Genomic DNA, 114,769 nt, shown 5'->3' on the forward strand with positions numbered 1-114,769 from the left:
TCACGCTCGCGCACCTCGGCGTGCTGTTTCTCGACGAGTTGCCCGAATTCGACCGGCACGTGCTGGAGATGCTGCGCGAGCCGCTGGAAGCCGGTCGCATCACGATCTCGCGCGCGGCCCAGCAGGCCGACTTCCCCGCCGCGTGCCAGCTGATCGCCGCGATGAATCCGTGCCCGTGCGGCTGGCACGGCGATCCGTCCGGGCGCTGCCGCTGCTCGCCGGACGTCGCCACGCGCTACCTGCGCAAGCTGTCGGGGCCGCTGCTCGATCGCATCGACATCCAGATCGACCTGCCCGCGCTGTCGCCGGCCGAACTCGCATCACGTGCGACGGCGCCCGGCGAGCCGAGCGCCGCGGTCGCCGCGCGGGTCGCGCAAGCGCGTGCGCGGCAGCTCGACCGGCAGGGCAAGACGAATCACATGCTGAGCGGGCGCGAGACCGACGATCTGTGCCGGCCGACCGACGACGGCGAGCGGCTGCTGCGCGAGGCCGGCGAGCGCTTCGGCTGGTCGGCGCGCGCGTATTTTCGCGTGCTGAAGGTCGCGCGAACGATCGCCGACCTGGCCGGCGATCCGTTGCCGACGGCCGCGCAGATTGCCGAGGCGATCCGCTACCGGCGCGCGCTCACGGCACTGTGAGCGCGCGCGGAGGACAAAATCAGACTGTCAAGACTTGACTTATGCACAATTTCACGAATCCTGCCCCGGATCACGGTTCTCCGGCGCCCTTTCATCGAAAGATTCGTATGCATTTGTTTTGATTGAATTTTCCCAAACAGAACGCACGCTACGAAACGGCCCGGAAGGCCGTCCGGCGCAGCTTTGCGGGAGATTCAGCCAACTTTTCAACAAAGTTATCCACATGCATTGTGGATAGCCGAAAAATCCCCGCAAAATCCGGCGATTAGCGCCGAAAGCTGCGAATGAACTTTCAGTTGTCACAGCGTGTCTGAGCGCCCTCGCCGGCCGGCGTCAGTCGAGTTTGAACGAGCCGAAAAACTGGTCGAACTGTTCCTGCGCGAGCGGCCCGTCGGCGATCGCGACGGCCTGGTACGCATGCCGGCCGCGCGCCACGAGCCGCGCGACGATCGTCTTGTGCGAGTGGTCGCCACCGCTGGCCGCGCCCGCGATGCGCAGCTCGAGCCCGTTCACCGCGCCGCCGGCCGCGAGCGGCACTGGCACCGAGGCGGTCTGTGGCGTGCCCGCGAGGTTGCGCGACAGCCCGGCCTGCAGGAACGCGAGCGCCGCACGGCGCGTGTCGTCGCGGTCGTCGGGCAGCGTCAGCGTGCCGACCGCGAACACCGCGCCGTCGACGTGCGCGGCCTGCATCCGCATCGGCATCGACGCGCCGCCGACCGCCACCGGCTGGTCCTCGACGGTCGGCTTCGCCGGCAGGTCGATCGTGTAGCCGGCGTCGTTGTGCAACGTACGCCAGTCATATGACGGCGAGCACGCAGCCAGCACCGCGCTCACGCACGCGAGCGCGGCGAAGTGTCGCAGCGGACGAAAAAGGGGGCGCAACGGATCGATGACTTCCTTCGGCATGGCAGTGATAGGGACAGGCAAAACGCCCATTATCCGCCGAACCAGACACCCGGGATGTGTGGCGGCCGCCGGTACGCGCGCCGCATTCGCGCTAAAATAGGCGCCGAATTTCGACGTCCTTTGCATCGATCCGCGTCATCGACCGACTCCGAGAGCACCGCAGATGAACACCACGCCTCCCGCCCAGCGCCGCACCGGCCCCGCCCGCTACATCGTCGCGGCCGTCGTCGTCGCGGCCATCGCCGTTGCCGGCTTCTTCGCGTTCAACGGCAAATCGACCGTGCCGGACGCCACGTTCACGCTGCTGTCGGGCCAGAAGGTGTCGACGGCCGGCGACCTGAAGGGCAAGGTCTACCTCGTGAACTTCTGGGCGACGAGCTGCGCCACCTGCATGCAGGAAATGCCGCAGATGGTCGATACCTATAATCGCTTCAAGGGTCAGGGGCTGGAATTCGTCGCGGTCGCAATGAACTACGATCCGCCGATGTACGTCGCGAACTATGCGCAGACGCGCCAGCTGCCGTTCAAGGTCGCGCTCGACGACGGCAGCGTCGCGAAGCAGTTCGGCAACGTGCAGCTCACGCCGACCACCTTCGTCGTCGACAAGGACGGCAAGATCCTGAAGCGCTACGTCGGCGCACCGCAGTTCGCGGAACTCGACGCGCTGCTCAAGAAGGCGCTCGACAGCAACGCGGCCTAAGCGCCGCCCGTCCGCGCCACACAACAAGACGCGCAGGGCCGCACGCTGCGCCCTGCCCCGCACCACGGACCGCACGACCGGCCAGCCCGGTTCCGCGGTCCGTTTGTGTTTCAGCGCTCGGTTTCGCCTTTTGCCGACAGCCCGTAGCGCTTCATCTTCTCGTACAGCGTCGCCTTGCCGACATGCAAACGGTCGGCCGTCGCGGCGACCGCGCCGCCCGTCTGGTTCAGCGCCTCGGCGATCACCGCGCGCTCGAACTGCTCGATGCGCTCCTTCAGCGTCTGGTCGTTCTCGGCCTCGCCGGCATTCGCGCCGGCTTCCTGCGGCATGTCGGCGACGCCGAGCACGAAGCGGTCAGCCGCGTTGCGCAACTCGCGCACGTTGCCGGGCCAGTCGCGCTGCATCAGGCTCGCGCGCTGCCGGTCGGTCAGCACGGGAGCCGGCCGCCCGTAACGCACGGCCGCGTCGAGCATGAAGTGCTCGAACAGCGGCACGATGTCCTCGCGGCGCTCGGCGAGCGGCGGCAACGCGATCGTCACGACGTTGAGCCGGTACAGCAGGTCGCGCCGGAACGTGCCGGCCGCGACGAGCTCGCTCATGTCGCCTTTCGCGGCCGCGACGACGCGACAGTTCACGCGAATCGGCTGGTTCGAGCCGAGCCGCTCCAGCACGCCGTCCTGCAGCACGCGCAGCAGCTTCACCTGCAGCGCGAGCGGCATGCTTTCGATTTCGTCGAGGAACAGCGTGCCGCCGGACGCATATTCGAGCTTGCCGACGCGGCGCTTCGCCGCGCCCGTGAACGCACCCGGTTCGTAGCCGAACATCTCCGACTCGAACATCGGCTCAGGCAGCGCGCCGCAGTTCACCGCGATGAACGGCTTGTCGCGACGCGGCGACAGCTCGTGCAGGCTGCGCGCGATCAGCTCCTTGCCGGCGCCCGTGTCGCCGTTGATCAGCACCGACGCGTCGGTCGGCGCGACGTTCGCGATCAGCTTGCGCACCTGCTCGATCGCCGGGCTGCGGCCGATGATGCGCGGCGCGACGATGTTCTGCCCGGCCAGCTCGCGCCGCAGCGCATGGTTCTCGAGCACGAGCTCGCGCCGCTCCAGCGCGCGGCGCACCGTCTCGATCAGCCGCTCGGCCGCGAACGGCTTTTCGATGAAGTCGTATGCGCCGTCGCGCATCGCCTGCACGGCCATCGAGATGTCGCCGTGGCCGGTGACGAGGATCACGGGCACGTCGGGGACCCGCTCGCGGCACTGCGCGAGCAGGTCGAGCCCGCTCGCGCCGGGCAGCCGGATGTCGCTGACGATCACGCCGGCGGCTTCCGCGACGATCGCCTTGTCGGCCGCTTCGGCCGATTCGAACCCGACGACGTCGAACCCCGCGAGCTGGAGGCTCTGCACGCTCGCCCGGCGAACGAGCGCATCGTCTTCGATATAGATCACTTGCAGCCGGTTGGCCATCGTAGTCACTTGCTCCTGACGGGCCGCGCGGCGAGGTTGCGCGCGCGGCTGCGTTGATGCCGGTCGTTCGCCGACCGGGCTAGGGTCTGCTTGCCTGGTGCGAGCCCGCCGGCTCGGATACGGAGTCCGGATGATGCGTGCGTGCGCGACGCAGCGTCAAGACGAACAACGCGCCGCCGGACGGTGCATTGCGCGCAGTCAGCGCGCCGCCCGCGTCGCTCGCGATCGACGACGAGATCGCGAGTCCGAGCCCGAGCCCGCGCCCCATTTCCTTGGTCGTGAAGAACGGCTCGAACAACCGCGGCAGCAGGTCGGGCGCGATGCCGGAACCGTTGTCGCGCACCTCGATCGCGAGCGTCGCGACCGACACCGCGACCGTCACTTCGATCGCGGGTGCCGCGACACCCGCGACCGCGTCGAGCGCGTTGCCGAGCAGGTTGATCAGCACCTGCTCGAGGCGCAGGTCCTCGCAGCGGGCAACGAGTTCCGGATAGTCGCGCGCCAGGTCGAGCGGCGCATCGTGCGCGGGCGACACCGTCGCATCCTGCAGCGTCAGCGTGAGCCCGACACCGCGCAGCCGGTCGCCGAGCAGCGACAGCACGCTGCGCAGCGCGCGCACGACGAGCGCCTGCTCGTTGCGCGGTTTCGCGCGGCCGACGAACAGCTTCAGCTGGTTGGTGATCTTGCCCATCCGCTCGGTCAGCGCGGCGATCGCCTCGAGGTTCTCGCGCGCGGCCGCCTGGTCGCCGCGATCGAGCAGCACGCGCGTGTTGTCCGAGAAGCTGCGCAACGCCGCGAGCGGCTGGTTCAGTTCGTGCGTGATGCCGGCGGCCATCTGGCCGAGCGCGGCGAGCTTGCTCGCCTGGATCAGTTCGTCGTGCGCGGCGCGCAGTTCCTGTTCCGCGCGGATCCGGTCGCCGACTTCCTTCTGCAATTGCTCGTTCGCCTCCGACAGGTCGGCCGTGCGCTCCTCGACGCGCCGGTTCAGCTCCGCGTACGCCTGCTGCAGCAGCGCGCGGCCGCGGATCATCTCGCGCACGCGTGCGCGGCGCATCCGCCAGTAGAACGCGAGCAAGGCGACCGACACGAAGCCGAAGCCCGTGACGATCGTCGCATTGCGCGCGTCGGCGTCGATCGGCGCGAGCGGCGCGAGCGTGACGAGCAGCCAGTCGGGTTCGCCGATCCGCCGCTTGCTGGCCAGGAAGCGCGGCGCGCGCAGGCCGGGGCCTACGCCGGCCGCACCGAGGCGCACGATCTCCGCATCGGCGCCGAGCACCTGCTCGACGCGCAGCGGCAGCGGCGTGACGGGCTGCTGCGCGTACTGGCGCGTCTCGTAGATCGACGCGGCGACGGGCCCCGTCAACGGATGCAGCGTGTGATATTTCCATGCGGGCACGGACGACAGGAACACGACGCCGTGATCGTCCATGACGACGAGCGGCTCGGACGCGTCGGCGCCCTGGAACCATTCGAGATTGAGCTTCACGACGACGACGCCCGCGATCTTGCCGTCGCGCCACACCGGCTGCGAGATGTAGTAGCCGGGATCGCGCGAGATCGTGCCGATCCCGAAGAAGCGGCCGACCTGGCCGTTCAACGCGTCGATGAAATACGGCCGGAAGCGATATTCGATCCCGACGAAGCTGTCGGGCGCGCGCCAGTTGCTGGCGGCGACGCACAGGCCGTCCGCGCCGATCACGTAGGTGACGGTCGCGTGCGCGTGTTCGTTGAGATCTTCGAGATAGCGGTTCGCGCGTGCGGTGAAGTCGGCGCGCTTCGGCTCGGCGAGCAGGTCCTGCACGTACGGATGGCTGCCGAGCAGATAGGGCAGCGATTCGTAGCGATCGAGCGTGCTCTTGAGCGCGTTGGTGGTGCGGTCGACGCGCACCGCGGCGTTGCGCTGCAGCTCGGCGACGCCGCGCTGCCACGTGATGGTCCACGTCAGCGCGCACGCCGCCGCGAGCGCGGCGGCAAGCACGACGAGGATGAACAGGCGGCGCTTCACGGACGAGGCTTCCTGGCGATGCGGATCGCCTATTGTGTCATAGGGCTCCGCATCAACGCCCCGGTCGCCGCGCGGCGCGCCGCCTGCGGGCGGTGCCGCCGCCTGCTCCTTCATGATGTCAGACGCCGGCCGTCTCGGTCGTCGTGACCTCGCCGCCACCCTTCAGCGCCTGGCGCAGCTTGGTGCGGTCGAGCTCCTTCTCCCATGCCGACACGACGACGGTTGCGACACCGTTGCCGACGATGTTGGTCAGTGCACGGCATTCGCTCATGAAGCGGTCGATGCCGAGGATCAGCACCATGCCCGACAGCGGGATCGTCGGCACGACGGCGAGCGTCGCGGCGAGCGTGATGAAGCCCGCGCCCGTGACACCGCTCGCGCCCTTCGACGTCAGCATTGCGACCGCGAGCAGCGTGAGCTGCTGCATCCACGTCAGTTCGATGTTGGTCGCCTGCGCGATGAACAGCACGGCCATCGTCATGTAGATGTTGGTGCCGTCGAGGTTGAACGAGTAGCCGGTCGGCACGACGAGGCCGACGACCGAACGCGAGCAGCCTGCCTTCTCGAGCTTTTCCATCAGCTGCGGCAGCGCAGCTTCCGACGAGCTCGTGCCGAGCACGATCAGCAGCTCTTCCTTGATGTAGGACACGAAGCGGATGATCGAGAAGCCCGTGAAGCGCGCGATCGTGCCGAGCACGACCAGCACGAACACGACCGACGTCAGGTAGAACGTGCCGATCAGCTTGAGCAGCGGCACCAGCGAGCCGACGCCGTACTTGCCAATCGTGAACGCCATCGCGCCGAACGCGCCGATCGGCGCCAGCTTCGTGACGATGTGCACGATGCCGAACAGCACGCGCGTGAGGCCGTCGATGAAGTCGGTCACGACCTTGCCGCGCTCGCCGAGGTGCGCGAGCACGCTGCCGAACAGCAGCGCGATCAGCAGGATCTGCAGGATTTCGCCCTGCGCGAACGCATCGACCATCGTGTTCGGGATGATGTGCATCAGGAAGTCGACCGTCGACTGCCCGTGCGCCTTCGCCGCATACGATGCGACTTCCTTGCCGTTCAGCGTCGCCGGATCGATGTTGAAGCCGACGCCCGGACGCAGGATGTGCGTGGCCGCGAGGCCCAGCATCAGCGCGAAGGTCGACACGATCTCGAAGTACAGCAGCGCCTTGCCGCCGACGCGGCCCACCTTCTTCATGTCCTCCATGCCGGCGATGCCGGTGACGACCGTACAGAAGATGATCGGGCCGATCACCATCTTGATCAGCTTGATGAAGCCGTCGCCGAGCGGTTTCATCTCGGTGGCGAGCGCCGGGTAGTAGTGGCCGAGGATCACGCCGACGATGATGGCGAAGATCACCTGCGCGTAGAGCACTTTGTAGAAGGGTTTCTTCTTCACGATGGTTCCTGCTGAAGTAGATGAGCCGGTGGAAACGGCGTCACGCGCGCGGACGAATGTCTCAGGGGAAAAGTCACCCGCCCGCGCGGCTGCCGTGCCGCAACAAGCGATGCCTCAGGACGTCCGGAGGGGGTGGAAGGCAGTGGTCATCGATTGTCTCCTTGGTTTAATAGTCAGGCCGGGGGGATGGCCGTGCTTTTCATATTGCAAGGTCGATGCCAGGCTTCCAGAACCCCTCAAGGCATTGTTTTCATTGTATTTCTCATAATGCGGCAGGCAAGGAAATCCGGGATTCCGGATTTCCGGAAAATATCCGTCCGGCGATCCGGACGGATTCGGGGGTCCGTTGGAGCCTGAGCGGCGGGGATAGCTGCGTCGACATTTACGCGATTGACCACAGTGATGTGTCTCGTCAGATCGAATACCCGACCCTGTTCGTGCTTCCGCGGTCATCATGGCAGCAGTGAACCGGCCCCTTGTTCTTGTCTCATTCTTCAAGCAGTTTTATAGATTCGAGGATTTCCATAAAAATGTCGTAGCTCAACCCTGCATCAAGATCGAAGTCTCCGCCTCGGCGCACCAGGCAATATTGACTCATTGCTACTGTTTCTTTCGCGTTCCCAACGATTAACCTGATACATCGGTGCCGATTATCAAATCTCCCGCAATAATCAGGGCTCGATACGACGCCCCGGTTATTTTTGTAAGAATCCTCCGCAATCCAACCTCTCCAATTTGCCCCCGCGACCTCGGATATATGCGTCGCGCCAGATAATCCACATTCCTTTTCTTCCAATTCGCTTACCGAGATGACAGATCCATTTTCAATTCGACGCAAACCACTTCCGTTGAGTGAATTCAAAACACTATCAAGATCACGCCTGTAGATGTGTAATGTTGGCAATTTTTCTAGTAGATTAGGATTTTTCCGACCACCGACTAAAGAACCGATCAGCATGGTTGCTCCATTTTGCTCGCGATACGAATCCACACACGGGCTCACCTCGTAATCAGCAACGGGAGCAAGGGCCGTCGGAAGGCTAAGTGACAGACCACAGTTCTGATAAAAACCATAACGCCGCATCGACTCGCGACCTTCCGAGACAGAAAGTCCAAAAAATAACAAACAAATGATTACCGACAAGCGCGAAATACATCGCCTAAAATTAACCATAGCCAATACATTTTTGCGCATTTATTTTCCTTGAATTTTATTAACAGACAACACGCAATTTATCCCTCAATTTGCCTTTTTAATATTGAGCTTGACGGCATAATTTCATCATCATCAAAAATGAAGTAGATGTATTTGAAAAATTCTTGCCGCTCTAGCAATCCTGCACTTCCGCCATTCACCGGAGTTGTAATTGCTGACACATTGATGTCGGTCATGCCTAGATCGGCTCGTCGATGGATGTTCATACCGCTCCGGAGAGCACCGGTATTTGGCGACACCATCATCTTGCTTGTCCAAAAGTACCCAGCCGAGTCTGCCGCGACAGACGGATCTTTTGCCAACCTAAGCGGGTTGGGATCTGTCAAGAAATCGGCATTGCGGAACTCGCCATAGACTTTATAGCCATTACGGCCGGTGAGGTGAATCAGTCCGCGCCCCCGAAAGCGGGGTCCATCGCCCAGTTGGGTATTCCCTAAACTTTGAGCTTTCGCGCGAATTTCCCCAGGTCGTTGCAATACATAGGCAGGACGATCCCTTCCTCTCAGAAACCCCATAGCCTGTAACCAAGCACGCTTATTGTCGTAATCCTCGCCGGCCTCTACTGGCGTTAAACCTTCGTACATGGTACGAAAGTAGCGCTCGCCACCTTTCTCAACAGTCGATTTAAAAGCACCGCTCTCCTTGTATATTTGCGCCAGGAAATGAGCTTGCCTCAGCGGAGTGACAAATCCATATTTCAACCACATGCGATTTATAGCCATGTGCATGTTTTGCGGCATGAAGCCATCTCCGCCATTACCACACGTCCAGCGACCCCAAGCAATTGACCATGGGATCGCCCCTCCTGCATTTGGGGAGGAGCGCCGAGGCAAGGTTTGCGCCAACTCACGTGTACTGCGCCAACTGCAACGTTTCAATGCATCAATAAGCCTCACCGGATGAAAGTGATAGTGCTCTTTATCCAGTGTCAGCCCTTTCGCCACCGCGTCCTCCCAAAACGCCAAGGCGTGGTGATGGCGCTTGAGCCTTTCATACGCCGGGGCACCCAAGCACATCGGAAACACAATGTTTGCAACGGCGCTCTCTCCTTCGGAGCCTTTCAGCCAACTCCAGCGCTTGTCGAAGTCATCGCGCGCCCACTCGGAGGGCATCTTGACCACGCAGTAACTCAAGCGCTCGCGCATTTCGCCGGTCTGCGCTTTAGCGTAGGTGCGAATCAGCCGACCACGATATTCGGTAGCGGCGTCGATGACGGTGGCCGCATCTCGCGGCACGTTGCCAGGACCAGGCAACCCCGGGACGGGATGCTGTGCTGGCCGGCGGGGCTCGATCAGGTCGAGCAATTGCATCGAGTCGCAGCGGCTGTTGCCGTCGGTATCGTCATCGATAAACGTCCAGCCTTGCCAATGGGGAAAGTCAGCGTCGCTGTACACCTTGACGCCGGCGCGATTGAGGTCGACGAAGGCGGTCGTGTTCGCGTCGATGGCGATCTTGCGAAAGTGCGGCAGGCGGCCCTCGTGCAGATCCGAGGCGGCGGGCGCGTCGGATCCAAGGATGCGCCCGAAGCGCAGCATCTCGTAGCCAGCGCTGGGGCATCCGGGGTAGGTGACCACCGCTGTCTTGTAAAGGTTATAGCCCCCTTGGGGTTCAGACTCTCTACCCCTGCGCTCGCCGCTGACGTCACGCGTAATCAGAGTAATGTCGCCGCGCGCCTCGCTCAGGGTGACGATCAGTGCTTCCTTGGTTCGGCCGATGGGCTGTACCGTCCACTGCGCCCACACCTCGGCGGTCAGATCATCGGGCGGCGTCGCGGCCGCCCCATAGACCGCAGGCACGCGGATGGTGCGCTGTGCATTCGTGGGCAAGGCAAGCGGTTGCTTTCCTGCTTGCGGGGCTGATGCCATGGCTGCTTGGTAAGCGCCGGTGACCCTCGGCCACCAATCGCCAGCTTGCGCCTCGGTTTTGCCGTTGAGCGCGAGAATCCGCGCCGGCGTAGTCCGGAAGCGCTGCGCGACGCTTTCGAGGGTATCGTTGGCGGCGCCCAAAGTGGAATTGAAGGCCCGCACCACATATTTCCGGGTTTCAGTACGAGGATTGACCGCGTATAGGAGCGCGCCGGCGGGAACCACGATGTGCATGTCGCCCCAGACACAGTTGCGCCGCCCTTCGTCGTCCTTCAGCTTGCCTTCGCTGCGTCCCATCAGTTTTGCCACGTTCGCTTTGTCCGCGACGATTTCGAAGTGGATGCGGTTGGGCTTGCCGTAGATGTCGCCAGCTTGGCCGATCGGGTCCTTGCGATACACCTTGTCCCCCTTCTTCCAGTCCGCCTTCGCCACGGTGCTCAGGTGCTGGTAGATCGAATAAAAGGCCACCTCGACGCCCTCACCGATTTCGGTCTTGTGCTTGAGGATGACGACACCGTTGCTGGTCCAGCCGGCGTAGTAGTACAGGGGGTTGGCGTCGCGTTCTGCCCCGCTTGGCGTTTGCGTCGGCTTGGGAGCACTGGGGCGGGCGAATACGATTTCACCATCGGCGATGGCGCGCACCGGCTCTGGATTCGCGTCGCCACCTGGCGCGACCAGATGCACGCCGCCGTGCCAGCCGAACTGGTGGCTGACGGGGAAGGTGCCTTTGCCGCTCTTTTCCCCCAGACCGAATGTCCCGTCGTTCTGGTCCTCGTCGGTCCGCGGTTGAGGCGAGCGCAAGAAAGGAAAGCTGATGAGCATGGTGGGTTCCTGGGAGTTACTCGGAGAGCGGCAGGTCAGTCGGGTCGGTGGGCTCGCCAGGCAGCGGGGTGCCGTCGATGCCTAAGCGGTTGCCACGACCGATGCTGTCGCCTGTCAGCGGGCCCTTGAACCGCGTCACCACGGCGTCGAGAGTGATACCGCCGTCGTCCAGCGTGATCGTGCCGCCCGGGCCGCGCAGGCGGAATACCTCGCCGGCTTGCAGCTCGACGACCTTGGTGCGTTGGCGAATGGCCTGTCCCGCCTCAAGCTCGGCATGGCCCTGCACGCGCTGTTCCAGATGCCCGCCAATATCGACCGTGTGATTGGCGGCGGTCTTGTCGCGACGATGGTTGCCAACCTCCTCCGTGCGGTCCTTGGCTGTGTGAATGGTGTGGTTGCGGCCGATGCTCAGGAGGTCGTCCTGCCCGATGTCGTGGCGGCGGTCCTGGCCGATGGTGACCTGCTCGTCGTGGCCCACGGTATCTTTGCGGTCGTTGCCGATGGCGATGGTTTCGTCGTGCTCGACCTGCTCGCTGCGGTCGTTACCGACGAAGGTGGTTTCGTCGTGATTGACATGGACGTTCTGGTCTTTCTGCGCGTGGACGTAGATTTCCTCCTGATCCGCCTCGTCCTCGAAGCGCAGTTCGTTGTAGCCGTCGCCCTTGTGCGTCTGGCTTCTGATCGTCATCCGCGTCTTGTGACGGGGCAGTTCGTACGGCGGCAACTGCAAGCGGTTGTACGCCCGCCCGATGATGAGCGGCTGTTCCGGATCGCCATCCAGGTTGACCACGATCACTTCCTGCCCGATGCGCGGGATCGCCATATGCCCCCACGTCGCGCCGGCCCAGTTCTGCGCGACCTGGATCCAGCACGAGCTGTGCTCGTCGTGCTTGCCCTCGCGATCCCATGGGAACTGCACCTTCACCCGGCCGTACTCGTCGGTGTAGATCTCTTCGCCTTCCGGGCCGACCACCGTCGCCGGCTGCGGGCCGTCGATGCGCGGGCGCGGCAGCGGCTCGGCACGCCATTCCGCATCGTCGGGCACCAGCACGGCTTCGTAGCGGTAGTGCGTGCCCTGCTGCGCGTCGGCACCCTCCTCTGCCTGGCTGGTGTATTGCTTGCCGTGATGGACGATGCTGATCGGACGCCAGCCGCGGTTCATGTCTTCGCGCGGGTGGCCGGTGAGGTCGAACGCGATGCCCGGCTGCAGGCGCGCATCGTCGCCGCTCACACTGGCCATACGCGCGTCGCGGCGGTGGCCGCGCAGGCGGTCTTGCGTGAAGGCCTTGCCGCTGGCTTCGTGCTTGTAGCGGCCCGGATAGTCGTAGCGCGCGTAGCTGCGGCCCTGGTGATCGAGGTCGGTGCCATCGCGCGGGTACTCGTGCGGGAAGCGTGGGCTCTTGAACGTGTAGTCGCGCTGCACCTGACGCGCGGTGCGTACGTTCTCCGTATAGGCGAAGGTGCGCAAACTGGGCTGCGGCTGATCGCCACCGGGCGTCGGGTTATACAGCACTGGCTCGCCTTGCTGCCGGCCGAAGATAAACAGGCGATCACAGTGAATCAGGCGATGCCCGTCGGCCTTGTGCTGGAAGGCGTAGAAAAAGCCCTCTTCGCGCAGGATGCGCTCGGTGAAGTCGTAGTCGGTATCGCCGGCCTGCACGCAGTACTCGCGCGCCAGATGCTCGGCGGTGACGCGCTGCTCGTAGTCCAGCGTTTGATTGTGTGCCTTGAGCACGGCCGTCGCGATCTCCGGCACGCTCAGGGTCTGAAAGATGCGCCAATCCGACGACAGCTTCAGACGCGCCAGGCGCGGCTCGACCACCGCGGAGTACCGGGTCCGTCGAAACCCCGTCTCGCCTTGGGCCAGCGATGAGATGGCGCCGTGGACATAACGCACCGGCAGCCCGCCCTGCCAAATCGTGAGCAGGCCATTGCGGTCGAGCACCTGGCCGAAGTCGATGGCGGGATTCGCGCTGGCCAATTCCACCTGCAAGAGGAAGGTCTCGGACAAGCCTTCGTGCAAAGTGAACTCCACCACCTCGAACGACTCGTCGCCGGCGGTGAAGGTAAAGCGCAGATCGGATTGGATAACCATATTCAAGCTGTTCGCTAAACGCCAAGCAGCAACGATTGACTATCGCAAGATCCACGTCTATTGGACGAATCCGAAAGTAGAGTTTCTTCGAGACGCGGCTTCCTGCAGATCCGGCCAGCATCGCTCACAAGTACCGCCTGTCCTGACCACTACCTCCGCGCCCCCCTCAAAAAAACAAAACCCCGGAAGATCGCAATCCGCCGGGGTTCCAACGCCATCGAACGACGAAGACGAATCAGTGCTGCACGGCCCGGCTCGCCAGCACGCCCGTCTGCGCGTAGAACTCCTGCTGCTCGAACGCAGCACGCTCGCGCCGCGCGCACTCGCCGCGGTCCGCGAGCGAGCCGACGACGATCCCGATGAACGCGAGCGGCACCGACACGAGCGCCGGGTTGTCGAGGAACACCGGCGCGTGCGCGTGGTGCAGCACGTCGACCCACACCGACTTCGACAGCACCGTGAGCGTGACCGCCGACGCGAGGCCGAGGCCACCGCCGAGCACCGCGCCGCGCGTCGTCATCCCGCGCCAGAAGATCGACATCGCGAGCACCGGGAAATTGGCGCTGGCGGCCACCGCCGCGACGAGGCCGACCATGAACACGACGTTCACGTGCTCGAACAGGATCGACAGCGCGATCGCGATCGCCGACAACCCGATCGTCGCCGCGCGCGAGATGCGCATCTCCAGCCGTTCGTCGGGTTTGCCGCGCGCCCACATTTGCGCATACAGGTCGTGCGAGATCGTGGTCGCGCCGGCGAGCGTCAGCCCGGCGACCACCGCGAGGATCGTCGCGAACGTGACCGCCGCGATGAAACCGTAGAACCAGTTGCCGCCGACCGCCTGCGCAAGCTTCACCGCGACCATGTTCGAGCCGCCGAGCAGGTCGTGCGTCAGGTTGAAGGTGCCGTTCGCGCCGAGCCGAAAGAATTCCGGATGCTGCGCGAGCAGCACGATCGCCGAAAAGCCGATCACGAAGGTCAGCAGATAGAAGTAGCCAATGAAGCCGGTCGCGTACAGCACCGACTTGCGCGCCTCCTTCGCGTTCGGCACCGTGAAGAAGCGCATCAGGATGTGCGGGAAACCGGCCGTGCCGAACATCAGCGCGATGCCGAGCGACAGCGCGTTGGCCGGATCGCGGATCAGCTTGCCGGGCCCCATGATGGACAGCGCGCCCGGATGCACGGCCACCGCGCGGCGGAACATCTCGTCGACGCTGAAACCGAATTCGCCGAGCGCGAGCAACGCGAGCACGGTCGCGCCGCACAGCAGCAGCACGGCCTTGATCACCTGCACCCAGGTGGTCGCGGTCATCCCGCCGAAGAACACGTAGACGACCATCAGCACGCCGACGATCAGCTCGGCGGTGCCGTACGACAGCCCGAACAGCAGCTGGATCAGCTTGCCCGCGCCGACCATCTGCACGACCAGGTACAGCACGACGATCGTCAGCGCGTTCGCGGACGTCAGCAGCCGGATCGGCCGCTGCGCGAAGCGGTACGCAACGACGTCGACGAACGTGAACTTGCCGAGGTTGCGCAGCGGTTCCGCGATCAGGAACATCACGAACGGCCAGCCGACCAGGAAGCCGATCGAGTAGATCAACCCGTCGAAGCCGAACATGAACACCATCCCCGACAACCCGAGGAACGATGCGGCCGACATGTAGTCGCCCGCGATCGCGAGCCCGTTCTGCAGCCCGGTGATGCCGCCGCCGGCCGTGTAGAAGTCGCGGGTCGAGCGCGTGCGCCGCGCGGCCCAGCGCGTGAGCGCGAGCGTCGCGAACACGAACGCGAAGAACATTCCGATCGCGACCGGGTTCAGTTCGACCTTGTCGGGCATCGGGCCCGCGACGGCGGTCGCATGGGCGGCGGAGGAAACGAGAACGGCCAGTGCGCCGAGCGCAATCGAGGTGCGTCGCATGTCGGCCTCCGTCACGAACGCTGCAGGATGGCGTCGACGCGGCGGTCGAACGCGCGGTTCGCGCGCAGCACGTAGCACGCGGTCAGGCCGATCGCGACCAGGATGATCGCGACGCCCGCGGCGATCCCGACCGTCGTCGTCGCGCCACGGTACAGCGGTGCAGCAAGCACGTGCGGCGCGAGCGCGACGAGCAGGATGAAGCCGTAGTAAGTGGCGATCATCAGCGCCGTCAGCGTGAAGCTGAAGCGGCGCCGCGCACGTACGAGCTGCTGGTAGTCACGGCGCGCCGTGACCGATTCGATGACGGAAAGCTCCATGGTGTCTCCAATATCGTCTCGTCATATCGCGAGAACTGTCTTGTGGATGGTCGGCGCGTCGACTGCTCCGCCCGCGCCGCGGCGGCAAGACATGAATCGCGTTACACGATGCGCTCAGCACGCAGGCGCGCCAACGCGTCGGCCGACAGCCCGAGCCAGCCGCCGAGCACGTCGTCCGTATCGGCGCCGAGCACCGGCGGCGCACCGCGCACCGGCAGGCGTGCGCCATCGAAGCGATACGGCGGCGCGAGCACATCGACGCCGCCCGCGACCGGATGCGGCTGCCGCGTGACGAGGCCCGCGCGGGTCGCACGTTCGGACGTCAGCGCGTCGTGCAGCCCGAGCACTTCGCCGCACGGGATGCCCGCCTCGGCCAGCGCCGCCAGCAGCGTCGCGCGCGGCCTGCGTGCGAGTTCGCGGCGAATCTCGGGCAGCAGTTCGGTGCGATTCTCCGAGCGACCGAGGTTGGTCTTGTAGCGTTCGTCCGCGGCGAGATCAGGCCGCTCGATCGCGTCGCAAAAACGCGCGAACTGCGGGTTGTTGCCGACCGTGATCACGAGCGGGCCATCGGCCGCATCGAACACGCCGTACGGCACGATCGACGGATGCGCGTTGCCGTAGCGCGGCGGATCCTCGCCCATCAGCAGCGCATCGAGCCCGTAGTACGCGGTGATCATCAGCCCGCAGTCGAACAGCGCCATCTCGATGCGCCGTCCGCGCCCCGTCGCATGACGCTCGTACAGCGCGGCGAGAATCGCCTGCGCCGCATACATGCCGGTGAACAGGTCGACCGCCGCGACGCCGAACTTCAGCGGCGGCTGGTCGGCCTCGCCGTTCAGCGCCATCAACCCGGCCTCGCCCTGCACGACGAGGTCGTAGCCGGGCCGCGCGGCCTCCGGGCCCGAGCGGTCATAGCCCGAGATCGCGCAATGCACGAGCCGCGGATTCAGCTCGGCCAGCGCGTCGTAGCCGAGCCCGAGCTTTTCCGCGCCGCCGAACTTGAAGTTGTGGATCAGCACGTCGGCCTGCGCGGCCAGCTCGCGCGCGAGACGCTGCCCTGCTTCGGTCTGCAGGTCGACGCAGATCGATCGCTTGCTGCGGTTCACGCTGTTGAAGTAGGTCGTCTCGGTATCGCCGATCCGCAGCCCCCAGTCGCGGGTGTCGTCGCCGCGCGCCGGATGCTCGACCTTGATCACTTCCGCGCCGAAATCGGCGAGTACCATCGCGCTCCACGGGCCCGCGAGCACGCGCGAGAAATCGAGCACCTTCACGCCGGCCAGCGGCAACGCGCGCGGTTCGTTCGTCATCCTTGTCTCCTCCATTCGCGTGTTTCGCTGTTACTGTTTCGACAGCGCGATATAGCGTGCGAGATGGTGATCCTCGTCGCCGAGCTGGTGATCGATCATCACGAGCCGCTTCGCGTAGTGCGACAGCGGCAGCTCCCACGTCATCCCGATCCCGCCGTGCAGCTGGATGCTCTCCTCGGCGACCAGCGTGCCGATCCGGCCGATGCTGGTCTTGGCCGCCGCGAGCGCGCGCTCGCGCACCACGCGCGGCGCGTCGAGCTGCGCGGCCGCGTTGATCACCGTCGAACGCGCCTGCTCGACTTCGAGCAGCAGGTCGGCCATCCGGTGCTGCAGCGCCTGGAAGCTGCCGATCGGCAAACCGAACTGCTTGCGCGTGCGCAGGTAGTCGAGCGTGTGCGCCTTCGCGACCTCCATCGCGCCGAGCGCCTCCGCCGACAGCGCGAGCAGACCGTAGCCGAGCACGCGTTCGAGCAGCGCCGCGCCCGCTTCGCCGTCGTGAGCGTCTGGCGCGCCGAGCGCGGCATCGGCCGGCAGCGCAACGCGCTCGAAGCGCACTTCGGCCGCGCGGCCGCCGTCGATCTTCTTGTAGTCGCGCAGCGACACACCCGGCGCGTCGGCAGGCACGACGAACAGGCCGATGCCGGCCGCATCGTCGTCGCGGCCCGACACGCGCGCACTGACGACGAAGAACGCCGCCTGCGTGGCCTGGTCGACGACGCCCTTCGCGCCCGTCAGCACCCAGCCGTCGCCGGCACGTTCGGCGCGCGTGCGCACGGTCGTCAGTTCGTAGTGCGAGCCCGGCTCGTCGTGTGCGAACGCGGCGCTCGCGCTGCCGTCGATCAGCGCGGCCAGCCGCTCGCGATGCGCGTCGCCGCCGGCGAGCGACAACGCGCGACCCGCGAGCAGCGCGCCGAGGAACGGCTCGACGACCAACCCGCGCCCGAGGCATTCGAACACCACGGCGATGTCGAAGCCCGCGCCGCCGAAGCCGCCATCGGCTTCTGGAAACAGCGCGCCGACCGCGCCGAGTTCAGCGAAGCGCTGCCACATCGCGCGATCGAACCCTTCGGCCGACTGCGCGATGCGGTCGCGCACCGGGAACGCGTACTGTTCGGCGATGAAGCGGTTCAACGTATCCGCCAGCATCCGGCGGTCTTCTGTGTGCTGGAAATCCATCGTCGCGTCCCTCGTTACAGCCCGAGCATCATCTTCGCGATGATGTTCTTCTGGATCTCGTTCGAGCCGCCGAAAATCGACAGCTTGCGGTTGTTGAAATACTGCTGCGCGGCGCTCGCGGCCTCGTCCGGGCCGATCGGCTCGCCGCCGCCATCCGCATGCTCGCCGTCGAGCGCGGCCTCGACGAACGGCTGCGCGTACGGCCCCATCGCGCGCCGCATCAGCGCCGTGATCTCCTGGCGGATCTGCGTGCCGCGGATCTTCAGCATCGAGCTTTCCGCACCCGGCACGCCGCCGCCCGCGACGGCGGCCAGCACGCGCAGGTTGGTCGTGCGCATGTTCTCGAGTTCGATTTCGACGCGCGCGACGCGGGCCGCGAAGAACGGATCGTCCGCGAGCGGCCGGCCGTTCTTGGTCACCTTCGCGGCGACCGCGCGCAGCCGGTCGAGCGCGGCCGTCGAGAAGCCGATCCCGGCGATGTTGGTGCGCTCGTACGTGAGCAGGTATTTCGCGTAGGTCCAGCCGCGGTTCTCTTCGCCGACCAGGTTCTCCACGGGCACGCGCACGTCGGTGAAGAACACTTCGTTCACCTCGTGCTCGCCGTCGAGCGTGATGATCGGGCGCACTTCGACGCCCGGCGTGTTCATGTCGATCAGCAGGAAGCTGATGCCCTCCTGCTTGCGCACGTCGGTCGCGGTGCGCACGAGACAGAAGATCATGTTCGCGTAGTGGCCGAGCGTGGTCCACGTCTTCTGGCCGTTCACGACGTAGTGACTGCCCTGCGCGTCCACACCGCGCACCGCGCTCGTCTTCACCGCCGCGAGATCGGAACCGGCGCCCGGCTCCGAATAGCCCTGGCACCACCAGTCGGTGCCGTCCAGGATGCGCGGCAGCCAGTGGCGCTTCTGCGCTTCGTTGCCGTACTTGATCAGCACGGGCCCGAGCATGTTGACGCCGAACGGCACGATGCGCGGCGCACCCGCGAGTGCGCATTCGTTGTCGAACAGGAACTTCTGCGCGACGCTCCAGCCGGGGCCGCCGTATTCGCGCGGCCAGTGACTCGCGAGCCAGCCGCGTGCATTGAGGATCGCGTGCCATTCGCGCATGTCGTCACGCGTGAGATGCAGGCCGCCCTTCACCTTGCGCGCGATGCGCTCCGGCAGTTCGGCGGCGAGGAAGCGCTGCACGTCGGCGCGGAACGCTTCCTCTTCGGGTGTGAAATTGAGGTCCATCGTGGGTCCGTTGCGAATGCGGTTGGCGTTCAGTCGATGCGGTTCAGGCTCGCGAAATCCGCGCCGCGCTCGACCAGCTCGACGATCAGCGGCGAAGGCTTCCAGAACAGCGGATCCTCCTGCGCGAACGCACGGATGTCGGCGAGCACGTTCGCGAGGCCGACCGTGTCCGCGTAGTGCATCGGGCCGCCGCGATAGCGCGGGAAGCCGTAGCCGTACAGGAACACCGCGTCGACGTCGAGCGGGCGCAGCGCGATCTTCTCGTGCACGACGTTTGCGCCTTCGTTGATCATCGCGGCGAGGTAGCGGCGCAGGATCTCGTCGTCGGTGAACGTGCGCGGCGTAATGCCCTGCTTCGCGCGCTCGTCGGCGACGATGGCCTCGACTTCCGGGTCCGGCGTGCCGACGCGCGCGCCGTCCGGATACAGGTAGTAGCCGCGCCCGGTCTTCTGCCCGAACCAGCCGCGCTCGCACAGCCGGTCGGAAATCTCCACGTAGCGCGCGCGCGGGTCGCGCGTCGCCGCACGGCGCTTGCGGGTCGCCCAGCCGATGTCGCCGCCCGCGAGGTCGACCACCTGGAACGGCCCCATCGGGAACCCGAATTCACGCACCGCGCGATCGATCTGGTACGGCGACGCGCCGTCTTCCATCAGGTAGTCGGCCGCGGTGCGGTAGACCGCGAGGATCCGGTTGCCGATGAAGCCGTCGCACACGCCTGCACGCACCGGCGTCTTCTTCAGCTGCTTCGCGAGCGCGAACGCGGTCGCGACGACGTCCGCACTCACGCGCGCCGGCACGACGATCTCGAGCAGCTTCATCACGTTGGCCGGCGAGAAGAAATGCAGGCCGATCACGTCGGCCGGCCGGTCGATGCTGGCCGCCAACTCGTCGATGTCGAGATACGACGTGTTGGTCGCGAGCACCGCGCCCGGCTTGCACGCGCGCGCGAGTTCGGCGAACACCGCCTTCTTCACGGCCATGTCCTCGAACACGGCCTCGATCACCACGTCGGCCTGCGCGAGCGCGTCGTACGACGTGCTGCCCTTGAAGCGCGCGAGCCGCGCCGCGTGCGCGGCCGGGGTCATCCGGCCCTTCGCGACGAGGCCGTCGTAGACCTTCTCGACATGCGCGCGGCCGCGCGCGAGCGATGCTTCATCGCGTTCGATCATCGTCACCGGCAGCCCGGCGTCGAGCGCCGCGACCGCGATCCCCGCGCCCATCGTGCCGCCACCGACCACGCCGAGCCGCTCGACCGGACGCGCGCTCGCGCGGCGCGCCTCCGGCACCTTCGCGGCCTCGCGTTCCGCGAAGAACGCATGCACGAGGCCCGCGCGCTGCGGACTGTCGATGCATTGCAGGAACAGGCTGCGTTCGAGCTTCATTCCCGCGTCGAACGCGTGCGTGAGCGTGGCCTCGACCGCGTCGACGATCTTCGCCGGCGAGAACAGGCCACGCGACTTCTTCGGCAGTTCGGCGCGCGCCGCATCGATCGCGGCCTGCGCGGCCGCGCGATCGGCGAGCCCCTGCGCATCGCGGGTGCGCCTTGCCGGCGCGCCGAGCGACACGAGTTCCTGGGTGTACGCGAGACCTTCGGCGAGCGTGTCGTCGCTGTGCGCGACGCGATCGACGAGGCCGAACGCGAGCGCTTCGTCGGCGCTCACGTGGCGCCCCGTCAGCATCAGGTCGAGCGCGGCCTGGGCGCCGATCAGGCGCGGCGTGCGCTGCGTGCCGCCCGCGCCGGGCAGCAGACCGAGCGTGACTTCGGGCAGCCCGAGCCTGGTGCCGGGTACCGCGAGCCGGTAATGCGCGGCGAGCGCGACCTCGAGGCCGCCGCCGAGCGTCGCGCCGTGCAGCGCGACCACGACCGGCTTCGCGCTCGACTCGATCCGCTCGCATACGTCGGGCAGCGACGGCGGCACCGGCGGCTTGCCGAATTCGCGGATGTCGGCGCCCGCAATGAAGTTGCGGCCGGCGCCGACGATCAGCACCGCGCGGATCGCGTCGTCGGCCTGCGCGGCGTCGAGCGCGTCGGCGAGGCCGCGCCGCACGTCGGCGGACAGCGCGTTGACGGGCGGATGGTCGATCGTGACGACGAGCACCTTGTCGCGCCGTTCGCGCGTGACGGTGCCCGCTCGGGAGGGTTCGGGGGAAGTGGTTGAATTCATGGGGTCTCCAGTGCGGTGCGCCGGGCGGGAGCCGCGGGACGGGTCGGCGGTGCCGGTTCCCGATCCGCGTCCCGCGCGGCGGGAAACAATCCGGCGTGCGTGCCGATCATGACTCGATTCTCGATTGATCGAGATTCATTGACAATTCCCGCGCGCCTTTACAAGCTGTCAAGTCTGACTTGACACTGAATGCTTTCGAACCATTAAACGGGACAGACCAGGAGACACCGGGCATGGACCTGAACGCGCTGACGCTGCTGGTCGAGATCCTCGACGCGGGCAACCTGAGCAAGGCCGCGCAACGGCTCAAGATGAGCCGCGCGAACGTCAGCTACCGGCTGAACCAGCTCGAGCGCTCGATCGGCCAGCAGCTGGTGCGGCGCACCACGCGCCGCATCGAGCCGACCGAGATCGGGCTGAAACTGTACGAGCACGGCCGGCGCATCCGCAACGAGCTGCTCGCCGCGCAGGAATCGGTGACGACGCTCGGCCAGGACCTGCAGGGCCGCGTGCGGCTGTCGGTGCCGAGCGGCTACGGACAGATGGTGATGTCCGAATGGCTGCTCGCGTTCAAGCGGCTGCATCCGGGCATCGTGCTCGACGTGGTGTTCGAGAATCGCGTGGAGGACCTGATGCGCGACGAAGTCGACATCGCGATCCGCGTGATGTCCGAGCCGCCGCAGAACCTCGTCGCGCGCGACATGGGCGCGGTGCGCTACGTCGCGTGCGCGTCGCCCGCGTTCGCGGCCGCGCACGGGATGCCCGCCAACCTCGGCGCGCTGGCCGCCGCGCCGGTCGTCACGGCGACGGTGCTGGGCCGGCAGCTGCGGATCGCCGCGTATCTCGGCGACGAGCGCCACGAGGTGCTGCTCGAGCCCACGCTGATTTCGGAGAACTTCCTGTTCCTGCGCCAGGCGATCCTCGCCGGGATCGGCGTCGGCATCGTACCCGACTACGTGATGCAGGACGACATGCGGCGCGGCACGGTCGTCACGTCGCTGGACGCGTACCGGCTCAGCATCTTCGGCACGCACATGTACATGCTGTACATGCCGAACCGGCACCACACGCGCGCGACCGCGACGTTCATAGAGTTCATCCTCGAACAGGCCGGAAAGGCCGGCCGGGGCGGGCCCGGCGGGATGCGTCAGGGTTTCCTGTCGGATGACAATCCGCCGGCCGCACGGCGACAATAGCGCGCCGTCCGTGCGGAGCGCGTGCCGCGCACACGCCGCCTCCTTCGAATTCACTGTTGCCGAGGGTTTCAATGTTCGACCGGATCCGTCCGCATTCGCGTCCCCGGACGCTCGTCGCCACGCTCGCGCTCGCCGCGCTCGTCACGTTCGGCGCCGGCTGCACATCGCCGTCCGCGCCGTCGGGCGCCGTCGTCCCGGTCGCCGCCGCGTCGGGCGCCGCGGTGCCGCTGCCCGGCGTCCATGCGCCCGAACTGTCGTCCGGCTGGACCGACAAGCCGGGCTGGACCTCGCAGCACTTCATGATCGCGGCCGCGAACCCGCTCGCGACCCAGGCCGGCTACGAGATACTGAAGGCCGGCGGCACCGCGATCGACGCGGCGATCGCGACGCAGATGGTGCTCGCGCTCGTCGAGCCGCAATCGTCGGGGCTCGGTGGTGGCGCGTTCATGCTGTACTTCGACGGCAAGGCGGCGCAGGCATACGACGGCCGCGAGACCGCGCCGGCCGCCGCGACCGACCGCCTGTTCTACGGCCCGACCGGCCAGCCGATGGGTTTCTACGAAGGCGTCGTCGGCGGGCGCTCGGTCGGCACGCCGGGCGTGCTGCGGATGCTCGACGCCGCGCATCGCGCGCACGGCAAACTGCCGTGGCGCCGGCTGTTCCAGCCCGCGATCCGGCTCGCCGAGCACGGCTTCACGATCAGCCCGCGCCTGGCGATGCTGGTTGCGAACGACCCGTACCTGATGAAGGATCCGGCCGCGCGCGCGTACTTCTACAACCAGGACGGCACGCCGAAGCCGGCCGGCACGGTGCTGAAGAACCCCGCGCTCGCGACCGTGCTGCGCCAGGTCGCCGACCGCGGCGCGAATGCGTTCTACACCGGCGCGATCGCGCGCGACATCGTCGCGAAGGTGCGCAAGCATCCGACCAATCCGGGCCTGCTGGCGGTGCAGGATCTCGCGCGCTACAAGGCGAAGGTGCGTACGCCGCTGTGTACCGACTACCGGCGCTCGGTGGTCTGCGGGATGCCGCCGCCGTCGTCGGGCGGCCTCGCGATCGCGCAGATGCTCGGCATCCTCGAGGCGATGCCCGACTGGCAGCAGATCGGCGCGCAGAAGCCGGTGCGCAACGAGGTCGGCTACGAGCCGACACCGTTCGCGGCGCACCTGTTCAGCGAGGCCGGGCGCCTTGCGTTTGCGGACCGCGCGCGCTACGTCGCCGATCCCGATTTCGCGCCGCTGCCGGGCGGCAGCTGGGCGAGCCTCACCGACCGGAGCTATCTCGCGCAGCGCGCGCGCCTGATCGGCGACACCAGCATGGGCGTCGCGCAGGCCGGCATGCCGCAGGGCGCGACGCTGGCACTGGCCGACGACCACAGCCCCGAATTGCCGTCGACGTCCGACATCGCGATCGTCGACCGCTACGGCCAGGCGCTGTCGATGACGACCAGCGTCGAGGACGCATTCGGTTCGCGGCTGATGGTGCGCGGCTTCATGCTGAACAACCAGCTCACCGATTTCTCGTTCGTGTCGAGCGAGAACGGGCGGCCCGTCGCGAACCGCGTGCAGGCCGGCAAGCGGCCGCGCTCAGCGATGACGCCGGAACTCGTGTTCGACAGGAAGACGAAGCAGGTGACGATGATCGTCGGTTCGGCCGGCGGCCCCGCGATCATCAACCACGTCGCGAAGGCGCTGATCGGCGTGCTCGACTGGGGGATGACGATGCAGCAGGCGATCGCGCTGCCGAACTTCGGGTCGATGAACGGGCCGACGCAGCTCGAACGCGGCCGCGTGTCGGATGCACTCGTCGACGGGCTGAAGGGACGCGGGCACGACGTGCAGGTCGTCGAGATGAACTCGGGACTGCAGGGGATCCAGCGACTGAACGTGCAGGGGCAGACGGTGTGGTTCGGCGGCGCGGACCCGCGGCGGGAAGGGATTGCGATGGGGGATTGAGGCCGGCCGGCAGAGGCGGCGCACATGCGCCGCCTGCTTCGTATCATCCGCGCCCCTTCCACGGCACCACCCGCCGCTCGACCCAGCGCATCGCGAGATCGAACAGCCACGCGATCGCGCCGATGATCAGGATGCCCATCACGACGATATCGGTGCGCAGGAAGCTCGACGCATTGAGCACCATCTGCCCGAGCCCGGCCGTCGCGGCGACCATCTCGGCCGCGACGAGGGTCGTCCAGCCGAACCCGATCGCGATCCGCAGGCCGGTGAGGATTTCCGGCAGCGCGGCCGGCAGCACGACGTGGCGCACGATCTGCGCGAAGCTGCCGCCGAGCGAATACGCGGCGTTGATCTGCTCGACCGTCGCCGCGCGCACCCCGGCGCGCGCGGCCATCGCGATCGGCGCGAAGCACGCAAGGAAAATCACGACCAGCTTGGCCGTTTCGTCGATGCCGAACCAGATCACGACGAGCGGCAGGTACGCGAGCGGCGGCAGCGGCCGGTAGAACTCCAGCAGCGGATCGAGCACGCCGCGCGCGACCCGGCTCACGCCCATCAGGATGCCGGCCGGCACGCCGATCGCGGTCGCGAACAGGAACGCGCCGAACACGCGCGCGGCGCTCCACAACAGGTGATCGGACAACGGCAGGCCGCCCTGGATGCGACCGTGCCAAGCGTCGACGAAGGCGGCCCACACCGCTTCCGGCGCGGGCAGGAACAGCGGCGGCAGCCACTGCCGGTGCGTCGCGACCCACCACAGCACGGCCAGCGCCGCGACCGTCGCCGCGCTGAGCGCGGCTGTCTTCCCCTGCCCCGGCAACCGGTAGCGATGCGATGCGCGGGCCGGACGCGCCGCGTGGCGTCGTTGCGTCGCGCGTTGATCCTGCCCGAACTCCCCGGCCGCTCGATCGGCCGCCCACGAATCCTGCGTGCTCATGTTGTCCTGCCTGTGCAATGTACTGATCCGGCCGCGCCCGACGGACGCACCCTGCCGCGCGAACTCATGCATCACGCGGTCTCCGCAACCGCCTCGTCCCGATGCAGATACGCGATCAGCCGCTCGCGCCATGCGATGAAATCCGGCGACGACTTCACCGCGCGCGCATCGCGCGATTCGACGTAGCGCCGCGCGAACGGCAGCTCGAACGTTTCCGCGATGCGGCCGGGGCCGGGTGTCATCACGACGAGACGCGTCGCGAGGAACAGCGCCTCCTCGACGTCGTGCGTGATGAAGAACACCGTCTTGCCGGTGCGCGCCCACACGTCGAGCACGAGCGCCTGCATCGTGCCGCGCGTCATCGCGTCGAGCGCGCCCATCGGTTCGTCCATCAGCAGCACGCGCGGGTCGCTCGCGAGCGCACGCGCGATGCCGACGCGCTGCTGCATCCCGCCCGACAGTTCGTACACGCGCGCATGCGCATGGCGCTCGAGGCCGACGAGCGCGAGCATCTCGCGCGCGCGCGCTTCACGTTCGGCCTTCGACACGCGCGCGAAGCGCAGCCCGAGCGCGACGTTCTCGAGCACGTCGAGCCACGGCAGCAACGCGTATTTCTGGAACACGACGCCGCGGTCGGCGCCGGGGCCCGTGACCGGCACGCCGTCGACGCACACGTTGCCCGTGGTCGGCGCGACGAAGCCGGCCATGCAGTTCAGCAGCGTCGTCTTCCCGCACCCGGACGCGCCGAGCGCGACGACGAATTCACCGGAATCGATGCGCAGGTCGACGCGCGCGAGCGCCTGCGTCGTCGGCCGACCGCGTTCGCCCGGATAGGCGACCGATACCTGACGGACTTCCAGCGTGCTCATGATCGAGGGCTCCGCGATGAATGACCTGAGTGGCCGCGCTCAGCGCGCGGCCTTCTGCACGAACTGCGGATCGACGCCGACCGAATAGTCGGCGAGCACCGTCTGGATCGTGCCCTGCGATTTGAGGAACGCGGCGGTGGCCGCGAGCGACTTCGCGGCACCCGATTGCGCACCGCCGCCGAGCCAGGTCCGCGACGCCTGCTCGGCCGGCGTCGGGAATGCGTAGAGCGCGAGGCTCGCCGGCACGTCCGGCGCATTCGCTCCCGACACTTTCGCGACCGCCGCGACCTGCGGCGAGCCGAGCTTCCACGCGGCTGCGTGCGTGCGGTAATCGGCGTCGGCGGCCGCGAGCACCGTCACGAAGCGCGCGACGAACTCGGGGTTCTCGCGCGCGAACTTGCGATTCACGACGAAGCCGTCGAAGGTCGCCTTGCCGCTTTCCTGCGCGACCCGGCCCGACGTCGTCAGCACGGTGCCCGACTGCTTGACCTTCGCGAGCACCGGGTCCCAGATGTAGGTCGCGTCGATGTCGCCGCGCGTCCAGGCGGCCGCGACCTCGGGCGGGCGCAGGTTGACGATCTTCACGTCGTTCGGACTGATGCCCGCGGCCTGCAGCGCGACGAGCGTATGGAAGTGCGACGTCGACACGAACGGCACGCCGATCTTCTTGCCCTTCAGCGCGGCGACGCTGGTCACGCCCGAGCCGTTGCGCGCGACGAGCGCCTCGGCGTCGTTGATGTTGTCGAGCACCCAGAACAGCGAGATGTCGAGCCCCTGCGACAGGCCAGCCGCGATCGGGCTGGAGCCGGCCTCGCCGAGCTGCACGGAGCCCGATGCGAGCGCGCGGATCACGTCGGCGCCGCTGTCGAGCTTGCGGAACGTGACCTTGTAGCCGGTCGCCTTTTCGACTTCACCGCTCGCCTGCGCATAGCGCCACGGCACGACCATGTCCTGGTACGCGATCACGACCTCGCGCGATTCGGCGTGCGCCGCGCCGAGCGCGGCAAAAGCAGTCAACGCGACGACGGCGCGGCGGATAAAGCGGAAACGGGACATGCGGCTCTCCTTCGAATGCGGGCATTGCTGCGGGAGAGCCGACTTTACGAGCTTTGCGCGCGGCGGGAGCGAACTTATCCTGCGAAGCTATCGATGCCGTTTCAGCTTTGCTTTCCACGCTGAACCGGATCAGGCGTCCGGTCGGGTGGCGATTGTCGTGCGGGGGCGGGCCGTTGCCGCACGTTAGTCGATACGAGACCGTAGCAAACTTGCGAGACGTCGCACGCTCAGCATATCCGGGATGAAAAATCGATCGAAACCACGATACTTCATAAAAATTCGGATTACAGGGTTTTTAGTACCCGTCTAATTGCTGCGCCCAATACCACGATGATATTTCTTTGTCTGTTGCGAAAAACGGATGATGAGCATGAAACGGTACTTGCTCAAGGTAGGTGACAAGTCAACTACGGGTGGCATCGTCATCGAGGGGGTAGACAGTTGCACGCATCACGGCACAGCTCTGACTTTTGTTGGCGCTCAAGTCGTTTGTAACGCGTGCGAGTCCACGGGTGTCATCGCGGCTCAAGGTCCTCGTTGGCCCGATCATATGATGGGCAAAGAACAGGCTCTTGATGGCGACTTGTGCCTTTGCAAATGCCATCCTCCTCCCGTGATGATCGCCTCCCAAACCGATAGCTTTCATAGCTTCGAGTCTCACAACCTCGCCGAGATGGGATACGGACCTTCCGGGCAATCTCTGACGGAAGAGTATCGAGGCAACTGCGATGAGCGCGTGCGCGTGCTCGACGGTAACAATCAACCTGTTTGCAGTTCCCCATATCACATTCGCACGTCAGCCGGGGCGGTCTATAAGGGGCTGACGGATTCCCAAGGTTACTGTCCTCGTGTCTACACGAAGGATGTGTCAAAGCTGGACATTGCAGTAGGTCTGCAAGCTCTGGAGCGGTGGGAACAATGAGCAACTTCGTCTATCGAACAACGACAAACACTACCGCTGACTCCAAGTATGATGTGCTCGGGCATCACATGCCTGCTCGCATTTTCTTCTTTGTTACAGTTGAAGAAGTCGGCAAGGATGGCATGCTGGTCCGTCGCACGTACAGCACGATCGACAATCCATATCTCAAGCAACTTGAACTCTCGCCACTTGGTGAGATGCGCGAAGTCTATCCAGAAAAATATGGTCTGTGGAGCAAGGGCGGTCCCAAAGCTCCAGGCAGTGTCGTTGACCACGTGCTGGAATACGACAAGCTAACTTCCTATGCCTCTACCAGTAGCATCTATCCTGAAGGCACGGGGAGAATGGCGGGCAAGACCGTGTATGTCGACATCGCCAAAGCCAAGCGAGCAGGTGCGAAGCTCGTGACAACCGATGAGATTGTTCAAGCCATCGATAAGTACGCTGCCAAGGCTCGCTCAAACGACAGGCGGTGGGCGGAACATATCAAGCAAAAAGTCCTGGCCATGGACAAGGAGGTTCTGGTTCAGCCACGGCCCATAGTGCCTGGTGAAGCCGTGTTCTCGCAGCGTGGCTTGGCTATCAGCCTAGGCATCGTCAAATATGCTCGTGTTGTGCGGGTTGTCGGGCTCGCTTTTACAGGCTATGACCTCTCGGTTGCATCCAATGAATCGGTTCGTCTAAAGTCCATTCGTCCTCTGGAAAAGGAACTGATTCGCCAGGCTGGGGGATGGGCAGGTAGTTGGGCCGGCGCCGTTGCTGGCGCCAGAGTAGGTGCTACAGCGGGCGCGCTGGTCGGTGTTGAACTTGGGCCTGGCACCGTAATAACCGGCGCCATCGGTGGCATCCTCTTTGGTGCTATCGGCTATTTCGGCGGCTCGATGATTGCCGATCAGATTCCAGATAAATGATGAGGAGGAGATGTGTCTTTCTTCAGGCGCAAGGTTGAAGAGTTGCAAACGAAGCGAGCGGAACGGGAAAGTCTGAAGAGTCTGGAAGATGCCTTTGGAAAGCCACTCGGTGCATTGCAAACTATTTTCGCTTCCGGTTCGCTCGACCTAAAAAGGCAGCAACTTCCTACCTATCCCAAGCCGATATATCAAGGCGATGCAGGTATCAATGCTTTGGGGCTGGTTCATCACGTTCAGCCCAGTCAGTTTCCGACTTTGCTCAATCTGGTGCGGCAAGGCCGAGAAGAGGTTGCGTATTTTCACTTCATGCGCGAAGTCGACGGGCAGTCGCTGAGTACCATCATCTCCGCCACATGGAGGTTTTCAGAGCGCGACGTGCGCTTGCTCTCCAACGATGTTGAACTGATTGCCAAGCTCTCGGAGCAAGGCTTCCACCCCGCCCCTCCGTGGATCACGTTGTATGAGTTTGGACCGATTCTGCATATCAGTCAGGGTGATCCTCACTACTGGCTGAACTATGTATGGGACTCGTTCTGGGAAAGCCTGAGCCTGGATGAACAGACGAGCTTTCTGGAAGAAGGCAGGAAAGAGACTGGCGCTTATATCTCAGCCGAGGATTGGGAACTGTGGGTCGAGAGTATCAGAATGCGCGATGCCCGGTTTCGCAAGCTTGAGGACTAAAAACCCGTGGAAGCGCTGACGAAATCGCGCTTGCGTTAGAAGCCGTTGCTTCACTTCGTCAGTACATCGAGACGAAGAACTGCATAAAAAAACCCGCGTAGCGGGTTCTTTTATGCATCGAGCGTCAGCGAGCAATCAAACCACCCCGGCCCCATGCGCCTGCAGATCGGCGTGATAGCTCGAACGCACCATCGCGCCAACGGCCGCGTGCGTGAAGCCCATCTTGTACGCTTCTTCCTCGTACATCTTGAACGTATCCGGATGCACGTACGCACGCACCGGCAGGTGGTGCTCGGACGGCTGCAGGTACTGGCCGATCGTCAGCATGTCGACGTCGTGCGCGCGCAGGTCGCGCATCACCTGCAGGATCTCCTCCTCGGTTTCGCCGAGGCCGACCATCAGGCCCGACTTCGTCGCGACGTCCGGATGCTGCGCCTTGAAGTCCTTCAGCAGCTTCAGCGAGTGCGCGTAGTCCGAACCCGGGCGCGCTTCCTTGTACAGGCGCGGCACCGTTTCGAGGTTGTGGTTCATCACGTCGGGCGGTGCAGCGTTCAGGATCGAGATCGCGCGGTCGAGACGGCCGCGGAAGTCCGGCGTCAGGATCTCGATGCGCGTTTCCGGCGACTGCGCGCGCGTCTCGCGGATGCACTCGACGAAGTGGGCGGCACCGCCGTCGCGCAGGTCGTCGCGGTCGACGCTCGTGATCACCACGTACTTGAGCTTGAGCGCGGCGATCGTGCGCGCCAGGTTCTTCGGTTCATCCGCGTCGAGCGGATCGGGACGGCCGTGGCCGACGTCGCAGAACGGGCAGCGGCGCGTGCACTTGTCGCCCATGATCATGAACGTCGCGGTGCCCTTGCCGAAGCATTCGCCGATGTTCGGGCAGCTCGCTTCCTCGCACACCGTGTGCAGGTTGTGCTCGCGCAGGATCGTCTTGATCTCGTTGAAGCGCGAGCTGCCGGTGGCCGCCTTCACGCGGATCCACTCCGGCTTCTTCAGCTTCTCGATCGGAACGACCTTGATCGGGATGCGCGCCGTCTTCGCCTGCGCCTTCTGCTTGGCGGTCGGATCGTAGGCAGTCGCGGCCGAATCGGCCGGTGCGGGGGAAGCGGTAACGTCAGTCATTCGAATGTTCCAGTGCCTGCGGCTTGTCGGCGGCCGCGGATTCGCCGTCGAGGTTGGCGATCAGACGACCCACCAGCGTGTGGGCGACGTCGTTCCAGTCGGCGGCAACCTCGAGGCTTGCCATGTCGACGGTTTCCAGTCCGGCATAGCCGCACGGGTTGATCGCAAGAAACGGGCGCAGATCCATCTTCACGTTCAGGCTCAGTCCGTGATAGCTGCAGCCGTTGCGGATCTTCAGGCCGAGGGCCGCGATTTTCGCGCCTTCGTGCACGCCGGATGCCACGTAGATTCCCGGCGCGCCCGCCTTGCGGACCGAAGCGAGATTATACGCCGCAAGGGTTTCGATCACGGCCTCCTCGATCTTCGTCACGAGCGTGCGCACCATCAGCTTGCGCCGGCGCAGGTCCAGCAGCAGGTAGGCGACGATCTGGCCGGGGCCGTGGTAGGTGATTTGTCCGCCACGGTCGACCTTCACGAGCGGCACGCCGCTGTCGGCCACCAGCAGGTGGGCCGGGTCGCCGGCCTGGCCGAGCGTGTACACGGGCGGATGCTCGACGAGCCAGATTTCGTCGCCGGTGTCGGTCGTGCGCGTGTCGGTGAACGCGCGCATCGCGGCGAAGCTCGTCTCGTAGGCTTCGCTGCCCCGCCAGCGCACGGTGACCGGCACGACCGGATGAACCGGGGACCCGGCGGGCGATTCGGAAACAGCGACAGGCGTGGACACGATGGCAACCGGCGAGACGGACATGGGCGGTAGTTTACCGAAAACCCATGGGTCTCGCCGGCCTTGGAAAGGGACGGATCACAAGGTTCCGTCGGAGGAAAGCTCGGTCAGACGGTGCGCCAGCCGTCGTGGAGCAGCGCATTCAGGCGGTTGCGCAGCCGCGCGAGCCCGGTGAGCGCGACTTCCCGGGCCGGTCGCGACACCGAGAATGCGACGTGCGCGCCCTGCCCGCTTTCCGCGCTGAGCCACAGCCGCTCGCCGCGGCGCAGCCGGAGCGTCTCGCCGTCGACCAGGAAGTAGTCTTCGACGTCGTTGCTGCGCGTCGCCCAGACCGGCCCGCATTGCACCGTCAGGCGCGTGCTGCGTTGCACCTTCATCGGCACGGTTTCGCCCGCGGGGATTTCGAACGTGATGCTTGAAGAAATTTCTTGCATGATCGACTCCGCCAATAAATGCTTCGATGGCTACAATCGTAGTCACTTAAAGGCGCCCGACTAAACGACCAATTTTCACGTCGATGTGAGGAAAATTAGCAAATGGACCTCCGCCAGCTGCCTGCACTGAACGCGATTCGCGCGTTCGAAGCCGCCGCCCGTCACGAGAATTTCTCGCGCGCCGCCGACGAGCTGTACGTCACGCACGGCGCGGTCAGCCACCAGGTGCGCGCACTCGAGGAGGAGCTCGGCGTGCAGCTGTTCACCCGTAACGGCAAGCGCTTGTGCCTGACCGACGCCGGCATGCGCTACGCGCAGCAGGTCCGCGGCGCGCTGATGGTGATCGCCGACGCGACGCGCGAGGTGCGCGCAAGCGACCGCGGCCGGCGGCTGGTGGTGTCGATGCTGTCGTCGTTCGCCGCGCGCTTCATCACGCCGCGCATCGGCACGTTCATCGAGCGGCATCCGGAAATCGACGTCGAGCTGCAGTCGACCAACTCGCTCACCGATTTCGCGCGCGACGACGTCGACCTCGCGATCCGCTTCGGCTCCGGCAGCTATCCGGGGCTGCACGTCGAGCCGCTGTTCGAGGAGGTGTTCTTTCCGGCCTGTTCGCCGACGCTGAACGGCGGCAAGCTGCCGCAGACGCCCGCCGATCTCGCGCACTACAACCTGCTGCGCTCGGACGACGAGCTGTGGCGGCCGTGGTTCGACGCGGCCGGGCTCGATACGCTGACCGAGCCGAAACGGGGGATTCTGTACCAGGATTCGTCGAACCTGCTGCTGGCCGCGATCGACGGCCAGGGCATCGCGCTCGTGCGCCGCTCGCTCGCGGTGCATGACCTGCTCGACGGGCGCCTCGTGCGCCTGTTCGACATCGACGGGCAAAGCCCGTGGCACTACTTCTTCGTGTGTCCGCCGCCGCTCCTGAACACGCCGCGCGTGCAGGCGTTCAGGACCTGGCTGCTTCAGGAAGTCGCCGAGTACATGCTGCTGTGCGACGAGCTGGACGCGCGGCGCGCGGCGGGGAAGACCCCCGCCGAGTGCGCGCAGGAAGGAGGATGGAAGGCGTAGGGCCGGCGCAAGCCCGTTATTAGCGGGAACAGGCCCTACAGTACGACCTTGACCATCGGATGGCCGGTCAGTGCACGGTAGATGTTGTCGAGCTGTTCCTGGCTCGTCGCGCGCACGGTGATCGTGAGGCCGGTGTAGTTGCCGCCGCTCGATGCGCGCTCTTCGATCTTCTCGACGTCGATCTCGTTGTCATGGACAGCGACGACCTTGAAGATCGTGTCCTTGAATTCCGGATGCGCCTTGCCCATGATCTTGATCGGGAAATCGCATGGAAACTCCAGCAGCGACTCCTTCCGGGTATCGATCGCGCCGGTGACCTCGATGGTTTTGGTCGGTTCGCTCATCATTTTCTCCGGGTTAGGTCAAACTGTTCAAATTCGCGCGCTTTCGCGCGCTGGTACGCGTCGTACAACGCCGCGAACACGGGGCCCGGCTTGCCGCCCTGCACGGGCAGATCGTCGAGCAACGTGACGGGCAGGATTTCCTTCGTGGCCGACGTGATCATGATTTCGTCCGCCGAACGCAGCTCGACCTCGCTGATCTCGCGCGCCACGAACGGAATCCCGCATTCGTCGGCCAGCTGCTCGACCAGCGCGTAGCGGATCCCTTCGAGGATCTTGTTGCTGCGCGGCGGCGCCATCAGCTCGCCGTTCTTCACGATCCACACGTTCGACGACGAGCCTTCGGTCACGTTGTCGTCGCGCAGCTGAATCGTCTCGAACGCGTTGCGTTCGGCCGCATGCTGCGCCATCAGCACATTGCCGAGCAGCGAGATCGACTTGATGTCGCAATGCAGCCAGCGCCGATCCTCGGCCGTCACGCAGCACACGCCCTTCGCGCGCTCCTCGTCCGACGGCAGGCGCAGCGGGCTCGTCATCACGAACACCGTCGGCACCACGTTGGCCGGGAACGCGTGGCCGCGCTTCGCGACGCCGCGCGTCACCTGCAGGTAGACGAGCGCATTGCCGTCGCCGAGACCTTCGGCATTCGCGGCGACCATGCGCTCGATCAACTCGCGCCAGCCGGCCGCGTCATGCGGATTGTCGATGCCGATCTTCTTCAGGCTGCGCGCGAGCCGCTCCAGATGCTGTTCGATCCGGAACGGCACGTGCGCGCCGTCGTGTGCATAGACGGGAACGACTTCATACACGCCATCGCCGAAGATGAACCCGCGGTCGAGCACCGGGACCCGGGCTTCCGACAGCGGCACCAGTTCCTCCTGCGCTGACACGCTGAGGTAGACGATCGGTTCGAATTCGGCTTGGCTCATGGCAATACCAGATGGGGATGAAGTCGCAAAAAAAAAAGGGCCCGTCGCGCTTACTTCTTCTTGCTGAACATCAGCAGGATCGAGTCCCAGATACGCCCGAAGATACCCGCTTCAGGCACGGCCTGCAGGGCGACGACCGGGAACTCCGACAGCGTCTTGCCGTCGGCGACGATCTTCACGGTGCCGACCTGCTGGCCTTCCGCGAGCGGTGCGATCAGCGGCGCGTTGACTTCGACTTGCGGCTTGACCTTCTCGCCGAGGCCGCGCGGCACGGTCACCCACTGGTCGCCCTTCACGCCGACCTGCACGGTGTTTTCCTTGCCCTTGTAGATGCGCGGCGTCGACATCGCCTGGCCGCCCTTGAACAGGCGCACCGCGTCGAACGCGCTATAGCCGTAGTTCAGCATCTTCATGCTGTCCTGCGTGCGCTCGCCTTCCTTCTGCTCGCCCATCATCACCGACACGAGGCGACGCTGGCCATCGACACCCGGGATCGCGCGCTTGGCCGACGCGATCAGGCAGTAGCCCGCCGCCTGCGTATGGCCCGTCTTCAGGCCGTCGACCGTCGGATCCAGCCAAAGCAGCCGGTTGCGGTTGCCCTGGCGGATGTTGTTGTACTTGAATTCCTTCTCCGAGAAGATGCTGTAGTACTGCGGAAAATCGCGGACCAGGTGTGCGGACAGCTTCGCGAGGTCGCCGGCCGTCGTGTAGTGGTTCGGGTCGGGCATGCCGTTCACGTCGGCGAAGTGCGTGCCCTTCATGCCGAGGCGCTGCGCCTCGTCGTTCATCAGCGTGACGAACTGCCCTTCGCTGCCGCCGACCAGTTCGGCCAGCGCGATCGCGGCGTCGTTGCCCGACTGGATGATCATCCCGTACACGAGGTCGTGTACCGACACCGGCTTGTCCGCCTCGATGAACATCCGCGACTCGTCGGTGCCGACGCGGCGCACGGCTGCGCTCGGCGTGACGATCTGCTCCATCGAGATCTTCTTCTTGTCGAGCGCCTCGAACACCAGGTAGGCCGTCATCAGCTTCGTCAGCGAGGCGGGCTCGACGCGTTCGTCAGCGTTGCCCGACGCGAGCACCGTGTTGCTCGTCGCATCGACGAGCACCCACGAGTGCGCGTTCACGCCCGGCGGCGGCACCGCGCCCGGCATGAAGGTCGCGGGCGCGCCGGTGAACTGCTCGGCGGCGGCCGGCGCGGCATGCGCGGCCTTGGCCTTGGCGGCCGGCTTCGCTTCCGCGACGACGATCGTCGACGCGAGCGCGACAGGCAGCATCACGCCCAACGCGACGTTGCGCGCGGCGGTGCCGAAGGCGATGGAGGAAGCGAGGGACTTGAGGCCTTGGGGAGACAGACGCATGATCGATTCAGGCTGATGGCAGAAAGTGCAGCGCGAAACGCGCAGGGTTGAACGGCAAGGCGGCGGGCGTTCCGGGCATGCGTCCGACAGCGTCGGACGGCGCGAAACGCGCCGGTTGGACTCGTGCGGACGCGTTCGGTTCGCGGCCGTCGCGAGCGGGCGGACAGGCGGCGAAACGAGCGCCGCATGGGCCCAGCCGGGCCGCGGGCGACGCGAAATGCGGCCATTATACGTGGCCGCGAAAGGCGTTTTCGCGAACCGCGCGCCGGGTGGCCGCACACCGGCTTCGAGAGGATAGCGCGGGTGAGTGACGGGAGAGCGCGCTCGAAGCCGCGCGAAAGGCGTGCGCAGGCACCGTGCAAGTCGGGTTGCGCCGCGCGGCGGCGGCAGGTGCGACCGTGTCCGGCACGGTGCGACGCGATGTCGCGCGAGCGGCGACCTCGCAGTCGTGCGGCTCCGGCGCCGCGCGGCGGGCTCAGCGTCTCAACGCCACGCGTCGACGATGATGCGCTTCAGCACGTGCAGCTTGCGATGGAAGAAGTGCTCGGCGCCGGGGATCACGACGACCGGCAGTTCCTGCGGCCGCGCCCAGTCGTAGACCGATGCGATCGGCACCGTGTCGTCGGTTTCGCCATGGATCACGAGCGTGTTCTCGGGCACGTCCGCGACCTGCCAGCGGCTCGCGGCCGTGCCGACGAACACCATCCGCTCGATCGTCTCGCCCGCGTCGCGCAGCCGCTTCGCGACATGCGACAGCACGAAGGTGCCGAACGAGAAGCCCGCGAGCACCAGCGGCAGGTCCGCATACGCGGGCTGCGCGCGCATCTGCGCGAGCACCGCGAGCAGGTCGTCGGCCTCGCCGATGCCGTTGTCGTGCACGCCTTCGGTCGCGCCGACGCCGCGAAAGTTCGACCGGTACACCACGTAGTTGAGCTGGACCAGCGTGCGCGCAAGGGTTTGCGCGACCTTGTTGTCCATCGTGCCGCCGAACAGCGGATGCGGATGCGCAACGAGCGCGATGCCGCGCGGCGCGGCGCTGCCTTCGCGCACGGCGTCCGGCAGGTCGACCGCGATTTCGATCTGCCCGACCGGGCCGGCGATCAGCGACTTCTGCGTATTAACGTTCATTCGGCCGGCCCGCTCAGATCTTCAGGCGGTCAACGACCTTGCCGTCGCGCAGGTGCGATTCGACGATCTCGTCGATGTCGGCCTGATCGACGTACGTGTACCACGTGCCTTCCGGATACACGACCATCACGGGCCCTTCCTCGCAGCGATCGAGGCAGCCGGCCTTGTTGATGCGGACCTTGCCCGGCCCCGCGAGGCCGAGTTCCTTCACGCGCTTTTTCGCGTATTCCTGCATGGTCTGCGCGTCGCATTGCGCGCAGCTCGGACGCTCGGCGCCCGGTTCGCGCTGGTTCAGGCAGAAGAAGACGTGGTGCTGGTAGTAGGAATCCATGATGGTGACGAGCGGCCCGGCGCGGTGCCGGGCGGAAAGAGGGGCGATTGCCGGCGCGCGGTGCGACGGATGGTGCGGTCGATTATAACGACCGGCGCGCGCCGCTGCCCGCGATCGCGCCGTGGCCGCCCTGCCCCGACCGCCGCGTCAGCGCCGCAGCGCGGCCGGCAGCCACGCGTGCTCGACGCGCTGGCCGAGCCAGATCAGCGCCGCGTAGGGCCAGATCCACGCGAGCCAGCGCGCGATGCTGTTGAAATGCACGTAGCGGCCCTGCCGCCAGCCCGACAGCGTGAAGTCGAAGAACGGGTTGACGGGCAGCAGGTTGACGAGCGCCACGCCGGCCAGCAGCGCGACGGCCGCGAGCATGGCACGCCAGGTGGCCGGCACGTGCAGCGCAACCAGCGCCGCCGCGAAGCCGAGCTCGATGCCGAGCCGCGTGCCGGGCGTCGCCCACACGACGACGAGACCGGTGGTCGACTGCATGAAGGTCGCGGCCGACTTCAGCGCGAGCGTCGCGGCGACCAACCCGATCAGGAGCCGCACGCGCGGCGCAGACTCGCGCATCGCCAGCGACGCGATCGCCAGCGCGGCGAACAGCATCAGCCCGCCGAGCGCGGCTTCCCACGCGGAGTCGGACAGCCAGCCATCGACCCGCTCGGGCCATTCGCTCACGCGCCACGCGGCCGGCAGCCACGCGAGCAGCGCGTCCTGCATCGAGCCGTCGGTGCGCTCCCACAGTGCGGCCGGCCAGTCGCCGATGCCGAACAGGAATGGCGACGGGAACAGGATCGCGAACGGCCACAGCGCGGCGAGCAGCAGCGGTGTGGCCCCGTCGGTTTCGAACCACGCGAAGCGCAACCGGCGCAGTGCGCCGCGGTCGAGCAGCGCGCCGGTGGCCGGCGCCGCGAGCGCGGCACCGACCAGTGCGCCGAGCGCGTTGGCCGCGAGGTCGAGATTCGACGCGACGCGCGTCGGCAGGTAGGTCTGCAGCGCCTCCATCGATCCCGACAGCAGCACACCGAGGCAGCCGACGATCAGCGTCGCGGCGACGCCGCGCCAGCGCGGGTGCAGCGCGAGCACGCCGAGTGCGCCGAACGGCAGGTAGCCGAGCACGTTGGTGACCACGTCGAATGCGGTCACATAGCGCTGCATCGGCGCGAACAGGTAGTCGAACGGCCCGATGCCGAGCGACACCCAGCCTTCGAACGGATACAGCGACGCATAGACGATGAGCGCCGCGTACGCGGCGAACGCCTGTCGCGCCAGCGACGACGCGCGCGGCGTGCCCGGCGGGTTCATCGCGGCTGCGCGTCGCGCGTCACGGGTTGCCCGCGTACGCCTGCACGCCAACCCACGCGGCGATCTGCGACACGAGCTCGTCGCTCGCAGCCGCGAGCGCACGCGCGCCGCCGGCCGCATCGGGCGTGCTCGACGGCGCGCGCGCGACGAACGTGCGCTGGCCGAGCACCTTGCCGTCCTGCATCAGCGTCGCGCGGGCGGTGACCGCGCCGTGACTCTGCGACTGGCCGTCGAACACCTGCTCGAATTCGTTCAGGTCGACCTTGAGCGTCGGCGCGCGCACGCCGTCGGAGCCTTCGAGCACCGCGCCGCGCGACGACAGCGCGCCGCGCAGCCGCTGCGTGAGCAGTTGCGCGGGCGGCGCGGTCCAGCGGCTGTCGCGATAGACGGCCATGCGCTGCGCATCCGCATACGCGAGGCGGTAGACGAACTTGTCCGAGTCGAGTGCGTCGGGCGCGGCGACGTCGAGCACCTTCAGCGCGGGGCCCGTGCCGGCCGTCACGACCGACGCGGCCGGCCCGAGGTCGTAGCGGACGTTCGACAGCGCCGCGCTGTGGCCGGCGCAGCCGGCGGCGAGCGCGAGCGTCAGCACGGCGAGCGCGGCCGCAGCCGGACGCAGCGCGCGATCAAGGATTCGTGGCATGGCGTGTTCCTGCATGATGGTTCCGGTTTCGATGGCGTCATTGCCCGGCCTCGCGCCGGGCCGGACGATCGACGGGCTTGCGATGCGCTTCATTTCCCGGCCGACGCACCCGGCCAGACGAAGCCCGCTTCGCCGGGCCCGGGCGCGGCGCCGGGCGAGCCGAACAACAGACTGCTCGGATTGCGGCCGAGTTCACCAGCGACGTCCTTCAATTGCCGCGACGCATCGCCGACGCTACCCGCCAGCGAGTTGAAGCGCGGCAGCGTGTCGTACTGGACCCGCGAGTTCAGGTCGTTCAGCGCGACGCCGACCTGCTCCGCGGCCGAGCCCGCCTTGTTCAGGTTCGACACGAGCGGCCCGTTCGGCTGCAGCAGCGTGTTCGCCGACGCCATCGCGCGATCGACCTGGTGCATCGTCTCCGGCAGCGCGGCAACCGCCGGCGCCAGCTGCTTCGACAGCGTCGCCGCGCCGTCCGCCGCGTGCTGCAGGCTTTCGGCCGTCGCGCGCAGTTGCTCGCGCATCTCCGGCGACATCAGCTGGTTCGCGCTTTTCGCCGCCTGCTCGAGCTGCCGCAGCAGCTCGTCGCCGCGCTCCTGGATCTGGTCGAACAGGCTCGGCCGCATCGGGATCTGCGCGATCGCCTTCGGCGACGACGGCAGCGGCGCCAGGTCGCGGCCCGTATCCTCGAGCTGTACGAACGCGATGCCCGTCACGCCCTGGAAGCCGAGGCTGCCGTAGGTCGACTGCGTGATCGGCGCGTCGTGGTCGACGAGAATCCGGATCCGGATCTGGCCGGGGTGCGTACGGTCGAAGCCGATCGACTGGACCTTGCCGACGTCGAGGCCGCGAAAGCGCACGGCCGCATCGGGAAACAGGCCCGTCACGTTGGTACGCGCGAGCAGGTCGTACGGCACGCGCACGGTGCGGTCGACGTTGAACCAGAACACGGTGCCCGCGATCGCCAGCGTCAACGCGATCGTGAACAGGCCGGCCCAGAACGCATGTGATTTGTTTTCCATTCGCGGGTTCCTTGCTTCTTGCCTTCGCTTACAACTCGACGCTCGACGGCGCCGGCTCGAGGGCCGCCTTCGGCAGCTTCGCACGCCGCTCGGGCGGCAGCGCCTGCAGTGCGCGGCGCCCGCGCAGCCCCAGGAAATATTCGTGGATGAACGGATGGTCGACGTTCGCGGCCTCCTCGACCGGCGCGGCCACCAGCACCTTGCGGTCGGCCAGCACCGCGACCCGCGTCGACAGCGCGACCATCGTGTCGAGATCGTGCGTCACCATCACGACGGTCAGCCCCAGTGTGCGGTGCAGCGTCGCGATCAACTCGACGAATTCGTCGGACGCCTGCGGGTCGAGGCCGGCCGTCGGCTCGTCGAGGAACAGCAGCTCGGGCTCGAGCGCGATCGCGCGCGCGATGCCGACCCGCTTGACCATCCCGCCCGACAGCGCGGCCGGCATCTTCGACGCGTGCTTGCACGGCAGCCCGACCATCTCGAGCTTCAGCATCACGATGTCGTGCAGCAGGTCGGGGGGCACGCGGCCGAGCTCGCGCAGCGGCTGCGCGACGTTGTCGAACACCGTCATCGACGAGAACAGCGCCCCCTGCTGGAACAGCATCCCCGAGCGCGTGCGCATCATCCGCGCGCTCGCGTCGTCGATCTTCGAGGTATCTTCGCCGAACACCTTGATCGTGCCCGACGTCGGCCGCTCGAGGCCGAGGATCTGCCGCACGAGCGTCGTCTTGCCCGAGCCGGAGCCGCCGACGATCGACACGATCTCGCCGCGTCGCACGTCGAAATCGAGCTTCTGGTGAACGATGTTGCGCCCGTAGCGCTTCGTCAGGTTGTGGACCTCGATCACGAGGTCGTCGCCGTGCGCGGCGGCGCCACGCGGCATGCCGGCCGATCCGGCGCCGACTGCAGCGGCATGTGCGGTCGCGGCAGCGGCCGGCGCGGCAGCGGCCGGCGATTGGTTCGACGCGTTCATCCGAGCCCCACGTTCTGGAACAGGATCGCGAACACCGCGTCGGCGAGGATCACGACCGTGATCGACGTGACGACCGACGTCGTCGTCCCTTCGCCGAGGCTCTGCGAGTTCGCCTTGATCCGGAAACCGAAATGGCACGCGACCAGCGCGATCAGCATGCCGAACACGACACCCTTGCCGACGCCGATGTACAGGTTCGCGATCGGCACGACGCCCGGCAGCGAACGCACGAAATAGCTGACGTCGATCCCGAGGACCATCTTCGCGGCGAGCGCGCCGCCCGTCAACGCAATGATATTGGTCCACATCACGAGGAGCGGCATCGCGACGCCGAGCGCGAACACGCGCGGCAGGATCAGCCGCAGCCCGTGCGGGATGCCCATCACGCGCATCGCGTCGAGCTCCTCGGTCACGCGCATCACGCCGATCTGCGCGGTGATCGCCGAACCGGAGCGGCCCGCGACGAGGATCGCCGACAGCACGGGGCCGAGCTCGCGGATCACCGACAGCCCGAGGATGTTCACGATGTAGCGGTTCGCGCCGAACATCTGCAGTTGCTGCGCGGACAGGTAGCTGAGCACGATGCCGATCAGGAACGCGACCAGCGCGGTGATCGGCAGCGCCTGCGCGCCGGCGCTGTAGATGTTCGCCGAGGTTTCCTTCCACGGCATCGTCTGCGGGCGGCGCAGCACCGACACCGCGTCGAGGACCACGAGGCCGAACATCGCGATGCCGCCCTGCAGGTGTTCGCCGAACGCGAAGATCGCCTGGCCGAGACGCGTGACGGGACCGTAGCGCACGACGCGCTCGGGCGCCTCGCGCTGGCTGTCGAGGCGTTCGATGCGCTCGAAGATCGTGCGCTGGGTGGCGGTCAGCTCGACGCCGGCCGGCAGCTTGCGGCCCCATACGCGCCACAGCGCCTGGCCGCCGACGTGGTCGAGCCGCTCGATGCCGGACAGGTCCCACTCGCTCACGCGTCCGGACGCGATGCCCGCAACGCGACGCGCAACCACGCCGCGGTTGCGCGCGAGCGCGAGCGCAGTCCATTGGCCATACAGGCGCACCGTCTGACCCTGGCCGCCGGCGTCGACCGACAGGCCGGGAGGAGTCTCAAAGTCCAAGGGCGGGTTGTTTGCAAAAGGATGACAGCGGCCATTGTAGCGAACCGCCCGGCGCCGCGACGTGAGGATTTCCGTGGGGGCGCCTAGCTGGGGGCGCCCAGCTGGGGGCGCCTAGCCGGGGGCGCCGGGCCCTGGCGACGCAACGCTCGCCGCCGGGGCCGGCCGATTGCCCGACCCGCGACCTTTCATTCTTCCGTCATGTTTCCTTTCGATACTCTCACGCGCCGCACATCAGGCCGTCGGCGCCCGCGCCGCCATCTCGTTGCGCACCTCGCGACTCATAGAACAGAACACCGAACAGGACAATCGATGCGTCTCCCCCCGCTTTCCCGTCGCCGCGTGCCGAGCGCCGCCGCGCTCGCCAGCCTCGCCTTCGCCCTCGCCGGCTGCGGCGGCGACGACGTCACCGCGCCGTCGTCGCAGACGCAGGCCCAGGCCCCCGCCGGCACGACGGCCACGCTCGCGCTGCTCGAGACGACCGACCTGCACACCAACGTGCTGTCGTATGACTATTTCAAGCTCGCCGCCGACAATTCGCTCGGTTTCGAACGCGTGTCGACGCTGATCGCGAAGGCGCGCGCGCAGTACCCGAACACGCTGCTGCTCGACAACGGCGACACGATCCAGGGCACCGCGCTGTCGGACTACCAGGCGCTCGTGAACCCGATCGGCTGCGACCGCACGCTCGCGATCTACAAGGTGATGAACGCCGCGAAGTTCGACGGCGGCGGGATCGGCAACCATGAGTTCAACTACGGGCTGCCGTACCTGTCGCAAGTGACCGGCAACACGTTCGACGTCGACGGGCTGCCGGCCCCCGCGCAGCAGAAGAAGTGCGCGGGCCCGAACTTCCCGCAGGTGCTCGCGAACGTGATCAGCGCGAAGACCAACGCGCCGCTGTTCACGCCGTACACGATCCTGACCCGCACGGTGACGGCCGTCACGCCCGACGGCGAGACCGTCAGCGCGCCGGTGAAGATCGGCATCATCGGCTTCACGCCGCCCGCGATCATGAGCTGGGACAAGCGCTGGCTCGACGGCAAGGTCTACACGACCGGCCTGAAGGAAGCGGCCGAGAAGTACATTCCGGAGATGCGCGCGAAGGGCGCCGACCTCGTCGTCGCGATCTCGCACGGCGGCCTCGACAATGCCGCGTACTCGCCGACCATGGAAAACGGCAGCTGGTGGCTGTCGAAGGTGCCCGGCATCGACGCGATGCTGATCGGCCACTCGCACCAGGTGTTCCCGGACGCGAACAGCACCGTGGCGCAGTTCAACCTGCCGGGTGTCGACAAGGCGAAGGGCACCGTCAACGGCGTGCCGACCGTGATGGCCAACTACTGGGGCAAGCACCTCGGCGTGATCAAGCTCGGCCTGAAGTTCGACGGCAAAGCCTGGAGCGTCGACAAGTCGCAGACGACCGTCGAGGCGCGGCCGATCCAGAACGCCGACAAGAGCTACGTCGCAGCCGATCCGTCGGTCTCCGCCGCGATCGCCGCCGAGCACCAGGCGACGATCGACTACGTGAAGACGCCGATCGGCGCGACCGACTACCGGATGAACTCGTACTTCGCGGACGTCGGCGATCCGGGTGCAATCCAGATCGTCAACGAGGCGCAGGCCGACTACGTGCGGAGCTACGTGCAGGCGAACCTGCCGCAATACGCGGCGCTGCCGGTGCTGTCGGTCAGCGCGCCGTTCAAGAGCGGCTTCGGCGGCGGCACCGACTACACCGACGTCGCGCCGGGCGCGCTCGCGATCAACAACGCGGCCGACCTGTACCTGTATCCGAACACCGTGTACGCGGTGAAGGTGAGCGGCACCGACGTGAAGAACTGGCTCGAGACGGCCGCGAAGCGCTTCAACACGATCGACCCGACCAAGGCGACCGTGCAGCCGCTCGTCAGCAGCTTCCCCGGCTACAACTTCGACATGTTCACGTCCGCGGATCTCGCGTACGAGATCGACGTCACGCAGCCGGTCGGCAGCCGGATCAAGAACCTGACGTACAAGGGCGCGCCGATCGACCCGAACGCGCAGTTCATCGTCGCGACCAACAACTACCGCGCGAGCGGCGGCGGCAACTTCCCGGGACTCGACGGCAGCAAGACGATCTTCGCGTCGCCCGATGCGAACCGCGACGTGCTGATCGCGTTCATCAAGAAGCGCGGCGCGATCACGCGCACGGCGGACGGTGCGCAGCGCAGCTGGCGCTTTACGAAGCTCGCGAGTTCGGTCGCGCACGTGCAGTTCGCGTCGGCGCCGAATCGCCTCGGCGACGCGGCGGCGGCCGGCCTGACCGGCCTCACGCAGGTCGCGGCAGACGACGGCTCGGGCAAGAACCTCGCCACCTACGAGATCGACCTCACGCAATGACCATGAGACCCGCGATGCAACCGATCCGGACGATGCGGCCGGCCGAAGCCGGCTTCGCCGCGGCCGCGCGGCGCCTGCTGCGCGCGAAACTCCCGCCGGCCGCGCTGCTCGCGGCGGCGGCCGTGACCGTCGCGGCCGTGGTCGCCGCGACCGGCTGGCGCGCCGCCGGCCCCGCGCCGAGCGCCGCGCAGCTCGACGAGTGGCAGGCGATGGTCACGCAAGCCGTCGAGCCGCACGCGCTCGCGCAGTTGCGGACCCTCGCACGCCGCGGTTCGGGCGACGCGCAGGCGGCGCTCGGCATCGCGCTCGTCGATGCGCGCGAGCCGGGGCTGCGCGACGAAGGGCGCGGCTGGCTGGAAACAGCCGCGACGGCGGACAGCAAGGCCGACGCGCCGGCTGCGCGGCGCGCGCAGCTCGCGCTCGGCAAGGCGATGCTGCTCGGCAGCAGCGACATCCCGAAAGACTACACACGCGCCCGTGCACTGCTCGGCGAAGCGGCCGGACAGGGCGATCCGGCCGCTGCGTATTACCTCGGGCTGATCTATCGGAGTGGCTACGGCACCGCAGCCGACCCGGTGCAGGCCGCGCACTGGTTCGGGCTCGCGTCGCGCGCGGACATCCCGGCCGCGGACTTCATGCTCGCGAACGCGTACCGCGACGGCAGCGGCGTGCCGCGCGACGAAGCGCGTGCGCTCGCGCTGTATCGCCGCGCGGCGGAACACGAGTTGCCGGAAGCAGTGCAGACGCTCGCGATGGCGTATCGCAACGGCGAGCTGGGGCTCAAGCCCGACGCGGATGAGTTCCACGCGCAGTGGATCGAGACCGCGCATGCGTTGAAGCATCCGGTGGTGGCGCCGTGAGGGTGGTTCGGCACGCGCCGCTCCAAACGCGACCCGGCGCAACAGCGACGGCCTGACGCCCATGATGCGACGCCCCGCGCATCGACTGCTTCGCAGCGGATTCGATCTCGCGGCGTCCACATATCGGTGTGAAGGCCGGGTGCCGTGCCGGCGCCGCCGCCTCCCGGCGGCGCGCTGATCCTTGTATCGGCCCGCGCGGGCACGGTGCTGAAGGGCAGACGCCGGTCGCCTGCGAAATGACGTCGGAGGAAGACAGCGAGGCGCTCGAGCAAATGGACATTCATCGAGCCGCGCGGCGAAACAGAGTCAATTGAGATCGATCTTCGTTCCGATTGATTGGTTACCGGCCTCGCCCCCAGCGATAACCACGCCAGCCGCCGATTACCGAGACCACAACCACGGACACGAACCAACCGGCAAAAAAACGGGTGGCAATCTGCGGATGCGTATCGAACAGGCTACCTCGTCCCTGAAGAATCAAAACGCCGAACAAATACAATCCGCCCCAACAAACAAGCGTGGCGATGAAAGCGCCTGCAATTGCACCGACGATGGGCCCCAATAATTTCATTTGATCGGAAAGAACAAGATTTTTCTTGACCGACGAAAATCAGACCACAATCCCGGAATCACGACATTCCAGCGAGTCCGGAGCCCGGTACCGAATCCCGTTAGTTTTTCGCCATTCCATAGATCGATGTGGCCGCCGCTTGCATTTCCCTCTGCCTCCCCGTCGCGAGTCCAGTAACCATCAAACATGATGATGCCGGTTCGCCCCTTGACTCTATCCCGCCAGTCCTTGCCGGTGACGTTTTCCGCCTGTCCCAGCCCCGCGAAAGGTTGCAGCTTCAACCATTCCCCGAGTTCGTTGGCCCGTGTGGCGGTCGCTTTTCCATTCAGCAGAATTCGCCCGATGCTCGACTGACCACCGAGCGGCTTGACCAGCTTCGATGAAAAAGACTTCATTTCGATGCCAACGCGGTGAAAGGTAACGCTTATGCGGATGGCACATTGATTGGTATAAGCCGGATTCTCATAGGGATTGCCCGACGGGTAGGCGTCCCACAGCTCCTTGAATGTTACCGCCCTCAGTTGCACGCCCTTGACGGAATCCGGCCTCGCGTTCGTTCTTACCGTGGTCGGGCTGTTTGGCATGGCGTCCAGTCCTTGTGTACAAGCGCGTCTTCGCCCCAATAGATCGTGTAACTGTCGGCGGTCTCGGAATGGATGCGTGGCAACAGGCCGTCTCCGCTCACGTGCCCAGCGAAAGTGCGCCCGTTACTCGTTTCGATCAGATATGGATAGCTCTGCGGTAACGTGGTGCCAATGGCGGCGCGCACCTGTTCGTCGTGCCTCTCGGATATATCGGCATGCGTCGCTGTCGTCGCCTCCGCCGGCGCGATGCTTGCGGCCGGGATACGTTCCGCTCCACCCAGCGCCGCAACCTCGTGCGACTCGAACGTCATTGTCATGTTGCGTTCTGCATAGAAAGTCGGCGACGGATTGCATCCACACACATTGATATCGCCACTCAACGCCCAAGGTTGGCCGTTCGACCCTGTGCCTGGCCAGCGTGGCCCTTGCGGCGCGATAAACCCTTCCTGCTTGCACGCCATGCAGTAAGTCTTCATATAAAGCGTGGCGATATTCACGCTCGGCGGCGGGTCCGAACAGGTCACATCCGCGAGCCCCTCGGTAATCACCGCGCTACCGCCCCGATCACCTTTGGCGAGAAAATAGCGAATCATTCAGTGCCACCTCGGCACGTCATTGCCGAACGCTTCACGACCGTGAACATGTCAGCAGATACCAGGCCGCTACGTTCCCGGCTGTCCGTCACGGTGTCGCCGTTATCCAGTTCGCTACCAACGAAAGCCAGCGGCTCGAAGCTGTCGTCATCCGTCAGCCCGAGACCGGTAATGATTCGCGCAGTCGAGCCATCCGCATAGTAGACAAGATCGCCTACGACGCCGGCCTTGCCGAGTCGAATGCCCGCATCCCACCGGCCGGTTGCTTCGCGCAGCACACCGCCTCGCGCAGTCGTCGCGCCACGTACCGCCAGTCGATGGCACAGCGGCGCGGATGGCGGTACAAAGCCGGGATCGAACAATCCGTCGATATCTTCATCTGCCGGCACACGGATTCCGCACGAACGTTGAAGTGTTTCGACAATACGGTCGCCGTTGCTCAATCGACTGCCCACCAGCGCAAAGGGCTTGTCGCAGTCAACCGCGTACTTGCCAGCGCCGTCCGAAATGACGGCCTCGCTGCGATCTTCGTAGGTCACGATATCGCCGACGCGGGCAACGACAAGCCCGATGACTGTCAACCCGCTGCTGGCCTGGGTCATGCGGCCGCCCCATTCGGTGAGTGCGCCCATGATGGCGAAAAGATGTGTCGGTGTCTTCGGCTCGCTAGTCATCGGTATCTCCTTTCTCGACAGTTGAGTGGCGGTTGCACCACACAAAATTGCACACGCGAGAACGAACATTCCATCAGACAAATTTGAATTTCTTATCAATAAAGGTCGTTTGAGTATGTTTATGTAATGAATGACGAGACCGGCTCGAGCGCTAACCCGCTCAGCAGTGGGCGCGCTCTGAAGTTCGACCTGATCAGATCCGGCACCCGCGCAAACTGGACATGGCGCACCTCCCGCCGTTCCTGACACCCAGCGCCTGCGCGCCCGACTTCGCAGCGCGCACCGCCCCCCTGTCGCTACAATAGCCACCATGAACGCCCCCACCTCCTCCGACACGCCCGACTCCGGCGACGCGCACATCGCGCGCAACCGGCTCGAGGCGCACCTGGACGCCGCGCCGCGCGCGTGGCCGCTCGACATCGTCGCCGCCACCGGCTCGACCAACGCCGACGTCGCGACGCGCCTCAAGGCGCTGCCACGCGCCGCGAACGCGCTGCCCGCGCCGCTCGTGCGCGTCGCGTTCGAGCAGACGGCCGGCCGCGGCCGGCAAGGCCGCCCGTGGTTCGCGCAGCCCGGCAACGCGCTGCTGTGCTCGGTCGGCTGCATCGTGCCGCGCGCCGTCGACGCGCTCGGCGGCCTCAGCATCGCGATCGGCGTCGCGCTCGCGGAAGGGCTCGCGGCGCTGCCGCTCGACGCCCGCACGCGCATCGCGCTCAAATGGCCGAACGACCTGCTGCTGACGGCGACCGACGACGGCACGACGCAGATCGTCGGCAAGCTCGCCGGGATCCTGATCGAAACCGTCTGGACCACCGCCGACGCGACCGCCGTCGTGATCGGCTTCGGCATCAACGTGCGAGGCGCGGAAGCGGTCGCCGCGCAGGTCGACGCACTGCGTGCGCGCGAAGCGACGCTCGCGAGCGGGCTGCCGCCGGCCGCGCTGTCGGCGGCGTGCGCATCGGCCAACCTCACCGATACGCTCGCCGCGGCGCTGAACGCGCTCACGCCCGCGCTCGCGCAGTTCGGGACCGACGGGCTCGCGCCGTTCCTGCCGCGCTGGCACGCGCTGCACGCGTATGCGGGACGCGAAGTCGTGCTGCTCGAACAGGGCGTCGAACGCGTGCGCGGCATCGCGACGGGCATCGACGCGACCGGCCAGCTGCTGCTCGACACGCCGGACGGCGTGCAGGCGATCGCGGCCGGCGACGTGTCGCTGCGCGAAGCGCAATGAGCGAACCACACCTGCTGATCGACGCCGGCAACAGCCGGATCAAGTGGGCGCTCGCCGACGCGCAGCGCACGCTGGGCGACACGGGTGCATTCGGCCACACGCGCGACGGCGGCGCCGATCCCGACTGGTCGAACCTGCCGCGTCCGCGCGGCGCCTGGATCTCGAACGTCGCGGGCGCCGACGTGGCCGCGCGGCTCGACGCACTGCTCGACGCTCGCTGGCCGGGCCTGCCGCGCACGACGATCCGCTCGCAGCCCGCGCAATGCGGCGTGACGAACGGCTATACGACGCCCGAGCAGCTCGGCAGCGATCGCTGGGCCGGCCTGATCGGCGCGCGCGCCGCGTTTCCGGGCGAGCACCTGCTGATCGCCACGTTCGGCACGGCGACCACGCTCGAGGCGCTGCGCGCGGACGGTCGGTTCACGGGCGGGTTGATCGCGCCGGGCTGGGCGCTGATGATGCGCGCGCTCGGCACGCACACCGCGCAGTTGCCGACGCTGACCGCCGACACCGCGAGCGGGCTGCTGGCGGGGGCGCAGGCCGAGCCGTTCCAGGTCGATACGCCACGCTCGCTGTCGGCCGGCTGCCTGTATGCGCAAGCGGGGCTGATCGAACGCGCCTGGCGCGATCTCGCCGATGCGTGGCAGGCGCCGGTGCGGCTCGTACTGGCAGGCGGCGCGGCCGACGACGTTGCGCGCGCGCTGACGCTGCCGCACACGCGGCACGACGCACTGATCCTGTCCGGGCTTGCGCTGATCGCCGCGGAAGCGGCCGCGCAGGATTGACGGAAACCGGCCGGCATTGCGCCGGCCGCGTCGACGAATGCCCGTGCCACGGGCTTCGTCACGGTGGCGACGAGTACACGGGCGTGGCCTGCGCCCCTGCAAACGCCAGGTCGCACCCACGGTGCGGCCGTCGCCGACGATCGCCGGCCACAACGAAAAAGCCGGCCATGCGGCCGGCCTGACTGAACGGTTGAACGATTGAACCACGACGAGGAGCGTCGACGATGCTGCGCTGGCTGATCGCTGTTCTCTTTCTCGCCAACATGCTTGCATTCGTGGTGGCGCGCGGCGTGTTCGGACCGCTGCCGGCGGCCGGCCCGCGCGAACCGGGCATGCTGTCCCGGCAGGTGCGGCCCGATGCGCTGCGCGCGATGCCGCTCGCGCAGGCGACCGACCAGCCCGTGATCGGCGGCCCGCTCGCCGCGCCCGCCGTCACGGCCGAGCCGCTCGCGGCATCTGCGCCCTGACGGCGCGACACCCGCGTCAGGGCTGCTGCGTGCGCACCTTCTTCAACAGCGCGGTGGTCGAGCGGTCGTGCTCGAACGGAATCGCGAGCGCACGGCCGCCCCAGCCGCGCACGATTGCCGACTCCGGCAACGCGTCCATGTCGTAGTCGCCGCCCTTCACGAGAATGTCCGGACGGACGGCCTCGATCAGCGACACGGGCGTCTGCTCCTCGAACTTCACCACCCAGTCGACGCTTTCCAGCGCCGCGAGCAGCGCCATCCGGTCGTCCTCGCGGTTGATCGGACGGTCGTCGCCCTTGCCGAGCATGCGCACCGACGCATCGCTGTTCACGCCAACGATCAGGCACGCGCCGAGCGCCTTCGCGTCGGCGAGATACGTGACGTGGCCACGGTGCAGGATGTCGAACACACCGTTCGTGAACACGACGGGCGAAGTCAGCGAAGCGCGCAGGGCAACGAGGGCGTCGCGGGTGATCAGCTTGCGTTCGAAGGTAGCGGGCATGATGGATGTCGGATCGAGTGAGCGGCGCGCCGTGCGCGTCGTGACGGAACACGGCGGCGCCAGTTAAAAAGCCCGCCGGACGGCCGGGCGGGCTTCATGCATCGGGCCTGCTGCAGCGCTCGCGACCGGCGGAACCTCACGCCGGCTGCGACGCCGCGCGGCCTCAGGCCGGTTGTGCGGCCGACGACGGGCCGCTTTCGGACTGCAGGCGGCCGGTGACTTCCTTGCGATAGCGGTTCAGCTCCTGCGCCGTCGCGAAGGTGCGCTCGAACAGGATCGACAGGTTGTGCAGGATCCGTTCGACGACCTTCTTTTCCCATTCGCCGTCGAAGCGGATCTGCTCGTCGAGCCAGCGCTCGAGCCATTCCGGATCGGGCAGGCGCGACTGCACGGTGTCGCGCGGGAACAGCGCCTGGTTCACGTGCAGGTTGGTCGGGTGCAGCGGCTTCTCGGTGCGGCGCGCCGACGCCATCAGCACGCCGATCTTCGCGAACGCCGCGCGCGCGACGTCGCCGCAGTTGTTCAGCGCCTTCTTCATGTAGCGCAGGTACGCCCCGCCGTGGCGCGCTTCATCGCGCGAGATCGTTTCGTAGATCTGCTTGATGACCGGCTCGGTGTGCCAGTCGGCCGCGCAGCGGTACCAGTGGTTCAGGCGGATCTCGCCGCAGAAGTGCAGCATCAGCGTTTCGAGCGGCGGCGCCGGATCGAACTGGAAGCGCACCGCGTGCAGCTCTTCCTCGGTGGGCACCATTTCCGGCCGGAAGCGGCGCAGGTATTCCATCAGCACGAGCGAATGCTTCTGCTCCTCGAAGAACCACACGCTCATGAACGCGGAAAAATCGCTGTCGTGCTGGTTGTCGCGCAGGAACATTTCCGTCGCGGGCAGCGCCGACCATTCGGTGATCGCGTTCATCTTGATCGTCTTCGCCTGCTCGTCGGTGAGCAGCGAAGCGTCGAACTTGTCCCACGGAATGTCCTTCTCCATGTCCCAGCGGACAGCTTCGAGCGACCTGTAAAGTTCCGGATAAAGCATGGTGTTCATGATGGTCCCACCCCTGTTCTGCGCAATGCGACTTCTCTAAACGTGACTGTTGCCGCGTAGGCGCGCGAGCGCGCTTTTTGCAGCCAAGACTGTAATTTTACGCGTGAATCCGGCCCCCGGACGCAGATTCCGCGTCCGGCAGCCGGGCGGCCGCGCCGCCGCCTTGAAGCACGCCGCGGCCCCGCTCCGCTCGAACGGAACCGACCGCGCGTGCCTGATGTGGGGGCCGGCGCAGGCCGGCTCGTTGGCGAGCCCGCCCCGGCGCCACACGGCCCCCGACGGGTTCCCGTGCGGCCGCCGGCCCGGCGGACTGCTCGATATGGTGTATACGGCGGCGGCCATGATAGCACGCGTGCATGACGGTTCCGAGACGCGAGCCCGGTCGCCGGCCGCCAACCGCGGTGCGACGATCGGTCGCGGGCGGCCGTCGCGAAAACACAACCGGCGCATCATCCGCGTACGTCCCGGGCGCGCCCCGATCGCTTCAGACCCGTATTTCACCCGCCGCATGGCCGCCGTCCGGCGGCGTGCCGGCCGTCAGCGCGCTGCCGCCGTCTGCCTGCGCGATCCAGTCCGCCAGGGTGTCGCGCTGCGCGCGCCCGTCGCGGTAGCCGAGCTCGATCAGCTCGCACGTGAACGCCTGCTCGAACAGCAGGTAGCTCGCGAACGACGCGCCGGCCGGCTGGCTGCCGCCGATCGCGCCGAGCAGCCCGCGCATCGTCGCCGGCAGCTGCTTCAGGTGTTTCGCGGCGATCAGCTCGATGCGCTCGGACGGCGCGATCGCGATCACATCCACGTGCCGCCAGCCGCTGTCCACTTCGATCTGGTGTGGCAGGTGCTCGATCATCCGGTTGATGTGCTCGATCCGCTCGATGTCCGAGCCGATCGAGTCGAGAAACACGCTCGCCAGCACCTGCTGGCCGATCTGCGCGAGCGTCGGGTAGCCGCGCACCCGCCCCGAGCCGTTCGCGGCGGGAATCTCGGGCCGCGCATCGGCCGCGCCGATCACGACGATCCGGTCCGCGCCGAAGTGAATCGCCGGCGACAGCGGCGCGACCTGCCGGATCGACCCGTCGCCGAAGTACTCGATCTGCCCGTCGAGCACGAGCGGCACGGCCGGGAACACGAACGGAATGGCCGACGACGCGAGCAGGTGCGACGCAGACAGGTCGACGAGCCGCGCGGTGCGCTGCGCGCGCCGCCACGCCTGGATCGGCTCGGCGGCCTGGTAGAAAGTCAGGTGCCGGCCGCTCGAATAGCTGAGCGCAGTGATCGAGAGCGCATGAAGCAGGCGCGCCTCGAGCATCTGCTCGATCCGGTGAAAGCTCAGCTCGCGCTGCAGCAAGTGCGCGAGCGGCGCGTTGTCGAGCAGCCCGCGCGGCGAACGGCGCGCGGCCCAGCCGAACGTCATCGCCGCGAGCCAGCGTGCGCCCGCCGCCGCGATGCCGAGCCAGTCGGTGCGATACACGTAGTCGGCGCGCAGCGGTTCCCAGAATTCGAGCAGCCGCCGCACGCCGTGAGAAAAGTCGTCCGCGTGGCTCGCGATCGACGTCGCATTGATCGCGCCGGCCGACGAGCCGCACACGACCGTGAACGGCACCGTATGCCGGTTGGGGTCGGCCTCGCGCGCGATCTCGGCCAGCGCCTTCAGCACGCCGACCTGGTAGGCGGCGCGTGCGCCGCCGCCCATCAGAACGAGCGCGAGCCGCATGATCGACCTGCTAGCCGGTTCGCGTCACGTCGAGCGCTTCGGCGGACGGGTTTCGGGCGACGAAGCGGCCGCCGCGCGCGCCGCGGCCGAGCCGGCGGGCTTCGCACGCTTCGCGGCCGGCTTGCGCGGCGCGGCTGCGGCTGCCGCGGCGGGGGCGGGCTGCTTCGCCTGCGCCGGCTGGGCGGCCGGCTCCGGCGACGCGTCGCCCGGCGCCGCGGGTTGCGCGCCCGGCTGGGCCACCGCGAGACTCGCGAGCTGGTTGAACTGCGCCTGCAGCAGGTTCCACCAGCCGGCCGGGTCGAACGCCTGCTGCGCGGCGTCGCCTGCCGGCGGCGCAGCCTCGGAGGCAGCAGCCTCGGCGTCCGGCGCGTGCCGGGCATCGGCGCGCGACGCGGACGCGGACGCGGCCTGTGCGGCCGCGACCGCCGCTTCCTCGGCCGCCGACATCGAGCTTTGCGCGAACGCGCCGAATGCACGCAGCGTCGCGAGCGTCGCGCGCTGCACCTCGAGCGCCTGGATCGCGGACTGCAGCATCCCGAGGTTGAGCTTGAGCCACTGCTCGACCGCGCGCAGATCGGTGATCCGCTTGTCGAGCTCCTCGACGCTCGTGAGCGGCGCCATCATGTCGGACATGCTCGACAGCGACGGCGGCAGCCCCGATGCGGCGCCAGGAAACGGCGCCATCCCGCCGAACGGCGACATCCGCATCATGTCCCACATGCGGTCGAGCATGTCGGCAGGCTTGAAACCGGCAAAGCCGGCGAATGGATTGGAGCCGGAGGCATCGGTGGTCATACGGGCATCCTGGTTGACTGGGTGGGCGAAGCGGCCGGCACGGGTCGGGCGGCCGCCTTGGGTTCGATCATAGCGCGCGTCAGAACGGTGCGTCGCCGGGGAAGTCGGGCGGGCGCCGCTCGCGCAGCGAACGGATGCCTTCCTGCACGTCGGGCCCCGAGAAGCCCATGAATTCGAGCGCGAGCGACGTATCGAACGTCGGTCCGGCGGTGCGCAGCCAGTTGTTCAGCGCGTACTTGGTCCAGCGGATCGCCGACTGCGACCCGTGCGCGAGCCGCTCGGCGACTTCATAGGCCTTCGGCAGCAGGTCGGCCGGCTCGACCGCGAGCGACACGAGTCCGATCCGCTCGGCCTCCGCGCCGCTCACCGGCTCGCACAGCAGCAGGTAGTACTTCGCCTTCGCCATCCCGCACAACAGCGGCCACACGATCGCCGCATGATCGCCGGCCGCGACGCCGAGCCGCGTATGGCCGTCGATGATGCGCGCATCCTTCACGGCGATCGAGATGTCGGCGAGCAGCCCGGCGACGAGCCCCGCACCGACCGCCGGGCCGTGCATCGCCGACACGATCGGCTTGCTGCAGTTGATCACGTTGTAGACGAGGTCGCGCGCCTCGCGCCACACGCGAGCGCGCACGTCGAAGTCGTTGGCCATCGCCTCGACGAGCGCGAGATCGCCGCCCGCCGAAAAGCCCTTGCCCTCGCCGCGGATCACCGCGACGCGCGTATCGGGATCGCGGTCGACGTCGCGCCAGATGTCGGCGAGCTCGCGATGCATGCGTTCGTTCGCGGTCGCGAGGCCGCTGCGGTTCGCGCCCTCGCCGCTCATCACGATGTCGAGCACGCCATGATCGCGGCGTGTCACCTTCAGTGCTTCGTACCCGCCGTATGCGGAAAGATCGGCCATGCGGAGCTCCCGGCGCCTTCAGACGCTTGAATCGAGTGTAGCCAAGCCCGCGCGGGCAAACATCAGGCGAAACCCGGCGCGCGGGCCGGAGCCGGGTTTCGCGCCGGCGTCAGGCCGCGCCGTCGGGCGGTGCGACCGACTGCTCAATCGCGCCGAAGATCGACTTGCCGGCCGCGTCGGTCATCTCGATGCGCACGGTGTCGCCGTAACGCATGAATTCGGTCTGCGGCGCGCCGTGCTCGATCGTCTCGAGGCAGCGCTTCTCGGCGATGCAGCAGTAACCGCGCTTCGCATCCTTGTTCGACACCGTGCCCGAGCCGACGATCGAGCCGGCACGCAGGTTGCGCGTCTTCGCTGCGTGGGCGACCAGCTGGCCGAAGTGGAACACCATGTCGGTGCCTGCGTCGGGCTGGCCGACCTTCTTGCCGTTCCAGTGGACGATCATCGGCCGGTGCACGCGGCCTTCGCGCCATTCCTCGCCAAGCTCGTCGGGCGTCACCGCGACCGGTGCGAACGCGGTTGCCGGCTTGCTCTGGAAGAAGCCGAAGCCCTTCGCGAGCTCAGCCGGAATCAGGTTGCGCAGCGACACGTCGTTCACCAGCGTGACGAGCCGCACGGCCTTCAGCGCGTCGTCGGGCGTCGTGCTCATCGGCACGTCGCCGGTGATCACCGCGACTTCCGCCTCGAAGTCGATGCCCCATTCCTCGGACGGGCACACGATGTCGTCGCGCGCGCCGAGGAAATCGTCGCTGCCGCCCTGGTACATCAGCGGATCGGTCCAGAACTCGGGCGGCATCTCGGCGCCGCGCGCGCGGCGCACGAGCTCGACGTGATTCACGTACGCGGAGCCGTCGGCCCACTGGAACGCGCGCGGCAGCGGCGCCATGCAGTTCGCCGCATCGAACGCGAACGCGTTGCGCGCGCGACCGTGGTTCAGCGCGTCGTACAGGTCGCGCAGCTGCGGCGCGTAGAACGCCCAGTCGTCGAGGACGCGCTGCAGCGTCGGCGCGATCGCATCGGCGATCGCCGCGGTGTGCAGGTCGCGCGACACGACGATCAGCTGGCCGTCGCGCGTGCCGTCCTTCAGCGATGCAAGTTTCATGGGGGTATCTGCCGTTGTAGTGACGATGGAGGGAATCTATTTTACGATGGTGAATCCGTGCGGCGCGCCACGATCGTGCACGCCGCGTTCGTCCCGATCCTTGCCGCATTTTCGCGCACCCGTTGCCCATGCCTGCCAGCCCGCTTCCCGATGACGATCTCGCTGATTCCGACACCGACGACACCGGCTCCGGCGAGCACGGCGAAGGCGGCGAGAAGGTCCGCTCCGGCATCCAGTCGATCGAGGTCGGCTTCCGCCTGCTCGACGTGCTGACGAGCGAGCCGCGCGCGATGATGCTGCGCGACCTCGCCCAGCGCGCGGGCATGAGTCCTGCGAAGGCGCACCGCTATCTGGTCAGCTTCTCGCGGCTTGGCGTCGTGGCGCAGGATCCCGTATCGGGCCGCTACGAGCTCGGCGGCTTCGCGCTGCAGATGGGGCTCGCCCGGCTGGCGCGTGTCGACGGCGTGAAGCTCGCGCGGATCGCGCTGACCGAGTTGCGCGACCGCGTCGACCAGACGGTCGGCATCGCGGTATGGGGCAACCAGGGGCCGACGATCGTGCACTGGATGGAATCGAGCCATCCCGCGAAGGCGTCGCTGAAGCTCGGCGACGTGATGCCGCTGCTCGGCTCCGCGACGGGCCTGCTGTTCGCCGCGTATCTGCCGCGCAGCAAGACCGCCGCGATGCTCGAGCGCGAGCTCGCCGATACGCGCCGCTCGCCGCATCACGGCGGCCCGCGCACGCTCGACGAGCTCGACGCGGTGCTCGCCGACGTGCGCGCGCACCAGGCCGCGCGCGTCGAAGGGATGCTGTTGCCGACGATCCACGCGTTCTGCATGCCGGTGTTCGATGCGGTCGGCGAACTCGCGCTCGCGATCGTCGCGCTCGGTCAGGAAGGCATGTTCGACATCGCGTGGGGCGGCGAGATCGACACCGCGCTGCGCGCGTGCGCGCAGAAACTGTCTTACGAACTCGGCTATAGTCCGGACGCGCGCGACGCCTGACACGCGAGGCGCGCGACACACGCGCGATCCACCGCGAACGCGCGGCGCATCCGGCGGTCCGATTGCTGTGACGCGCGTTGCGCACGGCGCGCCACATCCGCCCCAACCCTGTTCCGTTTCGCCGATGCCGCCAGCCGTCCCCCGTCCTCGCCACGCCCTGCCCCGCCATTGGCTGCGGGCGGGCGTCGCGCTCGTCGTCGTGCTGGTGCTGCACGCGCTCGCGGCGTTGTGGCTGACGCACAACCGCGCAGCGTTCACGCCACCCGCGCCCGCCGAGGTGCCGGTACAGATCGAGCTGCTGAAGCCGCAGCCGATTGCGCGCCAGCCCGCGCCGAAACCGGTAGAACAGCCGGCCGAGCCTGCGCCGGCAAAGCCGGCCCCCGTCGCACCGAAAGCCGCGGCGAAGCCCGCGCCGCCGCACGAGCCGGTCCTCACGTCGACGCAGACGGCCGAGCAGGGCGAGCCGCCGGCCGCCACCTCCGCCGCGAGCGGCACGGCGGCCGCAGCGGGCACGCAACCCGCATCGGCCGGCGGCGCCAGCAGCGCCGCGGCGCCCGGTCCCGCGACGAGCGGCGTGAAATTCGCCGCGCCGCCGTCCGGCGACCTGCAATACGACACGTTCTACAACGGCATGCAGAACATGATCGGCACGATTCACTGGCGTACCGACGGACGCACGTACGATCTGTCGGTATCGATGCCGGTGCCGTTCGTCGGTCCGTTCACCTATCGCAGCGAAGGCCGCGTGGATGCATTCGGCGTCGCACCCGACCGTTACGTCGAGAAGCGCGGCAAGCGGCCCGAGGACATCGCGATCTTCAACCGCGAGATCCGCCAGGTCGTCTTCACGCGCACGCCGAACAACGCACCGCTGCCCGACGGCGTGCAGGATCGGTTCAGCATGCTGATGCAGCTGTCGGGGCTCTTGCGCGGCAACCCGTCCGCGTACAAGCCGGGCGTCACGCAGCAGTTCTTCGTGATCGACAACAACAGCGGCGAGACGTGGCCGATCACGGTGATCGGCGACGAGGACGTGCAGACGCAAGCCGGCAGCGTCAGGGCCCGGCACTTCATGCGCCTGCCGCGCCGCGACGGCGACACGCGCCGCATCGACATGTGGCTCGCGCCATCGCTTGGCTGGCTGCCCGCCCGGCTCGTACAATCGGAACCGAATGGCGCGCAGATCGAGCTGCTGTGGCACGGCCGGCTCGCACCGCCAGGCGCGCCTTCCGATGCAGCACCGGAAGGCGGCACGACGAATGCACCCGCCGGTGCATCGGTGCCCGCCGCACCGGCCGCGGAGCCGGCACAACCCGTGCCGCCACCGGCAGTGCAACCGCCTGCATCGTCGCCTGCCGCGCCGTGATGAACGATGAACCGGCAATTTCGACCGATTAAAGCTATCGCCGAAATGGCCGATGACACTCTTTAACAACTATTTCGGTCCACCGGATCACAATAAGAAACGTTTGATAGACATCGGCTTCTAACCCGATACACCCCACGCAAACGGGAGACCGGGGTGTGCAGCGCAAGCCCCTTGAAACCGGCAAGGTCTGCCCCACCTACGGGACAACAAGGCCAGATGCCACTGCGAAGAGGAGTGCCGCCATGCAAATGATCTACAACAGCCCCAACTACTGCGTCGTCGAATTTGCGCCGCAGGCCGGTCACCATCTGATGAATGCCGGCGGATACGAAATCGTCGACAAGAACGCGCAGCGCGAGATCTTCATCGACGGCGAACTTGCCGAGCGATTCCGCGCGCACGTGAAACAGCTGATCGAAGATGAACCGTCGCTCGACGAAGTCGACGAATTCCTCGGACAATTCGACAGCCTGATGATGATGCCCGTCGTCCTGCACTGACGACACGCGCCCCGGCGCGTCGCGCGGCCGGGTCATTCGCCGCGCTCAAGCGGCGCCGCGAGCACTCCGATCAAAGCCCCCGCCCGGTTCGCCGGCGGGGGTTTTCGTTTGGTACGACCGCCGCGCGTCGCAGCGTGCATCGGTTGCGCCGGCAACGCTGACGGACCCGCAGCGGGCAGGCCCCGTCACCGCACATGCAACCCGCGCGCTGCATCGCACGCCGCGCAAGGCCGGGCGGTGCCCCGGCGCACCGGCTACAATGACGGTTTTCCCGTCTTCGCCGGTCTTCCGCCATGTCTGCGACCCCTCTCGCCGCTTCCGCCCCGCTCGACGCGCCCTACACGCGCGGCGCCGAACTGCCCGCGCTGCTGAAATCGCGCATCCTGATCCTCGACGGCGCGATGGGCACGATGATCCAGCGCTACAAGCTCGACGAGGCCGCATATCGCGGCGAGCGCTTCAAGGACTTCCCGCGCGACATCAAGGGCAACAACGAACTGCTGTCGCTCACGCAGCCGCAGATCATCCGCGAGATCCACGACCAGTACTTCGCGGCCGGCGCGGACATCGTCGAAACCAACACGTTCGGTGCGACGACGGTCGCGCAGGCCGACTACGGGATGGAAGACCTCGTCGTCGAGATGAACATCGAATCCGCGCGCCTCGCGCGCGAATCGGCCGCCCGCTACGCCACACCGGACAAGCCGCGCTTCGTCGCGGGCGCGATCGGGCCGACGCCGAAGACGGCGAGCATCTCGCCGGACGTCAACGACCCGGGCGCGCGCAACGTCACGTTCGACGAGCTGCGCGACGCGTATTACCAGCAGGCGAAGGCGCTGCTCGACGGCGGCGTCGACCTGTTCCTGGTCGAGACGATCTTCGACACGCTGAACGCGAAGGCCGCGCTGTTCGCGCTCGACGAACTGTTCGAGGACACCGGCGAGCGCCTGCCGATCATGATCTCGGGCACCGTGACCGACGCTTCGGGCCGCATCCTGTCGGGCCAGACGGTCGAAGCGTTCTGGAATTCGCTGCGCCACGCGAAGCCGCTCACGTTCGGCCTGAACTGCGCGCTCGGCGCGGCGCTGATGCGCCCGTACATCGCCGAGCTCGCGAAACTGTGCGACACCTACGTGTCGTGCTACCCGAACGCGGGCCTGCCGAACCCGATGAGCGACACCGGCTTCGACGAGACGCCGGACGTCACGTCGGGCCTCCTGAAGGAGTTCGCACAGGCCGGGCTCGTGAACCTCGCGGGCGGCTGCTGCGGCACGACGCCCGAGCACATCGCCGAAATCGCGAAGGCGCTCGCCGACGTGAAACCGCGCCGCTGGCCGAGCCAGTACAGCGAAGCCGCCTGACCCGACCGCCTCAACGCCTGCCCTACCTCACACGAATTCGCACCGCCATGACCGATCACATGATGCGCCTTGCCGGCCTCGAGCCGTTCAACGTCACGTCCGGGACGCTCTTCATCAACGTCGGTGAACGCACCAACGTCACCGGCTCGAAGGCGTTCGCGCGGATGATCCTCAACGGCCAGTTCGACGAGGCGCTCGCCGTCGCGCGCCAGCAGGTCGAGAACGGCGCGCAGGTGATCGACATCAACATGGACGAGGCAATGCTCGATTCGAAGGCGGCGATGGTGCGCTTCCTGAACCTGATCGCATCGGAGCCGGACATCGCTCGCGTGCCGATCATGATCGACTCGTCGAAGTGGGAAGTGATCGAGGCCGGCCTCAAGTGCGTGCAGGGCAAGGCCATCGTGAACTCGATCTCGCTGAAGGAAGGCGAGGAAGCATTCCGCCACCACGCGAACCTGATCCGCCGCTACGGCGCGGCCGCGGTCGTGATGGCGTTCGACGAGACGGGCCAGGCCGATACGTACGAGCGCAAGACCGAGATCTGCAAGCGCTCGTACGACTTCCTCGTGAACGAAGTCGGCTTCCCGCCGGAAGACATCATCTTCGACCCGAACATCTTCGCGGTCGCGACCGGCATCGAGGAGCACAACAACTACGCGGTCGACTTCATCGAGGCGACCCGCTGGATCAAGCAGAACCTGCCGTACGCGAAGGTGAGCGGCGGCGTGTCGAACGTGTCGTTCTCGTTCCGCGGCAACGACCCGGTGCGCGAGGCGATCCACACCGTGTTCCTGTACCACGCGATCCAGGCGGGGATGGACATGGGCATCGTCAACGCGGGCCAGCTCGGCGTGTACGCCGATCTCGACGCGGAGCTGCGCGAGCGCGTCGAGGACGTGATCCTGAACCGCCGCGCCGATTCCACCGACCGACTCCTCGAAATCGCCGACAAGTTCAAGGCCGGCGGTGCGAAGAAGGAAGAGAACCTCGAGTGGCGCAACCAGCCGGTCGAGAAGCGGCTCTCGCACGCGCTCGTGCACGGCATCACGACCTTCATCGTCGAGGATACCGAAGAAGTGCGCGCGAAGATCGACGCGGCCGGCGGCCGCCCGATCAACGTGATCGAAGGCCCGCTGATGGACGGGATGAACATCGTCGGCGACCTGTTCGGCCAGGGCAAGATGTTCCTGCCGCAGGTCGTGAAGTCGGCGCGCGTGATGAAGCAGGCCGTCGCGCACCTGATCCCGTTCATCGAGGAAGAAAAGCGCCTGCTCGCGGAAGCGGGCGGCGACGTGCGCGCGAAGGGCAAGATCGTCATCGCGACCGTGAAGGGCGACGTGCACGACATCGGCAAGAACATCGTGTCGGTCGTGCTCCAGTGCAACAACTTCGAAGTCGTCAACATGGGCGTGATGGTCCCGTGCAACGAGATCCTCGCGAAGGCGAAGGTCGAGGGCGCGGACATCATCGGGCTGTCGGGCCTGATCACGCCGAGCCTCGAGGAAATGGCGTATGTCGCGTCCGAAATGCAGCGCGACGACTACTTCCGCGTGAAGAAGATTCCGCTGCTGATCGGCGGCGCGACCACGTCGCGCGTGCACACGGCCGTGAAGATCGCGCCGCACTACGAGGGCCCGGTCGTCTACGTGCCCGACGCATCGCGCTCGGTATCCGTCGCGTCGAACCTGCTGTCGGACGAAGGCGCGGCGAAGTACCTCGACGAACTGAAGTCGGATTACGAACGGATCCGCGACCAGCACGCGAACCGCAAGGCGCAGCCGATGGTCACGCTCTCCGAGGCGCGCGCGAACAAGACGAAGGTCGACTGGGCGAGCTACCAGCCGGTGAAGCCGAAGTTCATCGGCCGCCGTGTGTTCAAGAACTACGACCTGAACGAGCTCGCGAACTACATCGACTGGGGCCCGTTCTTCCAGACCTGGGACCTCGCGGGCCCGTACCCGGCGATCCTGAACGACGAGATCGTCGGCGAATCGGCGCGGCGCGTGTTCTCCGACGCGAAGTCGATGCTCGCGCGCCTGATCCAGGGCCGCTGGCTGAGCGCGAACGGCGTGATCTCGCTGCTGCCGGCGAACACGGTCAACGACGACGACATCGAGATCTACACCGACGACTCGCGCTCGGAAGTGCTGCTCACGTGGCGCAACCTGCGCCAGCAGAGCGTACGTCCGGTGGTCGACGGCGTGATGCGCCCGAACCGCTCGCTCGCCGACTTCATCGCACCGAAGGAATCGGGCGTTGCAGACTACATCGGGATGTTCGCGGTGACGGCCGGCCTCGGCGTCGACGTGAAGGAAAAGCAGTTCGAAGCCGACCACGACGACTACAGCGCGATCATGCTGAAGGCGCTCGCCGACCGCTTCGCGGAAGCGTTCGCCGAGGCGATGCACGCGCGCGTGCGCCGCGAGCTGTGGGGCTACGCGAGCGGCGAGACGCTCGACAACGACGCGCTGATCGCCGAAAAGTATGCGGGCATCCGCCCGGCGCCCGGCTACCCGGCCTGCCCCGACCACCTCGTGAAGCGCGACATGTTCGCCGCGCTGCAGGCGGACGAGATCGGCATGAGCGTGACCGACTCGCTGGCGATGCTGCCGGCGGCAAGCGTGTCGGGCTTCTACCTTGCGCATCCGGACAGCACGTATTTCTCGGTCGGCAAAATCGGGCAGGATCAGCTCGAGGACTACGCGCAGCGGATGGCGCTGTCGCTCGACGACGCGCGCCGCGCGCTCGCGCCGCAGCTCTGATCCGCGCACGGCCGGGGCGGCTTCCCGCCCATTTGGTCAGACAAAATAAAAAGGCCCGCTTCGAGCGGGCCTTTTTCTGGCCTTTCCGACCGTTCGATCGGCGTCAGCCGGGCAACGAAGCTCAGAAGCCCCAGTGCACGTCGGCCTCGCCGGCCTTCGCTTCGCGCAGCATCGTGAGGAACGGTGCAACGCGCTGCGCCAGGCTCGGCGGCACTTCGTGGTGCGCGTGGTCGGCGTCGTCCTCGTGGAAATGGCCGGCGTGCTCGGCGCGTTCCTGCTTCGCCTGCGCAACCGCGCCTTCCAGCTTTGCGATCGCATGGTCCAGTTCGTCGTGCGTAATCACACCGCGTTCGCCCAGCTGCTTGCCGACGAGGCCCAGCACGTATACGGCGAAATCCTTCAGCACGTCGAGATCCTGTGCCGCCTTGCTCTTGAACGTAATCATGACAATTCCCTTTTCATCTTGTTGTGCCTGCGCGGCGCGATTGGGGAACACCGGCAGACCGGCGTCCGGCCTCGCGGACGCGGGCCGCCTGAGCGGCATATTAGCACCTGTTAAAATTCTGCGATCCCTGAAACGCGCGCTCGAAAAGCGCGCCGGCGGGCCGGCGTTTCCGGCTGCCACCAACGAAGCCTTCTACCAGCATGCTGCCAGCACACAAACAGACCCTCGAAGCCCTGCTCGCGGATAGCGTCACGCAGGTCGCACACGCGCTGAAAGGCGCCGACGCCGAATTCGTCGCCCCGACCATCACGCTCGAGCGCCCGAAGGTCGCCGCGCACGGCGACGTCGCGTGCAACGTCGCGATGCAGCTCGCCAAGCCGCTCGGCACGAACCCGCGCCAGCTCGCCGAACGGATCGTCGCCGCGCTCACGGCCCAGCCGGCCGCGCAAGGGCTCGTCGACGCCGCCGAAATCGCCGGCCCCGGCTTCATCAACCTGCGCCTGACCGCCACCGCGAAGCAGGCGGTGATCGCCGCCGTGTTCGACCAGGGCCGCGCGTTCGGCACGTCGGAGCGCGAGAAAGGGAAGCAGGTGCTGCTCGAATTCGTGTCGGCCAACCCGACCGGCCCGCTGCACGTCGGCCACGGCCGCCAGGCGGCGCTCGGCGACGTGCTCGCGAACGTGATCGCGAGCCAGGGCTACGCGGTGCACCGCGAGTTCTACTACAACGACGCCGGCGTGCAGATCGGCAACCTCGCGATCTCGACGCAGGCGCGCGCGCGCGGCCTGAAGCCGGGCGACGCAGGCTGGCCGGAAGCCGCGTACAACGGCGAATACATCGCCGACATCGCACGCGACTACCTGAACCGCGAGACGGTCGCCGCGAAGGATGGCGAGCCGGTCACGGGCGCGGGCGACATCGAGGATCTCGACGCGATCCGCAAGTTCGCGGTCGCGTACCTGCGTCACGAGCAGGATATGGACCTGCAGGCGTTCGGCGTGAAGTTCGACCAGTACTACCTCGAGTCGTCGCTGTACAGCGAAGGCCGGGTCGAGCAGACGGTCGACGCGCTGATCAAGGCCGGCATGACCTACGAACAGGACGGCGCGCTGTGGCTGCGCACGACCGACGAAGGCGACGACAAGGATCGCGTGATGCGCAAGTCGGACGGCACCTACACGTACTTCGTGCCGGACGTCGCCTACCACGTGACGAAATGGCAGCGCGGCTTCACGAAGGTGATCAACATCCAGGGCTCGGACCACCACGGCACGATCGCGCGCGTGCGCGCCGGCCTGCAGGGGCTGCACGTCGGCATCCCGAAGGGCTATCCCGACTACGTGCTGCACAAGATGGTCACCGTGATGCGCGACGGCCAGGAAGTGAAGCTGTCGAAGCGGGCGGGCAGCTACGTGACGGTGCGCGACCTGATCGAATGGTCGGGCGGCGCGACGCCGGGCCAGGAAGCGGCACCCGACCTGATCGACGAGGCGACCATCACGCGCGGCCGCGACGCGGTGCGCTTTTTCCTGATCTCGCGCAAGGCCGATACCGAGTTCGTGTTCGACATCGATCTCGCGCTGAAACAGAACGACGAGAACCCGGTCTATTACGTCCAGTACGCGCACGCGCGGATCTGCTCGGTGCTCAACGAATTGAAGTCGCGCTACAACGTCGAGGTGACGCAGCTGCCGGGCGCCGACCTGGCGCAGCTCACGAGCCCGCAGGCCGTGTCGCTGATGCAGAAGCTCGCCGAGTATCCGGACATGCTCACGCACGCGGCGAACGAGCTGGCGCCACACGCGGTCGCGTTCTACCTGCGCGATCTCGCTGGTGAATTCCACTCGTTCTACAATGCGGAGCGCGTGCTGGTCGACGACGAAGCGCCGCGCAACGCGCGCGCCGCGCTCCTCGCCGCGACCCGGCAGGTGCTCGAGAATGGTCTGGCGGTGCTCGGCGTGTCCGCGCCCGCCAAGATGTAAGCGGCCCGAACCGGGCAGCGAATGGCCGCGGCAGGGGCGCCTGGCGGCGGATGCCCGCCGCCGGGTGCCCGCCGTCGGGTGCCCGCCGCAGCCTTTTCACGATTCTTTTTGCAGGTGACTCAAGCAATGGCACAACCACGCCGAACTTCGAAGCAATCGAAACAAGCCGGAGGGACATTTCTTGGAATCGTGCTGGGCCTGATCGTCGGCCTCGCGATCGCGGTGGTGGTGGCGCTCTACATCACGCGTTCGCCGTCGCCGTTCGTGTCGAAGGTCGCGCCGCCGCCGGCCGACAACGGCGCGAGCCAGCCGCAGCAGTTCGACCCGAACCGCGCGCTGCAGGGCAAGACGCCCGGCCAGCCGGTGCCGCAGGCCGCGCAATCCGCGCCGCCCAATACCGCGCCCGGCCAGGCCGCGAACCAGACCCAGGGCGGCCTGCTGCCCGAACCGCAGATCGTCGAAGTGCCGCCGTCGGGTAACGCGAACGGCTCCAGCGGCTCGGGCAACACGACCGCGTCGAACAATCCGCCGTCGGACAACGGCGTCGCCGTCGCACCGAAGCCAGCCAACAACACGCCGCCGCCGAAGAAGACGCAACAGGCGCAGCAACAGCAGCAACAACAGCAGCAAGGCGGCGAGGACGACCTCGCGCGCTTCGCCGCGCAGAAGCAGGCGCAGCAGGCGGCCGCCCAGAAACAGCAGCAGCAGGTCGCGAACAACACCGCGAAGCCGACGTCGTCCGCGACGGCCGCAGCGGCAGCGAAGCCGCCGACCGCGAGCGACGCGAACACCGGCTACTTCCTGCAGGTCGGCGCCTATAAAACGGAAGGCGACGCCGAGCAGCAGCGCGCGCGGCTGGGCTTCCAGGGCTTCGAGTCGAAGGTGTCGAAGCGCGATGTCAGCGGCGTGACCTATTTCCGCGTGCGCGTCGGCCCGTTCTCGAAATTCGAGGATATGAACTCGGCCCGTCAGCGCCTGTCCGATGCAGGTGTCGACACGGCGGTGATCCGTTTCACGAAGCAATAAGCAACCGGCCGCGCCCACGCAGAACCCGTTACGTTCCGTAACCCGAGCAACTGATTCGACGTTCACAACATGAAAAAACTGCTTAGCACGCTCCTTCTGTCCCTGGGTCTGGCCGCCGCCGGCTTCGCCCAGGCGTCGCCCGCCGCGCCGGCTACCGGCAAGGACTTCGAGGTGATGAAGTCGCCGCAGCCGGTGTCCGCGCCGGCCGGCAAGGTCGAGGTGATCGAGTTCTTCTGGTACGGCTGCCCGCACTGCTACGAATTCGAGCCGACGATCGAGGCCTGGGTGAAGAAGCAGGGCAACAACATCGACTTCAGGCGCGTGCCGGTCGCGTTCCGCGACGATTTCGTCCCGCACTCGAAGCTGTTCTACGCGGTGTCCGCGCTCGGCATCTCGGAGAAGGTCACGCCGGCGATCTTCAACGCGATCCACAAGCAGAAGAACTACCTGCTGACGCCGCAGGCGCAGGCCGACTTCCTCGCGACGCAAGGCGTCGACAAGAAACAGTTCATGGACGCGTACAACTCGTTCAGCGTGCAGGGCCAGGTGAAGCAGTCGGCCGAGCTGCTGAAGAACTACGCGATCGACGGCGTGCCGACGGTCGTCGTCCAGGGCAAGTACAAGACGGGCCCGGCTTACACGAACAGCATCCCGGGCACCGCGCAGGTGCTCGACTACCTCGTGAAGCAGGTTCAGGACAAGAAGCTCTGATCCCCGCCCACGCGCCGGCATGACTACTCCGCTGAAGGTCTTCATCACCGGCGCGTCGAGCGGCCTCGGCCTCGCGATGGCCGAGGAATACGCCCGCCAGGGCGCCACGCTCGCCCTCGTCGCGCGCCGCACCGATGCCCTCGATGCGTTCGCGCGACGCTTTCCCAAGCTGTCCGTCTCCGTCTATTCCGCCGACGTGCGCGACGCCGATGCGCTCGCGACGGCCGCCGCGTCGTTCATCGCCGCGCACGGCTGTCCCGACGTCGTGATCGCGAATGCGGGCATCAGCCAGGGCGCCGTCACGGGCCAGGGCGATCTCGCCGCGTTCCGCGACGTGATGGACATCAACTACTACGGGATGGTCACGACGTTCGAGCCGTTCGTCGGCCCGATGACGGCCGCGCGACACGGCACGCTGGTCGGCGTCGCGAGCGTCGCCGGCGTGCGCGGCCTGCCCGGCTCCGGCGCGTACAGCGCGTCGAAATCGGCCGCGATCAAGTACCTCGAAGCGCTGCGCGTCGAGTTGCGCCCGGCCGGCGTCGGCGTCGTGACGATCGCGCCCGGCTATATCCGCACGCCGATGACCGCGCACAACCCGTACCGGATGCCGTTCCTGATGGACGCCGACCGCTTCGCGGCCCGCGCCGCCCGCGCGATCGCGCGGCAGCACGCGTTCCGCGTAATTCCGTGGCAGATGGGCGTCGTCGCGAAGGTGCTGCACGTGCTGCCGCGCTGGCTCTACGACCGCCTGTTCGAGAAGGCGCCGCGCAAGCCGAAGGCCGGCGCGCACTGAGCGCATCGGACATCCGGCGCGCTCAGTGCGCGCCGGACCGGTGCTGCGTCGGCATCGCAGTCCCGCGCCAACGCGGCGCGCGCCGGTTCCTCCTTGCGGCCGCCCCACTCGTCGCGCGCCGATGCCGCGATCCCGTCGATGCCGTCGATGCCGTCGATCCTGCCGATGCCGCTGATTCGCGCTTTCCCCGCCGCCTGCTCAGCCGCCCGTCGTTCACCGTCGCACCCGCCTCCGCTCCCGCGCCGCACCGCCGCCCGAACACGCATTCCGTCGCGAACGCAGCCGTTTTTCGGTCAATCCACCGCGATCCGACGCCTTTTTTCACGCCCTGCGCGCTTTGACGGTATGCTATCCGCCAGCCGCGCCGGCCCGCCTGTTCCCGGGCCGCGCCCGCATCCCGTCACCCAGCAAAAATCACAAGTCACGTGGGAGAACCTATGCAGGTCAAGCTGTTCGCCGCGGCCGCACTCGCCGCCGCCCTCGCCGCCCCCGGCCTCGTCGCCGCCAAGCCGCTCACCGTCTGCACGGAATCGAGCCCGGACGGTTTCGACGTCGTGCAGTACAACTCGCTCGTCACGACCAACGCGTCAGCCGACGTGATCTTCAACACGCTCGTGTCATACGACGAAGCCGCGAAGAAGGTCGTGCCCGCGCTCGCCGACAAATGGGAGGCAAGCGCCGACGGCCTCACGTACACGTTCCACCTGCGCCCGAACGTCGCGTTCCAGACCACCGACTACTTCAAGCCGGGCCGCCCGCTGAACGCGGACGACGTCGTGTTCTCGTTCTCACGGATGCTCGACGATGCAAACCCGTGGCACAAGGTCGCCGGCGCGAGCGGCTTCCCGCACGCGCAGTCGATGGGCCTCGTGAAGCTCGTGAAGTCGGTCACGAAGGTCGACGACACCACGGTGAAGTTCGTGCTGAACGAGCCGAACGCGACGTTCGTGCCGATCCTGACGATGGGCTTTGCATCGATCTACTCGGCCGAATACGCGGACCAGCTGCTGAAGGCCGGCAAGCAGGCCGACCTGAACGCGAAGCCGGTCGGCACCGGCCCGTTCACGCTGAAGAGCTACACGAAGGACGCGCTGATCCGCTACGACGTGAACCCGACCTACTGGGGCGCGAAACCGAAGGTCGACCGGCTGATCTACGCGATCACGCCCGACTCGTCGGTGCGCATGCAGAAGGTGAAGGCCGGTGAATGCCAGATCGCGCTGTCGCCGAAGCCGCAGGACGTGCTCGCCGCGAAGGGCGAAAGTGCGCTGAAGGTCGTGCAGACGCCCGCGTTCATGACCGCGTTCGTCGCGCTGAACACGCAGAAGAAGCCGCTCGACAACGACAAGGTGCGCGAGGCGCTGAACCTCGCGTTCGATCGTGCGACCTACCTGAAGGTCGTGTTCGACAACACGGCGACGGCCGCAAACAACCCGTATCCGCCGAACACGTGGAGCTATGCGAAGGACATCGCGCCGTATGCGTACGATCCCGCGAAAGCAAAGCAGCTGCTCGCATCGGCCGGGTTCCCGAACGGCTTCTCGACGACGATCTGGACGCGTCCGACCGGCAGCGTGCTGAACCCGAACCCGAAAGCTGGCGCCGAGCTGCTGCAGGCCGACCTCGCGAAGATCGGCGTGAAAGCCGAGGTGAAGGTGATCGAATGGGGCGAGCTGATCAAGCAGGCGAAGCTCGGCCAGCACGACATGCTGTTCATGGGCTGGGCCGGCGACAACGGTGATCCGGACAACTACCTGTCGCCGCTGTTCAGCTGCAACGCGGTGAAGTCGGGCATCAACTTCGCGCGCTTCTGCGACGCGCAGCTCGACAAGCTGATCGCCGACGGCAAGTCGACTGCCGACCAGGGCAAGCGCGCGAAGCTGTATGAATCCGCGCAGAAGATCATCCACGACCAGGCGCTGTGGATTCCGCTCGGCTACCCGACCGCGGCGGCGCTCACGCGCACGAACGTGAGCGGCTATCACGTCAGCCCGTTCGGCCGCCAGAACTTCACGGCGGTCGCCGTGCAGTAACCGCGCGTGGCGCGCAAGCGACGGCGTGCTCGCCGGTCGCTTGCGGCCCGTGCGCTGCGCTTGCTACGCTGCGCGCCTATTCCTCATACCGGACGCCAGCCAAAGTGAACAACCAAGCCTTCCCAAAAATGTTTTCGCCGCCGTGCCACGCACGCCGCGCGAAAGGTTTCACGCATTTTCGGAGGTGCTTATGGCTGCTGCCACGCCGACCGGCGCGCTCGTCGCGCTGCATCACGTTTCCTTCCGCTTCGACGACGGCATCACGCTGTTCGATTCGCTCGACCTGGCCATCGACCGTACGCCGACGGGCATCGTCGGCCGCAACGGTGTCGGCAAGAGCCTGCTCGCGCAACTGATCGCGGGCCGGCGCACGCCGAGCGCGGGCTCGATCGGCCGGCACGCGAACCGTCGCGGAAATCGCCGCGCTCGACGCAGCCGGCCTGCACGACGTGCGCGCCGACACGCCGGCACATGCGTTGAGCGGCGGCCAGATGGCGCGTCGCGCTAATCACCTCGATCTCGAATCGGTGCGCGCGATCGAAGCCGCGCTGGCCGGCTTCCCCGGCGCGCTCGTGGTCGCGTCGCACGACGCCGCGTTTCTCGCGGCGCTCGAACCGACGCACACGATGCAATGGCAGCGCGACGGGTGGCGCTACGAACCCGTTGCGTAGCTGAAGATCATCGGGGGACGTCTGTCGGCGCGGCGCCGGAATCGACGAACAACCGCGTGAAGAGCCGCTCCGATTCCAGTAAGCCTTCATCGGTCAGCACGACGGATTTCGCCTTGTTGACCGGATCGCCGATCAGGCCGCGTTCATGCAATCGGTTCAGCGCGTCCCAATCGAAGGATTTCCAGGCGCGATTGCGGTCGTGCAGGGTCAAATAAAGGAGCGCAAGAACGGCGTCATCGACGGCGCCGAGATCGATACTCATGGCGAGGTCCTCCAATCCGGCCGGCTGGATCACGAATCGAGCGTCGCAAGCAGCTTGATGAGGTTGCGCTTGGCCCGGTAATCCTTGCGAATCGCGTCGAGTTCCGCTTCGAATGCCGCCTGCTGGCGATGCGCAACCCGCAAAGCGCGAATATCGCGCACGATGCCGAACGCCTCGTCGTACCGCGCACTGCCCGCGCCACGCTCGACCGCAGCCGGCAAAAATCGATGATAGAGCGCGATCGCGTCGTCCGGATGCGTCTTCGCGCGCGCCGCCGCCATCGCCGGCCAGACCACGGTCGAGGTCGGCCCGCCGCAAAACGCACCCCACGCCGCTTCGTGATCTTGCTCCGCGAGCAGCAGCTTCACCAGTTCGGTACGCGCCGACGGCTCCCAATACCGTCGAGCCGTACGGGTCCCCGCCGGCGTTTCCTGCTTCCGCGCGAGAGACAACAGATGCGAAACCGCCCGCTCCCGCACGGCGTCGCGTCGCTTCGTTGCCTTCGCAACCTTCATCAGCGCACGGAATGCGTCCGCCGTCGGATGGTACGCGAAGCGTTGCCACGCGAGTTCGTCCGCCCGATCGAATGCGCGCCGCCGGACATATTCGTCGATGCAGAAACTCAGCAAGCGATCGTCGTGCCGATCCTTCATTTCGCACATCCCGCGGTCGGCCCACGCCAGCCCTTCGTCGAAACGGCCATGCTCCGCGCATAATTCCGCGATTTGCGCGAATCGGTACGACGCCGACAGATCCTTCGACCAGATGCGAATCAGCGCGTCGACGTCGCCGTCGTGCTTCGCCAGCGATTCCATCGCATGCTCGAGATTCAAGCGCACCGAATCGTACGAGCGCCGATCGTCCCGCCCCGCTTGCAGCGGGGGCAGCGCGGCCCATCGATGCTCGACCAGTTCCCGATAACGGCGCAATCCCGCGTCGCCCAGCGGCTCCTCATAGGCCGGCAGCACGCCGCGGAACGTATCCCACTGCCCGTCGACTTGCAGGCGAAACAGGCGTTCGGCCAGCTTCACCGGCTCCGGCCGCGTCTGGACGCACGCATCGAGGTGCACACCGGTCAGTTCTTCGATGCCGGGCACCACGCTGCCGTCCGAGTCGTCGATCTGTTCGAGGCTCGCTTCGGCGTCTGCAATCGCCAGTTCCGCCAGCTCGACCACCTGCGCGGCATGAGGGCCCGCCAACTGACGCCGCAGCATGTCTGCCACTTCGAACAGGGCTTCTCCGTACGTATGCGCTTCGTCCCAGCCGAGCGGCCGCGACACGCGCGTCAATTGCCGGACGGCAGCTCGCAGGCTTGCCACGTCGCCGGCATTCGCGGCACGTGCGTCGAACAGGAGTCTGTCGCGCAATGACCGGTCGCGCTCGGCCGCGTCGAGCAGCCAGTTCCGCAATGCATCCTCGTCAAGCGTCGCCACATACTCTCGAATCAGCTCGGCATGGGTCTTGCGCTTGCGGCGCGAACGCGCGGGTTGTTCGGGCGTCTCGTCGTGAAAGACCTCCTCGCCGCTGTTTTCGAGCCACGATAAGGCCACCGCCACCGCATGCTTGCAGAACGCCCCTCCGTCGCCTACCGGGCAATTGCACGCGTAGCCCAGCCCGCCGTCGTCGCTCACTGCGAACTCGACGTGATAGCGATACGTACCGCGCACGGTCGCCGACAGCACGCCTCCGCGCTCGGTCAGCCGCGAGACGACGCCGTCGTGGAAATAAGCCTTGCCGCGCGTGAAGGATTGCGGATCGGCCAGCGCCCGGATTTCCGCGAGCGTGATGACGTCAGCGAGGGAGATATTGCGTGGCATGGGTCGCGACGGGTATCGAGTTGGAATACCGGGAATTCTATAAAAGCGCCGGATATGCTACCGCCGGCGTGCAGGTTCAATGCCGCACGAATCGGATTACGCCGTCGTCGCCCTGCTCGCGCACGAGTTCCCCGGCGAGCCACAGCAGGTTCAGGTGGGCGAGCGCCTCGCCGAGCGCGAACGTCATCTGGTGGATGTCGAGCTCGCGGCGGCGGAACATGATCGGCACGATGTCGGCCGCGCTGGCCGGCTGCTCCGCGCACGCGACGCGCACTTCGTCGAGCCGCGCGTCGTGGTGCGCGCGCAGTTGCGCGATACGGGTGCGCACGCCGCGGAACGGCTTGCCGTGCGACGGCAGCACGAGCGTGTCGGGCGCCATCGTCTCGTAGCGGCCGAGCGATTCCAGATACAGCGCGAGCGGGTTCGCTTCCGGCTCGAGATCGAACACGGACACGTTCGTCGAGATGCGCGGCAGCACCATGTCGCCGGAGATCAGCACACCGTCCGCGTCGCTGTGCAACGCGCAATGTTCAGGCGAATGGCCGTAGCCGGTGACGACGCGCCACGTGCGTGCGCCGATCTTCACCGCGTCGCCTTCGCGCAGGCGCCGGTAGCGCGGCGGCACGGCCGGCACGAGATCCGAGTAGTAGCTGCGGCGGTTGCGCAGCTTCTCGAGCGCGGCCGGATCAGTCAGCCCGTGGCGCGCGAAGTGATCGGCCGCGGCCGCGCCGCCGGCGTTCGAGCCGTTGCCGGCCGCCATCAGGCAGCCGAACATGTATTCGCCGAGCGTCATCCACAGCCGCACCTTCCAGCGGCCCTGGTCGCCGCCTTCGCACAGCCAGTTCGCGAGGCCGAAGTGATCGGGGTGGCAGTGCGTGACGATCACGCGCAGCACCGGCAGCCCGTCGAGATGCCGAGCGAAAATCTGTTCCCAGTGCGTACGGATCGCGTCCGACGAGATCCCGCAGTCGACGATCGTCCAGCCGGCCTGGCCGTCGATCTCGTCGCGCAGCAGCCACAGGTTGATGTGATCGAGCGAGAACGGCAGCGGCATGCGCAGCCAGCGCACGCCGGGCGCGACCTCGAACGTGTCGCCCGCGGCGGGCAGCGTGTCGGCGAAGGGATACTCGAGTTGGTGTTCCAGTGCGTTCATCAGTGGGGTGTCTCGTCGTTATCGGTACAAATGCGGGGGCCAATGCAGGTGCCGGCGCGCGCGGCCGGCAGGCCACGGCGGGCATCGCGTCGATTCTATCGCCGTCGCGCGCAACGCGTGCCCGGCGGGCGGTGGCCGGTCAAAAAAAGTTCGTGTCAGAATCGGTTCCGTACCCGTATCTTTACGCGAAGATGCACCGAACGGTCTTCAACGGCGAATAACCTGCCCATTGACGGCGCTTGGCGCCGGACCCCGAAAGTCAATGAAACGCCGACTTGGGCGCTAAAATGGCGAGTGCTTACAGCCCCTCTCGAACGAGCCTGCACGCGATGAATCACTTCCCCAAACTGCTGTCGTCGCAGATCGGTTTCGACGTCGCGCAGACGATGCTCGAATACTTCGACCGCCACTACCGGATCTTCCGGGAAGCCGCCGTCGAGGCGAAGACGCTATACGAGCGCACCGACTGGCACGGGCTGCAGCGGCTGGCGCGCGAGCGCATCACGTCGTACGACGATCGCGTGCAGGAATGCGTCGAGGTGCTGGAGGACGAATACGACGCGGAGAACATCGATGACGAGGTGTGGCAGCAGATCAAGCTGCACTACATCGGCCTGCTCACGTCGCACCGCCAGCCCGAGTGCGCGGAAACGTTCTTCAATTCGGTGTGCTGCAAGATCCTGCACCGCTCGTATTTCAGCAACGATTTCATCTTCGTGCGGCCCGCGATCTCGACCGAATACCTCGAGAACGACGAGCCGGCCGCGAAGCCGACCTATCGCGCGTACTACCCCGGCACCGACGGGCTCGCGGCCACGCTCGAGCGCATCGTCACAAACTTCCAGCTCGAACCGCCGTTCGAGGATCTCACACGCGACATCGGCTGCGTGATGCAGGCGATCAGCGACGAATTCGGCCAGTTCGACGAAGCGCCGAATTTCCAGATCCACGTGCTGTCGTCGCTGTTCTTCCGCAACAAGAGCGCGTACATCGTCGGCCGCATCATCAACGCCGATCGCGTGCTGCCGTTCGCGGTGCCGATCCGCCACGTGCGGCCGGGCCTGCTCGCGCTCGACACCGTGCTGCTGCGCCGCGACCTGCTGCAGATCATCTTCAGCTTCTCGCACTCGTATTTCCTGGTCGACATGGGCGTGCCGTCCGCGTATGTGGACTTCCTCTGCACGATCATGCCGGGCAAGCCGAAGGCCGAGATCTACACGTCGGTCGGACTGCAGAAGCAGGGCAAGAACCTGTTCTACCGCGACCTGCTGCACCATCTGTCGCATTCGAGCGACCGCTTCATCATCGCGCCCGGGATCAAGGGCCTCGTGATGCTCGTGTTCACGCTGCCGTCGTTCCCGTACGTGTTCAAGATCATCAAGGATCAGTTCCCGCCGCCGAAGGAAACGACCCGCGCGCAGATCATGGAGAAGTACCAGCTGGTGAAGCGCCACGACCGTCTCGGGCGGATGGCCGACACGCTCGAATATTCGAGTGTCGCGCTGCCGATCTCGCGGCTCGACCATGCGCTCGTGCGCGAACTGGAGAAGGAAGTGCCGTCGCTGCTCGAATACGAGGACGGCAACCTCGTGATCAAGCACCTGTACATCGAGCGCCGCATGACGCCGCTCAACCTGTACCTGCAGAACGGCACCGACGCGGACGTCGAGCACGGCGTGAAGGAGTACGGCAACGCGGTGAAGGAGTTGATGAAAGCCAACATCTTCCCGGGCGACATGCTGTACAAGAACTTCGGCGTCACGCGCCACGGCCGCGTCGTGTTCTACGACTACGACGAGATCGAGTACCTGACCGACTGCAACGTGCGGCGCGTGCCGCCGCCGCGCAACGAGGAAGACGAACTGTCCGGCGAACCGTGGTATACCGTCGGCCCGCACGACATCTTTCCGGAAACCTACGGACCGTTCCTGCTCGGCGACCCGCGCGTGCGGACGGTCTTCATGAAGCATCACGCGGACTTTTTCGAACCCGCGTTGTGGCAGGCCAGCAAGGACAAGCTGCTGCAGGGCGAGCTGCCCGATTTTTACCCGTACGACGTGTCGCTGCGCTTCACCGTGCGCTACCCCGCGCGCTTCGCTGCGACGGACGCGAGCGACAGCGCAGGCGACGCGCAGCGCGCCGCCTGACGCGCACGTGCACCGAACCCGATCGACCCGATTTCCGCAAACGGAATCCTCACCGATGAATACCCAAGACAACCCGCTTTCACACCTGTTCGACAACAACGACGCCTGGGTCAAGCGCCAGCTCGCCGACGATCCCGACTTCTTCGCGCGACTCGCCGACCAGCAGGCACCGGAATATCTGTGGATCGGCTGCTCGGATTCGCGCGTGCCTGCGAACCAGATCATCGGCCTGCCGCCGGGCGAAGTGTTCGTGCACCGCAACATCGCGAACGTCGTCGTGCACAGCGACCTGAACTGCCTGTCGGTGATCCAGTTCGCGGTCGACATCCTGCGCGTGAAGCACATCATGGTCGTCGGCCACTACGGCTGCTCGGGCGTGAACGCGGCGCTGCACAACCGGCGCGTGGGCCTCGCGGACAACTGGCTGCACCACGTGCAGGACGTGCGCGAACGTCACGCGGCGCTGCTCGACGAATGGCCGGTCGGCGAAGCGCGCTATCGCCGCCTGATCGAACTGAATTCGATCGAGCAGGTCGTCAACGTGTGCCGCACGACGATCGTCAACGACGCGTGGGCGCGCGGCCAGTCGCTCACCGTGCACGGGCTCGTGTACGGCGTGCACGACGGGCGGATGCGCAACCTCGGGATGGCCGTGTCGAGCTTCGACGCGCTCGACGAAACCTACAAGCGTTGCGTCGCGGCGCTCACCGCGCGCGGCCAGCATGCGCCCGACAACGACATGGTCGCGGCGGACGCCGCGCGGCTCGAAGGCGTCGCGCAGGCAGTCGCCGACACGCTGAAGCCGTGCGGCGACGCGAAGTAATCGACGCCGGCGAGGCGAGCGCGACGGACCCCGAACTGATCTGACACCGGCACCGCCGCGACGGCGGTGCCACGAAAGGAGCGGCGAACATGAAAACCGTACTGATCGTCGGCGCATCGCGCGGCCTCGGCCGCGAATTCGTCCGGCAATACCGGCGCGACGGCTGGAACGTGATCGCCACCGCGCGCGACGACGCATCGCTCGCCGCGCTGCGCGAACTTGGCGCGCACGCGCATGCGCTCGACATCGCGCAGCCGGAACAGATCGCGGCGCTCGGCTGGAAGCTCGACGGCGAACGGCTCGACGCGGCCGTGCTGGTGTCGGGCGTCTACGGGCCGCGCACCGAAGGGGTCGAAACGATCGGCGCCGAGGACTTCGACGCGGTAATGCATACGAACGTGCGCGGGCCGATGCAGCTGCTGCCGATCCTGCTCCCGCTCGTCGAGGACGCGCGCGGTGTGCTGGCGGTCGTATCGAGCCGGATGGGCAGCATCGCCGAGGCGACCGGCACGACCGGCTGGCTGTATCGTGCGAGCAAGGCCGCGCTGAACGACGTGCTGCGGATCGCGTCGCTGCAGACGCGCCACGCCGCGTGCATCTCGCTTCACCCCGGCTGGGTGCGCACCGACATGGGCGGCGCGCAGGCCGCGATCGATCCGGAAACCAGCGTGACCGGCATGCGCCGCGTGATCGCCGAAGCCGGGGCGGACATGTCGCAGGCCAACGGCCGTTTCTTCCAGTACGACGGTGTCGAGCTCAGCTGGTAAGCCGGCATCACAACCTGGCGTCGTTAATTCACGATTCGCATGATTTTGAACCGACCTGACGCGTGCCCGTGCGGCGGCGCGTCCCCCACCCCTGTCGGCAAAGTGCCGGCCCCGCGCTACGCGGCCTGCTGCGGCCGCTTCATCGACGGCGGCGAAGCCGCACCGACCGCGCTCGAATTGATGCGCTCGCGGTATAGCGCGTACGTGCTCGGCGCGACCGACTACCTGCGCGCGACCTGGGATCCGCGCACCTGCCCGGCCGATCTCGATGCGGACCCGAATGCACCCGACGCACCTCGTTGGCTCGGTCTCGCGGTCAAACGCCATGCGCCGCGCGACGAACGGCACGCCGAGGTCGAATTCGTGGCCCGCTACAAGGTCGGCGGGCGCGCGTACCGGCTCCACGAGACGAGCCGCTTCGTGCGCGACGAGCACGGTTTCTGGCGCTATGTCGACGGCGAAGTAAGTGAACGCTGACAAATAGTTGCTGTGTCAGACGCCGGGTAATTCCCGCATTGCACAACCTGAATTTGTCGGGCTACGATGGCCGTCAGATTGGTCAAGTTGCATGGCAGGGCTTACGAATGGCGTTCAGCAAGGTATTGGTGGGATGGATGGCGGCGTGTGCGCTGTCGGCCGCTCAGGCCGGTACGCAGCCGAATGCACACGCCGGCGCGGCCACAGCGGCAAGCGGCTCGCTCGCCCATGCCGAGCACTTCGATTACGGCGATTCGGGCCTCCCGCAGGTCGCCGCCAACCTCAACGAACAAATCGTCAGCATTCCGGCCGATGCTTCGGGCGCCGTGATGCTCGAGGCGACGCTGTTCAAGCCGAACGGCCCCGGGCCGTTCCCGCTCGTCGTCTTCAACCACGGCAAGAACACCGGCGATCTCCATCTGCAGCCGCGCAGCCGGCCGCTCGCGTTCGCGCGTGAATTCGTGCGTCGCGGCTATGCGGTGATCGCGCCGAACCGCCAGGGCTTCTCCGGGTCGGGCGGCACGTACCAGCAGGAAGGCTGCAACGTCGGGAAGAACGGCCTCGCGCAGGCCGCCGACGTCGATGCGACGGTCCGCTACATGTCGCGTCAGTCGTACATCGATGCGTCGCGCATCGTCGTCGCAGGCACGTCGCACGGCGGCCTCGTGTCGGTCGCGTACGGCACCGAAGCCGCGCCCGGCGTGCGCGGCATCATCAACTTCTCCGGCGGGCTGCGCCAGGATCTCTGCGACGGCTGGCAGCGCAACCTGGTCGACGCGTTCGACCAGTACGGCGCGCATACGGCCGTGCGCTCGCTGTGGCTGTACGGCGACAACGATTCGGTGTGGACGCCCGCGCTCGTCGCGCAGATGCACGACGCGTACGTGTCGCACGGCACGCAGGCACATTTCATCGACTTCGGCCGCTACAAGGACGACGCGCACCGGCTGATCGTCGATCGCGACGGCGTGCCCGTGTGGTGGCCGGCCGTGCATGCGTTCCTCGCGGAACTGAACCTGCCGACCTCGGTGCGCTATGCGGTCGCCAACCCGCACGAACCGAATGCGACCGGCTATGCGTCGATCGACGCGGTCGATGCGGTGCCGTTCGTCGACGCGGCCGGCCGCGAAGGCTATCGCCGCTTCCTGAACCAGCATCCGAGCCGCGCGTTCGCGGTGTCTTCCGAAGGCGCATGGTCGTGGGCCGAAGGCGGCGACGACCCGATGGCGCTCGCGCTCGACAACTGCGCGAAGCAGGGTGCGGGCGCGTGCCGGCTGTATGCGGTCAACGACCGCGTCGTGTGGAACGCGAACGCGACGCAGACGGCCGACAACGGCGACGGCGACGGCAACACGCACGACGCCGATACGCGCGCGCTGGCTTCGCGCTGACGCGGGACTCGCGACGCCCGGCGTCGCCCCGCGGTCTCCCCCCTCTCTCTTTCTCCTTCTCGGCTTTTGCGAACGCCTGGTGCGTGCAGCGGCGTTCGCGCGCTCGTGCAGGGCGTCTCGTGCCCGGCCGACCGGCAGTTCCACCCGTCACTCGCGCCGGCTGCCCTTGCTGGTCCTTGCTGGTCCTTGCTGGCCCTTACTGGTCCTTGCTGGCCTTTCCTGCCCCTTCCCGCGCCTGATTCGGCACACCAATTCACCGGCCGCCGCGCACCTTGCGTCACGCTTCGCTCTCTCTTTTCTCTTCCAGCCCCGATTCCTCACCGTCGGTCGTCCGCCTTCCCCACGATTTTTTTCTGTCGGGGGGTGTCACTCGAACGTCGTCATCTGCGGTCATTTCTGGACATCTGGCGCGTACCGTTCCGAGCCCCCGCGATCTGCGTCGAACTCCCGTCCGGCAAGGCTTTGCGGCGTTTGTAACCGGTAGTGCAACGTGCGCCGGAACACGCTAATCTCAGCGCGTTTTCCGTCAGTCGCCGCGCGGCATCCCGTTCGATGCCCGCCGCCGTTTTACCCCCCGGAGCCGCCTTGAGTACGCCAGCCACCGACGACTGGGTCGCGCGCAGCCTGCGCGCGGTCTGGCATCCCTGCACCCAGATGAAGCACCACGAGCGCCTGCCGCTCATTCCCGTCGCGCGCGGCGCAGGCCTGTGGCTGTACGACCGCGACGGCTGCCGCTACTTCGACGCGATCAGCTCGTGGTGGGTGAACCTGTTCGGCCATGCGAACCCGGACATCAATGCGGCGCTGAAGGACCAGCTCGACACGCTCGAGCACGCGATGCTCGCCGGCTGTACGCACGAACCGGCAATCGAGCTCGCGGAGCGGCTGCATGTGCTCACCGATCGCACGCTCGGCCATGCGTTCTTCGCGTCGGACGGCGCGTCCGCGGTCGAGATCGCGCTGAAGATGAGCTTCCACGCGTGGCGCAACCGCGGCCGCGCGGACAAGCGCGAATTCGTGTGCGTCGCGAACAGCTATCACGGCGAGACCATCGGCGCGCTCGGCGTGACCGACGTCGCGCTGTTCAAGGATGCATATGACCCGCTGATCCGCCACGCGCACGTGGTCGCGTCGCCCGACGTGCGCGGTGCGCTGTCGGGCGAGACGGCCGCCGACGTCGCGGGCCGCGCGCTCGACGACGTGCGGCGCCTGTTCGCCGAACGTGCCGACCGGATCGCCGCGCTGATCGTCGAGCCGCTGGTGCAATGCGCAGCCGGGATGGCGATGCACGATCCGTCGTACGTGCGCGGGCTGCGCGCGCTGTGCGACGAATTCGGCGTGCACCTGATCGCCGACGAGATCGCGGTCGGCTGCGGCCGCACCGGCACCTTCTTCGCATGCGAGCAGGCCGGCGTCTGGCCCGATTTCCTGTGCCTGTCGAAGGGCATCAGCGGCGGCTACCTGCCGCTGTCGCTCGTGCTCACGCGCGACGACGTGTTCGCGGCGTTCTATGACGACGATACGACGCGCGGCTTCCTGCATTCGCATTCGTACACCGGCAACCCGCTCGCATGCCGCGCGGCGGTCGCGACGCTCGACCTGTTCGCGCGCGACGACGTGCTCGCCGGCAACGCGCGCAAATCGGCGGCGATGCGCGCCGCACTCGCGCCGCTCGACGCGCACCCGCAGGTGCGTCACCTGCGCGAACGCGGCACGCTGTTCGCCTTCGACGTCGCGCTCGACGGCGACGCGGCGCGCGGCTTCTCGCGGCGCTTCTTCGAGCGCGCGCTCGAACGCGAACTGCTGCTGCGCCCGATCGGCACGACCGTGTACCTGATGCCGCCGTACGTGATGAGCGACGACGACATCGCGTGGCTCGCGCAATGCACGCGCGACACGCTCGACGCGACGCTCGCGGAGGTGGCGTAATGAAACAATCCTCACAGGAAACGACCGCGCCCCTGCTCGACACGCTGCAGCGCGGCCTCGCCGAGCTCGATGCGCAGGGCCTGCGCCGCGTGCGCCGCACCGCCGACACCGCATGCGACGCGCACATGCGTGTCGACGGCCGCGACATCATCGGCTTCGCGAGCAACGACTACCTCGGCCTCGCCGCGCATCCGGCACTGATCGCCGCGTTCGCCGAAGGCGCGCAGCGCTACGGCTCCGGCAGCGGCGGCTCGCATCTGCTCGGCGGCCATTCGCGTGCACACGCGACGCTCGAGGACGAACTCGCCGGCTTCGCGGGCGGCTTCTCCGACGCGCCGCGCGCGCTGTACTTCAGCACCGGCTACATGGCGAACCTCGCCGCGATGACGGCGCTCACCGGCAAGCACGCGACGATCTTCTCCGACGCGCTGAACCACGCATCGCTGATCGACGGCATCCGGCTGTCGCGCGCGAACGTGCAGGTCTACCCGCATGCGGACACGGCCGCGCTCGCCGCGCTGCTCGACGCGTCGGATGCCGAAACGAAGCTGATCGTCAGCGATACCGTGTTCAGCATGGACGGCGACATCGCGCCGCTCGCCGAACTCGTCGCGTTGGCGGAGCGCCACGGCGCGTGGCTCGTCGTCGACGACGCGCACGGCTTCGGCGTGCTCGGCCCGCAGGGCCGCGGCGCGCTCGCGGCCGCCGCGCTGCGCTCGCCGAACCTGCTGTACGTCGGCACGCTCGGCAAGGCCGCCGGTGTGGCGGGCGCGTTCGTCATCGCGCACGAGACCGTGATCGAATGGATGATCCAGCGCGCGCGCAGCTATATCTTCACGACGGCCGCGCCGCCGGCCGTCGCACACGCGGTATCGGCGAGCCTGAAGGTGATCGGTGGCGAAGAAGGCGACGCGCGACGCGCGCACCTCGCCGCGCTGATCGAGCGCACGCGCGCGCTGCTGCGCATGACGCGCTGGCAGCCGGTCGATTCGCACACCGCCGTCCAGCCGCTCGTGATCGGCAGCAACGACGCGACGCTCGCGGCGATGCGTTCGCTCGACGCGCACGGCCTGTGGGTGCCCGCGATCCGGCCGCCGACGGTGCCGGCCGGCACGTCGCGGCTGCGCATCTCGCTGTCGGCCGCCCATTCATTCGACGATCTCGCGCGGCTCGAAACCGCGCTACTCGAAGCCAGCAAGGAAGCAAGATGAACCGCCCCCACGCTCACACTCGTTCGCTGCCACCCGAGGGGGCGGCTGGTGCCCACGGCCGGCTATGCGGGCACGGAGCGATGCTCCGCGAATGCCCCGCTACGCCTGTTGGGGCGGCCCGGCGGGAAGCAGCATGACGGCCCCCCTTTCCCTCTTCGTCACCGGTACCGACACCGAGATCGGCAAGACCTTCGTGTCGGCCGCGATGCTGCACGGCTTCGCGCGGCACGGCCTGCGCGCGGCCGCGCTGAAGCCCGTCGCCGCCGGCGCGTATGAACGCGACGGCGTCTGGCGCAACGAGGACGCGGACCAGCTCGACGCAGCCGCAAACGTCGTGCTGCCGCCCGAGCTGCGCACGCCGTTCCTGCTGAAGGCGCCCGCGGCACCGCACATCGTCGCCGCGCAGGAAGGCGTGACGCTCGACCTCGACACGATCGTCGCGAGCCACCGCGAAGCGCTGACGCGCGCGGACGTCGTCGTCGTCGAAGGCGTCGGCGGCTTCCGCGTACCGCTGAACGATACGCAGGACACGGCCGATCTCGCGGTCGCGCTCGGCCTGCCCGTCGTGCTCGTCGTCGGCGTGCGGCTCGGCTGCATCAGCCACGCGCTGCTGACGGCCGACGCGATTCGCCAGCGCGGCCTCACGCTCGCCGGCTGGGTCGCGAACCACGTCGACCCGGCGATGTCGTACGCCGACGAGAACGTCGCGACGATCCGCGACTGGCTCGCGCGGGAGCATCGCGCACCGCTGCTGGGCCGCATCGCGCACATGAGCCCGGCTGCCCCCGAATCCGCCGCGGCGATGCTCGACATCGCCGCGCTCGTCGACACGCTGCGCGCCGCGCAGCATTGACGCCCCGATCCCCGCATTCACGACAGGAAAACCACCATGACCCAAGCCCAGACCGCCGCCGTGCAACCCGACGCGATCCCCGTGGCCGCCCCGACGTCGCAGCGCTGGCGCGTCGCCGATGTCGTCGCGCTGTTCGAGCTGCCGTTCAACGACCTGATGTTCCGCGCGCAGCAGGTGCATCGCGAGCACTTCGACGCGAACGCGGTGCAGCTGTCGACGCTGCTGTCGATCAAGACGGGCGGCTGCGAGGAAGATTGCGGCTACTGTTCGCAATCGTCGCACCACGACACGGGCCTGAAGGCCGAGAAGCTGATGGACGTCGACACGGTGCTCGACGCCGCCCGCGCGGCGAAGGCGAACGGCGCGAGCCGCTTCTGCATGGGCGCCGCCTGGCGCAACCCGAAGGAGCGCCACATGCCGGCGCTGACCGAGATGGTGCGCGGCGTGAAGGAACTGGGCCTCGAGACCTGCATGACGCTCGGCATGCTCGAGGACGAGCAGGCGCACGCGCTCGCCGATGCGGGCCTCGACTACTACAACCACAACCTCGACACGTCGCCGGAGTTCTACGGCCAGGTGATCTCGACGCGCACGTACCAGGACCGTCTGGACACGCTCGACCGCGTGCGCGATGCGGGCATCAACGTGTGCTGCGGCGGCATCATCGGGATGGGCGAATCGCGCCGTGAACGCGCGGGCCTGATCTCGCAGCTCGCGAACCTGAACCCGTATCCGGATTCGGTGCCGATCAACAACCTCGTCGCGATCGAAGGCACGCCGCTCGAAGGCACCGCGCCGCTCGATCCGTTCGAGTTCGTGCGCACGATCGCGGTCGCGCGCATCACGATGCCGAAGGCCGTCGTGCGCCTGTCGGCCGGCCGCGAGCAGCTCGACGACGCGATGCAGGCGATGTGCTTCCTCGCGGGCGCGAACTCGATGTTCTACGGCGACCAGCTGCTGACGACGAGCAACCCGCAGACGCAGCGCGACCGTGCGCTGTTCGAGCGCCTCGGCATCCGTGCGAGCCAGGCTGACGCGCTGGCGGAAAACGCGTAAGCGCCTGCATCGCGCATCGCGTGCAAACGAACAAGCCGGGGCATGCCCCGGCTTTTTTTCATCCGACCGGCTGCGCCGGGTCGTCCTGCGCGTCGCGCATCGCGGCCCTCTCGACGCACCAGCACACGCCGTCGGGCCCGTCGATCGCCTGCTTGCCGGCGCGCGGCTTCAGCAGGCGCGTCACACGTGCGCCGCCGCGCCGTCGAGCGCCGCGCGCACGCGCTCGACCTGCTGTTCGTCGACGGGGGCCAGCACCGCGCCGCGCGGCCGCACGCCCGAGCCGAAATGCACCGCGCGCACGCCGGTGGCGCGGACGAAATCGCCGACCGCATCGACCGTGAGCCCCGAGCCGGCCAGCACCGTGCAGGTCGAGCCGGCCGCCTGCCGCACCATCCGCGTGATCGTCGCGACTGCGTCGAGTACCGACGGATGGCCGCCCGACGTCAGCACGGACGTGACGGCCGGCACGCGCAGCAGCGCGTCGAACGCGGCGTTGAGATCGCGCGCGACGTCGAACGCGCGGTGGAACGTGAGCGCACGGCCGTCCGCGGCGGCCGCGATGCGGGCGAGCGCGTCGAGATCGAGATCGCCGCGCGCATCGAGCGCGCCGAACACGACGCCGTTCGCGCCGGCCGCGACGGCCGCGCGCACGTCGCGTTCGATCACACGCAGGTCGTCGGCGTCGTAGACGAACGAGCGGCTGTGCGGGCGCACGATCACGTTCACCGGAATCGGCACGGCAGCCACGACGGCCTCGATCAGGCCGGCACTCGGCGTGAGCCCGCCTTCGGTGATCGCGGTCACGAGTTCGAGGCGATTGGCACCCGCGCGGGCGGCGGCCTTCGCATCGCCGACAGTCGTGGCGATCACTTCGAGGAGGACGGAGGAAGCGGCGGGTCGGTTCATCGGCGGCTCGCGAATCGTCAGGACAATTCGCGCATCCTATCCGAGCGGCGTGAACCGCACCAGCGCGACGCCGGCGCTATGCGCCGTCGGCCGCTTCGTCGCGCCAGTCGATATCGCCGCACAGCACGTGCTGCGCATCGCCGATGCGCACCGCCATCGACAGCGTCACGCACGGCTGCGCCTCGTTGATCGACAGGTACGGGCGCGTCACCTGCACGCGTCCGGGCTCGGCGATCGCCGTACGGAAATACGGCCGGCGCAGCCAGTTCGCCCCCTGCGCATCCGCCAGCGGCGAGAAGCGCGCCTCGGCCAGCGCGCGGTCCGCGCGCAGCACGACGTTGCGGCCCGCCTGGCGGCCCCGTGCGTCGAGCAGGAAGCAGCGCGCCGCATCGTCGAGCGCGAGGAAGTTCCAGCACACCTCGTCGAGCGGCTCGCCGGCCGCCACCCGCTCGGCCGCGCGCTCGAACGCGCGCAGGTACGGCGCGAGCCGCTGCGCGTCGCGCCGCTCGCGCGCTTCGGTCTGCTGACGAAAGCGCTCGGTCAGCTCGCCGATGCAGCCGGTCGCCGCCGCGCTGTCGGGCAAGCCGGGCGCCGGGCGGCCGAAGTAATAGCCCTGCACGAAATCGGCCTCGCACGACAGCGCGATCTGCGCGTCGTGTTCGGTCTCGATCCCTTCGACGAGCACGAGCTTGCCGGCCTCGTGCAGCAGCGTGACCAGCCCGTGCAGGATCGCGGTGAGCCCGGTACGGTGCGCCGCGTGGGACAGCATGATCCGGTCGAGCTTCACGATGTCGGGGTTCAGCTGCCAGATCCGCTCGAGGTTCGAATCACCGGCGCCGAAATCGTCGAGCGCGATCAGGAAGCCCTGCGCACGGAATTCGCGCACGGCGTCGGCGAGCCGCTCGACGTCTTCCGCACGCTGTTCGAGCACTTCGAGCACGACGCGGCGCGGCGGCATGCCGAGCCGCTTCAGGTTCGCGAGCAGCGCGGCGGCCTGGAACGGATCGGTAAGCACGCCCGGATGCACGTTGAGGAACAGCCACTCGCGCTCAGCGCCGAGCAACGCGAAGTTCTCGAGATGCAGCGCCTGCGCGAGCCGGTCGAGCTGCAGCAGTTCTCCCTGGCGCGCGGCCTCGCCGAACACGTCGAGCGGCGACACGGCGCGGTCGAGCGCGTCATGCGCGCGCAACAGCGCCTCGTAGCCCACCGCGCGCTGGTGCGACAGGCTGAATATCGGCTGGAACACGGTCGTGAGCGTCAGGTCGCGATGCTGGGTCGCCAGACGCTCGAGGCCGGAACTCATCTCCCGCTGGAAACGATACGGCGATGCGGTGGCCGGACGCTCCTGTTGCGCGATCGTCATGGCTTCCTCCTGATGATGCGGTCGAACGCGGCTGGCGAACGGGACGGCGCGCGCAATGTCATGGTCGAATCCTCGGTTGTCCGGCCGGTGCCGGACGGTACGCCAGCATCAAGCAAGCTCCGTGCAAGGGCTTAACACGGCCGCCGCGCCTGCGTTCGGGGGCGTCGCACCACCGTGGCGCAGGCCGGCTGCACCGTTTGCGTGCATGCGCACCGGGGCACGCGAGCGCACCCGTCACGCCGTCACGCTAAACTCCGTACGGTCGTTTCATTCTCCACAATTGCCGTATCGATGGAAATCGTCTTCACAGTCCTGATCCTGCTGCTCACCGTCGCGCTGTCCGGCGCGGTCACGCGCATGCTGCCGTTGCGGCTTCCGCTGCCGCTGATGCAGATCGCGTTCGGTGCGATCCTCGCGTGGCCGAAGCTGAACCTGCACGTCACGTTCGATCCCGAAATCTTCATGCTGCTGTTCATTCCGCCGCTGCTGTTCGCGGACGGCTGGCGGATTCCGAAACGCGAGCTGTACCTGCAGCGCCGCGCGATCCTGATGCTCGCGTTCGGGCTCGTATTCATGACGGTACTCGCGGTGGGCTACTTCGCGCACTGGCTGATACCCGAGTTGCCGCTGCCGATCGCGTTTGCCCTCGCGGCCGTGCTGTCGCCGACCGACGCGGTCGCGCTGTCGGGCATCGCCGGCAAGGGGCGCATTCCGCCGCAACTGATGCACATCCTCGAAGGCGAGGCGCTGATGAACGACGCGTCGGGCCTCGTCGCGCTGAAGTTCGCGGTCGCGGCCGCGCTCACCGGCATGTTCTCGCTGCGCGAAGCGTCGGTCACCTTCGTGATCGTCGCCGCCGGCGGGCTCGCGACGGGCGCGATCGTGTCGTGGGTGTTCAGCGCGCTGTCGACGCGCTTCCTGAACGCCGAGCAGGAAGGCGATCCGGCCCCCGGCATCGTGATGACGCTGCTCGTGCCCTTCGCCGCGTATCTGTTCGCCGAGCACCTCGACCTGTCGGGCGTGCTCGCGGCCGTGTCGGCCGGGATGATGATGAATTACACGAGCTTCTCGCGCAAAAGCACGGTCGCGTCGCGCGTGCGTGCCGAAAGCACCTGGGCGATGATCGAGTTCGTGTTCAACGGCATGGTGTTCATCATGCTCGGGCTGCAGCTGCCGCACATCATCGGCCGCGCGCTGGTCGACGCGCACCACACGAGCGACGTGCTGGTCGGCCGGATGATCTTCAACGTGTGCGCGATGATGGTCGCGCTCTATGCGATCCGCTTCCTGTGGGTCTGGCTGCTGCGCTGGATCGCGAGCCGCCGTGCCGCGCGCCAGGGCCTCGCGGGCACGATGGCCGGCGTGCGCACGATCGCGGTGATGACGGTCGGCGGCGTGCGCGGCGCGGTCACGCTCGCGGGCGTGCTGTCGATCCCCGTCGCGCTGTCCGACGGTGCGCCGCTGCCCGGGCGCGACACCGCGATCTTCGTCGCGTCGGCCGTGATTCTCGGCTCGCTGATCGTCGCGGTGATCGGCCTGCCGCTGCTGCTGCGCGGCGTGCGCTCGACGCGCAACCCGCTGGCCGACGAGGAACGCACCGCGCGCGCGGCCGCCGCGCAGGCCGCGATCCGTGCGATCGACTCGTCGCACGATGCGATCTCGACCAATCTCGACGAATCGGGCGCCGCGCGCTGCGCCGACATCTCCGCGCGCGTGATGGACCAGTACCGCCGCCGCCTCGCCGCACTCGCCGAGGACGGCCCGACGCCGCGCGCGGAAGCGAAGCAGACCGAGACGATGGAGCTGCAGATGCGGATCGCGGCCGTGCGCGCGGAGCGATCGGTGCTGTACCGGCTGCGCAGCGAGAGCAAGATCTCGGACGAGACGCTGACCAAGCTGATCCGCGAGATCGACCTGTCGGAAACGGCACTGTCGACGCGCAAGAAAGGCATCATCTGACTGCACGGCGCACGGCGCGCGGCGCGCGGTGCGCCGGCACCGCCGTCCATAAAAAACGGCGACGCGCGGGCGTCGCCGTTTTCATCTCCGCGCGCGTTCGCGTTACTTCGCGACGACGACCGGAATCCCCTTCAGCATCCCCGCGCCCTTCATCTCGTCGAGCGCGTGCTGCACGGCCGCACTCGTCGCCGCATCGATGCCGAGCTGCAGCGCGAGCTCGCGCTCGGCGCGCTTCACGCCGGCGAGGTTGCGCACCTTCACGTGACCGAAGCCGCGCACGCGGGCGTGAAGATCCGCCAGCTGCGCGACCTGCGCCGCATTGCCGGCCGTCGTCGCGGCGAGCGCGCGCGTGAGCGTCGTCTCGTAGTCGTCCGCGAGCGCGCGTTCCATCCTGCGCTCGGCGGTGCGGCCGAACGGATCGAGCCACGTGCCGCGCAGGCTGCGCACGCGCGCGAGCGTGCCGAGCACCGGCCACATCCACTGGCCGAACACGCGCTTCTTCGGCGCGCTGCCGTCGCTGCCGGCCTTCGCGACCGTCGGCGGCGCAAGGTTGAACTTCACGCGATAGTCCTGCCCCGGCACGCCTTCGAACTGCGCTTCGAGCGCCGTGCGGAACGTGCCGTCCGCGTACAGCCGCGCGACCTCGTATTCGTCCTTCACCGCGAGCAGCCGATAGAACGTCGTCGCGACCGCGCGCGTCAGCGCATCGTCGCCCTTCGCACGCGCCGCGTTCACCAGTGCGCGGTAGCGCTCGACGTAATGCGCGCCGCCGTATGCGTCGAGGCGCGCTTCACGATCGGCGACCAGCTCGGCGAGCGTCGCCGGTGCGACCTCCGTGGCCACCTTGTGACGCGCATTCCACAATGCCTCGAGACCCACCGCGTCGCCGGCCGCCATCCGGCCGATCGCGAATGCGAGCTTGTTCATCGGCACCGCGACGTTGTTCAGCTCGATCGCGCGCATCATCGCGGCGAGCGACACCGGCACGAGGCCGAGCTGCCACGCGTAGCCGAGCATCAGGATGTTCGCGCCGATCGAGTCGCCGAGGAATTTCGCGGCGAGCGCCTGCGCGTCGCAGCTCGACAGGTAGCCGTCACCCGCCGCATGGTGCATCTTTTCGAGCAGCGCATCCGCGTGCAGGTTCGCGTCGGGGTTCTGCACGAACGACGCGTTCGGAATCCGGTGCGTGTTGACCACGATCCGCGAACGCTCGTGACGCACCGTCTGCAGTGCCTCGGCACTCGCGCCGACCACCATGTCGCACGCGAGCAGCACGTCCGCCTGCTGCGTGTCGATGCGTACCTGGTTCAGCCATTGGTCGCTCGACGCAATCCGCACGAACGACAGCACCGAGCCGCCCTTCTGCGCGAAGCCCATGAAGTCGAGCACCGACGCGCTCTTGCCTTCGAGGTGCGCGGCCATGCTGATCAGCGCGCCGACCGTCACGACACCCGTGCCGCCGACGCCCGTCACGAGCATGTCGTACGGCGCCGCGTCGAGATGCGTCGCGGGCACCGGCAACGCGTCGACGCGCACGGCCAGCGCCGCCTCGTCGAACGCCGCGCCGGCGGCCTTCTTCAGCGCCGCGCCTTCGACCGTCACGAAGCTCGGGCAAAAGCCGTTCACGCACGAGTAGTCCTTGTTGCACGACGACTGGTCGATGCGGCGCTTGCGGCCGAGCGGCGTCTCGAGCGGCTCGACCGACAGGCAGTTCGACTGCACGCCGCAGTCGCCGCAGCCTTCGCACACCGCGTCGTTGATGAACAGGCGCTTGTCCGGGTCGGGGAATTCGCCCTTCTTGCGGCGCCGACGCTTCTCGGCCGCGCAGGTCTGGTCGTAGATCAGCACGGTGACGCCCGGCGTCTCGCGCAGCTCGCGCTGCACCGTGTCGAGTTCGCTGCGGTGATGGAACGTCGTGCCCGGCGGGAACTGCCCGTGATGGCCGTCGTACTTCTCCGGTTCGTCGGACACCACGACGAAGCGCGACACGCCTTCCGCCTCCACCTGCCGCGCGATCTGCGGCACCGAGATGCTGCCGTCGACCGGCTGGCCGCCCGTCATCGCGACCGCGTCGTTGTAGAGGATCTTGTACGTGATGTTCGTTTTCGCGGCGACCGCCTGGCGGATCGCGAGAATGCCCGAGTGGAAGTAGGTGCCGTCGCCGAGGTTCTGGAACACGTGCTTCGTGTTGGTGAACATCGCGTGCGCGGCCCAGTCGACACCCTCGCCGCCCATCTGGATCAAGCCCGTCGTGTCGCGCTCCATCCAGGACGCCATGAAGTGGCAGCCGATGCCGGCCTGCGCGATCGAGCCCTCCGGCACCTTGGTCGACGTGTTGTGCGGGCAGCCCGAGCAGAAGTACGGCGTGCGCTTCACCGCGTCCGCCTCGTTCGAGAGGATCTGCGGCGCGACGAGATCGACGACGCGTTCGCGGCGATCCAGCGCCGGCTTGTGCCGCGCGAGCCACGCGGCGAACACCGGCAGGATCCGCGACGGCCGCAGCTCGCCGAGTTCGGACAGCAGGCTTGCGCCCTGCGCATCGTGCTTGCCGAGTACGCGCGGGCGCGCGCCGTCCGTGCGGTTGTACAGGTAGTCCTTGATCTGCTGCTCGATGACGGGGCCCTTCTCCTCGATCACCAGCACTTCGGCGAGCCCGTCGACGAAGGTCTCGATGCGCGTCATCTCGAGCGGATACGACAGGCCGACCTTGTAGATCCGCACGCCGGCCGCGTCGAGATCGGCGACCGTCAGGTCGAGGCGGCGCAGCGCTTCCATCAGGTCGAGGTGCGCCTTGCCGCAGGTGACGATGCCGACATTCGCCTGCGCGCTCGGTGCGATCCACTTGTCGATGCTGTGGGTGCGCGCGAAATGGCGCACCGCGTCGAGCTTCGCGGCGAGGCGCGCCTCGATCGTGAGGCTCGGCAGGTCGGGCCAGCGGTTGTGCAGGCCGCCCGGCGGCGGCGTGAAGCCCGGCGGCGCCGGCCAGTGCGTCTGCAGCGCGTCGAGATCGACGGTCGAGCCCGATTCGACGGTCTCCGAGATCGCCTTGAAGCCGACCCACGCGCCCGAGTAGCGCGACAGCGCCCAGCCGTACAGGCCGAACTCGAGCATGTCGGCGATGTTCGACGGATTCACGACCGGCATGTGCCACGCGATCATCGCGAAGTCGCTCTGGTGCGGCATCGACGACGACACGCAGCCGTGGTCGTCGCCCGCCACCACCAGCACGCCGCCGTGCGGCGACGAACCGTACGCATTGCCGTGCTTCAGCGCGTCGCCGGCACGGTCGACGCCGGGGCCCTTGCCGTACCACATCGCGTACACGCCATCGACGGTGCGCTCCGGATCGGCCTCGACGCGCTGCGTGCCGAGCACCGCGGTGCCGCCGAGCTCCTCGTTGATCGCGGGCAGGAAGCGCACGCCGCTGCCGTCGAGCAGCTTCTTCGCCTTCCACAGCTGCTGGTCGACCATCCCGAGCGGCGAGCCGCGGTAGCCGCTGACGAAGCCGGCCGTGTTCAGGCCCTGCGCGGCGTCGGATGCGCGCTGCATCAGCATCAGGCGGACCAGCGCCTGCGTGCCGGTCAGGAAGATCCGGCCGCGCGTGGCGGTCAGGTTGTCGGTCAGACGGTAGTCGGATAGAGCGGGCGGGCCGTCGACTGGCAGGCGGGCGGTCATGGGGATGTCTCCTGATTGTGCTGTTCTGGGCCGCGCGCCGGGGCGTCGGGCGACGCCGGCCGGGAGCGGCTGGATGGCTCTATTTTTTCGCGGAGAGACGAGAAAGTTTTTTCTCATCTTGCTCGGGTGCCGTCGGAGTGAGAAAAACTGCGCAGGTTTTGGCCGTGATTTGAGAGAGTTTTCGCGCAGGGTGGCAGGCGACGGTTGAGGGCGTGTCGGCGTGGGCGCGTGGGTCGTCCGGAAAAGCCGCGGATGGACGGAAGGCGGCCCGCGGGCGTGGCGGCGGACGCTCGCGGCCCGTGTGACAAGGGTTTGGGCGGTTGAGGGCGAACGTCCTCACCGATGCCATGCACAGCGTTCGGACTGGTCGCGGGTGCGGGATGTCCACAATGCGGTGGCTTTCAGGCGGATCGCATGCGCATGCTCACCTTGCGATTGCACAGGGTTTCGAGTGGTGTCGGGGCCGGGATGTCCACACCGAAGTCGGTCCGCAGTTCGTCCGGATTCCGACGCTCACCGCCAACTTCCACAGCGCGACGAGTGGATACCGGCGGGAGATATCCACACGGCCGCATCCGCGTCCCGACGCTACGGCGCGCGCCCTCGCTGTTCGGTTGCACAGGATTGCGAGTCGGTTCGACGGCTCGATATCCACACCGCCATCCGCCCGCCCAACGTGCCGATGCGCCTGTCCGGTCGCGGAAGAGACGCGGGATGTCGTGTGTTCCATCGCGGCGTGCTGGACGCCTGGATGCCGGTTTCAGTGTGGATGACCGGCTCGGCGAGATGTCGGAGGGCCGTGGAGTTGATTGATGAGTGCAGCCGCGCAGTCGAACGAGGGCGTGCAGATCGGGTGTGGATAGCTCGACCAACGACAACTCAAAACGCTGTGAAATTCAACAGTGAGCACCAGCACGCGATCGAACGTGGGTGCCAATTCGGGTGTGGATAGCTCGACCAACGGCAACTCAAAACGCTGTGAAACTCAACGGTGAGCACCGGCACGCGATCGAACGCGAGTGCCAATTCGGGTGTGGATAGCTCGACCCGCGACCACTCAAAACACTGTGAAATTCAACGGTGAGCGTCGGCATGCTATCGAACGAAGGTGCGGACTCGGGTGTGAATCGCGGCACAATCAGCCACTCGGAGCACCGTGCAACGCAATGCACGCATACGCAGCCGAGCAGCATGCCCCCCCTCCCGCGCCGCTGAATTACACGGCACGCCGACGGGTCTGGGCAACGGGATATCCACACGAACTCAAGTACTAACACCGAGCACGAACTCGTTCATCGCGCCGGAATCGGGAGTATTTCGACCGAGTCGACGGCCGGATATTCAGACAAAATGCGGCGCTCCGCAGGATCGGGCGCCAACAGCGACCGCTGGAATGAACAGCGCTGCGCATGAATCCCAAAGATCGGGAGAGCATATTGGAGCCGGCAGCTTGATTCGACGACCCGGCCGATGCTCGCGCGAAGAACACGCCGCACGCCGGATCCCGCTACGGGCCGGCTAGTCGCACGGAAGCAGGCTGCCGACCGATCGCCCACGCATGCTCAGCATGGAAATACACAGCGCGTCGAGTCGCTTCGGATGCCGCATATCCACATCGAGCCACGCACTCGAACGAAACGCGCATGCGCGAGTGCGGTTAGAATGCGCGACCCTTCGAGCCGCGCCGGAGAGCGGGAACGCGCGCACAAGCGAGCGCCTCGCTCGATCGGGTGGCGACGCTCACCATTGAAATACACTGCGCTTCGAGTGGGTCCGGCGGCAGGATATCCACACCGCAATACGCGTCCGGACCTATCACCGATCCGCGCGTGCCGTTAAAATGCGCGGCGCTGCGCATCTGGCCGGACGTCCGGAGAACCGCACCAGGCAAGCCCCACGCGCATTGGGACGGCGACGCTCACCCCTCAAAAGCACAGCATTTTTCGTCGTTTCGGACCCTGGTTGTCCACACCCTGCGACGAGCATCCGGCCGCAGGCGGACACCCTCACCGGTGAAATGCACAGCATGTCGAGTGGTTTCGCGGCCGGGATATCCACAACCGATACTGCGCCGACATTCACCGCCAGCCCATCGTCAGAGCCGGTTCATGCGTCCGCTCGCGGCCATCGCCGAATGCCGGGAAGCCCCGTAGATTCGACCTCCGGGCGCGCACTCACCGTGCGAATCCACAGCATTTCGAGTGGGTGGGGAGGCGGGTTGTCCACACGCTCCGCCCCCACCGCCAGGCGAGCCCACGCTTGCGAGCGCCGTCACTCGGCAATCGAACGGATGATCCGCGCCGGGTTTCCGCCGACCAGCGTATCCGGCGGAACGTCCCGCGTCACGACGGAACCCGCGCCAACAACCGAGTTCTCGCCGACCGTCACGCCGCCGATGATCGTCGCCCCCGCGCCGATCCACACGTTGTTCCCGATCACGATCGGCCGGGCGACCACGAAGTCGCGCCGGCGCGACGGCTCGACGGGATGGCCCGACGTGATGAGGCTCACGTTCGGCCCGATCATCACGTCTTCGCCGAGGTCGAGGCCGCCGAGATCATAGAACGTGCAGTTCTGGTTCACGAAGACGTTGCGGCCGATCCGGGTATTGGCGCCGCCGGTCGCGTAGAACGGCGGGATCAGCAGGAAGCCGTCATCCATCGGCTGGCCGATCAGTTCGCCGAACAAGCTCCGGACTTCGTCCGCATCGTCGAACGTCAGACGGTTCAGCCGCGCGATGATTGCCATCGTCCGCTTGAGCTCGGCGCGCATCGCTGCCGATTCCGGCGTTCGCCGGGGAATGATCGTGGTGCGCTCGTCGTTCGCCATCCGTTGCGGTACTCCGTGCGCGATCGAACCGGCATTCGGCGCACGACGACAGCGCCTGATTCGCCGCATGCGATCGCATGGACCTGAATTCAATCATGCGGACGACCTGCGCGTGGCGGCCCGGGTTTAGCGTTTCGCGGCACATCGGCGGTCATCGTCCGGTGCGCGCACCACCGCCCGCGATGCTGCCGCAAGATCGGCGGGCCATTGTAGTCGCACCGGCTTCGTACCGGGCATTCTCGAAATTATTCATAACTAGTTTATTTATAACTAGTTAGATCATGAATTTCCACCACACCTGGCTTTGCGCGAATTTCGACGTCGATCCGCATCCGGCCGACCACGCGCAACCGCCGGCCTGGCGCGATCCCACGACCCGTCGCTGCCGTCGGCCGCCCCTGTCCGAACCTCGCCCGCTCGGGTACGCTTGAGCATCCACCGAACCGACACGCACACCCATACGCGGAGGCGCGATGAAGCTCTACTACTGGCCGAAAACCAGGGCATTCCGGGCGCTGTGGATGCTGGAAGAAATCGGCGTTGTCTACGAGCTCGTGCCGATCGACCTGCGTTCGCACGAACAGGGCAGCGAGGCGTTCATCCAGGTCAATCCGATGGCCAAGCTGCCCGCGCTCGACGACGGCAGCGCACCGTTCGCCGAATCCGGTGCGGTGCTGCTCTATCTCGCCGATCGCTGTCCGGGTGCCGGGCTCGGCATCGCGCCCGACGATCCGCTGCGCGGCCGCTTCCTGCAGTGGATGTTCTTCACACCCACCTGCGTCGAGCCCGCGATGGCCGAAAAATTCACCGGCGCGTCGGGCAATCCGGTCGCGTTCGGCTGGGGCAACATCACGCGCGTGCAGCGCGCGCTCGCGCAAACGCTCGCCCACAGCCAGTGGCTCGTCGGCGACCATTTCACCGCAGCCGACCTGCTGCTTGCCAGCACGCTGAAGATCGCGTTCGACGCGCACCTGCTGCCGCACGAAGGGGTGCTCGGCGACTACGTCGCGCGCGCCGAGGACCGCGACGGCTACCGCCGCGCGGTTGCGGTCGAACAGCGCGAAGCGGCGCGACTGCTGCATGCGTGACGCGTGAACGGCGCGGCATTCGGTGGCGGCGATCTCCCCCGGATGCCGGTGCCTGTTGCCGCCGACAGCCGGCCCTATGCGGCCGGCCCGGGTGTCTGCGCCGCGGCGCCGGCGTCGATCACGGCCCCCGGCGAGCCGCGCTCGTCCGTATCGACCTCGACCGGCACCACCTCGTGAAAATGCGTGTAGTCGATGTGCGTGACACCGCCTTCCTCGTGCATCAGGTCGACATAGCGGTAACGCCAGCGAAGCTCCGCATGGGTCCACGAGTAGCGCGCCTGCATGACCTGCGCGGTCGTCTCGTCGGAGCCCTCGATCGTGATCAGCAGCGACGCGTCGCGCGCGGCGAGCGATTCGGCCGTCTCGCCGAACAGCGGGCTCGCTTCGTCGATCACGTGCATCAGGTTCCAGCCGAGCAGGAAGATCGGATGCTCGCTGCGCACGAGCGGCAGATCGTGGATCTTGCGCAGCGTGTAGCCCTCGTGCGTGCCCTCGACGCGCATCAGCCGCAGTTTCGCCTGCGCTTCGGCGATCACGTTCTGGCGCGCATTCGCGGCGCGCACCATCAGCGTCATCCGGCCGTTCAGCGGCCGCACGATCGCGTAGCGCGCGAACAGGATCTTCGCCTGCGGCCGCGAAAACCGCGCGAACACCAGCCCGGTGGCCAGCGCGATGCCCGACATCCCGATGAAGATCTCGAAGGTCGCGACGAGGTGCGCGTAGACGGTCTGCGGATGCATGTCGCCGTAGCCGACCGTCGCGAGCGTCTCGACGCTGAAGAAGAACGCACCGCCGAACCCGGCCGGCGACTGGTTCGCGATCGACGCGTTGCCGAGCAGGTAGAGCGTCGCGAAGCCGCCGTTGAGCAGCAGGAACAGCATCGCGAGCGACAGGAAGAACACGGGCCAGCTCACCGTCAGCGCACGGTGATAGAGGTCGCGCCAGCCGAGCGGCGGCATCCCGTACGCGATCACGGGGCGGGTGCCCGACCAGATCTTGCGGCCACGGCCGCGGGAGGCTGGGGAGGACGAATCGACGTTCATCGCGCGATGCCTGAAGCAGGAAGGCGATGAGCGTAGCACGCGGGGCGACGGCGGGGAATGCGCACCGTTGCGGAGCGGACCTGCACCGCGCGGCAGGCGCCCGCCGCCGCGCGACGCCGAAAAAAAACGGCCGCATGAGCGGCCGGCTGCGCGGTCATCCTGCCGGGAGGCGCCGTGCTTACTTGCGGTCGACGATCACGCGGTCGAACGTGCCGCCGTCGGCGAAGTGGGTCTTCTGCGCGTTCGCCCAGCTGCCGAAAACCTGCTCGACGCTGAACGTCTTCAGCGGCTTGAACTCGGCCGCATGCTTCTTCAGCACGTTCGCATCGCGCGGGCGCAGATGGTGCTGCGCGATGATCTCCTGCGCCTGCGGCGTGTACAGGTAGTCGAGATACGCCTGCGCGGCCTTGCGCGTGCCCTTCTTGTCGACGACCCTGTCGACGACGGCGACCGGCGGCTCCGCGAGGATGCTCGCCGACGGATACACCGCGTCGAATTCCGCACCGGACGCCCCTGTATCCATCAGCGCGACCTCGTTCTCGAACGTGACGAGCACGTCGCCAATGCCGCGCTGCGTGAACGTCGTCGTCGCGCCGCGACCGCCCGAATCGAGCACCGGCACGTTGCGGAACACCGCCTTCTCGAACTCGAGCGCCTGCTGGTCAGTCGCGCCCTTCTGCTTCTGGTAGCCCCATGCGGCGAGATACGCGTAGCGGCCGTTGCCCGACGTCTTCGGGTTCGCGATGATCACCTGCACGCCCTGCTTCGCGAGATCGCTCCAGTCCTTGATCGCCTTCGGGTTGCCCTTGCGCACGAGGAACACCATCGTCGTCGAGTACGGCGAGCTGTTGTCGGGGAAGCGCGCACGCCAGTCATTCGGCAGCAGCTGGCCGCGCTCGGCGAGCAGGTCGATGTCGTTCGGCTGGTTCATCGTCACGACGTCGGCCTGCAGCCCCTGCAGCACCGACAGCGCCTGCGCGCTCGACGCGCCGTGCGACTGCTTGATCGTCACCGTCTCGCCGGTCTGCTGCTTGTACGCGGCGGCGAAGCTCGTGTTGATGTCCTTGTACAGCTCGCGCGTCACGTCGTACGACACGTTCAGGATCGACGTGTCCGCGTGAGCGGCCGTCGCCGCCACGACCAGCGCCGCCGCCGTACCCGTGTGCAGCCAGCGGCCGATCCCCTTGATGCTTGCCATCGCGATATGCCCCGTTTCCAGTGGTGGTGAATGTGCGTGACGGCGCGCGTACGCGCTGTCATCGAAACGTAAGCGGGCATTCTAGCGGCCGGGCGCCGCGCGCTTTCCAATCTGTCATGCAAAGCAAATCTCGAATCCTGCTAACCGGCGCGCGCCGCTCGCGTGCCCGCCCGATCCGATGTTAAGATCGCCGTTCAGCCCTTTTCCCGGTTCATCCATGTCCGCTGCCCTGCGCTCGCCCTCGATCCTCGCCGCCGTCGCGGCAGGTGCGCGCGCGGCCGGGCTGAAACTGAAAAAACGACTCCTCGACTGACGGGGACGTCGCGTCCCGTCAGGCGAATGCCGGACGGGATGCCCGCAGGTCGTTTCTTTCTCCTCGCTCGCACGCCTCGCTCCGGCACCCCGCCGGCGGAACGGTTCCTTCCCACTCCGTTTCCACCATGAGGCTTTGCATGCACACACGTTTCGAAGGTATCTGGCTGCCGCTCATCACGCCGTTCCACGACGGCGAGGTTGACCACGGCGCGCTCGCGCGACTCGCGCGTCACTATGCAGCGGCGGGGATCGCGGGTTTCGTCGCGGGTGCGACGACCGGTGAAGGCGTGCTGCTCGACGCCCGGGAACAGGACGCCGTGTTCGCGACGCTGCGCGATGCGGCGCCCGGCCTGCCGATCGTCGTCGGGCTCACCGCGAGCGCGACGCACTTCGCGGCCGCCCGCGCCCGCGAACTCGCCGCGCTGCGGCCAGACGGGCTGCTCGTCACGCCGCCCGTCTACGTGCGGCCGACGCAGGACGGGATTCGCCGCCACGTCGAGGCGATCGTCGCCGCGGCCGACCTGCCCGTCCTCGTCTACAACATCCCGTACCGCACCGGCGTGAACGTCGAACTGGACACGCTGCAGGCGCTCGCGCGCGACCCGCGCGTCGCGGGCATCAAGGAATGCGGCGGCACGCTCGACCGGATGAGTCGGCTCGTGCACGACACGCCGCTCGCGATCCTCTCCGGCGACGACAACCAGAACTTCGCCGCGCTGTGCGCCGGTGCGCATGGCGCGATCGCGAGCAGCGCGCATGTGCTGCCCGAATGGCATGTGCGGATCCACGCGCTGCTGCGCGACGGCCGGCTCGCTGACGCGCGGCGGCTGTCGGTCGCGCTGCAGCCGCTCATTGCAGCGCTGTTCGCGGAGCCGAATCCGGCGCCGGTGAAGGCAGTGCTAGCTGCGCAGGGGTGGTGCGAGGATGGGTTGCGGCTGCCGTTCGTGCCGGCGAGCGAGGGGTTGCGGGAGCGGCTCGGCACGCTGTGCGCGGCGCTGGAGGCGTCGGCGCAGGTGGTCGCGGCAGCGTAGGATTTCGCTCCCGAAACTGTTTCAGACCGTCAGAATCCGCGACGCGCCATACTGCGCAAGATGGCCGTCGGCGGTGATGAGCAGCATCGGTTCGGACCAGGCCTGTGCGACCAGCAAGCGGTCGAACGGATCGCGATGATAGTGGGGCAGATAGCGCACGGCTGCGCCGTGCGCGGCCCGAACCGGCAGCTCCCGATATCGGCTCATCGCAATCGCTTCGACCATCCGGTCCACCTCCACGTCCAGCTTCCCCGTCCCGGCCTTGATCGCGACTTCCCAGATGCTCGCGCTGCTGATGAACACCTCGTCGGCTTCAGCAATCAGATTGCGCGCGCGAGCGCTCAATTTCGGATCATTGGCCCACATCCAGAGAAAGATGTGCGTATCGAATAGCAGCCGCATCACTTTCCTTCGAACGCATCCTGCAAATCATCGGGAAGCGGTGCGTCAAAGTCGTCCGCGATCCATATCTGCCCCTTGAGGAGCCCGTAATGATGAATCGGCTTGAGCGGCACGAGCCGGACCGACTGCTTGCCGTCCTGCATGATCACGACGCGCTCGCCGGCGATCGCGGCATCGAGAAGCCGCTGAAGATCGAGCGCGGCTTCCGGGACAGTGGCAACTTGCATGATGGCCTCCATTGAGTGATCCACCATTGTCACGACATTAGCCCCGTCCCTCCAATAGGCCGAACGCCCAGCCGAGCGCAGGCGTGTCGATCGCCATCACGCCGCCAGCGCCCCCGCCTCCCCTCGCGTCGCGTCCCGCACCGCCTGTGTGACGATCCGCGCGAGCCGCTCGACGGTCGGCGTCGCCGACGACGTACGCCGCAACAGCATCAGCGGCAGGCCAGGCAGTGCCGGCAGCCCGGACGACGCCGCGTCGAGCACACGCACCGACGCGGGCAGCCCGTAGTGCGAGCGCACGGTCAGCCCGAGGCCGGCCGCCGCCGCCGCCCATAGCCCTGCCAGGCTCGGCGTCGTGAACGCGACGCGCCACGGCACGCCCGCGCGGTCGAGCGCATCGGTCGCCGCGCCGAAGAAGCGGCACGGCCGGTCGAATACGACGAGCGGCAATGGCTCGCCTGACGCGCGCATCGCACGCAGACGCGCGGCGCCGTCGTCGACCGCATCCGCCGGTCCGTCGGCGTCCAGCATGCCGAAACCGCTCGCGCCGCCCGCCGCGATCCACTGCATCGGCACCTGCGCGATCGCGTCGCTGTCGATGCCCGCGCGCGACACCAGCGCCGCCGACGCCGGGTCGCCCCACACGAGCGCGAGATCGAGCTGGTTCGCGTCGAGCCGCTCGAGCAACTCGGCGTTGCGCGCGACGCGCGCCTCGATCCTCACCTTCGGATGCGCACGCGCGAAACGCCCGAGCACGTCGGGCAGGATCGCTTCGCCGAAGTCCTCCTGCAGGCCGACCCGCACCCAGCCGTCGAGATTCACGCCGCGCACGGCCGCGGCCGCCTCGTCGTTCAGCTCGATCATCCGCCGCGCATAGCGCAGCATCGCGTCGCCGGCGTCGGTCAGCGCGAGCCCGCGGCCGGCCTTCACGAACAGCGGCGTGCCGGCCTGTTCCTCGAGCTTGCGGATCTGCGCACTCACCGCCGACGACGAACGCGCGACGCGATCGGCGGCCTTCGCGAAGCTGCCAAGATCCACACCCGCGACCAGGCTGCGCAACGCCGCGACGTCGAAGTTCGGCCGGGCCAGCGTGGCGTCGGGTGCCGCGAGCGACGCGTCGCCATGGGCATGGTCTTGTCCGGACATCTCAATCATCCCGTCTTATCGAACGATTCATCAAAAACTTTCCGATTTTCAGGATGAATGTAGGTCGCCACACTGGCGATGTCAATTTCCAAACGGGCCCTGTCGCCATGGATACCTCCTGCCTAGCATCCCCGTCCTCGCCCGCGCGCGACGCGCGCGGCCCGGCCCATCGCTGGCGCGTGCTCGCGGCCGGCGTCGCCGCGAACATGAGCTTTTCCGCCGCCGCGGCGGGCATTCCGACCACCGCCGTGTGGATGCGCTCGGCCTATCACCTCGACAACGGTGCGCTGGGCCTCGTGCTCGGCGCGCTCGGCTTCGGCGTCGCCCTGTCCGAACTGCCATGGGGGATCGCCGCCGACCGCTTCGGCGATCGCCGCGTGCTGCTCACCGGCCTCGTCGCGACCGCCGCGATGCTGGCGCTGATGGTGGCCACGATCGTCCCGGCCGCGCACGCGGTGCCGCCGCTCATGCGCGTCGTCGCGGCGATGTGCTGCGTCGGCCTGCTCGGCGGCAGCGTGAACGGCTCGAGCGGACGCGCGGTGATGCGCTGGTTCGGCGAGCACGAACGCGGGCTCGCGATGAGCATCCGCCAGACGGCCGTGCCGCTCGGCGGCGGCGTCGGCGCGGCACTGCTGCCGTCGCTCGCTTCGCATGCGGGCTTCGCCGCGGTGTACGGCGCGCTGATGCTGCTGTGTGCCGGATCGGCCGCGCTCACGTGGCGCTGGCTGCACGAACCGCCCGATGCGGCGGCCACCGCGCCCGTCGCCGCGAACCGCGCCGTCGGGCAGCAACCGCCGGCCGCGCCCGCGCGCAGCCCGCTCGCGAGCGGCTGCGTCTGGCGCATCGTGCTCGGCATCGGCGCGCTGTGTGCGCCACAGTTCGCGGTACTCACGTTCGCGACCGTGTTCCTGCACGATTTCGGCCGGCTCGGCCTCGCCGGCATCAGCGCGGCGATGGTCGCGCTGCAGTTGGGCGCGATGGTGATGCGCGTGTGGAGCGGCCGCCATACCGACCGGCACGGCAACCGGCGTGCGTACCTGCGCGGGTCGGTCTGCGTCGCGGCCGGATCGTTCGCGCTGCTCGCGGCCGCGACCGCCGGCAGCCCGCATGTGCCACTCGCCGCGATCGTCGCGATCCTCGTGTTCGCCGGCATCTGCGTGTCGGCCTGGCACGGCGTCGCGTACACCGAACTCGCGACGCTCGCGGGCGCGAACCACGCAGGCACCGCCCTCGGGATGGCGAACACGGTCGTCTATCTCGGGCTGTTCGCGACGCCGCTCGCGATTCCGCCGCTGCTCGCCGTCAGCTCGTGGAGCGTGGTGTGGCTCGCGACCGCGCTGATCGCGGCGGCAACGTACCCGTTGTTTGCCCGCTAGCCGGCAAGCGGGCGCCAGCGGCGACGCCCGTCCTGCCCGACCGCATGGCGCAGCATTCAGAACTTGTACACGGCCGACAGCATCGCCGAGCGGCCGTCGCCGAACTCGACGGCCGACGATTGCGATGCGTTTCCCGCCACCTGCCGCACGCGTTCGACGTACGCGCGATCGAACAGGTTGTCGACGTTCAGCTGGAAGCGCAGCCTGCGGCTCACGTCGTACGACGCCATCAGCTTGTGCACCCAGTACGCACCGAGCTTGCCGTCGCCTTGCGACGTCACGTTGCGCCGGCCGACGAAGTGCGAACCGTAGCCCACCGTCCAGCCCGCCGGCAACCGATAGGTCGTCCACAGGTTGAACGCGTGCCGCGGCGTGTTGCCGAGCGCCTGCCCATCGCGGCGCGGCGTGGCCGGTGAACTGAGCGTGACGCTCGCGAGATACGTGTAGTTGGCGAACACGTCCCACTGCCGCGTCACCTTGCCCGCAGCCCCGAGCTCGATGCCGCGAACGCGCTGCCGGCCCACGAGCGCGTAGCTGCCGTCGGCCATGCGTTCGCGCGCGTTGTTCTTTTCGGTCTGGAACAGCGCGCCGTTCAGCGCGACGCCCGCGAGCCCCTCCCATTTCGCGCCGAGCTCGAAGCTCTCGTTCTTCTCGGGCGCGAGCGCGCCAGTTGCCGCGCTCACGCCGGAGCCGGAAGTCGCGAGAAATTCGGCGGACGGGTTGAACGACGTGCCATACGCGAAATACACGCGACCGTTGTCGGTCGGCTTGAACACGAGCCCCGCGCGCGTGCTCAGGTGACGATCGGAACTGTCCGCGCGCTCGGCGGGCTTGCCGGCCGCGGCCCCTTCCGCCCAGCCGTCGATCCAGTCGTGCCGCAGCCCGACGTCGATGTCCCAGTAGCGGCCGACCGAGATCGTGTCGAACGCGTACAGCGCCTTCACGACCAGCGCGGTGTCCTGGCGGGCACTGTCCTCGCGCTGTGCCGGGCCGCGCCACGCGCCGGGTGGCGCCGCGAGCGCGAAGCCGTCGGCCGGGTAGAACCGGTTGAGCCCGTACGAATAGGTCGTGCGGCCGTATGTTTCGCGCGAGATCTCGAAGCCCGTCACGAGCGTGTGCCCGACGCCGAACGTCGTGAACGTGCTCGTCACGTTCGTCTGGTTCGCCCACATCGCGGTCGACGCGTCGCGGCCGTAGCCTTGCGGCCCGGCCGGCTTGTAACGCCCGGGCGGCAGCCCTTCCAGGCTCACGCGCGCTCCCGAAATCACCGTATCGCGATTCAGGTGCGCGTAGCGGCTCAGGTTCTGCACCTTCAGGCCGGACGACACGTCGTGTTCGGCCTTCACGGTGAACGTGTCGGACGTGATCCGTTCGCGATCCAGATTGCGCCAGCCGAAATAGCGGTCGCGCGACATGCCGGCCAGCACCTGGCCGTTGTGCGCCGGCAGCCCGTAGTCGGGCAGGTTGTTGTCGTACTGGTGAAAATAGCCGAGCGTGACGCGCGTCGGCGTGCCGAGGCCAAACGCGAGCGACGGCGCGACGCCCCAGCGGCGCTTGCGGATGTCGTTGCGGCCCGGCACATCGTTGACATGCGCCATCGCGTTCAGGCGGAACGCGGCCCGGCCTTCGGTGCCGGGCACCGGCCGGTTCGCATCGAGCGTCACGCGGCGGTAGCCGGACGTACCGAGCATCGTGCCGGCCTCCGTGAGCGCCGCGGCTTTCGGTGTCTTGCTCACCAGATTCACCGAACCGCCCGTCGTGCCCGCGCCGCCGAATACCGAGTTCGGCCCCTTGATCACCTCGACGGCCTCGATGTTGAACAGGTCGCTGCGATTGTTCTGCGCACTGTCGCGCAACCCGTCGAGCTGCAGGTTCGCGTTCGCGCCGAAGCCGCGGATATTGAACATGTCGCCCGACCCGCCGCCACCCTCTCCCGCGTTGAACGTGATGCCCGCGACGTTCGACAGCGCGTCGCGCAGGCTCAGCGCCTGCTGTTCGTCGAGCACCGCGCGCGGCACGACGGTGATCGTCTGCGGCACGTCGAGCAGCGGCTTCGCATATTTCGCGGAACCCGACCGGTCGACAAGCGAACCGGCGTCGCGATTGCCGTGGACGAAGATCGGAGTCAGATGCGGCACATGCCGCAGCTCGCCCTCGTCTGCGCATGCCGGTGCGGCCACACAGGTCATCATCGCGAATGCCACGGACGCGGACGCGCCACGCGGTGGCAGCGCGTTCGACTGAATGCAGAGACTCATGTTCACTCCACTCCATCGATGATAATGATTCTCATTCAAATTGATTGGAGCCGGCATGGCAATTGGACACGTCCGAACTTCGTCATCCGAACGAACTGTCGAACGAAACGGCTATGCCGCCGGACGGCCGCAGCCCGCCTTCCTTGGCCACACTCGCGAAGCGCGCGACCGACCGCTCGGCCTCGCGCTACGGGCCCGGCAGCTGGCCCGGCGTCGTCGCCGAGAAGCTGATGAACGAGACGGTGTTCCCGGTCGCGAGCCCCGCGTACCGCAATCGCGACGGCATCGCGCCGCGCGCGCCAGCCGATCTCGTGCGCGCGACGCTGCTGCGCCATCCCGCGCAGCCGTGGGAACCGTGGTTCCAGGCCGCGCGGCTCGACCTGACCGAATCCGCGTGCGCGCCGCGCTTCACCGACGCGAACGCATTGATCGACGCGACGCTGGAAGGACGCGGCGTCGCGCTCGCGCGCCGCTCGCTGATCGAACCCGAACTCGCGGCTGGCACGCTCGTGCGCGTGTCGACGGTGCGCGTGACCGACGTGTATGCGCACTACGTGGTGTGGCGCCCCGATCATCCGCGCGAAGCGGCGATCCGCACGTGGCTCGACTGGCTGCGCAGCGAAGTGCGGCGCCGGACGCCGCGCCGCTGACACGCGGCGCCCGGCTGCGCGGCGAAGCGCGCGAAAGCATTTAGTCGGCTCGACGAAAGCCGTTCGCGATCACGCGCCGGTCGCAAACGATTCACCGAATCGTCGCATCGCACCGGCATACTCGAAAACGTTTCCCGATCCGCCTGCCAGGAGAGAAGTGATGCGTCGTGTTGCCCTCGTCGTCGTTCTATGTGCCACCGCCTTCGTCGCCGCCTGCAGCGACGACGCGCCGCACGACGCGCACGCGACCGACGCCTCGCAACAGGCCGGCGCATCGTCCGGCGCCGCGAGCGCGTTCAACAGTGCTGCCGGTGCGAACGCCGCCGCGTCCGATGCCGCGCCGCTCGCGCCGCCCGTCGTTCACTACCCGCCCGACGATGACGACGACGCGAAGCCCGCGCCGAACGCGGGCACGTCCGGCGTCGCCGCATCGTCGCCGCACTGATCCCGCCGTTCCTGTTGGTGTCCCCGTTCCCCGATCGCAGAACCGAGGTGAAATAACATGACGTCATTCAGCCGCCGCCGTTTCCTGCAGACCGTCGCACAATCCGCCGGCGCGGCCGTCGCGCTCAACACGTTTCCCGAATCGATCCGCCGTGCGCTCGCGATTCCGGCCGCGCGCGGCACCGGCACGATCCGCGATGTCCAGCACATCGTCGTGTTCATGCAGGAGAACCGCTCGTTCGACCATTACTTCGGACACCTGCGCGGCGTGCGCGGCTACAACGACCGCTTCCCGATCCCGCTGCCGAACGGCAAGCCGGTGTGGTACCAGCCGTCGAAGGAAGATCCGGCGAAGCCCGTGCTGCCGTTCCGGCTCGACACCAAGACGACCAGCGCGCAGTGCCTCGGCGCGCTCGATCACTCGTGGGCGAAGACCCACGCGGCGATCGACGCAGGCCGCTACGACCAGTGGCCCGCGAACAAGACCGACATGACGATGGGCTATCACGTGCGCGAGGACATCCCGTTCCACTACGCGCTCGCCGATGCGTTCACCGTGTGCGACAACTACTTCTGCTCGCTGCCGGGGCCGACGCACCCGAACCGTTCGTACCTGATGACGGGTACGGTCGACCCGACCGGCAAGTTCGGCGGCCCACTGCTCGACAACGCCGACTACGTCGACGGCGACCTGCCGCCCGCGTACCAGCTGCTGTCGTGGACGACCTTCCCGGAACGGCTCGAGGCGCGCGGCGTGTCGTGGCAGATCTACCAGCAGGGGCTCACCTGGGCCGACCCGTACAACGGCAACTACGGCACGAACATCCTGCAGAACTTCACGAACTTCATCAACGCGCAGCCGGGCTCGTCGCTGTACCAGCGTGCGCAGACGGTCCGCACGCTCGACAACCTGAAGGACGACGTGATCAACGACCGGCTGCCGCAGGTATCGTGGCTGCTGCCGCCCGCCGCGTTCTCCGAGCATCCGAAATACACGCCCGCGTACGGCGCGAACTACACGTCGCAGATCCTCGACGCGCTCACGTCGAATCCGGACGTGTGGGCGAAGACCGTGCTGTTCATCATGTACGACGAGAACGACGGCTTCTTCGATCACATCGTGCCGCCGCAGCCGCCGACGTCGGCCGCGCAGGGCATATCGACCGTGACGACCGACGGCGAGCTGCATACGGTCGTGAACCCCGGCCGCGGCGGCAGCTACACCGCCGACGGGCTGCCGTACGGCCTCGGGCCGCGCGTGCCGATGACGGTCGTGTCGCCGTGGTCGAAGGGCGGCTTCGTGTGCTCGCAGGTGTTCGACCACACGTCGGTGATCCGTTTCATCGGCGAGCGCTTCGGCGTCGACGAACCGAACATCACGCCGTGGCGCCGCACGGTGTGCGGCGACCTCACCGCCGCGTTCGACTTCCGCTCGTCCGACGCGACCTTCCCGTCGCTGCCCGATACGAGCCAGTACCGCTCGGTCGCGGACCAGCAATGCACGTCGCAGCCCGCGCCGACCGTGCCCGCGACGCCGTCGCCGATCGATCCGCAGGAGCCCGGCGTGCGGCCCGCGCGCGCACTGCCGTACGAACTGCACGTGAACGCGAGCATCTACGGCGGCAACACACTGCGCATCGAGTTCGCGAACCGCGGCAACCAGGGCGCGCACTTCCACGTGTACGCGGCGAACCGCACCGACGGCCCGTGGCGCTACACGGTCGGCGCGCGCCGCGTGCTGCACGCGGACTTCGACCTGACGCAAACGAATGGCGCCTACGCGTTCTCGGTGTACGGGCCGAACGGTTTCGTGCGGATGTTCTCCGGCAACGTGTCGGCCGAGACGGCGCGCCGCCGCAACCACGCGCAGCCCGAGGTGAAGGCCGGCTACGACATCGCGAACGGCAACCTGTACCTGAAGCTGCGCAACCCTGGCGCGGGCCACGTCACGCTGACGCTGACCGACAACGCGTACGGCGCGCCCGCGCGCCAGGTGACGCTGCACGGCGGCGACGAGCACGTCGAGCAGTGGGCGCTCGCGTCGAGCCACCACTGGTATGACGTAACGGTGAGCGACGGTGCGAACGGCACGTTCTCGCGCCGCTTCGCGGGCCACGTCGAGAACGGCCGGCCGAGCTACTCGGATCCGGCCGCGGTGCAGCCGGTCGCCGCGTCGTAAGCGCCACGGCACGACGTTGCGCGGCACCCGCCGCGCAATTTCAGACCGCGTGCGCGAGCGCGCGGTCGACGAGCGCGGCGTCGAAGCCGTCGTCGGCGTCGCGAAAACGCAGCGGCGCCGCGCAATGAACCAGCGTGTCGATGAAATACTTCGCCCGCGGCCACGGCCCGAAGCCGGCCGCGGTGTTGATGTGCCCCGCGTCGCCGAGGTTCACGAACGCGCTGCCGAGCCGCTGCGCGAGCGTGCGCGCATCGGCGAGCGGCATCCACGGGTCGGTTTCGCTGCCGATCACGATCGACGGCACCGCGAGCCGGCGCGCGTCGAACGGCCCGGCGAACGTGAATTTCTGCGGACTGGCGGGCGCGACGAGCAGCACGCCCGCGACCTCGGCCGCCTGCGGCCATTGCGCGAGCGCATGCGCGGCCGCGAGGCAGCCGAAGCTGTGCGCGGCGAGCACGAACGGACCGCGCTCGCGGTCGAGCAACGCGCGTACTGACTGCGCCCAGCGCGCGAGGTCGGGCGCATCCCAGTCGGCCTGTTCAACCCGCAGCGAACGCGGGAACTGCCGCTCCAGCCAGGTCTGCCAGTGAGCGCCTTCGCTGCCGTGCAGGCCCGGAACGGTCAAGAGCCGCGGCGGCCACGCCGATTTGCTGCATGCGCGCATGATTGCCCTCGCTTGCTTTGCTTGGAGACGGGGTTCGATTGTGGCGCGCCGCGCCCGGCGGCCGAACCAATATTTTGTGCTTTGCTTTTGCGCGGGACGGTCACCGGGTCGGCCGGTGCGGGCCGCACGGCACCGGCCGGCAGCCTCATGGCGGCGCAACCCGCCGCGAAACCGTAGAATGTGGGCTTCCCGCTTGCCTTGCATCGGATCGAACCGGGCGCCCCGCGCCGGTTCCGATCGACAGGAGACGCCCGATGTCCGCTACGCCCGCCGGCGCGCTGCGCCCGTTCCATCTCGCCTTCCCCGTGTCGAGCCTCGCCGGCGCGCGCGCGTTCTACGGCGGTCTGCTCGGCTGCCCGGAGGGGCGCAGCTCGGCGCACTGGGTCGACTTCGACTTCTTCGGCCACCAACTCGTCGCACACCTCGCGCCGGACGAGACCGGTGCGAGCGCGGTGAACCCGGTCGACGGCGACAACGTACCCGTGCGCCATTTCGGCGTCGTGCTGTCGATGGACGAATGGCATGCGCTCGCCGACAAACTGAAGGCCGCAAACACGCGCTTCGTGATCGAGCCGCATATCCGCTTCAAGGGCGAGGTCGGCGAACAGGCGACGATGTTCTTCCTCGATCCGTGCGGCAACGCGCTCGAATTCAAGGCATTCGCCGACATCGGCCAGTTGTTCGCGAAGTAACCGCATGAAGATCCTGTTCTACTCGCCGCAGCAGGACGCCGGCGCTTGGCGAGACGCGATCGCGCAGGCATTGCCCGAGGCCGAGCTGCGCGCGTGGCAGCCGGGCGACACGGCCGCCGCCGACTACGCGCTCGTGTGGCGCGCGCCGCGCGAGCTGTTCGCGCCGCGCGACGGCCTGCGCGCGATCTTCAACCTCGGCGCCGGCGTCGACGCGCTGCTCGCGCTCGACCGTGCGCATCCCGGCACGCTGCCGCGCGACGTGCCGCTGGTGCGCCTCGAGGATTCGGGCATGGCGCAGCAGATGATCGAATACGTGACGCACGCGGTGCTGCGCTACCTGCGTCGCTTCGACGAATACGAAGCGCTGCAGCGCGAACGCCGCTGGCAGGTGCTCGAGCCGCATGCGCGGGCGCGCTTCACCGTCGCCGTGCTCGGCCTCGGCGTGCTCGGCGCGCAGGTCGCGCACGCGCTGGCCGCGCTCGGCCTGCCGGTGCGCGGCTACAGCCGCAGCCCGAAGCAGCTCGACGGTATCGAGACCTTCGCCGGCGACGACGCGTTCGACGCCTGCGTCGACGGCGCGAAGGTGCTCGTGAACCTGCTGCCGAGCACGCGCGATACCGACGGCATTCTGTCGGCGCGCACCTTCGCCCGGCTCGCACCGGGCGCGTACCTGGTCAACGTCGCACGCGGCGCGCATCTCGTCGAAGCCGACCTGCTCGACGCGCTCGCGAGCGGGCAGGTCGCCGCCGCGACGCTCGACGTGTTCCAGCACGAGCCGCTGCCGGTCGATCACCCGTTCTGGCACGCGCCGCGCATCACGATCACGCCGCACAGCTCGGCCGAGACCCTGCGCGACGAAGCCGTCGAACAGATCGCCGGCAAGATCCGCGCGTTCGAGCGCGGCGAGCGCGTCGGCGGCATCGTCGACTACGCGCGCGGCTACTGAATTCCGCCCTACATAAACCTGGAGACAACCATGACGTTCCCCACCGCCGTCAAGATCGTTGAAGTCGGCCCGCGCGACGGGTTGCAGAACGAAAAGACCTTCGTGCCCACCGACGTGAAGATCGCGCTCGTCGACCGGCTGTCGCGTGCCGGCTTCCGCAACGTCGAGGCCGCGTCGTTCGTGTCGCCGAAATGGGTGCCGCAGATGGCCGACGGCGCCGAGGTGATGGCCGGCATCGAACGTCGCGCGGGCACCGTGTATTCGGTGCTCACTCCGAATCTGAAGGGCTTCGAGAACGCGCTCGCCGCCCGCGCGGACGAAGTCGTGATCTTCGGCGCGGCGAGCGAGGCGTTCTCGCAGCGCAACATCAACTGCAGCATCGCCGAGAGCATCGCGCGCTTCGAGCCGGTCGCGAAGGCCGCGAAGGACGCCGGCCTGCGGCTGCGCGGCAGCGTGTCGTGCACGCTCGGCTGCCCGTACCAGGGCGAGGTGCCGGTCGCATCGGTCGTCGACGTCGTCGAACGCTTCGCCGCGCTCGGCTGCGACGAGATCGACATCGCCGACACGATCGGCGTCGGCACGCCGAAGCGCACGCGCGAAGTGCTCGCGGCCGTCACGCGCGTGTTCCCGCGCGAACGCCTGTCGGGCCATTTCCACGACACCTACGGCCAGGCGCTCGCAAACATCTACGCGGCGCTGTTCGAAGGGATCGAGATCTTTCACGCATCGGTGGCCGGCCTCGGCGGCTGCCCGTACGCGAAGGGCGCGACCGGCAACGTCGCGACCGAGGACGTGCTGTACCTGCTGCAGGGCCTCGGCATCGACACCGGCATCGATCTCGCGCAGGTGGTCGCTGCCGGCGACTTCATCTCGAACGCGATCGGCCGCGCGAACGTGTCGCGCGCCGGTCGCGCGCTGCTCGCCAAGGCACAGAGCGCAGCCAACGCCCCGAGCTGCGTCTGACCCCGACATTCACGGATCAACGATGACGACACCCGCTTCATTCGACGCCCTCCCCGATTCCGCGCGACGCGTCGCGCTGCTGCTGCGCGAACGCGGCCATGCGAAAGGGATCGTGATGCTTGCCGAAACCGGCAAGACCTCCGCGGAAGCCGCGGCCGGCCTCGGCTGCTCGGTCGCGCAGATCGCGAAGTCGATCCTGTTTCGCCGTGAATCGGACGGGCTGCCGGTGCTCGTCGTCGCGAGCGGCGTGAACCGCGTCGACGAGCAGAAGGTCGCCGCTCAAGTCGGTGCGGTCGGCCGCGCGGATGCGAAGTTCGTGCGCGACAACACCGGCTACGCGATCGGCGGGGTCTGCCCGATCGGCCATCTGGTCGACCCGGTCACGCTGATCGACGCCGACCTGCTCGAGCTCGACAGCCTGTGGGCGGCCGCCGGCCATCCGCACGCGGTGTTCAACCTGACGCCGCAGGAGCTCGTCACACTGACGGGCGCGCCGGTCGCCGACGTCGCATTGCGCCACGACGCATGAGCGACGTACCGGTAGTGGTCGGCACGGTCGCATCGCCGTGCACTGACGTCTGCAGGATCGACCCGCGTACCGACTGGTGCGCGGGTTGCCTGCGCACGCGCGGCGAGATCAAGGGGTGGCGGGCGTCGGACGACGACGCGAGGCGCGCGCTGCTCGCGCGGCTCGACGCGCGGCGGCGCCTGCTCGCCAGGAGCGGCGCATAAAAAAATGCCGTTCGGCCTGTCTGGCGAACGGCATGAGATCGGAATCCTGTGAACGTGATCAACGTCACAGCCCGCATCATACGAGCGACGCTGCAGCGTCGCATCGGGTGTTTCCCTACAACTTCTTACAGCATCTTTCCCGCGCAATCGTCATTCCCGGACGCGGCACCGGCTGACGCTGGCGGCACGCCGTAGCGGCTAGCCAAAGCGCACGATCGTTTCAGTTGCCGACCGCCTCGCGACGCGCGGGCACGATGCGCCAGCCGAGATTCACGCCGGCCGCCGCGAGCAGGATCAGGAGCGCGCCGAGCACCTGGGTCCACGCGAGCGTCTGCCCGAACGCGACGCGATCGACGATGATCGCGACCACCGGATACACGAACGACAGCGCGCCCGTCATCGCAACCGGCAGTTTCTGGATCGCGCCGTACAGCAGCACATACATCAGCCCCGTGTTGACGACGCCGAGCACGACGAGATCCAGCCATTGCGCAGCCGTCGCGGGCAACGTGCCGAACTGCGCGAACGGCGCGAGCAGCACGATGCCGAGGCCGGCCTGCAGCAGCGCGAGCAGGTGCGGCGGCGTGCCCTTCAGGTGTTTCGTGACGATCGACGACACCGCGTACAGGAACGCCGCGCCGAGCGACAGCGCGACGCCTTCCAGATATTCCCCCGGCACCGCGAGCACGGCCGGTTCGACGCGCACCACGCACACCAGCCCGATGAACGCGAGCGCGAGCCACGCGATCGTCGATGCGCTGATCCGTTCGCGGAACACGATCGCGCCGAGCGCGACGAGCATGAACGGCTGCGTGTTGTACACGGCGGTCGCCATCGAGATCGACGCACGCGAATACGCGGCGAACAGCAGCAGCCAGTTCGCGACGATCGCGACGCTGCCGAGCGTCGCAAGCGCGAGCATGCGCGGCGAGAACAGCGCGCGGCGCAGGAAGCCGAGCGCCGCGCAGACGATCGCGAGCGTCGCGGCGCCGAACAGGCAGCGGAAGAACACGACGTTGGTGAGCGGTTGCTGCGACGACATCACGAGCCAGCCGATCGTGCCGGACATCAGCATCGCGACGACCATCTCGGCGGCACCGCGGCGGATTTCGTTCGAGGCCATCATGGACTCCGTATGACGAGAGGGGATGACTTCGATTCTAGGAACTTGCTTTCCGTGCATCCACGGCTAAACTGAAGTGAAAACGCCGATTCACCTTCGAAAGCAAAGCGATCATGTCGAAACGCCTTACCCCGCCCGCCGTCACGTCACTCGACGCGACCGACCGCGCGATCCTCGCAGCGCTCGCCGAGGACGCACGCATCGCCACCAGCGAACTGGCGCGGCAGATCGGGCTGTCGGCGCCCGCGACCGCCGACCGCGTGCGGCGCCTCGAAGCGCAAGGCGTGATCGCGGGCTTCACCGTCGAGCTCGACCCGCGCGCGCTCGGCTATACGCTGCAGGCGATCGTCCGCGTGAAGCCGCTGCCGGGACAGTTGCATCTCGTCGAGGAGGTGTTGCGGCGGATCCCGGAATTCGTCGAATGCGACAAGGTGACCGGCGAGGACTGCTTCATCTGCCGCCTCTACCTGCGCACGATCGAGCACCTCGACGACATCCTGTCGAAGGTGACGGAGCGCGCGGAAACGAGCACGGCGATCGTGAAAT

General features: G+C 67.5%; 100 protein-coding genes and 2 pseudogenes (1 of these 102 cut by a window edge). 46 read left to right on the forward strand and 56 right to left on the reverse strand.

Annotation, left to right across the window (positions count from 1 at the left end; genetic code table 11):
* Nucleotides 1–638, forward strand: a 638-nt coding sequence (locus PI86_RS00415; RefSeq protein ID WP_039317483.1) for an ATP-binding protein, incomplete at its 5' end; no start/stop codon positions are given.
* Nucleotides 639–971: 333 nt separating this feature from the next.
* On the opposite strand, the gene PI86_RS00420 is transcribed toward PI86_RS00415, so the two are convergent.
* The gene (locus PI86_RS00420) at nt 972–1,544 is read right to left on the reverse strand and encodes a hypothetical protein (RefSeq protein ID WP_039317486.1); all 573 of its coding nucleotides are present in this window, start codon (nt 1,542–1,544) and stop codon (nt 972–974) included.
* A gap of 163 nt (nt 1,545–1,707) precedes the next feature.
* On the opposite strand from PI86_RS00420, the gene PI86_RS00425 reads away from it, so the two are divergent.
* The gene (locus PI86_RS00425) at nt 1,708–2,244 is read left to right on the forward strand and encodes a TlpA disulfide reductase family protein (protein WP_014895936.1); all 537 of its coding nucleotides are present in this window, start codon (nt 1,708–1,710) and stop codon (nt 2,242–2,244) included.
* Between the two features lie 110 nt (nt 2,245–2,354).
* Here the strand turns inward: PI86_RS00425 and PI86_RS00430 are convergent, their stop codons facing one another.
* The 12 genes from PI86_RS00430 to PI86_RS00480 form a co-directional block, all read right to left on the reverse strand.
* Complete coding sequence (locus PI86_RS00430; RefSeq protein ID WP_039317492.1) at nt 2,355–3,710, reverse strand: sigma-54-dependent transcriptional regulator; 1,356 nt, start codon at nt 3,708–3,710, stop codon at nt 2,355–2,357.
* A gap of 79 nt (nt 3,711–3,789) precedes the next feature.
* On the reverse strand, nt 3,790–5,829 hold the full coding sequence (locus tag PI86_RS00435) for a sensor histidine kinase (protein WP_039317494.1): 2,040 nt from the start codon (nt 5,827–5,829) through the stop codon (nt 3,790–3,792).
* Nucleotides 5,830–5,833: 4 nt separating this feature from the next.
* Nucleotides 5,834–7,123: a dicarboxylate/amino acid:cation symporter gene (locus tag PI86_RS00440; protein WP_014895933.1), complete on the reverse strand. Its 1,290-nt coding sequence runs from the start codon at nt 7,121–7,123 to the stop codon at nt 5,834–5,836.
* A gap of 487 nt (nt 7,124–7,610) precedes the next feature.
* Nucleotides 7,611–8,318 carry a hypothetical protein gene (locus tag PI86_RS16750; RefSeq protein ID WP_152608010.1) on the reverse strand — a complete coding sequence of 236 codons (708 nt, stop codon included), beginning with the start codon at nt 8,316–8,318 and terminating at the stop codon, nt 7,611–7,613.
* Between the two features lie 38 nt (nt 8,319–8,356).
* Nucleotides 8,357–11,026: a peptidoglycan DD-metalloendopeptidase family protein gene (locus PI86_RS17565; RefSeq protein WP_052319339.1), complete on the reverse strand. Its 2,670-nt coding sequence runs from the start codon at nt 11,024–11,026 to the stop codon at nt 8,357–8,359.
* Between the two features lie 16 nt (nt 11,027–11,042).
* Entirely contained in the window at nt 11,043–13,121 is a 2,079-nt protein-coding gene (locus PI86_RS00450) for a type VI secretion system Vgr family protein (RefSeq protein ID WP_039317497.1), read from the reverse strand.
* 235 nt (nt 13,122–13,356) lie between these two features.
* Nucleotides 13,357–15,042, reverse strand: coding sequence for a cation acetate symporter (locus tag PI86_RS00455; protein ID WP_039317500.1), 1,686 nt, complete (start codon nt 15,040–15,042; stop codon nt 13,357–13,359).
* Between the two features lie 11 nt (nt 15,043–15,053).
* Nucleotides 15,054–15,359, reverse strand: coding sequence for a DUF485 domain-containing protein (locus PI86_RS00460; protein WP_014895931.1), 306 nt, complete (start codon nt 15,357–15,359; stop codon nt 15,054–15,056).
* 101 nt (nt 15,360–15,460) lie between these two features.
* Nucleotides 15,461–16,666: a CaiB/BaiF CoA transferase family protein gene (locus tag PI86_RS00465; protein WP_039317503.1), complete on the reverse strand. Its 1,206-nt coding sequence runs from the start codon at nt 16,664–16,666 to the stop codon at nt 15,461–15,463.
* A gap of 30 nt (nt 16,667–16,696) precedes the next feature.
* Complete coding sequence (locus PI86_RS00470; protein ID WP_039317506.1) at nt 16,697–17,842, reverse strand: acyl-CoA dehydrogenase family protein; 1,146 nt, start codon at nt 17,840–17,842, stop codon at nt 16,697–16,699.
* Nucleotides 17,843–17,856: 14 nt separating this feature from the next.
* Nucleotides 17,857–19,074, reverse strand: coding sequence for an acyl-CoA dehydrogenase family protein (locus PI86_RS00475; protein ID WP_039317509.1), 1,218 nt, complete (start codon nt 19,072–19,074; stop codon nt 17,857–17,859).
* Nucleotides 19,075–19,103: 29 nt separating this feature from the next.
* The gene (locus PI86_RS00480) at nt 19,104–21,239 is read right to left on the reverse strand and encodes a 3-hydroxyacyl-CoA dehydrogenase NAD-binding domain-containing protein (RefSeq protein ID WP_039317512.1); all 2,136 of its coding nucleotides are present in this window, start codon (nt 21,237–21,239) and stop codon (nt 19,104–19,106) included.
* A gap of 233 nt (nt 21,240–21,472) precedes the next feature.
* On the opposite strand from PI86_RS00480, the gene PI86_RS00485 reads away from it, so the two are divergent.
* Complete coding sequence (locus PI86_RS00485; RefSeq protein WP_039317515.1) at nt 21,473–22,435, forward strand: LysR family transcriptional regulator; 963 nt, start codon at nt 21,473–21,475, stop codon at nt 22,433–22,435.
* A gap of 71 nt (nt 22,436–22,506) precedes the next feature.
* Nucleotides 22,507–24,390 carry a gamma-glutamyltransferase gene (gene ggt / locus PI86_RS00490; RefSeq protein WP_039317519.1) on the forward strand — a complete coding sequence of 628 codons (1,884 nt, stop codon included), beginning with the start codon at nt 22,507–22,509 and terminating at the stop codon, nt 24,388–24,390.
* Nucleotides 24,391–24,433: 43 nt separating this feature from the next.
* On the opposite strand, the gene PI86_RS00495 is transcribed toward ggt, so the two are convergent.
* From PI86_RS00495 to tauA, 3 genes are read right to left on the reverse strand one after another with little or no spacing between them, the layout of a single operon-like run.
* On the reverse strand, nt 24,434–25,399 hold the full coding sequence (locus PI86_RS00495) for an ABC transporter permease subunit (RefSeq protein ID WP_039317522.1): 966 nt from the start codon (nt 25,397–25,399) through the stop codon (nt 24,434–24,436).
* On the reverse strand, nt 25,399–26,196 hold the full coding sequence (locus tag PI86_RS00500; RefSeq protein ID WP_014895923.1) for a taurine ABC transporter ATP-binding protein: 798 nt from the start codon (nt 26,194–26,196) through the stop codon (nt 25,399–25,401). The genes PI86_RS00495 and PI86_RS00500 overlap by 1 nt, the downstream gene beginning before the upstream one ends.
* Before the next feature lie 39 nt (nt 26,197–26,235).
* Nucleotides 26,236–27,252: a taurine ABC transporter substrate-binding protein gene (gene tauA / locus PI86_RS00505; protein WP_039317525.1), complete on the reverse strand. Its 1,017-nt coding sequence runs from the start codon at nt 27,250–27,252 to the stop codon at nt 26,236–26,238.
* 370 nt (nt 27,253–27,622) lie between these two features.
* On the opposite strand from tauA, the gene PI86_RS15750 reads away from it, so the two are divergent.
* From PI86_RS15750 to PI86_RS00515, 3 genes are read left to right on the forward strand one after another with little or no spacing between them, the layout of a single operon-like run.
* A complete protein-coding gene (locus tag PI86_RS15750) occupies nt 27,623–28,174 on the forward strand; it encodes a PAAR domain-containing protein (RefSeq protein ID WP_152608011.1) in 552 nt (183 codons plus the stop codon).
* A complete protein-coding gene (locus PI86_RS00510) occupies nt 28,171–29,085 on the forward strand; it encodes a membrane protein (protein WP_039317528.1) in 915 nt (304 codons plus the stop codon). The genes PI86_RS15750 and PI86_RS00510 overlap by 4 nt, the downstream gene beginning before the upstream one ends.
* A 12-nt stretch (nt 29,086–29,097) precedes the next feature.
* Complete coding sequence (locus tag PI86_RS00515) at nt 29,098–29,766, forward strand: hypothetical protein (RefSeq protein ID WP_039317531.1); 669 nt, start codon at nt 29,098–29,100, stop codon at nt 29,764–29,766.
* Nucleotides 29,767–29,901: 135 nt separating this feature from the next.
* Here the strand turns inward: PI86_RS00515 and lipA are convergent, their stop codons facing one another.
* The 3 genes from lipA to PI86_RS00530 form a co-directional block, all read right to left on the reverse strand.
* Nucleotides 29,902–30,891, reverse strand: a complete 990-nt coding sequence (gene lipA / locus PI86_RS00520) for a lipoyl synthase (protein WP_014895921.1) — start codon at nt 30,889–30,891, stop codon at nt 29,902–29,904.
* Complete coding sequence (lipB, locus tag PI86_RS00525; RefSeq protein WP_014895920.1) at nt 30,884–31,639, reverse strand: lipoyl(octanoyl) transferase LipB; 756 nt, start codon at nt 31,637–31,639, stop codon at nt 30,884–30,886. Before lipB ends, lipA begins: the two co-directional genes overlap by 8 nt.
* A gap of 83 nt (nt 31,640–31,722) precedes the next feature.
* Nucleotides 31,723–32,049, reverse strand: a complete 327-nt coding sequence (locus tag PI86_RS00530; protein WP_014895919.1) for a DUF2917 domain-containing protein — start codon at nt 32,047–32,049, stop codon at nt 31,723–31,725.
* 102 nt (nt 32,050–32,151) lie between these two features.
* Here PI86_RS00530 and PI86_RS00535 point away from each other — a divergent pair, with 102 nt between their 5' ends.
* On the forward strand, nt 32,152–33,123 hold the full coding sequence (locus PI86_RS00535; RefSeq protein ID WP_039317535.1) for a transcriptional regulator GcvA: 972 nt from the start codon (nt 32,152–32,154) through the stop codon (nt 33,121–33,123).
* A gap of 35 nt (nt 33,124–33,158) precedes the next feature.
* Here PI86_RS00535 and PI86_RS00540 read toward each other — a convergent pair whose 3' ends face one another.
* The 10 genes from PI86_RS00540 to PI86_RS00585 form a co-directional block, all read right to left on the reverse strand.
* Nucleotides 33,159–33,467, reverse strand: coding sequence for an HP0495 family protein (locus tag PI86_RS00540; RefSeq protein WP_011353335.1), 309 nt, complete (start codon nt 33,465–33,467; stop codon nt 33,159–33,161).
* Nucleotides 33,467–34,393 carry a D-amino acid aminotransferase gene (locus PI86_RS00545; RefSeq protein WP_039317545.1) on the reverse strand — a complete coding sequence of 309 codons (927 nt, stop codon included), beginning with the start codon at nt 34,391–34,393 and terminating at the stop codon, nt 33,467–33,469. Before PI86_RS00545 ends, PI86_RS00540 begins: the two co-directional genes overlap by 1 nt.
* 50 nt (nt 34,394–34,443) lie before the next feature.
* Nucleotides 34,444–35,757 (reverse strand): D-alanyl-D-alanine carboxypeptidase family protein, encoded by a 1,314-nt coding sequence (locus PI86_RS00550; RefSeq protein ID WP_014895916.1) that lies wholly within the window; start codon nt 35,755–35,757, stop codon nt 34,444–34,446.
* A 483-nt stretch (nt 35,758–36,240) separates the two neighbouring features.
* The gene (locus PI86_RS00555) at nt 36,241–36,885 is read right to left on the reverse strand and encodes an alpha/beta hydrolase (RefSeq protein WP_014895915.1); all 645 of its coding nucleotides are present in this window, start codon (nt 36,883–36,885) and stop codon (nt 36,241–36,243) included.
* 13 nt (nt 36,886–36,898) lie between these two features.
* Nucleotides 36,899–37,216 (reverse strand): (2Fe-2S) ferredoxin domain-containing protein, encoded by a 318-nt coding sequence (locus PI86_RS00560; protein ID WP_011694422.1) that lies wholly within the window; start codon nt 37,214–37,216, stop codon nt 36,899–36,901.
* A gap of 147 nt (nt 37,217–37,363) precedes the next feature.
* Nucleotides 37,364–38,515 (reverse strand): VanZ family protein, encoded by a 1,152-nt coding sequence (locus tag PI86_RS00565; RefSeq protein ID WP_039317552.1) that lies wholly within the window; start codon nt 38,513–38,515, stop codon nt 37,364–37,366.
* Nucleotides 38,516–38,534: 19 nt separating this feature from the next.
* The gene (locus PI86_RS00570; RefSeq protein ID WP_014895913.1) at nt 38,535–39,158 is read right to left on the reverse strand and encodes an ABC-type transport auxiliary lipoprotein family protein; all 624 of its coding nucleotides are present in this window, start codon (nt 39,156–39,158) and stop codon (nt 38,535–38,537) included.
* Nucleotides 39,159–39,247: 89 nt separating this feature from the next.
* A complete protein-coding gene (locus PI86_RS00575; protein WP_039317555.1) occupies nt 39,248–40,177 on the reverse strand; it encodes an MlaD family protein in 930 nt (309 codons plus the stop codon).
* A 28-nt stretch (nt 40,178–40,205) separates the two neighbouring features.
* A complete protein-coding gene (locus PI86_RS00580; protein ID WP_039317558.1) occupies nt 40,206–41,150 on the reverse strand; it encodes an ABC transporter ATP-binding protein in 945 nt (314 codons plus the stop codon).
* Complete coding sequence (locus PI86_RS00585) at nt 41,147–42,271, reverse strand: MlaE family ABC transporter permease (protein WP_039317561.1); 1,125 nt, start codon at nt 42,269–42,271, stop codon at nt 41,147–41,149. The genes PI86_RS00580 and PI86_RS00585 overlap by 4 nt, the downstream gene beginning before the upstream one ends.
* 309 nt (nt 42,272–42,580) lie before the next feature.
* Here PI86_RS00585 and PI86_RS00590 point away from each other — a divergent pair, with 309 nt between their 5' ends.
* Both PI86_RS00590 and PI86_RS00595 read left to right on the forward strand, forming a co-directional pair.
* Nucleotides 42,581–44,647 carry a bifunctional 2',3'-cyclic-nucleotide 2'-phosphodiesterase/3'-nucleotidase gene (locus PI86_RS00590; RefSeq protein WP_039317563.1) on the forward strand — a complete coding sequence of 689 codons (2,067 nt, stop codon included), beginning with the start codon at nt 42,581–42,583 and terminating at the stop codon, nt 44,645–44,647.
* 14 nt (nt 44,648–44,661) lie between these two features.
* Nucleotides 44,662–45,507 (forward strand): tetratricopeptide repeat protein, encoded by an 846-nt coding sequence (locus PI86_RS00595; RefSeq protein WP_039317565.1) that lies wholly within the window; start codon nt 44,662–44,664, stop codon nt 45,505–45,507.
* Between the two features lie 340 nt (nt 45,508–45,847).
* Here PI86_RS00595 and PI86_RS16765 read toward each other — a convergent pair whose 3' ends face one another.
* From PI86_RS16765 to PI86_RS00610, 4 genes are read right to left on the reverse strand one after another with little or no spacing between them, the layout of a single operon-like run.
* Complete coding sequence (locus PI86_RS16765) at nt 45,848–46,069, reverse strand: hypothetical protein (protein WP_235362663.1); 222 nt, start codon at nt 46,067–46,069, stop codon at nt 45,848–45,850.
* A 5-nt stretch (nt 46,070–46,074) separates the two neighbouring features.
* Nucleotides 46,075–46,662 carry a type VI secretion system amidase effector protein Tae4 gene (locus PI86_RS00600; RefSeq protein WP_039317568.1) on the reverse strand — a complete coding sequence of 196 codons (588 nt, stop codon included), beginning with the start codon at nt 46,660–46,662 and terminating at the stop codon, nt 46,075–46,077.
* Entirely contained in the window at nt 46,638–47,255 is a 618-nt protein-coding gene (locus tag PI86_RS17570; protein WP_235362664.1) for a PAAR domain-containing protein, read from the reverse strand. Before PI86_RS17570 ends, PI86_RS00600 begins: the two co-directional genes overlap by 25 nt.
* The gene (locus PI86_RS00610) at nt 47,252–47,929 is read right to left on the reverse strand and encodes a PAAR domain-containing protein (protein WP_039317572.1); all 678 of its coding nucleotides are present in this window, start codon (nt 47,927–47,929) and stop codon (nt 47,252–47,254) included. Before PI86_RS00610 ends, PI86_RS17570 begins: the two co-directional genes overlap by 4 nt.
* A gap of 310 nt (nt 47,930–48,239) precedes the next feature.
* Here PI86_RS00610 and PI86_RS00615 point away from each other — a divergent pair, with 310 nt between their 5' ends.
* From PI86_RS00615 to PI86_RS00625, 3 genes are all read left to right on the forward strand, one after another.
* Nucleotides 48,240–49,160, forward strand: a complete 921-nt coding sequence (locus PI86_RS00615) for a biotin--[acetyl-CoA-carboxylase] ligase (RefSeq protein ID WP_039317575.1) — start codon at nt 48,240–48,242, stop codon at nt 49,158–49,160.
* Entirely contained in the window at nt 49,157–49,945 is a 789-nt protein-coding gene (locus tag PI86_RS00620) for a type III pantothenate kinase (protein ID WP_039317578.1), read from the forward strand. Before PI86_RS00615 ends, PI86_RS00620 begins: the two co-directional genes overlap by 4 nt.
* A 224-nt stretch (nt 49,946–50,169) precedes the next feature.
* Complete coding sequence (locus tag PI86_RS00625) at nt 50,170–50,412, forward strand: hypothetical protein (RefSeq protein ID WP_014895905.1); 243 nt, start codon at nt 50,170–50,172, stop codon at nt 50,410–50,412.
* Nucleotides 50,413–50,428: 16 nt separating this feature from the next.
* Here PI86_RS00625 and rfaE2 read toward each other — a convergent pair whose 3' ends face one another.
* The 6 genes from rfaE2 to PI86_RS00655 form a co-directional block, all read right to left on the reverse strand.
* The gene (gene rfaE2, locus PI86_RS00630) at nt 50,429–50,914 is read right to left on the reverse strand and encodes a D-glycero-beta-D-manno-heptose 1-phosphate adenylyltransferase (RefSeq protein ID WP_039317581.1); all 486 of its coding nucleotides are present in this window, start codon (nt 50,912–50,914) and stop codon (nt 50,429–50,431) included.
* 163 nt (nt 50,915–51,077) lie between these two features.
* The gene (locus tag PI86_RS00635; RefSeq protein ID WP_014895903.1) at nt 51,078–51,956 is read right to left on the reverse strand and encodes a diiron oxygenase; all 879 of its coding nucleotides are present in this window, start codon (nt 51,954–51,956) and stop codon (nt 51,078–51,080) included.
* A 484-nt stretch (nt 51,957–52,440) separates the two neighbouring features.
* Nucleotides 52,441–53,667 (reverse strand): patatin-like phospholipase family protein, encoded by a 1,227-nt coding sequence (locus tag PI86_RS00640; protein WP_014895902.1) that lies wholly within the window; start codon nt 53,665–53,667, stop codon nt 52,441–52,443.
* A gap of 24 nt (nt 53,668–53,691) precedes the next feature.
* Nucleotides 53,692–54,462: a PhaM family polyhydroxyalkanoate granule multifunctional regulatory protein gene (locus tag PI86_RS00645; protein WP_039317584.1), complete on the reverse strand. Its 771-nt coding sequence runs from the start codon at nt 54,460–54,462 to the stop codon at nt 53,692–53,694.
* 79 nt (nt 54,463–54,541) lie between these two features.
* Entirely contained in the window at nt 54,542–55,369 is an 828-nt protein-coding gene (locus PI86_RS00650; RefSeq protein ID WP_039317587.1) for an enoyl-CoA hydratase/isomerase family protein, read from the reverse strand.
* A gap of 109 nt (nt 55,370–55,478) precedes the next feature.
* Nucleotides 55,479–56,471, reverse strand: a complete 993-nt coding sequence (locus tag PI86_RS00655) for a fumarylacetoacetate hydrolase family protein (protein WP_039317589.1) — start codon at nt 56,469–56,471, stop codon at nt 55,479–55,481.
* A gap of 128 nt (nt 56,472–56,599) precedes the next feature.
* Here PI86_RS00655 and PI86_RS00660 point away from each other — a divergent pair, with 128 nt between their 5' ends.
* From PI86_RS00660 to metH, 5 genes are all read left to right on the forward strand, one after another.
* A complete protein-coding gene (locus tag PI86_RS00660) occupies nt 56,600–57,475 on the forward strand; it encodes an IclR family transcriptional regulator (protein WP_014895898.1) in 876 nt (291 codons plus the stop codon).
* A 124-nt stretch (nt 57,476–57,599) separates the two neighbouring features.
* Nucleotides 57,600–58,841 carry a DUF3108 domain-containing protein gene (locus PI86_RS00665; RefSeq protein ID WP_039317591.1) on the forward strand — a complete coding sequence of 414 codons (1,242 nt, stop codon included), beginning with the start codon at nt 57,600–57,602 and terminating at the stop codon, nt 58,839–58,841.
* A 245-nt stretch (nt 58,842–59,086) separates the two neighbouring features.
* Entirely contained in the window at nt 59,087–59,344 is a 258-nt protein-coding gene (locus PI86_RS00670) for a BTH_I0359 family protein (protein ID WP_006477667.1), read from the forward strand.
* A gap of 293 nt (nt 59,345–59,637) precedes the next feature.
* Entirely contained in the window at nt 59,638–60,705 is a 1,068-nt protein-coding gene (locus PI86_RS00675) for a homocysteine S-methyltransferase family protein (RefSeq protein WP_014895896.1), read from the forward strand.
* Between the two features lie 47 nt (nt 60,706–60,752).
* Nucleotides 60,753–63,470, forward strand: a complete 2,718-nt coding sequence (gene metH / locus PI86_RS00680) for a methionine synthase (protein WP_039317607.1) — start codon at nt 60,753–60,755, stop codon at nt 63,468–63,470.
* A gap of 121 nt (nt 63,471–63,591) precedes the next feature.
* Here metH and PI86_RS00685 read toward each other — a convergent pair whose 3' ends face one another.
* Nucleotides 63,592–63,915, reverse strand: coding sequence for a DUF1840 domain-containing protein (locus tag PI86_RS00685; protein ID WP_009693452.1), 324 nt, complete (start codon nt 63,913–63,915; stop codon nt 63,592–63,594).
* A gap of 200 nt (nt 63,916–64,115) precedes the next feature.
* On the opposite strand from PI86_RS00685, the gene argS reads away from it, so the two are divergent.
* From argS to PI86_RS00715, 6 genes and pseudogenes are all read left to right on the forward strand, one after another.
* On the forward strand, nt 64,116–65,897 hold the full coding sequence (gene argS, locus PI86_RS00690; RefSeq protein ID WP_039317612.1) for an arginine--tRNA ligase: 1,782 nt from the start codon (nt 64,116–64,118) through the stop codon (nt 65,895–65,897).
* A gap of 126 nt (nt 65,898–66,023) precedes the next feature.
* Nucleotides 66,024–66,923 carry an SPOR domain-containing protein gene (locus PI86_RS00695; RefSeq protein ID WP_039317614.1) on the forward strand — a complete coding sequence of 300 codons (900 nt, stop codon included), beginning with the start codon at nt 66,024–66,026 and terminating at the stop codon, nt 66,921–66,923.
* 69 nt (nt 66,924–66,992) lie between these two features.
* Nucleotides 66,993–67,634 (forward strand): thiol:disulfide interchange protein DsbA/DsbL, encoded by a 642-nt coding sequence (locus PI86_RS00700; RefSeq protein ID WP_039317616.1) that lies wholly within the window; start codon nt 66,993–66,995, stop codon nt 67,632–67,634.
* 19 nt (nt 67,635–67,653) lie between these two features.
* Nucleotides 67,654–68,427, forward strand: coding sequence for an SDR family oxidoreductase (locus PI86_RS00705; RefSeq protein WP_039317618.1), 774 nt, complete (start codon nt 67,654–67,656; stop codon nt 68,425–68,427).
* A gap of 437 nt (nt 68,428–68,864) precedes the next feature.
* Nucleotides 68,865–70,460, forward strand: a complete 1,596-nt coding sequence (locus tag PI86_RS00710) for an ABC transporter substrate-binding protein (RefSeq protein WP_039317621.1) — start codon at nt 68,865–68,867, stop codon at nt 70,458–70,460.
* A gap of 190 nt (nt 70,461–70,650) precedes the next feature.
* Nucleotides 70,651–71,074: pseudogene (locus tag PI86_RS00715) on the forward strand (ATP-binding cassette domain-containing protein); the annotation flags it as partial.
* 64 nt (nt 71,075–71,138) lie between these two features.
* Here the strand turns inward: PI86_RS00715 and PI86_RS00725 are convergent.
* The 3 genes from PI86_RS00725 to PI86_RS00735 all read right to left on the reverse strand — a co-directional run bounded on the left by PI86_RS00725 (nt 71,139) and on the right by PI86_RS00735 (nt 74,363).
* On the reverse strand, nt 71,139–71,393 hold the full coding sequence (locus tag PI86_RS00725; protein ID WP_039317630.1) for a DUF6429 family protein: 255 nt from the start codon (nt 71,391–71,393) through the stop codon (nt 71,139–71,141).
* A 29-nt stretch (nt 71,394–71,422) separates the two neighbouring features.
* Nucleotides 71,423–73,210 carry an SWIM zinc finger family protein gene (locus tag PI86_RS00730; protein WP_039317633.1) on the reverse strand — a complete coding sequence of 596 codons (1,788 nt, stop codon included), beginning with the start codon at nt 73,208–73,210 and terminating at the stop codon, nt 71,423–71,425.
* 76 nt (nt 73,211–73,286) lie between these two features.
* Nucleotides 73,287–74,363, reverse strand: a complete 1,077-nt coding sequence (locus PI86_RS00735) for an MBL fold metallo-hydrolase (RefSeq protein WP_039317636.1) — start codon at nt 74,361–74,363, stop codon at nt 73,287–73,289.
* Between the two features lie 329 nt (nt 74,364–74,692).
* Here PI86_RS00735 and aceK point away from each other — a divergent pair, with 329 nt between their 5' ends.
* The 9 genes from aceK to bioB all read left to right on the forward strand — a co-directional run bounded on the left by aceK (nt 74,693) and on the right by bioB (nt 85,017).
* Complete coding sequence (gene aceK / locus PI86_RS00740; protein ID WP_014895887.1) at nt 74,693–76,510, forward strand: bifunctional isocitrate dehydrogenase kinase/phosphatase; 1,818 nt, start codon at nt 74,693–74,695, stop codon at nt 76,508–76,510.
* A gap of 55 nt (nt 76,511–76,565) precedes the next feature.
* Nucleotides 76,566–77,333: a carbonate dehydratase gene (gene can, locus PI86_RS00745; protein WP_014895886.1), complete on the forward strand. Its 768-nt coding sequence runs from the start codon at nt 76,566–76,568 to the stop codon at nt 77,331–77,333.
* An 89-nt stretch (nt 77,334–77,422) separates the two neighbouring features.
* Nucleotides 77,423–78,100 carry an SDR family oxidoreductase gene (locus tag PI86_RS00750; protein WP_014895885.1) on the forward strand — a complete coding sequence of 226 codons (678 nt, stop codon included), beginning with the start codon at nt 77,423–77,425 and terminating at the stop codon, nt 78,098–78,100.
* A 39-nt stretch (nt 78,101–78,139) separates the two neighbouring features.
* Nucleotides 78,140–78,577, forward strand: coding sequence for a YchJ family protein (locus PI86_RS00755; protein WP_039317640.1), 438 nt, complete (start codon nt 78,140–78,142; stop codon nt 78,575–78,577).
* Between the two features lie 107 nt (nt 78,578–78,684).
* Nucleotides 78,685–79,968 (forward strand): dienelactone hydrolase family protein, encoded by a 1,284-nt coding sequence (locus PI86_RS00760; protein ID WP_039317643.1) that lies wholly within the window; start codon nt 78,685–78,687, stop codon nt 79,966–79,968.
* Nucleotides 79,969–80,553: 585 nt separating this feature from the next.
* On the forward strand, nt 80,554–81,897 hold the full coding sequence (bioA, locus tag PI86_RS15645) for an adenosylmethionine--8-amino-7-oxononanoate transaminase (protein ID WP_152608013.1): 1,344 nt from the start codon (nt 80,554–80,556) through the stop codon (nt 81,895–81,897).
* The gene (bioF, locus tag PI86_RS00770) at nt 81,897–83,108 is read left to right on the forward strand and encodes an 8-amino-7-oxononanoate synthase (protein ID WP_039317724.1); all 1,212 of its coding nucleotides are present in this window, start codon (nt 81,897–81,899) and stop codon (nt 83,106–83,108) included. The genes bioA and bioF overlap by 1 nt, the downstream gene beginning before the upstream one ends.
* A gap of 133 nt (nt 83,109–83,241) precedes the next feature.
* Nucleotides 83,242–83,961: a dethiobiotin synthase gene (bioD, locus tag PI86_RS00775; protein WP_039317645.1), complete on the forward strand. Its 720-nt coding sequence runs from the start codon at nt 83,242–83,244 to the stop codon at nt 83,959–83,961.
* 36 nt (nt 83,962–83,997) lie between these two features.
* On the forward strand, nt 83,998–85,017 hold the full coding sequence (bioB, locus tag PI86_RS00780; protein ID WP_014895879.1) for a biotin synthase BioB: 1,020 nt from the start codon (nt 83,998–84,000) through the stop codon (nt 85,015–85,017).
* Between the two features lie 58 nt (nt 85,018–85,075).
* On the opposite strand, the gene PI86_RS17820 is transcribed toward bioB, so the two are convergent.
* The 3 genes from PI86_RS17820 to PI86_RS00790 form a co-directional block, all read right to left on the reverse strand.
* Nucleotides 85,076–85,201 (reverse strand): hypothetical protein, encoded by a 126-nt coding sequence (locus PI86_RS17820; RefSeq protein WP_268745850.1) that lies wholly within the window; start codon nt 85,199–85,201, stop codon nt 85,076–85,078.
* A complete protein-coding gene (locus PI86_RS00785) occupies nt 85,198–85,923 on the reverse strand; it encodes a copper homeostasis protein CutC (protein WP_039317649.1) in 726 nt (241 codons plus the stop codon). Before PI86_RS00785 ends, PI86_RS17820 begins: the two co-directional genes overlap by 4 nt.
* 76 nt (nt 85,924–85,999) lie before the next feature.
* A complete protein-coding gene (locus PI86_RS00790) occupies nt 86,000–87,286 on the reverse strand; it encodes a sensor domain-containing phosphodiesterase (RefSeq protein WP_039317652.1) in 1,287 nt (428 codons plus the stop codon).
* A 291-nt stretch (nt 87,287–87,577) separates the two neighbouring features.
* Here PI86_RS00790 and PI86_RS00795 point away from each other — a divergent pair, with 291 nt between their 5' ends.
* Complete coding sequence (locus PI86_RS00795; protein ID WP_039317655.1) at nt 87,578–89,245, forward strand: Na+/H+ antiporter; 1,668 nt, start codon at nt 87,578–87,580, stop codon at nt 89,243–89,245.
* A gap of 102 nt (nt 89,246–89,347) precedes the next feature.
* Here the strand turns inward: PI86_RS00795 and PI86_RS00800 are convergent, their stop codons facing one another.
* Together PI86_RS00800 and PI86_RS00805 are read right to left on the reverse strand one after the other, a co-directional pair.
* Nucleotides 89,348–92,920 (reverse strand): indolepyruvate ferredoxin oxidoreductase family protein, encoded by a 3,573-nt coding sequence (locus PI86_RS00800; RefSeq protein ID WP_039317658.1) that lies wholly within the window; start codon nt 92,918–92,920, stop codon nt 89,348–89,350.
* 2,271 nt (nt 92,921–95,191) lie between these two features.
* Entirely contained in the window at nt 95,192–95,749 is a 558-nt protein-coding gene (locus PI86_RS00805) for a sugar O-acetyltransferase (RefSeq protein WP_039317662.1), read from the reverse strand.
* A 473-nt stretch (nt 95,750–96,222) separates the two neighbouring features.
* Here PI86_RS00805 and PI86_RS00810 point away from each other — a divergent pair, with 473 nt between their 5' ends.
* Nucleotides 96,223–96,837 carry a glutathione S-transferase family protein gene (locus PI86_RS00810; RefSeq protein ID WP_039317665.1) on the forward strand — a complete coding sequence of 205 codons (615 nt, stop codon included), beginning with the start codon at nt 96,223–96,225 and terminating at the stop codon, nt 96,835–96,837.
* A gap of 74 nt (nt 96,838–96,911) precedes the next feature.
* Here the strand turns inward: PI86_RS00810 and PI86_RS00815 are convergent, their stop codons facing one another.
* Both PI86_RS00815 and PI86_RS00820 read right to left on the reverse strand, forming a co-directional pair.
* Nucleotides 96,912–97,880, reverse strand: coding sequence for an ion channel (locus tag PI86_RS00815; protein WP_039317668.1), 969 nt, complete (start codon nt 97,878–97,880; stop codon nt 96,912–96,914).
* A gap of 178 nt (nt 97,881–98,058) precedes the next feature.
* Nucleotides 98,059–99,078: a sulfate ABC transporter substrate-binding protein gene (locus tag PI86_RS00820; RefSeq protein ID WP_039317671.1), complete on the reverse strand. Its 1,020-nt coding sequence runs from the start codon at nt 99,076–99,078 to the stop codon at nt 98,059–98,061.
* Between the two features lie 452 nt (nt 99,079–99,530).
* On the opposite strand from PI86_RS00820, the gene dapA reads away from it, so the two are divergent.
* On the forward strand, nt 99,531–100,424 hold the full coding sequence (gene dapA / locus PI86_RS00825; protein ID WP_039317675.1) for a 4-hydroxy-tetrahydrodipicolinate synthase: 894 nt from the start codon (nt 99,531–99,533) through the stop codon (nt 100,422–100,424).
* Nucleotides 100,425–100,445: 21 nt separating this feature from the next.
* Here the strand turns inward: dapA and PI86_RS00830 are convergent, their stop codons facing one another.
* The 3 genes from PI86_RS00830 to PI86_RS00840 form a co-directional block, all read right to left on the reverse strand.
* Nucleotides 100,446–100,826, reverse strand: coding sequence for a type II toxin-antitoxin system VapC family toxin (locus PI86_RS00830; protein WP_039317677.1), 381 nt, complete (start codon nt 100,824–100,826; stop codon nt 100,446–100,448).
* Nucleotides 100,826–101,065 carry a type II toxin-antitoxin system Phd/YefM family antitoxin gene (locus PI86_RS00835; protein ID WP_052319342.1) on the reverse strand — a complete coding sequence of 80 codons (240 nt, stop codon included), beginning with the start codon at nt 101,063–101,065 and terminating at the stop codon, nt 100,826–100,828. Before PI86_RS00835 ends, PI86_RS00830 begins: the two co-directional genes overlap by 1 nt.
* Before the next feature lie 84 nt (nt 101,066–101,149).
* Nucleotides 101,150–102,196, reverse strand: a complete 1,047-nt coding sequence (locus PI86_RS00840) for a LysR substrate-binding domain-containing protein (RefSeq protein ID WP_039317729.1) — start codon at nt 102,194–102,196, stop codon at nt 101,150–101,152.
* A 107-nt stretch (nt 102,197–102,303) separates the two neighbouring features.
* Between PI86_RS00840 and PI86_RS00845 the strand changes: the two genes are divergently transcribed.
* A complete protein-coding gene (locus PI86_RS00845) occupies nt 102,304–103,572 on the forward strand; it encodes an MFS transporter (RefSeq protein WP_039317682.1) in 1,269 nt (422 codons plus the stop codon).
* A gap of 56 nt (nt 103,573–103,628) precedes the next feature.
* On the opposite strand, the gene PI86_RS00850 is transcribed toward PI86_RS00845, so the two are convergent.
* Nucleotides 103,629–105,830 (reverse strand): TonB-dependent receptor, encoded by a 2,202-nt coding sequence (locus PI86_RS00850; RefSeq protein WP_039317687.1) that lies wholly within the window; start codon nt 105,828–105,830, stop codon nt 103,629–103,631.
* Between the two features lie 140 nt (nt 105,831–105,970).
* On the opposite strand from PI86_RS00850, the pseudogene PI86_RS00855 reads away from it, so the two are divergent.
* The 3 genes and pseudogenes from PI86_RS00855 to PI86_RS00865 all read left to right on the forward strand — a co-directional run.
* A pseudogene (locus tag PI86_RS00855) lies at nt 105,971–106,480 on the forward strand (LysR substrate-binding domain-containing protein); the annotation flags it as partial.
* Nucleotides 106,481–106,640: 160 nt separating this feature from the next.
* Nucleotides 106,641–106,925, forward strand: a complete 285-nt coding sequence (locus tag PI86_RS00860; protein WP_014895862.1) for a hypothetical protein — start codon at nt 106,641–106,643, stop codon at nt 106,923–106,925.
* Between the two features lie 57 nt (nt 106,926–106,982).
* Nucleotides 106,983–109,103: a phosphocholine-specific phospholipase C gene (locus PI86_RS00865; RefSeq protein ID WP_039317689.1), complete on the forward strand. Its 2,121-nt coding sequence runs from the start codon at nt 106,983–106,985 to the stop codon at nt 109,101–109,103.
* 40 nt (nt 109,104–109,143) lie between these two features.
* On the opposite strand, the gene PI86_RS00870 is transcribed toward PI86_RS00865, so the two are convergent.
* Entirely contained in the window at nt 109,144–109,767 is a 624-nt protein-coding gene (locus tag PI86_RS00870) for an RBBP9/YdeN family alpha/beta hydrolase (protein ID WP_039317692.1), read from the reverse strand.
* Nucleotides 109,768–110,021: 254 nt separating this feature from the next.
* On the opposite strand from PI86_RS00870, the gene PI86_RS00875 reads away from it, so the two are divergent.
* The 5 genes from PI86_RS00875 to PI86_RS00895 are packed head-to-tail and all read left to right on the forward strand — an operon-like array spanning nt 110,022 to nt 113,100.
* Entirely contained in the window at nt 110,022–110,459 is a 438-nt protein-coding gene (locus tag PI86_RS00875; RefSeq protein WP_014895859.1) for a VOC family protein, read from the forward strand.
* Between the two features lie 4 nt (nt 110,460–110,463).
* Nucleotides 110,464–111,405, forward strand: a complete 942-nt coding sequence (locus PI86_RS00880; protein WP_039317694.1) for a 2-hydroxyacid dehydrogenase — start codon at nt 110,464–110,466, stop codon at nt 111,403–111,405.
* A gap of 30 nt (nt 111,406–111,435) precedes the next feature.
* Nucleotides 111,436–112,368: a hydroxymethylglutaryl-CoA lyase gene (locus tag PI86_RS00885; RefSeq protein ID WP_039317697.1), complete on the forward strand. Its 933-nt coding sequence runs from the start codon at nt 111,436–111,438 to the stop codon at nt 112,366–112,368.
* A gap of 22 nt (nt 112,369–112,390) precedes the next feature.
* Nucleotides 112,391–112,897 (forward strand): YbaK/EbsC family protein, encoded by a 507-nt coding sequence (locus tag PI86_RS00890; RefSeq protein WP_039317699.1) that lies wholly within the window; start codon nt 112,391–112,393, stop codon nt 112,895–112,897.
* Complete coding sequence (locus tag PI86_RS00895; RefSeq protein WP_014895855.1) at nt 112,894–113,100, forward strand: DUF1289 domain-containing protein; 207 nt, start codon at nt 112,894–112,896, stop codon at nt 113,098–113,100. Before PI86_RS00890 ends, PI86_RS00895 begins: the two co-directional genes overlap by 4 nt.
* Before the next feature lie 220 nt (nt 113,101–113,320).
* On the opposite strand, the gene PI86_RS00900 is transcribed toward PI86_RS00895, so the two are convergent.
* The gene (locus PI86_RS00900) at nt 113,321–114,223 is read right to left on the reverse strand and encodes a DMT family transporter (protein WP_039317704.1); all 903 of its coding nucleotides are present in this window, start codon (nt 114,221–114,223) and stop codon (nt 113,321–113,323) included.
* 113 nt (nt 114,224–114,336) lie between these two features.
* Here PI86_RS00900 and PI86_RS00905 point away from each other — a divergent pair, with 113 nt between their 5' ends.
* On the forward strand, nt 114,337–114,769 hold the 5' portion of the coding sequence (locus PI86_RS00905; RefSeq protein ID WP_014895853.1) for an Lrp/AsnC family transcriptional regulator. Its footprint extends 59 nt past the window's final position; only the first 433 of its 492 coding nucleotides appear in the window; its start codon is at nt 114,337–114,339; its stop codon lies off the right edge, out of view.

Source organism: Burkholderia sp. A9 (genome assembly GCF_000801975.1).

Bases quoted from the DNA above. Each gene is read 5' to 3' on its own strand.
- PI86_RS00845 (WP_039317682.1), top strand. From the start codon at position 102,304: ATGGATACCTCCTGCCTAGCATCCCCGTCCTCGCCCGCGCGCGACGCG.
- PI86_RS00455 (WP_039317500.1), bottom strand. From the start codon at position 15,042: ATGCGACGCACCTCGATTGCGCTCGGCGCACTGGCCGTTCTCGTTTCC.
- PI86_RS16750 (WP_152608010.1), bottom strand. From the start codon at position 8,318: ATGCGCAAAAATGTATTGGCTATGGTTAATTTTAGGCGATGTATTTCG.
- PI86_RS00450 (WP_039317497.1), bottom strand. From the start codon at position 13,121: ATGGTTATCCAATCCGATCTGCGCTTTACCTTCACCGCCGGCGACGAG.
- aceK (WP_014895887.1), top strand. From the start codon at position 74,693: ATGAATCACTTCCCCAAACTGCTGTCGTCGCAGATCGGTTTCGACGTC.
- PI86_RS00695 (WP_039317614.1), top strand. From the start codon at position 66,024: ATGGCACAACCACGCCGAACTTCGAAGCAATCGAAACAAGCCGGAGGG.
- PI86_RS00790 (WP_039317652.1), bottom strand. From the start codon at position 87,286: ATGACGATCGCGCAACAGGAGCGTCCGGCCACCGCATCGCCGTATCGT.
- argS (WP_039317612.1), top strand. From the start codon at position 64,116: ATGCTGCCAGCACACAAACAGACCCTCGAAGCCCTGCTCGCGGATAGC.
- PI86_RS00625 (WP_014895905.1), top strand. From the start codon at position 50,170: ATGCTGCGCTGGCTGATCGCTGTTCTCTTTCTCGCCAACATGCTTGCA.
- PI86_RS00435 (WP_039317494.1), bottom strand. From the start codon at position 5,829: ATGAAGGAGCAGGCGGCGGCACCGCCCGCAGGCGGCGCGCCGCGCGGC.
- PI86_RS00750 (WP_014895885.1), top strand. From the start codon at position 77,423: ATGAAAACCGTACTGATCGTCGGCGCATCGCGCGGCCTCGGCCGCGAA.
- PI86_RS00535 (WP_039317535.1), top strand. From the start codon at position 32,152: ATGGACCTCCGCCAGCTGCCTGCACTGAACGCGATTCGCGCGTTCGAA.
- PI86_RS00650 (WP_039317587.1), bottom strand. From the start codon at position 55,369: ATGGCCGATCTTTCCGCATACGGCGGGTACGAAGCACTGAAGGTGACA.
- PI86_RS00725 (WP_039317630.1), bottom strand. From the start codon at position 71,393: ATGAGTATCGATCTCGGCGCCGTCGATGACGCCGTTCTTGCGCTCCTT.
- PI86_RS00570 (WP_014895913.1), bottom strand. From the start codon at position 39,158: ATGCCACGAATCCTTGATCGCGCGCTGCGTCCGGCTGCGGCCGCGCTC.
- PI86_RS00560 (WP_011694422.1), bottom strand. From the start codon at position 37,216: ATGGATTCCTACTACCAGCACCACGTCTTCTTCTGCCTGAACCAGCGC.
- PI86_RS00815 (WP_039317668.1), bottom strand. From the start codon at position 97,880: ATGAACGTCGATTCGTCCTCCCCAGCCTCCCGCGGCCGTGGCCGCAAG.
- PI86_RS00785 (WP_039317649.1), bottom strand. From the start codon at position 85,923: ATGAACCGACCCGCCGCTTCCTCCGTCCTCCTCGAAGTGATCGCCACG.
- PI86_RS00590 (WP_039317563.1), top strand. From the start codon at position 42,581: ATGCGTCTCCCCCCGCTTTCCCGTCGCCGCGTGCCGAGCGCCGCCGCG.
- PI86_RS00730 (WP_039317633.1), bottom strand. From the start codon at position 73,210: ATGCCACGCAATATCTCCCTCGCTGACGTCATCACGCTCGCGGAAATC.
- PI86_RS17570 (WP_235362664.1), bottom strand. From the start codon at position 47,255: ATGATTCGCTATTTTCTCGCCAAAGGTGATCGGGGCGGTAGCGCGGTG.
- PI86_RS00685 (WP_009693452.1), bottom strand. From the start codon at position 63,915: ATGATTACGTTCAAGAGCAAGGCGGCACAGGATCTCGACGTGCTGAAG.
- PI86_RS00675 (WP_014895896.1), top strand. From the start codon at position 59,638: ATGTCTGCGACCCCTCTCGCCGCTTCCGCCCCGCTCGACGCGCCCTAC.
- PI86_RS00540 (WP_011353335.1), bottom strand. From the start codon at position 33,467: ATGAGCGAACCGACCAAAACCATCGAGGTCACCGGCGCGATCGATACC.
- PI86_RS00800 (WP_039317658.1), bottom strand. From the start codon at position 92,920: ATGACCGCCCGCCTGCCAGTCGACGGCCCGCCCGCTCTATCCGACTAC.
- PI86_RS00620 (WP_039317578.1), top strand. From the start codon at position 49,157: ATGAGCGAACCACACCTGCTGATCGACGCCGGCAACAGCCGGATCAAG.
- PI86_RS00430 (WP_039317492.1), bottom strand. From the start codon at position 3,710: ATGGCCAACCGGCTGCAAGTGATCTATATCGAAGACGATGCGCTCGTT.
- PI86_RS00710 (WP_039317621.1), top strand. From the start codon at position 68,865: ATGCAGGTCAAGCTGTTCGCCGCGGCCGCACTCGCCGCCGCCCTCGCC.
- PI86_RS00895 (WP_014895855.1), top strand. From the start codon at position 112,894: ATGAGCGACGTACCGGTAGTGGTCGGCACGGTCGCATCGCCGTGCACT.
- PI86_RS00835 (WP_052319342.1), bottom strand. From the start codon at position 101,065: ATGGAGGCCATCATGCAAGTTGCCACTGTCCCGGAAGCCGCGCTCGAT.
- PI86_RS00705 (WP_039317618.1), top strand. From the start codon at position 67,654: ATGACTACTCCGCTGAAGGTCTTCATCACCGGCGCGTCGAGCGGCCTC.
- PI86_RS00485 (WP_039317515.1), top strand. From the start codon at position 21,473: ATGGACCTGAACGCGCTGACGCTGCTGGTCGAGATCCTCGACGCGGGC.
- lipB (WP_014895920.1), bottom strand. From the start codon at position 31,639: ATGTCCGTCTCGCCGGTTGCCATCGTGTCCACGCCTGTCGCTGTTTCC.
- PI86_RS00615 (WP_039317575.1), top strand. From the start codon at position 48,240: ATGAACGCCCCCACCTCCTCCGACACGCCCGACTCCGGCGACGCGCAC.
- PI86_RS00875 (WP_014895859.1), top strand. From the start codon at position 110,022: ATGTCCGCTACGCCCGCCGGCGCGCTGCGCCCGTTCCATCTCGCCTTC.
- PI86_RS00595 (WP_039317565.1), top strand. From the start codon at position 44,662: ATGCAACCGATCCGGACGATGCGGCCGGCCGAAGCCGGCTTCGCCGCG.
- PI86_RS00810 (WP_039317665.1), top strand. From the start codon at position 96,223: ATGAAGCTCTACTACTGGCCGAAAACCAGGGCATTCCGGGCGCTGTGG.
- PI86_RS00420 (WP_039317486.1), bottom strand. From the start codon at position 1,544: ATGCCGAAGGAAGTCATCGATCCGTTGCGCCCCCTTTTTCGTCCGCTG.
- rfaE2 (WP_039317581.1), bottom strand. From the start codon at position 50,914: ATGCCCGCTACCTTCGAACGCAAGCTGATCACCCGCGACGCCCTCGTT.
- PI86_RS00795 (WP_039317655.1), top strand. From the start codon at position 87,578: ATGGAAATCGTCTTCACAGTCCTGATCCTGCTGCTCACCGTCGCGCTG.
- PI86_RS00840 (WP_039317729.1), bottom strand. From the start codon at position 102,196: ATGTCCGGACAAGACCATGCCCATGGCGACGCGTCGCTCGCGGCACCC.
- PI86_RS00655 (WP_039317589.1), bottom strand. From the start codon at position 56,471: ATGAAACTTGCATCGCTGAAGGACGGCACGCGCGACGGCCAGCTGATC.
- tauA (WP_039317525.1), bottom strand. From the start codon at position 27,252: ATGTCCCGTTTCCGCTTTATCCGCCGCGCCGTCGTCGCGTTGACTGCT.
- ggt (WP_039317519.1), top strand. From the start codon at position 22,507: ATGTTCGACCGGATCCGTCCGCATTCGCGTCCCCGGACGCTCGTCGCC.
- PI86_RS00600 (WP_039317568.1), bottom strand. From the start codon at position 46,662: ATGCCAAACAGCCCGACCACGGTAAGAACGAACGCGAGGCCGGATTCC.
- PI86_RS00880 (WP_039317694.1), top strand. From the start codon at position 110,464: ATGAAGATCCTGTTCTACTCGCCGCAGCAGGACGCCGGCGCTTGGCGA.
- PI86_RS00575 (WP_039317555.1), bottom strand. From the start codon at position 40,177: ATGGAAAACAAATCACATGCGTTCTGGGCCGGCCTGTTCACGATCGCG.
- PI86_RS00565 (WP_039317552.1), bottom strand. From the start codon at position 38,515: ATGAACCCGCCGGGCACGCCGCGCGCGTCGTCGCTGGCGCGACAGGCG.
- PI86_RS00755 (WP_039317640.1), top strand. From the start codon at position 78,140: ATGATTTTGAACCGACCTGACGCGTGCCCGTGCGGCGGCGCGTCCCCC.
- PI86_RS00580 (WP_039317558.1), bottom strand. From the start codon at position 41,150: ATGAACGCGTCGAACCAATCGCCGGCCGCTGCCGCGCCGGCCGCTGCC.
- PI86_RS00670 (WP_006477667.1), top strand. From the start codon at position 59,087: ATGCAAATGATCTACAACAGCCCCAACTACTGCGTCGTCGAATTTGCG.
- PI86_RS00735 (WP_039317636.1), bottom strand. From the start codon at position 74,363: ATGAACGCACTGGAACACCAACTCGAGTATCCCTTCGCCGACACGCTG.
- PI86_RS00645 (WP_039317584.1), bottom strand. From the start codon at position 54,462: ATGACCACCGATGCCTCCGGCTCCAATCCATTCGCCGGCTTTGCCGGT.
- PI86_RS00870 (WP_039317692.1), bottom strand. From the start codon at position 109,767: ATGCGCGCATGCAGCAAATCGGCGTGGCCGCCGCGGCTCTTGACCGTT.
- PI86_RS15750 (WP_152608011.1), top strand. From the start codon at position 27,623: ATGAAACGGTACTTGCTCAAGGTAGGTGACAAGTCAACTACGGGTGGC.
- bioB (WP_014895879.1), top strand. From the start codon at position 83,998: ATGACCCAAGCCCAGACCGCCGCCGTGCAACCCGACGCGATCCCCGTG.
- PI86_RS00470 (WP_039317506.1), bottom strand. From the start codon at position 17,842: ATGGATTTCCAGCACACAGAAGACCGCCGGATGCTGGCGGATACGTTG.
- PI86_RS00545 (WP_039317545.1), bottom strand. From the start codon at position 34,393: ATGAGCCAAGCCGAATTCGAACCGATCGTCTACCTCAGCGTGTCAGCG.
- PI86_RS00760 (WP_039317643.1), top strand. From the start codon at position 78,685: ATGGCGTTCAGCAAGGTATTGGTGGGATGGATGGCGGCGTGTGCGCTG.
- PI86_RS00480 (WP_039317512.1), bottom strand. From the start codon at position 21,239: ATGAATTCAACCACTTCCCCCGAACCCTCCCGAGCGGGCACCGTCACG.
- bioF (WP_039317724.1), top strand. From the start codon at position 81,897: ATGAAACAATCCTCACAGGAAACGACCGCGCCCCTGCTCGACACGCTG.
- PI86_RS00530 (WP_014895919.1), bottom strand. From the start codon at position 32,049: ATGCAAGAAATTTCTTCAAGCATCACGTTCGAAATCCCCGCGGGCGAA.
- PI86_RS00555 (WP_014895915.1), bottom strand. From the start codon at position 36,885: ATGAACGTTAATACGCAGAAGTCGCTGATCGCCGGCCCGGTCGGGCAG.
- bioD (WP_039317645.1), top strand. From the start codon at position 83,242: ATGACGGCCCCCCTTTCCCTCTTCGTCACCGGTACCGACACCGAGATC.
- PI86_RS00475 (WP_039317509.1), bottom strand. From the start codon at position 19,074: ATGGACCTCAATTTCACACCCGAAGAGGAAGCGTTCCGCGCCGACGTG.
- can (WP_014895886.1), top strand. From the start codon at position 76,566: ATGAATACCCAAGACAACCCGCTTTCACACCTGTTCGACAACAACGAC.
- lipA (WP_014895921.1), bottom strand. From the start codon at position 30,891: ATGACTGACGTTACCGCTTCCCCCGCACCGGCCGATTCGGCCGCGACT.
- PI86_RS17565 (WP_052319339.1), bottom strand. From the start codon at position 11,026: ATGCTCATCAGCTTTCCTTTCTTGCGCTCGCCTCAACCGCGGACCGAC.
- PI86_RS00830 (WP_039317677.1), bottom strand. From the start codon at position 100,826: ATGCGGCTGCTATTCGATACGCACATCTTTCTCTGGATGTGGGCCAAT.
- PI86_RS00665 (WP_039317591.1), top strand. From the start codon at position 57,600: ATGCCGCCAGCCGTCCCCCGTCCTCGCCACGCCCTGCCCCGCCATTGG.
- PI86_RS00460 (WP_014895931.1), bottom strand. From the start codon at position 15,359: ATGGAGCTTTCCGTCATCGAATCGGTCACGGCGCGCCGTGACTACCAG.
- metH (WP_039317607.1), top strand. From the start codon at position 60,753: ATGACCGATCACATGATGCGCCTTGCCGGCCTCGAGCCGTTCAACGTC.
- PI86_RS00465 (WP_039317503.1), bottom strand. From the start codon at position 16,666: ATGACGAACGAACCGCGCGCGTTGCCGCTGGCCGGCGTGAAGGTGCTC.
- PI86_RS00640 (WP_014895902.1), bottom strand. From the start codon at position 53,667: ATGCGGCTCGCGCTCGTTCTGATGGGCGGCGGCGCACGCGCCGCCTAC.
- PI86_RS00635 (WP_014895903.1), bottom strand. From the start codon at position 51,956: ATGAACACCATGCTTTATCCGGAACTTTACAGGTCGCTCGAAGCTGTC.
- PI86_RS00850 (WP_039317687.1), bottom strand. From the start codon at position 105,830: ATGAGTCTCTGCATTCAGTCGAACGCGCTGCCACCGCGTGGCGCGTCC.
- PI86_RS00425 (WP_014895936.1), top strand. From the start codon at position 1,708: ATGAACACCACGCCTCCCGCCCAGCGCCGCACCGGCCCCGCCCGCTAC.
- dapA (WP_039317675.1), top strand. From the start codon at position 99,531: ATGCACACACGTTTCGAAGGTATCTGGCTGCCGCTCATCACGCCGTTC.
- PI86_RS00885 (WP_039317697.1), top strand. From the start codon at position 111,436: ATGACGTTCCCCACCGCCGTCAAGATCGTTGAAGTCGGCCCGCGCGAC.
- PI86_RS00820 (WP_039317671.1), bottom strand. From the start codon at position 99,078: ATGGCAAGCATCAAGGGGATCGGCCGCTGGCTGCACACGGGTACGGCG.
- PI86_RS00550 (WP_014895916.1), bottom strand. From the start codon at position 35,757: ATGCGTCTGTCTCCCCAAGGCCTCAAGTCCCTCGCTTCCTCCATCGCC.
- PI86_RS00890 (WP_039317699.1), top strand. From the start codon at position 112,391: ATGACGACACCCGCTTCATTCGACGCCCTCCCCGATTCCGCGCGACGC.
- PI86_RS00865 (WP_039317689.1), top strand. From the start codon at position 106,983: ATGACGTCATTCAGCCGCCGCCGTTTCCTGCAGACCGTCGCACAATCC.
- PI86_RS00510 (WP_039317528.1), top strand. From the start codon at position 28,171: ATGAGCAACTTCGTCTATCGAACAACGACAAACACTACCGCTGACTCC.
- PI86_RS00660 (WP_014895898.1), top strand. From the start codon at position 56,600: ATGCCTGCCAGCCCGCTTCCCGATGACGATCTCGCTGATTCCGACACC.
- PI86_RS00805 (WP_039317662.1), bottom strand. From the start codon at position 95,749: ATGGCGAACGACGAGCGCACCACGATCATTCCCCGGCGAACGCCGGAA.
- PI86_RS00860 (WP_014895862.1), top strand. From the start codon at position 106,641: ATGCGTCGTGTTGCCCTCGTCGTCGTTCTATGTGCCACCGCCTTCGTC.
- PI86_RS00700 (WP_039317616.1), top strand. From the start codon at position 66,993: ATGAAAAAACTGCTTAGCACGCTCCTTCTGTCCCTGGGTCTGGCCGCC.
- PI86_RS00610 (WP_039317572.1), bottom strand. From the start codon at position 47,929: ATGACTAGCGAGCCGAAGACACCGACACATCTTTTCGCCATCATGGGC.
- PI86_RS00495 (WP_039317522.1), bottom strand. From the start codon at position 25,399: ATGCATGAGTTCGCGCGGCAGGGTGCGTCCGTCGGGCGCGGCCGGATC.
- PI86_RS00900 (WP_039317704.1), bottom strand. From the start codon at position 114,223: ATGGCCTCGAACGAAATCCGCCGCGGTGCCGCCGAGATGGTCGTCGCG.
- PI86_RS00500 (WP_014895923.1), bottom strand. From the start codon at position 26,196: ATGAGCACGCTGGAAGTCCGTCAGGTATCGGTCGCCTATCCGGGCGAA.